Origin of the sequence: Levilactobacillus yonginensis (genome assembly GCF_964065165.1) — a bacterium.
GTDB classification, from domain to species: Bacteria; Bacillota; Bacilli; order Lactobacillales; family Lactobacillaceae; genus Levilactobacillus; species Levilactobacillus yonginensis_A.
Window position 1 is genome coordinate 2,363,719 of sequence record NZ_OZ061549.1, and the last position, 115,101, is coordinate 2,478,819.

Annotated in this window: 108 protein-coding genes, 1 tRNA gene and 2 riboswitches (1 of these 111 only partly in view); of the genes, 63 read left to right on the forward strand and 46 right to left on the reverse strand. The window is 48.3% G+C overall.

Features of this window, described 5'->3' with window-relative positions; translation table 11 throughout:
- Both AB3Y94_RS10955 and AB3Y94_RS10960 read left to right on the forward strand, forming a co-directional pair.
- Positions 1–749, forward strand: partial view of a YibE/F family protein gene (locus AB3Y94_RS10955; protein WP_367296247.1) — the 3' portion only. 367 nt of this gene lie to the left of the window's left edge; the window shows 749 of its 1,116 coding nt (coding positions 368–1,116); its start codon lies off the left edge, out of view; the stop codon is at positions 747–749.
- The gene (locus AB3Y94_RS10960; protein WP_367296248.1) at positions 746–1,528 is read left to right on the forward strand and encodes a YibE/F family protein; all 783 of its coding nucleotides are present in this window, start codon (positions 746–748) and stop codon (positions 1,526–1,528) included. The genes AB3Y94_RS10955 and AB3Y94_RS10960 overlap by 4 nt, the downstream gene beginning before the upstream one ends.
- 728 nt (positions 1,529–2,256) lie before the next feature.
- Here the strand turns inward: AB3Y94_RS10960 and AB3Y94_RS10965 are convergent.
- Both AB3Y94_RS10965 and AB3Y94_RS10970 read right to left on the reverse strand, forming a co-directional pair.
- Positions 2,257–3,348: an N-acetylmuramoyl-L-alanine amidase family protein gene (locus AB3Y94_RS10965; RefSeq protein WP_367296521.1), complete on the reverse strand. Its 1,092-nt coding sequence runs from the start codon at positions 3,346–3,348 to the stop codon at positions 2,257–2,259.
- 319 nt (positions 3,349–3,667) lie between these two features.
- The gene (locus tag AB3Y94_RS10970; protein WP_367296249.1) at positions 3,668–4,156 is read right to left on the reverse strand and encodes a Fur family transcriptional regulator; all 489 of its coding nucleotides are present in this window, start codon (positions 4,154–4,156) and stop codon (positions 3,668–3,670) included.
- A 279-nt stretch (positions 4,157–4,435) separates the two neighbouring features.
- Between AB3Y94_RS10970 and AB3Y94_RS10975 the strand changes: the two genes are divergently transcribed.
- The 3 genes from AB3Y94_RS10975 to AB3Y94_RS10985 all read left to right on the forward strand — a co-directional run bounded on the left by AB3Y94_RS10975 (position 4,436) and on the right by AB3Y94_RS10985 (position 7,523).
- On the forward strand, positions 4,436–5,122 hold the full coding sequence (locus AB3Y94_RS10975; RefSeq protein ID WP_367296522.1) for a VIT family protein: 687 nt from the start codon (positions 4,436–4,438) through the stop codon (positions 5,120–5,122).
- A gap of 12 nt (positions 5,123–5,134) precedes the next feature.
- Positions 5,135–5,851 carry a VIT family protein gene (locus AB3Y94_RS10980; protein WP_367296250.1) on the forward strand — a complete coding sequence of 239 codons (717 nt, stop codon included), beginning with the start codon at positions 5,135–5,137 and terminating at the stop codon, positions 5,849–5,851.
- Between the two features lie 82 nt (positions 5,852–5,933).
- Positions 5,934–7,523 carry an APC family permease gene (locus AB3Y94_RS10985; protein WP_367296251.1) on the forward strand — a complete coding sequence of 530 codons (1,590 nt, stop codon included), beginning with the start codon at positions 5,934–5,936 and terminating at the stop codon, positions 7,521–7,523.
- 306 nt (positions 7,524–7,829) lie between these two features.
- Here the strand turns inward: AB3Y94_RS10985 and AB3Y94_RS10990 are convergent, their stop codons facing one another.
- On the reverse strand, positions 7,830–8,276 hold the full coding sequence (locus AB3Y94_RS10990) for a GNAT family N-acetyltransferase (protein WP_367296252.1): 447 nt from the start codon (positions 8,274–8,276) through the stop codon (positions 7,830–7,832).
- Between the two features lie 142 nt (positions 8,277–8,418).
- Here AB3Y94_RS10990 and AB3Y94_RS10995 point away from each other — a divergent pair, with 142 nt between their 5' ends.
- A complete protein-coding gene (locus AB3Y94_RS10995) occupies positions 8,419–9,459 on the forward strand; it encodes a lactonase family protein (protein WP_367296253.1) in 1,041 nt (346 codons plus the stop codon).
- 291 nt (positions 9,460–9,750) lie between these two features.
- Positions 9,751–10,716, forward strand: a complete 966-nt coding sequence (locus AB3Y94_RS11000; RefSeq protein ID WP_367296254.1) for an alpha/beta hydrolase — start codon at positions 9,751–9,753, stop codon at positions 10,714–10,716.
- 199 nt (positions 10,717–10,915) lie between these two features.
- On the opposite strand, the gene AB3Y94_RS11005 is transcribed toward AB3Y94_RS11000, so the two are convergent.
- From AB3Y94_RS11005 to AB3Y94_RS11015, 3 genes are read right to left on the reverse strand one after another with little or no spacing between them, the layout of a single operon-like run.
- On the reverse strand, positions 10,916–11,830 hold the full coding sequence (locus tag AB3Y94_RS11005) for a sce7725 family protein (protein WP_367296255.1): 915 nt from the start codon (positions 11,828–11,830) through the stop codon (positions 10,916–10,918).
- Complete coding sequence (locus AB3Y94_RS11010; protein ID WP_367296256.1) at positions 11,830–12,519, reverse strand: hypothetical protein; 690 nt, start codon at positions 12,517–12,519, stop codon at positions 11,830–11,832. The genes AB3Y94_RS11005 and AB3Y94_RS11010 overlap by 1 nt, the downstream gene beginning before the upstream one ends.
- On the reverse strand, positions 12,509–14,878 hold the full coding sequence (locus AB3Y94_RS11015) for a helicase C-terminal domain-containing protein (RefSeq protein WP_367296257.1): 2,370 nt from the start codon (positions 14,876–14,878) through the stop codon (positions 12,509–12,511). Before AB3Y94_RS11015 ends, AB3Y94_RS11010 begins: the two co-directional genes overlap by 11 nt.
- 150 nt (positions 14,879–15,028) lie before the next feature.
- Here AB3Y94_RS11015 and AB3Y94_RS11020 point away from each other — a divergent pair, with 150 nt between their 5' ends.
- Both AB3Y94_RS11020 and AB3Y94_RS11025 read left to right on the forward strand, forming a co-directional pair.
- Positions 15,029–15,292 carry a PTS sugar transporter gene (locus tag AB3Y94_RS11020; RefSeq protein WP_367296258.1) on the forward strand — a complete coding sequence of 88 codons (264 nt, stop codon included), beginning with the start codon at positions 15,029–15,031 and terminating at the stop codon, positions 15,290–15,292.
- A gap of 62 nt (positions 15,293–15,354) precedes the next feature.
- Positions 15,355–15,558, forward strand: a complete 204-nt coding sequence (locus tag AB3Y94_RS11025; RefSeq protein WP_367296259.1) for a hypothetical protein — start codon at positions 15,355–15,357, stop codon at positions 15,556–15,558.
- A 250-nt stretch (positions 15,559–15,808) separates the two neighbouring features.
- Here the strand turns inward: AB3Y94_RS11025 and AB3Y94_RS11030 are convergent, their stop codons facing one another.
- Positions 15,809–16,159, reverse strand: a complete 351-nt coding sequence (locus AB3Y94_RS11030) for a hypothetical protein (RefSeq protein ID WP_367296260.1) — start codon at positions 16,157–16,159, stop codon at positions 15,809–15,811.
- A gap of 283 nt (positions 16,160–16,442) precedes the next feature.
- On the opposite strand from AB3Y94_RS11030, the gene AB3Y94_RS11035 reads away from it, so the two are divergent.
- The 4 genes from AB3Y94_RS11035 (at position 16,443) to pstB (ending at position 20,069) form a co-directional block, all read left to right on the forward strand.
- Positions 16,443–17,339, forward strand: a complete 897-nt coding sequence (locus tag AB3Y94_RS11035; RefSeq protein WP_125692705.1) for a phosphate ABC transporter substrate-binding protein PstS family protein — start codon at positions 16,443–16,445, stop codon at positions 17,337–17,339.
- Positions 17,340–17,422: 83 nt separating this feature from the next.
- Complete coding sequence (pstC, locus tag AB3Y94_RS11040) at positions 17,423–18,376, forward strand: phosphate ABC transporter permease subunit PstC (protein WP_367296261.1); 954 nt, start codon at positions 17,423–17,425, stop codon at positions 18,374–18,376.
- Positions 18,366–19,253 carry a phosphate ABC transporter permease PstA gene (gene pstA, locus AB3Y94_RS11045; protein WP_367296262.1) on the forward strand — a complete coding sequence of 296 codons (888 nt, stop codon included), beginning with the start codon at positions 18,366–18,368 and terminating at the stop codon, positions 19,251–19,253. The genes pstC and pstA overlap by 11 nt, the downstream gene beginning before the upstream one ends.
- Before the next feature lie 12 nt (positions 19,254–19,265).
- Positions 19,266–20,069 (forward strand): phosphate ABC transporter ATP-binding protein PstB, encoded by an 804-nt coding sequence (pstB, locus tag AB3Y94_RS11050; RefSeq protein WP_125682054.1) that lies wholly within the window; start codon positions 19,266–19,268, stop codon positions 20,067–20,069.
- A gap of 42 nt (positions 20,070–20,111) precedes the next feature.
- Here pstB and AB3Y94_RS11055 read toward each other — a convergent pair whose 3' ends face one another.
- From AB3Y94_RS11055 to AB3Y94_RS11100, 10 genes are all read right to left on the reverse strand, one after another.
- The gene (locus AB3Y94_RS11055; protein WP_367296263.1) at positions 20,112–21,182 is read right to left on the reverse strand and encodes a PotD/PotF family extracellular solute-binding protein; all 1,071 of its coding nucleotides are present in this window, start codon (positions 21,180–21,182) and stop codon (positions 20,112–20,114) included.
- Positions 21,179–21,982: an ABC transporter permease gene (locus AB3Y94_RS11060; RefSeq protein WP_367296264.1), complete on the reverse strand. Its 804-nt coding sequence runs from the start codon at positions 21,980–21,982 to the stop codon at positions 21,179–21,181. The genes AB3Y94_RS11055 and AB3Y94_RS11060 overlap by 4 nt, the downstream gene beginning before the upstream one ends.
- Positions 21,979–22,794, reverse strand: a complete 816-nt coding sequence (locus AB3Y94_RS11065) for an ABC transporter permease (RefSeq protein ID WP_367296265.1) — start codon at positions 22,792–22,794, stop codon at positions 21,979–21,981. Before AB3Y94_RS11065 ends, AB3Y94_RS11060 begins: the two co-directional genes overlap by 4 nt.
- Entirely contained in the window at positions 22,781–23,893 is a 1,113-nt protein-coding gene (locus tag AB3Y94_RS11070; RefSeq protein WP_367296266.1) for an ABC transporter ATP-binding protein, read from the reverse strand. Before AB3Y94_RS11070 ends, AB3Y94_RS11065 begins: the two co-directional genes overlap by 14 nt.
- A gap of 319 nt (positions 23,894–24,212) precedes the next feature.
- The gene (locus tag AB3Y94_RS11075; RefSeq protein WP_367296267.1) at positions 24,213–24,941 is read right to left on the reverse strand and encodes an MIP/aquaporin family protein; all 729 of its coding nucleotides are present in this window, start codon (positions 24,939–24,941) and stop codon (positions 24,213–24,215) included.
- 300 nt (positions 24,942–25,241) lie between these two features.
- Positions 25,242–25,314, reverse strand: a tRNA-Ala gene (locus AB3Y94_RS11080).
- A gap of 61 nt (positions 25,315–25,375) precedes the next feature.
- A complete protein-coding gene (locus AB3Y94_RS11085) occupies positions 25,376–26,596 on the reverse strand; it encodes an ABC transporter permease (RefSeq protein WP_367296268.1) in 1,221 nt (406 codons plus the stop codon).
- The gene (locus tag AB3Y94_RS11090) at positions 26,589–27,485 is read right to left on the reverse strand and encodes an ABC transporter ATP-binding protein (RefSeq protein WP_367296269.1); all 897 of its coding nucleotides are present in this window, start codon (positions 27,483–27,485) and stop codon (positions 26,589–26,591) included. The genes AB3Y94_RS11085 and AB3Y94_RS11090 overlap by 8 nt, the downstream gene beginning before the upstream one ends.
- Before the next feature lie 295 nt (positions 27,486–27,780).
- Positions 27,781–29,094, reverse strand: a complete 1,314-nt coding sequence (locus AB3Y94_RS11095; RefSeq protein ID WP_367296523.1) for a nucleobase:cation symporter-2 family protein — start codon at positions 29,092–29,094, stop codon at positions 27,781–27,783.
- A 186-nt stretch (positions 29,095–29,280) separates the two neighbouring features.
- Positions 29,281–29,379: riboswitch (purine riboswitch) on the reverse strand.
- A 51-nt stretch (positions 29,380–29,430) separates the two neighbouring features.
- Positions 29,431–29,586 carry a hypothetical protein gene (locus AB3Y94_RS11100; protein WP_164506425.1) on the reverse strand — a complete coding sequence of 52 codons (156 nt, stop codon included), beginning with the start codon at positions 29,584–29,586 and terminating at the stop codon, positions 29,431–29,433.
- 103 nt (positions 29,587–29,689) lie between these two features.
- On the opposite strand from AB3Y94_RS11100, the gene AB3Y94_RS11105 reads away from it, so the two are divergent.
- The 5 genes from AB3Y94_RS11105 (at position 29,690) to AB3Y94_RS11125 (ending at position 33,093) form a co-directional block, all read left to right on the forward strand.
- Positions 29,690–30,673, forward strand: coding sequence for an asparaginase (locus AB3Y94_RS11105; RefSeq protein WP_367296270.1), 984 nt, complete (start codon positions 29,690–29,692; stop codon positions 30,671–30,673).
- A gap of 76 nt (positions 30,674–30,749) precedes the next feature.
- Positions 30,750–31,913: a hypothetical protein gene (locus AB3Y94_RS11110; protein WP_367296271.1), complete on the forward strand. Its 1,164-nt coding sequence runs from the start codon at positions 30,750–30,752 to the stop codon at positions 31,911–31,913.
- Positions 31,914–31,968: 55 nt separating this feature from the next.
- Positions 31,969–32,310 (forward strand): hypothetical protein, encoded by a 342-nt coding sequence (locus AB3Y94_RS11115; protein ID WP_367296272.1) that lies wholly within the window; start codon positions 31,969–31,971, stop codon positions 32,308–32,310.
- Between the two features lie 10 nt (positions 32,311–32,320).
- A complete protein-coding gene (locus AB3Y94_RS11120; protein WP_367296273.1) occupies positions 32,321–32,572 on the forward strand; it encodes a zinc ribbon domain-containing protein in 252 nt (83 codons plus the stop codon).
- A gap of 5 nt (positions 32,573–32,577) precedes the next feature.
- Positions 32,578–33,093, forward strand: coding sequence for an O-acetyl-ADP-ribose deacetylase (locus tag AB3Y94_RS11125; protein ID WP_367296274.1), 516 nt, complete (start codon positions 32,578–32,580; stop codon positions 33,091–33,093).
- A 98-nt stretch (positions 33,094–33,191) separates the two neighbouring features.
- On the opposite strand, the gene AB3Y94_RS11130 is transcribed toward AB3Y94_RS11125, so the two are convergent.
- From AB3Y94_RS11130 to AB3Y94_RS11155, 6 genes are all read right to left on the reverse strand, one after another.
- A complete protein-coding gene (locus AB3Y94_RS11130) occupies positions 33,192–33,386 on the reverse strand; it encodes an LBP_cg2779 family protein (protein WP_125683059.1) in 195 nt (64 codons plus the stop codon).
- A 1,124-nt stretch (positions 33,387–34,510) separates the two neighbouring features.
- Positions 34,511–34,873 carry a hypothetical protein gene (locus AB3Y94_RS11135; protein WP_367296275.1) on the reverse strand — a complete coding sequence of 121 codons (363 nt, stop codon included), beginning with the start codon at positions 34,871–34,873 and terminating at the stop codon, positions 34,511–34,513.
- 53 nt (positions 34,874–34,926) lie between these two features.
- Complete coding sequence (gene tenA, locus AB3Y94_RS11140) at positions 34,927–35,607, reverse strand: thiaminase II (RefSeq protein ID WP_367296276.1); 681 nt, start codon at positions 35,605–35,607, stop codon at positions 34,927–34,929.
- A 24-nt stretch (positions 35,608–35,631) separates the two neighbouring features.
- Positions 35,632–36,285: an energy-coupling factor transporter transmembrane protein EcfT gene (locus AB3Y94_RS11145; protein WP_367296277.1), complete on the reverse strand. Its 654-nt coding sequence runs from the start codon at positions 36,283–36,285 to the stop codon at positions 35,632–35,634.
- Positions 36,282–37,694, reverse strand: coding sequence for an ABC transporter ATP-binding protein (locus AB3Y94_RS11150; RefSeq protein ID WP_367296278.1), 1,413 nt, complete (start codon positions 37,692–37,694; stop codon positions 36,282–36,284). Before AB3Y94_RS11150 ends, AB3Y94_RS11145 begins: the two co-directional genes overlap by 4 nt.
- A gap of 20 nt (positions 37,695–37,714) precedes the next feature.
- Positions 37,715–38,278, reverse strand: a complete 564-nt coding sequence (locus AB3Y94_RS11155; RefSeq protein WP_367296279.1) for an ECF transporter S component — start codon at positions 38,276–38,278, stop codon at positions 37,715–37,717.
- An 86-nt stretch (positions 38,279–38,364) separates the two neighbouring features.
- Positions 38,365–38,456: riboswitch (TPP riboswitch) on the reverse strand.
- 222 nt (positions 38,457–38,678) lie between these two features.
- Here AB3Y94_RS11155 and AB3Y94_RS11160 point away from each other — a divergent pair.
- Both AB3Y94_RS11160 and AB3Y94_RS11165 read left to right on the forward strand, forming a co-directional pair.
- Positions 38,679–39,848 (forward strand): D-alanyl-D-alanine carboxypeptidase family protein, encoded by a 1,170-nt coding sequence (locus tag AB3Y94_RS11160; protein ID WP_367296280.1) that lies wholly within the window; start codon positions 38,679–38,681, stop codon positions 39,846–39,848.
- Positions 39,849–40,189: 341 nt separating this feature from the next.
- A complete protein-coding gene (locus AB3Y94_RS11165; protein ID WP_367296281.1) occupies positions 40,190–41,359 on the forward strand; it encodes a serine hydrolase in 1,170 nt (389 codons plus the stop codon).
- A 143-nt stretch (positions 41,360–41,502) separates the two neighbouring features.
- On the opposite strand, the gene AB3Y94_RS11170 is transcribed toward AB3Y94_RS11165, so the two are convergent.
- Genes AB3Y94_RS11170 through AB3Y94_RS11180 form a run of 3 tightly spaced genes read right to left on the reverse strand, consistent with a single transcriptional unit; the run spans position 41,503 to position 43,259 of the window.
- Positions 41,503–42,174 carry a chloramphenicol acetyltransferase gene (locus AB3Y94_RS11170; protein WP_367296282.1) on the reverse strand — a complete coding sequence of 224 codons (672 nt, stop codon included), beginning with the start codon at positions 42,172–42,174 and terminating at the stop codon, positions 41,503–41,505.
- Between the two features lie 9 nt (positions 42,175–42,183).
- Positions 42,184–42,513, reverse strand: coding sequence for a GIY-YIG nuclease family protein (locus tag AB3Y94_RS11175; protein WP_125683077.1), 330 nt, complete (start codon positions 42,511–42,513; stop codon positions 42,184–42,186).
- A gap of 2 nt (positions 42,514–42,515) precedes the next feature.
- Positions 42,516–43,259 carry a DUF2087 domain-containing protein gene (locus AB3Y94_RS11180; RefSeq protein WP_367296283.1) on the reverse strand — a complete coding sequence of 248 codons (744 nt, stop codon included), beginning with the start codon at positions 43,257–43,259 and terminating at the stop codon, positions 42,516–42,518.
- Between the two features lie 223 nt (positions 43,260–43,482).
- On the opposite strand from AB3Y94_RS11180, the gene AB3Y94_RS11185 reads away from it, so the two are divergent.
- The 5 genes from AB3Y94_RS11185 to AB3Y94_RS11205 all read left to right on the forward strand — a co-directional run bounded on the left by AB3Y94_RS11185 (position 43,483) and on the right by AB3Y94_RS11205 (position 48,080).
- The gene (locus tag AB3Y94_RS11185; protein ID WP_367296284.1) at positions 43,483–44,292 is read left to right on the forward strand and encodes an HAD-IIB family hydrolase; all 810 of its coding nucleotides are present in this window, start codon (positions 43,483–43,485) and stop codon (positions 44,290–44,292) included.
- An 85-nt stretch (positions 44,293–44,377) separates the two neighbouring features.
- Entirely contained in the window at positions 44,378–45,664 is a 1,287-nt protein-coding gene (locus AB3Y94_RS11190; RefSeq protein ID WP_367296285.1) for a PTS transporter subunit EIIC, read from the forward strand.
- A gap of 1 nt (position 45,665) precedes the next feature.
- Positions 45,666–46,478 (forward strand): alpha/beta hydrolase, encoded by an 813-nt coding sequence (locus AB3Y94_RS11195; protein ID WP_367296286.1) that lies wholly within the window; start codon positions 45,666–45,668, stop codon positions 46,476–46,478.
- 61 nt (positions 46,479–46,539) lie between these two features.
- Entirely contained in the window at positions 46,540–47,355 is an 816-nt protein-coding gene (locus AB3Y94_RS11200; protein ID WP_367296287.1) for a Cof-type HAD-IIB family hydrolase, read from the forward strand.
- Positions 47,356–47,432: 77 nt separating this feature from the next.
- Positions 47,433–48,080 (forward strand): hypothetical protein, encoded by a 648-nt coding sequence (locus tag AB3Y94_RS11205; protein WP_367296288.1) that lies wholly within the window; start codon positions 47,433–47,435, stop codon positions 48,078–48,080.
- A 212-nt stretch (positions 48,081–48,292) separates the two neighbouring features.
- Here AB3Y94_RS11205 and AB3Y94_RS11210 read toward each other — a convergent pair whose 3' ends face one another.
- Positions 48,293–49,249 (reverse strand): nucleoside hydrolase, encoded by a 957-nt coding sequence (locus AB3Y94_RS11210; protein WP_125683091.1) that lies wholly within the window; start codon positions 49,247–49,249, stop codon positions 48,293–48,295.
- A gap of 166 nt (positions 49,250–49,415) precedes the next feature.
- Between AB3Y94_RS11210 and AB3Y94_RS11215 the strand changes: the two genes are divergently transcribed.
- A complete protein-coding gene (locus tag AB3Y94_RS11215; RefSeq protein ID WP_367296289.1) occupies positions 49,416–50,459 on the forward strand; it encodes a PrsW family intramembrane metalloprotease in 1,044 nt (347 codons plus the stop codon).
- Here AB3Y94_RS11215 and AB3Y94_RS11220 read toward each other — a convergent pair.
- The gene (locus AB3Y94_RS11220) at positions 50,444–51,202 is read right to left on the reverse strand and encodes an alpha/beta hydrolase (protein ID WP_367296290.1); all 759 of its coding nucleotides are present in this window, start codon (positions 51,200–51,202) and stop codon (positions 50,444–50,446) included. The two genes, AB3Y94_RS11215 and AB3Y94_RS11220, sit on opposite strands and share 16 nt — an antisense overlap.
- 52 nt (positions 51,203–51,254) lie before the next feature.
- On the opposite strand from AB3Y94_RS11220, the gene AB3Y94_RS11225 reads away from it, so the two are divergent.
- On the forward strand, positions 51,255–52,250 hold the full coding sequence (locus AB3Y94_RS11225; protein ID WP_367296291.1) for an NAD(P)/FAD-dependent oxidoreductase: 996 nt from the start codon (positions 51,255–51,257) through the stop codon (positions 52,248–52,250).
- A gap of 84 nt (positions 52,251–52,334) precedes the next feature.
- Here the strand turns inward: AB3Y94_RS11225 and AB3Y94_RS11230 are convergent, their stop codons facing one another.
- The gene (locus tag AB3Y94_RS11230) at positions 52,335–54,425 is read right to left on the reverse strand and encodes an LTA synthase family protein (protein WP_367296292.1); all 2,091 of its coding nucleotides are present in this window, start codon (positions 54,423–54,425) and stop codon (positions 52,335–52,337) included.
- A 274-nt stretch (positions 54,426–54,699) separates the two neighbouring features.
- On the opposite strand from AB3Y94_RS11230, the gene AB3Y94_RS11235 reads away from it, so the two are divergent.
- Positions 54,700–55,365, forward strand: coding sequence for a histidine phosphatase family protein (locus AB3Y94_RS11235; RefSeq protein WP_367296293.1), 666 nt, complete (start codon positions 54,700–54,702; stop codon positions 55,363–55,365).
- Positions 55,366–55,381: 16 nt separating this feature from the next.
- The gene (locus tag AB3Y94_RS11240) at positions 55,382–55,816 is read left to right on the forward strand and encodes a GNAT family N-acetyltransferase (RefSeq protein WP_367296294.1); all 435 of its coding nucleotides are present in this window, start codon (positions 55,382–55,384) and stop codon (positions 55,814–55,816) included.
- A gap of 685 nt (positions 55,817–56,501) precedes the next feature.
- On the opposite strand, the gene AB3Y94_RS11245 is transcribed toward AB3Y94_RS11240, so the two are convergent.
- On the reverse strand, positions 56,502–56,993 hold the full coding sequence (locus AB3Y94_RS11245; RefSeq protein WP_367296295.1) for a C40 family peptidase: 492 nt from the start codon (positions 56,991–56,993) through the stop codon (positions 56,502–56,504).
- A 201-nt stretch (positions 56,994–57,194) separates the two neighbouring features.
- Between AB3Y94_RS11245 and AB3Y94_RS11250 the strand changes: the two genes are divergently transcribed.
- The 4 genes from AB3Y94_RS11250 (at position 57,195) to AB3Y94_RS11265 (ending at position 61,453) form a co-directional block, all read left to right on the forward strand.
- Positions 57,195–57,671, forward strand: coding sequence for a MerR family transcriptional regulator (locus AB3Y94_RS11250; protein ID WP_367296296.1), 477 nt, complete (start codon positions 57,195–57,197; stop codon positions 57,669–57,671).
- 438 nt (positions 57,672–58,109) lie between these two features.
- The gene (locus AB3Y94_RS11255) at positions 58,110–59,555 is read left to right on the forward strand and encodes an MFS transporter (RefSeq protein WP_367296297.1); all 1,446 of its coding nucleotides are present in this window, start codon (positions 58,110–58,112) and stop codon (positions 59,553–59,555) included.
- A gap of 486 nt (positions 59,556–60,041) precedes the next feature.
- Positions 60,042–60,572, forward strand: coding sequence for a helix-turn-helix domain-containing protein (locus AB3Y94_RS11260; protein ID WP_260338565.1), 531 nt, complete (start codon positions 60,042–60,044; stop codon positions 60,570–60,572).
- Positions 60,572–61,453: an IS3 family transposase gene (locus AB3Y94_RS11265; protein ID WP_367295048.1), complete on the forward strand. Its 882-nt coding sequence runs from the start codon at positions 60,572–60,574 to the stop codon at positions 61,451–61,453. Before AB3Y94_RS11260 ends, AB3Y94_RS11265 begins: the two co-directional genes overlap by 1 nt.
- Before the next feature lie 69 nt (positions 61,454–61,522).
- Here AB3Y94_RS11265 and AB3Y94_RS11270 read toward each other — a convergent pair whose 3' ends face one another.
- Positions 61,523–64,276, reverse strand: coding sequence for an MMPL family transporter (locus AB3Y94_RS11270; RefSeq protein WP_367296298.1), 2,754 nt, complete (start codon positions 64,274–64,276; stop codon positions 61,523–61,525).
- 200 nt (positions 64,277–64,476) lie between these two features.
- On the opposite strand from AB3Y94_RS11270, the gene AB3Y94_RS11275 reads away from it, so the two are divergent.
- Together AB3Y94_RS11275 and AB3Y94_RS11280 are read left to right on the forward strand one after the other, a co-directional pair.
- Positions 64,477–64,719, forward strand: a complete 243-nt coding sequence (locus AB3Y94_RS11275; protein ID WP_367296299.1) for a hypothetical protein — start codon at positions 64,477–64,479, stop codon at positions 64,717–64,719.
- A gap of 142 nt (positions 64,720–64,861) precedes the next feature.
- Positions 64,862–65,839 carry a linear amide C-N hydrolase gene (locus tag AB3Y94_RS11280; RefSeq protein ID WP_367296300.1) on the forward strand — a complete coding sequence of 326 codons (978 nt, stop codon included), beginning with the start codon at positions 64,862–64,864 and terminating at the stop codon, positions 65,837–65,839.
- Here the strand turns inward: AB3Y94_RS11280 and AB3Y94_RS11285 are convergent.
- Positions 65,832–66,824 (reverse strand): YdcF family protein, encoded by a 993-nt coding sequence (locus tag AB3Y94_RS11285; protein ID WP_367296301.1) that lies wholly within the window; start codon positions 66,822–66,824, stop codon positions 65,832–65,834. The two genes, AB3Y94_RS11280 and AB3Y94_RS11285, sit on opposite strands and share 8 nt — an antisense overlap.
- A 156-nt stretch (positions 66,825–66,980) precedes the next feature.
- On the opposite strand from AB3Y94_RS11285, the gene AB3Y94_RS11290 reads away from it, so the two are divergent.
- Positions 66,981–67,613 (forward strand): glycoside hydrolase family 73 protein, encoded by a 633-nt coding sequence (locus tag AB3Y94_RS11290; RefSeq protein ID WP_367296302.1) that lies wholly within the window; start codon positions 66,981–66,983, stop codon positions 67,611–67,613.
- A gap of 221 nt (positions 67,614–67,834) precedes the next feature.
- Here AB3Y94_RS11290 and AB3Y94_RS11295 read toward each other — a convergent pair whose 3' ends face one another.
- Entirely contained in the window at positions 67,835–69,184 is a 1,350-nt protein-coding gene (locus tag AB3Y94_RS11295) for a serine hydrolase (protein ID WP_367296303.1), read from the reverse strand.
- 205 nt (positions 69,185–69,389) lie between these two features.
- Here AB3Y94_RS11295 and AB3Y94_RS11300 point away from each other — a divergent pair, with 205 nt between their 5' ends.
- Complete coding sequence (locus tag AB3Y94_RS11300; RefSeq protein WP_367296304.1) at positions 69,390–70,175, forward strand: TerC family protein; 786 nt, start codon at positions 69,390–69,392, stop codon at positions 70,173–70,175.
- A gap of 98 nt (positions 70,176–70,273) precedes the next feature.
- Positions 70,274–70,897, forward strand: coding sequence for a MucBP domain-containing protein (locus AB3Y94_RS11305; RefSeq protein WP_367296305.1), 624 nt, complete (start codon positions 70,274–70,276; stop codon positions 70,895–70,897).
- A 60-nt stretch (positions 70,898–70,957) separates the two neighbouring features.
- Here AB3Y94_RS11305 and AB3Y94_RS11310 read toward each other — a convergent pair whose 3' ends face one another.
- Positions 70,958–72,130, reverse strand: coding sequence for an IS256 family transposase (locus AB3Y94_RS11310; protein ID WP_367294952.1), 1,173 nt, complete (start codon positions 72,128–72,130; stop codon positions 70,958–70,960).
- Positions 72,131–72,302: 172 nt separating this feature from the next.
- Between AB3Y94_RS11310 and AB3Y94_RS11315 the strand changes: the two genes are divergently transcribed.
- Positions 72,303–73,355, forward strand: a complete 1,053-nt coding sequence (locus tag AB3Y94_RS11315; protein WP_367294742.1) for an IS30 family transposase — start codon at positions 72,303–72,305, stop codon at positions 73,353–73,355.
- A 291-nt stretch (positions 73,356–73,646) separates the two neighbouring features.
- Entirely contained in the window at positions 73,647–74,516 is an 870-nt protein-coding gene (locus AB3Y94_RS11320; protein WP_367296306.1) for an NAD(P)-dependent oxidoreductase, read from the forward strand.
- A gap of 110 nt (positions 74,517–74,626) precedes the next feature.
- Here the strand turns inward: AB3Y94_RS11320 and AB3Y94_RS11325 are convergent, their stop codons facing one another.
- From AB3Y94_RS11325 to trpX, 4 genes are read right to left on the reverse strand one after another with little or no spacing between them, the layout of a single operon-like run.
- Positions 74,627–75,058, reverse strand: coding sequence for a GNAT family N-acetyltransferase (locus AB3Y94_RS11325; protein ID WP_367296307.1), 432 nt, complete (start codon positions 75,056–75,058; stop codon positions 74,627–74,629).
- A 9-nt stretch (positions 75,059–75,067) separates the two neighbouring features.
- Positions 75,068–75,838 (reverse strand): ABC transporter ATP-binding protein, encoded by a 771-nt coding sequence (locus AB3Y94_RS11330; protein WP_367296308.1) that lies wholly within the window; start codon positions 75,836–75,838, stop codon positions 75,068–75,070.
- The gene (locus AB3Y94_RS11335; RefSeq protein ID WP_367296309.1) at positions 75,831–76,730 is read right to left on the reverse strand and encodes an ABC transporter permease; all 900 of its coding nucleotides are present in this window, start codon (positions 76,728–76,730) and stop codon (positions 75,831–75,833) included. Before AB3Y94_RS11335 ends, AB3Y94_RS11330 begins: the two co-directional genes overlap by 8 nt.
- The gene (trpX, locus tag AB3Y94_RS11340) at positions 76,727–77,719 is read right to left on the reverse strand and encodes a tryptophan ABC transporter substrate-binding protein (RefSeq protein WP_367296310.1); all 993 of its coding nucleotides are present in this window, start codon (positions 77,717–77,719) and stop codon (positions 76,727–76,729) included. The genes AB3Y94_RS11335 and trpX overlap by 4 nt, the downstream gene beginning before the upstream one ends.
- A gap of 1,028 nt (positions 77,720–78,747) precedes the next feature.
- On the opposite strand from trpX, the gene AB3Y94_RS11345 reads away from it, so the two are divergent.
- The 4 genes from AB3Y94_RS11345 (at position 78,748) to AB3Y94_RS11360 (ending at position 82,753) form a co-directional block, all read left to right on the forward strand.
- Positions 78,748–79,641 carry a DegV family protein gene (locus AB3Y94_RS11345; RefSeq protein WP_367296311.1) on the forward strand — a complete coding sequence of 298 codons (894 nt, stop codon included), beginning with the start codon at positions 78,748–78,750 and terminating at the stop codon, positions 79,639–79,641.
- Between the two features lie 456 nt (positions 79,642–80,097).
- Positions 80,098–81,066 (forward strand): ABC transporter substrate-binding protein, encoded by a 969-nt coding sequence (locus AB3Y94_RS11350; protein ID WP_367296312.1) that lies wholly within the window; start codon positions 80,098–80,100, stop codon positions 81,064–81,066.
- A gap of 15 nt (positions 81,067–81,081) precedes the next feature.
- Positions 81,082–82,053 (forward strand): ABC transporter permease, encoded by a 972-nt coding sequence (locus AB3Y94_RS11355; protein WP_367296313.1) that lies wholly within the window; start codon positions 81,082–81,084, stop codon positions 82,051–82,053.
- Entirely contained in the window at positions 81,980–82,753 is a 774-nt protein-coding gene (locus AB3Y94_RS11360; protein ID WP_367296314.1) for an ABC transporter ATP-binding protein, read from the forward strand. The genes AB3Y94_RS11355 and AB3Y94_RS11360 overlap by 74 nt, the downstream gene beginning before the upstream one ends.
- A 688-nt stretch (positions 82,754–83,441) precedes the next feature.
- Here AB3Y94_RS11360 and AB3Y94_RS11365 read toward each other — a convergent pair.
- Both AB3Y94_RS11365 and AB3Y94_RS11370 read right to left on the reverse strand, forming a co-directional pair.
- Positions 83,442–84,134 (reverse strand): CPBP family intramembrane glutamic endopeptidase, encoded by a 693-nt coding sequence (locus AB3Y94_RS11365; protein ID WP_367296315.1) that lies wholly within the window; start codon positions 84,132–84,134, stop codon positions 83,442–83,444.
- A 24-nt stretch (positions 84,135–84,158) separates the two neighbouring features.
- Entirely contained in the window at positions 84,159–84,542 is a 384-nt protein-coding gene (locus tag AB3Y94_RS11370; protein ID WP_367296316.1) for a VOC family protein, read from the reverse strand.
- 214 nt (positions 84,543–84,756) lie between these two features.
- Between AB3Y94_RS11370 and AB3Y94_RS11375 the strand changes: the two genes are divergently transcribed.
- Together AB3Y94_RS11375 and AB3Y94_RS11380 are read left to right on the forward strand one after the other, a co-directional pair.
- Entirely contained in the window at positions 84,757–86,283 is a 1,527-nt protein-coding gene (locus AB3Y94_RS11375; RefSeq protein ID WP_367296524.1) for an ABC-F family ATP-binding cassette domain-containing protein, read from the forward strand.
- A gap of 103 nt (positions 86,284–86,386) precedes the next feature.
- Positions 86,387–86,977: a L,D-transpeptidase gene (locus AB3Y94_RS11380; RefSeq protein WP_125683145.1), complete on the forward strand. Its 591-nt coding sequence runs from the start codon at positions 86,387–86,389 to the stop codon at positions 86,975–86,977.
- Positions 86,978–87,325: 348 nt separating this feature from the next.
- Here AB3Y94_RS11380 and AB3Y94_RS11385 read toward each other — a convergent pair whose 3' ends face one another.
- From AB3Y94_RS11385 to AB3Y94_RS11395, 3 genes are all read right to left on the reverse strand, one after another.
- Positions 87,326–88,237, reverse strand: coding sequence for a proline-specific peptidase family protein (locus AB3Y94_RS11385; protein ID WP_125692821.1), 912 nt, complete (start codon positions 88,235–88,237; stop codon positions 87,326–87,328).
- Positions 88,238–88,510: 273 nt separating this feature from the next.
- Positions 88,511–90,943, reverse strand: coding sequence for a Xaa-Pro dipeptidyl-peptidase (locus AB3Y94_RS11390; protein ID WP_367296317.1), 2,433 nt, complete (start codon positions 90,941–90,943; stop codon positions 88,511–88,513).
- Between the two features lie 37 nt (positions 90,944–90,980).
- Positions 90,981–92,378 (reverse strand): APC family permease, encoded by a 1,398-nt coding sequence (locus tag AB3Y94_RS11395; RefSeq protein ID WP_367296318.1) that lies wholly within the window; start codon positions 92,376–92,378, stop codon positions 90,981–90,983.
- A gap of 334 nt (positions 92,379–92,712) precedes the next feature.
- Between AB3Y94_RS11395 and AB3Y94_RS11400 the strand changes: the two genes are divergently transcribed.
- From AB3Y94_RS11400 to AB3Y94_RS11445, 10 genes are all read left to right on the forward strand, one after another.
- Positions 92,713–93,141, forward strand: a complete 429-nt coding sequence (locus tag AB3Y94_RS11400) for a bis(5'-nucleosyl)-tetraphosphatase (protein ID WP_367296319.1) — start codon at positions 92,713–92,715, stop codon at positions 93,139–93,141.
- On the forward strand, positions 93,131–93,706 hold the full coding sequence (locus AB3Y94_RS11405) for a guanylate kinase (RefSeq protein ID WP_367296320.1): 576 nt from the start codon (positions 93,131–93,133) through the stop codon (positions 93,704–93,706). Before AB3Y94_RS11400 ends, AB3Y94_RS11405 begins: the two co-directional genes overlap by 11 nt.
- A 509-nt stretch (positions 93,707–94,215) precedes the next feature.
- The gene (locus tag AB3Y94_RS11410) at positions 94,216–94,674 is read left to right on the forward strand and encodes a Fur family transcriptional regulator (protein ID WP_367296321.1); all 459 of its coding nucleotides are present in this window, start codon (positions 94,216–94,218) and stop codon (positions 94,672–94,674) included.
- A gap of 77 nt (positions 94,675–94,751) precedes the next feature.
- Complete coding sequence (locus AB3Y94_RS11415) at positions 94,752–95,279, forward strand: hypothetical protein (RefSeq protein ID WP_367296322.1); 528 nt, start codon at positions 94,752–94,754, stop codon at positions 95,277–95,279.
- 20 nt (positions 95,280–95,299) lie between these two features.
- On the forward strand, positions 95,300–96,232 hold the full coding sequence (locus tag AB3Y94_RS11420; RefSeq protein WP_367296323.1) for a DUF6681 family protein: 933 nt from the start codon (positions 95,300–95,302) through the stop codon (positions 96,230–96,232).
- Between the two features lie 717 nt (positions 96,233–96,949).
- Complete coding sequence (locus tag AB3Y94_RS11425) at positions 96,950–97,690, forward strand: amino acid ABC transporter ATP-binding protein (RefSeq protein ID WP_125683163.1); 741 nt, start codon at positions 96,950–96,952, stop codon at positions 97,688–97,690.
- 19 nt (positions 97,691–97,709) lie between these two features.
- On the forward strand, positions 97,710–98,546 hold the full coding sequence (locus AB3Y94_RS11430; RefSeq protein ID WP_367296324.1) for a transporter substrate-binding domain-containing protein: 837 nt from the start codon (positions 97,710–97,712) through the stop codon (positions 98,544–98,546).
- Positions 98,543–99,181 (forward strand): amino acid ABC transporter permease, encoded by a 639-nt coding sequence (locus AB3Y94_RS11435; RefSeq protein ID WP_367296325.1) that lies wholly within the window; start codon positions 98,543–98,545, stop codon positions 99,179–99,181. Before AB3Y94_RS11430 ends, AB3Y94_RS11435 begins: the two co-directional genes overlap by 4 nt.
- Before the next feature lie 19 nt (positions 99,182–99,200).
- Positions 99,201–99,854: an amino acid ABC transporter permease gene (locus AB3Y94_RS11440; protein WP_367296525.1), complete on the forward strand. Its 654-nt coding sequence runs from the start codon at positions 99,201–99,203 to the stop codon at positions 99,852–99,854.
- Between the two features lie 295 nt (positions 99,855–100,149).
- Positions 100,150–100,350 carry a hypothetical protein gene (locus AB3Y94_RS11445; RefSeq protein ID WP_367296326.1) on the forward strand — a complete coding sequence of 67 codons (201 nt, stop codon included), beginning with the start codon at positions 100,150–100,152 and terminating at the stop codon, positions 100,348–100,350.
- A 76-nt stretch (positions 100,351–100,426) separates the two neighbouring features.
- Here the strand turns inward: AB3Y94_RS11445 and hflX are convergent, their stop codons facing one another.
- A complete protein-coding gene (gene hflX / locus AB3Y94_RS11450) occupies positions 100,427–101,704 on the reverse strand; it encodes a GTPase HflX (protein ID WP_367296327.1) in 1,278 nt (425 codons plus the stop codon).
- 181 nt (positions 101,705–101,885) lie between these two features.
- On the opposite strand from hflX, the gene AB3Y94_RS11455 reads away from it, so the two are divergent.
- Positions 101,886–103,514 carry a peptide ABC transporter substrate-binding protein gene (locus AB3Y94_RS11455; protein ID WP_367296328.1) on the forward strand — a complete coding sequence of 543 codons (1,629 nt, stop codon included), beginning with the start codon at positions 101,886–101,888 and terminating at the stop codon, positions 103,512–103,514.
- Between the two features lie 203 nt (positions 103,515–103,717).
- On the opposite strand, the gene AB3Y94_RS11460 is transcribed toward AB3Y94_RS11455, so the two are convergent.
- A protein-coding gene (locus AB3Y94_RS11460; RefSeq protein WP_147657317.1) for an IS3 family transposase occupies positions 103,718–105,096 on the reverse strand; the annotation gives its coding sequence in 2 pieces (ribosomal slippage) (positions 103,718–104,607 and positions 104,607–105,096; 1,380 coding nt in all).
- A gap of 294 nt (positions 105,097–105,390) precedes the next feature.
- Here AB3Y94_RS11460 and AB3Y94_RS11465 point away from each other — a divergent pair.
- The 6 genes from AB3Y94_RS11465 to AB3Y94_RS11490 all read left to right on the forward strand — a co-directional run bounded on the left by AB3Y94_RS11465 (position 105,391) and on the right by AB3Y94_RS11490 (position 113,324).
- Entirely contained in the window at positions 105,391–107,016 is a 1,626-nt protein-coding gene (locus AB3Y94_RS11465) for a peptide ABC transporter substrate-binding protein (protein ID WP_367296329.1), read from the forward strand.
- Between the two features lie 439 nt (positions 107,017–107,455).
- A complete protein-coding gene (locus AB3Y94_RS11470; protein ID WP_367296330.1) occupies positions 107,456–109,084 on the forward strand; it encodes a peptide ABC transporter substrate-binding protein in 1,629 nt (542 codons plus the stop codon).
- Positions 109,085–109,284: 200 nt separating this feature from the next.
- Positions 109,285–110,214 carry an oligopeptide ABC transporter permease gene (gene opp3b, locus AB3Y94_RS11475; protein ID WP_367296331.1) on the forward strand — a complete coding sequence of 310 codons (930 nt, stop codon included), beginning with the start codon at positions 109,285–109,287 and terminating at the stop codon, positions 110,212–110,214.
- An 11-nt stretch (positions 110,215–110,225) separates the two neighbouring features.
- Positions 110,226–111,251 (forward strand): ABC transporter permease, encoded by a 1,026-nt coding sequence (locus AB3Y94_RS11480; RefSeq protein WP_367296332.1) that lies wholly within the window; start codon positions 110,226–110,228, stop codon positions 111,249–111,251.
- Positions 111,252–111,264: 13 nt separating this feature from the next.
- Positions 111,265–112,365, forward strand: a complete 1,101-nt coding sequence (locus AB3Y94_RS11485; RefSeq protein ID WP_367296333.1) for an ABC transporter ATP-binding protein — start codon at positions 111,265–111,267, stop codon at positions 112,363–112,365.
- A complete protein-coding gene (locus AB3Y94_RS11490) occupies positions 112,365–113,324 on the forward strand; it encodes an ABC transporter ATP-binding protein (protein WP_367296334.1) in 960 nt (319 codons plus the stop codon). The genes AB3Y94_RS11485 and AB3Y94_RS11490 overlap by 1 nt, the downstream gene beginning before the upstream one ends.
- A gap of 1,037 nt (positions 113,325–114,361) precedes the next feature.
- On the opposite strand, the gene AB3Y94_RS11495 is transcribed toward AB3Y94_RS11490, so the two are convergent.
- The gene (locus tag AB3Y94_RS11495) at positions 114,362–115,021 is read right to left on the reverse strand and encodes a histidine phosphatase family protein (protein ID WP_367296335.1); all 660 of its coding nucleotides are present in this window, start codon (positions 115,019–115,021) and stop codon (positions 114,362–114,364) included.
- Between the last annotated feature and the right edge of the window lie 80 nt (positions 115,022–115,101).

Here is a 115,101-nt window from a genome sequence, read left to right on the forward strand (position 1 = left end):
TGAAACGGGACACGCCCTTACTGACTATGATTTGGGTCGTCGTGGCGTTACTGCTCTTAATTATGCAATTCAGTGGGTTCATGGCCTTCCTTAGTGTTGCAGCTAATGGGGTGCTGTTTTTGATTGCGATTCTTTTGAATGGCTCAACTCAGGGGGCACAGGTGCTGTGGATCTTCGGGAGTTTGGCCATTGTGTTTGCCACCCTCACATTGTGGTTGGTGTTAGGCGCAAACCGGCAAATGGTGATTACGTTGGCGACTACGTTGGGTGGAACGGCTTTTTCAATTGTCGTGGCACTGTTGGTCTTTCATTTCACACATGAGCGGGGGATGTACTACGAATCCATGCAGTACGTGACGCAGTTGCCTCGACCACTGTTTCTGGCAGAGACCCTTTTGGGCTCCCTAGGAGCGGTCATGGACGAGTCCACGGATATTATCTCATCACTCTTTGCGTTGAAGCGTGAACGGCCGGAGCTGTCCGCCAATCAAGTATTTAAATCAGGTCGGCAGATTGGGAGTACAATTATGGGGCCACTGATTAACGTGCTATTCTTTATCTTCGTAGCTGATACCTTTCCAATGGCCATGCTGTACTTAAAAAATGGGAATAGTTGGGGCTACACCTTCTCAATGAATATGTCGATGGGCGTCGTTCAAAGCCTGATCAGTGGGATCGGTATCGTGCTGGCAGTTCCATTGGCCAGCTTCCTAGCTAGTCGATTCATGGCGAAGAAGGTGATTGCATGAGTACGATCAGTACCTTGGGATTAATTCTGTTAATTTTGATGATTTTAGTCGGTGGTAAAGCGGGGGCGCAGTCATTTCTAGCATTGCTTCTCAACTTTAGTCTGTTGTTCCTAGCAATCGTTCTGGTGGCATTTCACTTCTCGCCACTGATTGTCACCCTGGTGACGGGGATGCTGGTGTTGGCCTTGACCATCTTCATGAGTAGTGGGGATGACTTATCCAGCACAGTGGCCTTCATCGCGTCAGCGGTGGTGCTAGTCGTCCTGGTCGTGGTTATTGTCCCAGTGGAACAGTGGGCCCTCGTTCAAGGGTTCGGACCAGAAGATAGTGAAGACCTTGAGGGATTATCCGTCTTGGTGGGGATCAGCTTTGTACAGGTAACCACCGCTACGGCTATTCTAAGCACGCTAGGGGCGATTGCAGAGGCAGCTATGGCAATTGCTGCTGGTCTTAGTGAAATCCTTGAGCAGCATCCTCAGGTGGGTTTAAAGGCCCTGATGGGTGATGGTATCGCCGTCGGTAAGCAAATCATTGGTACGACGTTTAATACCTTGTTCTTTGGGTTCTTTGGTGGATTCCTAGCACTGTTTATCTGGTTTACCGGCGTCCATTACTCGTTCGGTGAAATCCTAAATGATAAAATCCTTGTTTCAGAAATCTTGATGATTTTGTTTGCCATGGTCAGTGTTATTTTGACCGTGCCAATTACGACTTGGGTCATGACCCGCGCCGTAGCTGGTCAGCGTAAGCGTGCTGATAAAGCTAACCAGGGTGAGTAACTAGTTGATGCTTAGACTCGGCTTGCTCCGGCGGTTCAAGACGGGGCCAGCTGTGGGGGACGCTTCAGCCAAAGAGCGGGCTTCTCGCTCGACTTGAAGCCACGGGGCCCACGTGTCTCCAAGCTCGCCCGTGCTGTAAATTGGCAAAAAAACTGCCAATTAACACCACTTTCACGGTTGGCCCCGTCCTGGGCCGCCTACGCTAACATAGTGTAAACTGATAGGTCGTTTACAATGGTTAGTATGATCACTGGCTGGTTGGCTCTAGTGGGATGTTTAAGAGTTATAAAATATGATTAAAGTAGTCGTCGATAATCTCAAATGAGAGGTGTCGACGACCTTTTTGTAGGCAATCAATTTAAAGCTTATGGCAGTGCAGTGGCCTTTGATGACAATGTCAATTAGTATTGATGCCATTGAGTGTGTCGGTCCGCACTGATAAGGTGGCAGTGTTCAGTCAAAGCGGAGGTGGTCAGGGGTGGGGCCGGCCGTGAAAATGGCGTTAGCTAGTGGTCTACTAGCTTACGGCATGGGCGACTTTGAAGACAGATGGGCTGTCCTGGCTTCAAAGCGAGCGAGAAGCCCGGTTCTCAGGCTGAAGCGTCCCCACGGCCGCCCCCACCCCTGACCGCCGGAGCGGTCATTTTCGCGTGTTTTAGCAATCACTTTTACATTTAAGAATAAAAAACGGCCATCCAAACAGTGGATGGTCGCTAGGAATGTTAAATTTAGTTGCTGCTACTTACTGAGCTAGTGCTAGAAGAACTAACAGAGGATTCAGTAGCACTTGAACTATTAGCCGCGTTGCTTTCAGAACTGGCACTAGCGTTGGCCGTCTCCGTGACAACGTCTTGAATGTTCGTCAGATTACCAGAGTAAACCCAGTAACGGGTCTTACTGGTCGTGTTCTTAGAAGGCTTGATCCGGTACCACATGGAACCGTTGCTCTTCTTAGCAGTCATGTCGACGCTGTAAGATTTACCAACCTTAGGCGAAATCTTGGACCAACTTTGACGCTTGGCGTTCTTGTTGGCACCCTTGACGTGGTTGTACAGGTAGTACTTGGTGTACTTGCTGCTCAACTTGGCTTCCTGGTCAACGGACTTGTAGGTTGCACTGGTCATCTTCGTATGCTTAGTTGAGTTCATGTCGTTGTAATACATTTTGACCATCTTGTAAAAGGCGGCCATGGTGTACTTTTGACCAAAGTACCTCTTACCAGCAGAGGCGTAGTAACCGATTGGGTCGGTATGCGTTGAACCACCAAGCTTGTGAGCTACGGCCTTATGGGACCAAACAGTTCCCTTGTAGTCGTAAGCGGCATCGTTAGGCTTTAAGTTGTACTTGTTCAGAAGATAAGCCGTGTACCAAGAGGCATTAGCAATCTCGTGGGCAAAGGCGGACTTACTGTGAACTTCAACTTGTTCAAATTGAACATAGCGGGCGTTACCAGGGTAACCAACCCCCCAAGCTAAGTAATCAGTGTTAGCAATGTTGATGATTCGAGAACCATCAACGAAACTGTGAACGAAGGCGTTGTTATAGTTACGCTTCATGTAAGCAATTTCGTTATAAATGGTTGAAGATGGGTTGGCCGTTTCGTGAACGACGACCCCTTCTGGTTTGCCTTTACCATGACGATACTTGTTCTTAGGAAAGCCACTCCAAATGCTCTTAGTTACTTTAGCAGGCTTGATTTTCTTGCTACTAATATAGTTATTGACCTTTGACGATGCAGCGTCAGCAGTTGTCATTGACGTGGCACCAAAAATACCGATAGCCCCTAGTGCGGCCACTGCAGTTAAAACGACTTTGTGCATTTTCACCCTAATCATCCTCGTACTTTCTTTTCTAAATTTAAGGGACCCTCTAGTGGGTCGTTTACTCGACTTATTTATCATTCGTTATCAACTATAAACATTATTAGACGCCTAGACAACCGCCACACGGGGCCTCAGAGCCTATATTACGATGGTAATAACGAGTACCGCGGCGTTTGTTCGCCGTGTTTTCAAATAGATTAAAACTTTACGACACCTGTAACGTCCTTGTAATATTGTTAGACCGGGCTTTATAGCAAGTCAAAAAACGACATTCCACCAAATGGGAGAAATGCCGCTCTGGGTAGGATGGTGCCGGTTACTTTTCGGCTGCCCAAGTTTGCCGGGTCGGGTCGATGTGGAGCTTTTGCTGACACTCTGGACACAGCCCGTAGACTTCGACGTGGTTACTGGTAATCAGGTAACCCGTTTGTTTTTTTGCTTCCGCGTTCAGGGTCGCTTCAATTTGATCGAAGGCGGGGGTGAAGACATCCGTAATTTTACCGCAGTTTTCACAGATAACATGGTAGTGGGGACGACCATAGAAGTCGTAGCGAATGCCACCTTTGTCATTGGGAAGTTCAATGACGATGCCCAGGTCGACTAATAAATTTAACGTGTTGTAGACCGTGGCCATACTGAGGTTAGGTAGTTGCTCAGCCAATGCTGCGAAGATGGTTTCGACAGCTGGATGGTTATGGTGAGTCACCAAGTAAGTTAAGATGATTTGACGTTGCGGGGTCACCCGGACGTGGTGTTCCTTCAGGGTCTGTAGGGCCTGATTTAAAAGTTGTTGCTGACTAGCCAAGGTTTTCCCTCCTTTTTAGAATGAATCTAGTTTGACTCTATTAAACCACATTTTGACGAGAGTGCCAGTGTTCTGCTTACTTTAGAATTATTTGTCATTAAAATGAAATTTTTTAATCATGATCATTTACTTTGGGCGGTCAAAGAGTACAATGGATTTGTTGTTAAGTAATAACGATTCTAAATTACTCAGAAATTGTTTGTTGTCCCAAACTTTTATTTACAACACGTGTTAAGATAGATGGGAACAGTTTGTGTGTAAATTCAGGGGGTAGATATGATGAAAAGAAATAAGAAGCCGGCGACACTGGCCCAACGAATCAATGTTTTACGGGCGAGCGTGATGGGTGCTAACGATGGTATCCTGTCCGTTGCTGGGATCGTTGTGGGGGTTGCTGGGGCGGCCACTAGTAGTTTTGCAATCTTTATTTCTGGCATTGCCGGTATGATTGCTGGTACGGTGTCCATGGCAATGGGGGAGTATGTCTCCGTCAACACGCAAAAGGATGCGCAGCGCAAAGCGATTGAAACGCAGACCGCGGCATTGGACGACGATTATCAAGGTGAGGTTGATTTCATCCGAGAAAAATACATCGCGAGTGGCATCAAGCCGGAATTGGCAACTCAGGCTACTAAGGAAATGATGGCCAATGATCCACTTAAGGCTAGCGTTCGGGAGCGGTTTGGATTTAACGTTGGTGAGTATACCAACCCATTTTCAGCAGCGATTGCTTCCATGATCTCTTTTCCAACTGGGTCAATCTTGCCTTTGGTGTCAATTAGCCTGTTACCAAAAGACTGGCGGATTCTCGGAACGTTTATTGCAGTGGTGATTGCGTTGTCGATTACCGGCTACGTGGCCGCTACGTTGGGGAACGCCAATCGCCGCAACGGGACTATGCGGAACGTAATCGCTGGAATTTTAACGATGCTCGTAACCTACGGCATCGGCCATCTATTTGCCTAGGGGGGTTCGAAGATGGAAGTAAACGAAGAGGTTCACGAAAAAAAACAGAAGAAACAAAAGCAACACCAAACTATGGATGAAAAATTAAACACGTTGCGGGCTGGTGTGCTCGGTTCTAATGATGGGATTCTAACCGTCGTTGGTGTATTGTTCAGTGTTGCCGCTGCCACGACTAACCAATTTACGATTTTTATTGCGGGATTGTCTGACCTACTAGCTTGTGCGTTTTCGATGGCTTCTGGTGAGTACGCTTCGGTTAGTACACAAAAGGACACTGAAAAAGCTGCAGTGGCCAAGGAACAGGCTTTGTTGCAGAGTAACTACGCTGATCAACAGGCTGCTGTTCAAAAGTTCTATGAGGAACGGGGCGTTACGCCCGAAACGTCTTTGGCGATTGCACAGGATCTGATGCACAAGGATGCATTGGCTACGGTGGTCAATGTCAAGGAAGATATTCAGTTGGGGCACTACATGAATCCTTGGGATGCAGCCTTTTCTTCACTGATTGCTGCTTCACTAGGAGGCACGTTCCCACTGGTTGCCATGACACTATTCCCGGCGGCAACGCAATGGCCAGCGACCATTGTGGCCGTGCTGTTATCCGTAACGTTGACGGGATACCTGAGCGCTAAGCTGGGACACGGGTTAGTTAAAACAGCCATTATTCGTAACGTCATTGTCGGTATCATTACGATGTTTATTCACTATTACGTCGGTCAATTCTTCTAATGGAATTCCAGGATTCTTAACATTTTGGCGGGGACGTAGTGTACAATGGGACAAACATCTCTGTGAAAGTGAGGAAACTGGCATGAAGCGCAAAATGAGTTTATTTTCTTTGATCATGTTAACGCTGAGCGCCATCATTGGGTCCGGCTGGCTATTCGGCGCGGGGATGGCTGCTCAGATTGCAGGACCTGCTTCAATTCTATCCTGGATATTGGGGGCCGTTGTGATTGGCCTGATTGCATTAAATTACATTGAATTAGGGACCATGTTCCCGACGAGCGGTGGGATGAGTCAATACGCCGCTTTTTCACATGGTCCGTTACTGGGGTTTGTCGCCGGTTGGTCGAATTGGTTGTCACTCCTGACGATTATTCCGATCGAAGCCGTGGCGGCGGTGCAGTACATGAGTTCCTGGCCCTGGAGTTGGGCTAATTGGACGCGGGGGTTTCTTAAAGCTGGTAATATTACCAACGAAGGATTAGTCATTGTCTTTCTCTTTATCTTGGCTTTCACCCTCTTAAACTTTTGGTCAGTCAAGTTGCTGACCCGGTTCACCAGTTTTATTTCGATGTTTAAATTATTGATTCCAACGTTGACCATTATCGTGTTGATCTGGACGGGTTTTGAGACCCAAAACTTTGCCCACGCGGCGGGGTTCATGCCAAGTGGTAGCGCGTCAATCTTCTCAGCAACCACAGCTGCGGGAATCATCTTTTCCTACAATGCCTTTCAAACGACCATTAACATGGGAAATGAAATTGAACATCCGGAGAAAAATATTTTTTGGAGCATTGTGATTGCTTTTGGTATCAGTGCCATTATTTATACGATGCTCCAGGTGGCCTTCATTGGGGCCGTTCCTGCTGGGAACCTCGCCCATGGTTGGCACGGTGTGAACTTCCAGTCGCCATTCGCAGACATTGCGATTCTATTAAACTTAGGTTGGCTGTCGACACTGCTGTATCTGGACGCATTCGTGTCGCCGTTTGGAACTGGCGTTTCCTTCGTGGCCACTACTAGTCGGGCGTTAGCTGCCATGACTGGGAGCAAGCACATGCCGACCAAATTGGGTGAAGTTAACCGCAAGTATCAGACGCCGCGGCGGGCCATGGTCGTCAACCTGTTGCTAGGGGTCGTACTGGTCGCTGGATTTCGGAATTGGAGTGCACTATCCAACGTGATTTCGACGTCTACGCTGATTGCTTACCTGACGGGGCCAGTCACGGTGACGGCGTTGCGGCGCCAAGCGCCCAACTTTATTCGGCCATTTCGCCTCCATGCGGTACACTGGTGGTCACCACTGGCATACATTTTGGCTAGTCTAGCCATTTATTGGGCTAAGTGGCCAACCACTATTGAAGTTTTTGGGGTCATTGCCCTGGGACTAGTTTTCTACGTTTATTATGAAGTACGACAACCGGCAGGCTGGTACGCTTTACGTGCAAGTCTAAAGGGAAGTCGCTGGTTACTAGCAGAAATGATCTGGCTGACGATTATGTCGTTGATCGGGAGTCATGAGTTTGGCGGTATTGGCTTTGCAGCCTATCCGTGGGACTTTGTCTTGGTAACGCTGGGGAGCTTGGGCTGTTACTATCTAGGGGTTCACGATGCCTACCACAGTGAATCCTTTGAGATTGCCGAGGAACTTAACTTACGAGTGAACGAGGAGTAGATTCAGGTGCGTCGTTGCGCTCTGGTGGCCAGGGACCTGAACCTTTAGTCAAAGGGCGGGCTTCTCGTTTGCTTTTAAGCCACAAAGGTCCGTTAGCTTAAAAGGTGCTCTGGTCTAGGTTTAGGTTAGCTAAGGACGCTAGTCAACGTCTTATGTCACACGTTTCGACTATAGATGTTCGGGACAAAAAAGGTTCTCAGACAAGTTGTCTGGGAACCTTTTTGGGCTTTATTCAGTTGAGAGTTTCTGTTCTACTGACGGCCTGTTGTTGCAACTAGTAAAGAATCATGATTAATGATAGCCATATTACTTGTGCCAGGTCCAAGGGCCATCAGTGGTTTGCGTGAAACCAGCAGCCACCAATACGACGTCGTCTAGGCGTTCGGGAGCAGTTAATTTCAGTGTCGTGAGCTGAAGCTCGTCGCGCCCAAAGTTAACTAGCCGGTCAACGATTTCTTGTTGCTCCGTCACAGGGAGTCGTTTGCCAATAAACCGAATCTGACCCTTGTGGGTGGTGAGGTCTAAGGCAGTGAAACCTGCCCAACCGACTAGCTTATGGGTCTGGCGCCGTTCGATACCCCACGTTAAGGCGGTACGGCTCATGGTATCGTGCATGGTGGTGTTGACCCATTCAGCTGTGGCCGCCAGGTCCTCGTTGGCAAGGTCGGCAACGTTCTTTAAATTGAAACGGGTGAGCCAGTCGAAACGAAATAAGGGGGTCAAGAGGGGATGATACCCTTCGAAACTAGACATGGATAGTGGGTCCTTTCAAAAAATGATTTATTCCCATTGTAACGGTCTTTGCGTGCAGTTACCAGTGACTTAATCGGTGTAGGCCAATCAGCTGTGCTATACTTAGGAGTGATATCTTGTTAAGTTGAAAGGGGCAGCACATATGACGGAAGAGTTTTATATTGGGACTTACACCAAGCGAATTAGCCGCGGAATCTACCGGGTCAGCGTTGACACGGCCACACCTAAGCTCATGGATTGCGAATGGCTGGCGTCAGCCGGAAGCCCAACTTACATTGCAAAGGCCAAAGCGCAACGGTTATACGTCATCAACAAAAAGGAAACTGATGGGACCACACACGGTGGCCTGATTATCTATGATGTTTCAGAAGAAAAGCCACGGGCAATTCAACAAGTCTTGGATATTGGGTCCTCACCAGCCTACGTGGCGGTCGACGAAGCTCGCCAATTAGTCTTTACGGCTAATTACCATACGGCTGCTGTAACGGTCTACGCCATCGCTGCCGATGGTACCCTGACGCTAACTGATAAGGTGATTGATCAAGATCCAGTCGGGCCAGCCCCAGAACAAGCTGACGGTCCACACCCTCATTTTGCAGACCTTACGCCAGACCAGCGGTTGGTCGTTTGTGATTTGGGCTCTGACAAGGTTTACCTGTATGATGTGTCAGCTGAGGGTAAACTTTCAGCTGTTAGCCAATTAGACTTACCAGCTGGTTATGGTCCCCGGCACATCGTGTTTGATGACAAAAAACACGTTGCCTACTTGGTCGGTGAATTGAGTAGTAACGTGGCTACGTTGAGCTATGATGCCGCTGCTGGCCAGTTTGCTGTTAAGGAAATTACATCAACGATCCCGGAAGATTGGACCGCTCACAACGGTGCCGCTGCCATTCGACTAAGTGCCGATGGTCGGTTCGTTTACGTGTCTAACCGGGGCAATAATTCTTTGGCAGTCTTTGCGACGGCTGAAGATGGTAGTCTGACGTTAGTTCAGCGGATTTCCACGGAAGGTGACTTCCCACGAGACTTCAACTGGACGGCTGATCAGAGCTTAGTCTTAGTGGTTAACCAAAATTCTGACAACGCCACGTTGTATCAACGGGACGCTCAGACTGGTAAATTAACGTTGGTTCAAAAGGACTTCATGGTGCCAGAAGGTGTCAGCGTCCTGCCAGCATAAACTAGAAAAATTAAGGCACAAGGTACTTAGTTGCTTTGTGGCGCATGTTTTAACGAGATGAACTGGTTGGTTAAAACGAAGAAGGTCTGGGACAAGCGTCTCAGGCCTTTTCTTATCGCCAATTTTGGCTTCTTAAAACGTGTGTTTCCCCGAGTACCAATTGTGCTAGAACGTGGTTAGGTGGTTTAACTATTAAACGATTATGCAGGGCCTTCGATTGGATTGACTGGCGATTCAGGGTATAAATGAGTAACGCTAGTTTTTGGGGATTTCAAAGAGGAGGACTGTGACATGGGGGAACGACTTTCTTTAGAACCAGCTGCGGTAGCGGTTTGTGAGGACAATAGTGCCCACCCGCGCTCGTATGAGTTGATTCCGGATGCTGGTCGGCAACTGTTAAGTGATTTTCAGGACCGGCCCATTGCTAAGGACGAGGTGACGATTGAAGATGAACCTTGTGACACTGGTGAATGGGGTATCATTAACGTTCGCTACATTCGGCCAATTGGGGCATTTGGCCGGTTGCCTGTGATCTTTTACATTCACGGTGGTGGGTGGGTCTTCGGAGACAGTCACACACATGATAAATTAATTCGTGAGTTGGCGGTTAGGACGCATTCAGTGGTCATTTTTCCAGATTATTCATTGGCGCCGGAGGCTCAGTATCCCACGGCAATTGAGCAAAATTATGCGGTTCTCTGCCAAACGGCGGCAGCCCACGGCCTGTGGGATGCTAGCCATCTGATTGTAGCTGGGGACGGCGTTGGCGGTAATTTGGCCACCGTGATGACCCTGATGGCCAAGCAGCGGAAGGGTCCCAGGATTACTGGTCAGTTGTTGTATTACCCAGTAACTGATACGGACTTCGAAACGGCTTCGTATCAAGAATTTGGTGAGGGCTACGGCTTAGCTAGCGCCGGGATGCAGTGGTTCTGGGACCAGTATGCACCTGACTCGGAAGACCGGGAGAAAAGTACGGTGGCTCCGCTAAAGGCAGATCAGTCAGAGCTGGTCGAATTACCGGCCGCCATGATTTTGACGGCAGAAGCGGATGTGACTAGAGATGAGGCCGAAGCCTATGCTTGTCGTCTTCGCCAGGTGGGGGTGGCGGTCACGCAGGTCCGGTTCCAGGGGATGGTCCATGATTTTGTCATGCTGAATGCGTTGGACAAGACGCGGGCTTGTCGGGCCGCCATGGACCTCTCGACCCAGTGGGTCATGCAACAACAACACTTGCTGGCTAACGTCTTTGACTGAAATAGTGGACACTGGTTCGTTTGCCAAATGAATTTTAAGTAAAAATCAGCTGAGGTTGCAGACAATTTATCCGCAACCTCAGCTACTTTGTTGGAAGATTAAAAGCTTCTAAAGGTCAGCTAAGTGGATTGTATTCACGATATTAACGTAAATTAAGCAATCTAGTGGAACCTTTCGCCTTACGCAGTGTTCCACTAGTTCAATTCAGTGGGTAGTGTGTGTTAAAGTAAGCCGCCATTGTCTGGAGGTGGTGTTCCAGACTGAGTCGTTTGACCACACCCAGACCGGGGAAGTGGTGCTGGGTGTGGTAGGCTGCGAGTTCTTGGGCCGCGGGTGTTTGAACACTAGTAGGTTGTTGCGGTAACCATTCAGCCAATTTGGCAACGGCTTGAAAGAACTTTTCCTTGGGATGCTTGAAGTCTGAGCGGTCGTCGGAAACGAAGCGGTGAATGCGAAGCTGCTCACCCGAAAAGTAGGTCAGATGGAGGGTGACCGCCCGGGCTGGGTAGCCGTGCTCACTGTAGTGGCCGCCACCAATGGTGTAGTCGCTGAATCCTTGATAGTGATTCTGAGTGGCTAGTTCCCAGTCATTGCTGAAAAAGCCGTCTTCAATGTCGGCATAGCTACGGTCGTGTTCCGGCAACCAAGCGTGATCAAAGAGGCTAATGGTTGGTCGCTGCAGGAGCTGCCGAATCCGAGCTTCTGGTGGGACTAACAAGTAGGTCACATTGGTTAAAATGCCAGCGTGCTGGGCTGCCAAAAGTTCGTCATATTGTCGACCAATCAGTAAAGTCTGCCGACCAGCGATTGGGGGACTAGCCACCGTGGTCGGGGTTAAAATATGACCAACGATGAGATTGGGATTATCGCGCCAACCCTGCCAGTCGTAAAGCTTTTGTTGCGTCAGCGCGTAATCGCTGACCGTAGGGTTCGCGATAAGGACCAGTGGCTGATCATGGTCCACGAAGGCGGCTACGGTTTGGGGGAGGGCCCGGATATCTCGAACGGGTTCGATAATGGGAATGATGTTACGTGGTAATATCCGTTGTTCAGCAATCTTTTTTAAGGCTAGAAGGTCGTACTGCCGACCACGAAAATAAGGGAAGTACAGCATTATGAACGCTCCTTTAGCTGTTCCTGTAAGGTGTGCAACTCTAGGTTTAAAGCATCTACCTCAGTCTGCAGGGCCGTCACAGCTGTCGATTGCGTATCCTCAATGAATTGCTCGTAAAAGTTAGCCTCCGGATCGTAAATGTCGTAGTGTTGGTGGCGCTTTTTGAGTTCTTGGTAGAGACGGTCGGTACCGTATTGCTTGAGACCGGTGGCCATGTGCTTGGCCTTGCCAACTTCACGAGCCTGTGAGGCAATAAACCGGGTGGTCAGCTGACTAGCTGGCACCTGCAAATCTTGGCGTCGTGGTGGGCGCGTCACGGTGAGATAGCCCGGTGCAACGGGAGTCTCAGTTGCAGTGGCTAAAAGTTCCTGAGCAAACGGTCGGTAAATGAGGACCCCGATGCCCGCGGGGATTTCGTCAGCCACTTCTTGGTAGAGGTCGAGTGGCAAGACGAAGTAGTTGTAGTGACCGACGAAGGAGAGCTTGGCTTTAGAATGAAAGTCACTCTTAGAGACCTTAAGTTCGTAACAACGCCATTCAATGTCGCCACTAGGCAATTCTTGGTAACTAAGCGTGTCAACGATGCCTTGCTCATCTGGCATGGTGACCTCTTCAACGGCAAAAGCACCTGCTTCTCTACAGTAATAGTAGAGGGTTTGTTCCATGGCAAGGGTCAATTTAGTTTTCATCGAATACCTCCTGGTGCCAAAAGTTCTGGATGGCTGTTGTTAGTTGTTCGGGTCGGTAGAGTCGTTGGAAATGTTGCCAGTGGCGCGGATATAGGTGCGTATAACGGGGGCTGGCAAAGCGTTGATCCATTAATAGAATGATACCTACGTCTTTGGATCCCCGAATTAACCGACCAGCAGCCTGAAAGACGTTGTTGAGGCCGGGCAACTGATAGGCAAAGGCGAATCCACGTTGGGACTGCGCATCGAAGTAGTCGCGAATTAAATCGGTCTCCGGATTGATACCAGGGAGACCGACACTCACGATGCCTACACCAATCAGACGGTCGGCCTTGAGGTCGATACCTTCGGCAAAAATACCGCCAAGCAGGGCGAATCCCACTAGCGTTTGTGCGGGGTCAGCCACAAAATTGGCAAGAAAGGCAGTACGGTCGGCCTCAGCCATTTGTGCCTCTTGAATCACAGTTTTGACGTGTGGATAGGCCAGTTGAAAGGCCTGACTTACATCGAGGAGGTAGCTACGGGAGGGCAGAAAGATGAGGTAGTTGCCCTGCTTTCCGTCGATCATGGTTTTAATGGCCAGCAGAATGTTAGCGAGATTGGCGTTACGTTGCTTATAAGTTGTTTGAATGTAGGTAGTGACCATAATGGCTTGGTGCTGTGGTTCAAAGGGTGAAGCCAATCGGTAGGCCAGACTGTCGGTGTCTCCACCCAGGACGGTTTGGTAATAGTCCATTGGTGACAGGGTGGCTGAGAAGAGAACCGCTCCATGGCCTAGTGCCAAACTATCCGCCAGAAAGGCACTGGGGTCCAAACAAAGTTCTTTCAGGGTGATGTTGCCATCGATAATTTCCAAGCGCATGCGGTAGGTTTCGTCAAAATACTCACCGATTCGTTGATAGCTGATGGCTGCAAAGTAATAGTCCAGGATGGCCTGTGTGAACGGAGTTTGTGGTTGGTCGACGAGCCAATCATGAATCGCTTCTACTAGGCGACTGAGGTCGTGATCGAAGTTTTCGGGTGGCGTGAGGAAGGTGCTGTCTGTCTGATTTTCCGCTAGCAGAGGTGCGGCCACATCGTCAAAGGTAGCGCGCAAGTCGAGGAGCCGGCGGTGCAACTTTTTGCTGGATTGGGGTAGGTCCCGACTTTGATTAATCAGGTGGTCGAGTGGTTGGCTGCTGATGGCCGCGGAGTACATTTCACGGGACCGGTTGACCAAGTTGTGGGCTTCATCAATTAGAAAAAAGTTGTTAGGATCTTCGGTGGCGAAGAAACGCTGCAGGTGGACCTGCGGATCGAAGAGGTAGTTATAATCACCGATAATGACGTCACAAAAAAGACTGGCATCTAGTTGGAATTCAAAGGGGTCCAGGGTGTGTTTACGTGCGTATTTTTCGATGACAGGGCGGGTCAGTTGGTCATTGTTCTGAATAAGATCTAGCAGCGCGGGTTTTAACCGATCATAGTAACCCAACATGTACGGGTTTTCTTCGGGCAGTAAGTCGGTTTCTTCGGGAAATTTGATTTTGTCCTTGGCAGTCAGCGTGATGCTTTTTAGTTTGAGTCCCTGTGTGGCCATCATAGCAATAGCTTCTTCAGCCACTCGACGCGTACTTTGCTTGGCAGTCAAATAAAAGATACGCTGAATCAAGCTTTCGCCGATGGCTTTGATGCTGGGGAAAAGAGTCGAAATTGTTTTACCCGTCCCAGTGGGAGCCTCGGCAAAGAGTCGTTTGCTGGTTAAAATTGTTTTGTAAACGGCGACGGCTAGCTCTCGTTGGCCTGGTCGGTAGTGGTCGAATGGGAAGGTCAACTGCTGAATGGTGGGGTCGCGCCGTGCTTGCAGATCCGAGCGGAATTTGAGCCAGGTAACGTACTCGGTGATGACCCCATCAAAGAATGTTTGGGCGTCTGATTTACTAATTATTTGGGTCTTCTGGGTGGTGGTTTCAGTATTCGTCTGAAAGTAAGTCAGGGTGAGCGTTACCGCATTTAAATCAGGCGCTTTTTCCATCAGTAAGTGCGCGTAGATCTTGACTTGAGCCCAGTAAAGGGTCAAGGTGTTCTTACTCAGCTGGTCAAAGACGGTTTCAGATGTTTTGATTTCTTCAATTTCAGCGGTGTCATCCGTGAGCGTTACGCCATCGGCGCGGCCATGTAGGAGATACGGATGGCCATTGAGCGTTAATTCTTGCTCAAGGTAGTACTCTTTTTGGTAGTTTTCGTCGCGTTGCTTCTGAAGACGACGGTGAATCTGGGCGCCTAACAGGGCGGTGTTTTGACTACCTGAGGTGTTACTCAGGTCGCCCGTTCGTAGAGTGAATTCGACTAATTCACGAACCCCCAATTTATTTGTCATACCGGCGTCTCCTCCATTTCTGGCAATATCATACCACACTTTTACCTTGGTTTGAACGCGTGTTCGTGAACCAGGAGGTCTTGTGAAAAAGAATAAATAGTCTTGGCAAATGTAACGTAAGCGCTTACAATATAGATAGAGGTGAGACGTATGAAGACGATAGGATTTCCTCTTTATCAAAGTATCCCGACGACTGAGCAGACTGATAGCTTACAGAGAGCTTGTCAACACTATCGTGGCACGGCTATTATTAAGATCAATGATGTCGAATTAGACCCCTTGAATCCAGAATTAGGACGTGAATTGGCTCGGTACGCGGGTCAGTTCGTCCAAGTTGTTACGGATGGTCCGGATGAAGCCAATCTTGCGTCAACGATTCACCAGCAACTAGTAGCCCAGAAGTTCTGTTACTGAATCCCTTGACGATGTTGGGGAATTTCACTAAGCTCAGAGTGAGTGCTGAGGAGGCGTTGTGCTTGACGCAAGAGCAAGTTGAACGGTTATGTCGGATTGCCCCTAAGTATGGACTTTACTTGGAACATCAAGGTTCAGTCATTACTAAGGTCGATGAACAAACCACAGACCTGGACACCGCAAAGTATATGCCAGATCAGTTTATCGATCTTCTCTCTCAGATGATTGCGACTAAGATGAAGGTGGATCTCTGGCAATGGCAATAAGTATGTAAACGAAAGAGCGTGCGCTAGGAGGCGATTAGCTGCCTTTCAGCGCACGTTTTAGAAATACAGCAAAAAAGGTTTGGGACAAAGTCTCAAGCCTTTTTTGCTTTGAACCTATTATAGTTGAAACGTGCGCCAACAGGCAGTCAACTTCGCTTAACCCCGATAGACCAACAATCCAAGACCAGGATTATTCGTCTATCGACGTTAATGCTCATTGACTAACCGCCTCTTGCCTCACTCTCTTTTGTTACGCTTCTTCCCAACGATCGAAATCTTTGGCGTGACTGTCTAAGTAAGCCAGGGCTTCCTTGGCCAGGGACTCACTTGCAGCGGTAAAGTCATGTTCAGTGTCTTCGCCATCAGCGTCGGCTTCATCACGAAGAAAGCCAGCAGCTAGGTCGAGGTATTTGGTTCGTCGACCAACCCCGCTGTCTTTAAATAGGTCATCTAATCCAGTTAAATCTGTTTTAGCAGCAGCTGACACCTGCTGTGCCAAGTCTTGCTTGGGCCCTAACTTGCTAGCAGCGTAGTCCATTAAGAAGTCGTTCATGTCAACAATAATGGCATGACGGGCTGCCCGTTCATTTTTCTTTGCCACTTTTGGTCACCTCTTAATTTCATTCTAGTCAATTCCGTTATATTACGCAATTAATTCCCTGAAATTAAATGATTAATCGGTTATGGGGGGTAAATATCGTGATATTAGAGAATTTATACAGAAACTGGCAACATTTACCGAAAATTTACACGATTGCGACGAATAATTTATATTCATCGCTTAGAATCAAGGTTGTAAGTTAAGGGGAGGCACCACGAGTATTGCTGCTTAGCTTACGCGTGTGGTGGTTCTACTATCTTAAAAAAGACATGGAGTGACTGAGATGAATAAGGGATCAAAATTAGCAATGGGGATTGCAACAATTAGTTTACTTTTGGTTGGTTGTGGCAAGGCAACGAGCTCAACTAGCAGCAAGAGTAGCAGTAGCAGCGAGGCTTTATCGGGGAAGGTTACCGCAGTTGGTTCAACCGCGTTACAACCATTGGCAGCCAAAGCTGGTGCTAATTTCCAATCCAAGAACAGCAAGGTTAACTTGACCGTTCAAGGTGGGGGTTCTGGGACTGGGTTAAGCCAAGTGCAAGCCGGTGCCGTATCAATCGGTAACTCAGATATCTTCGCTGAAGAAAAGGACGGAATTAAAGCCGACAAGTTAACTGACCACAAGGTCGCCGTTGTTGGGATGGCTCCCGTTGTGAACAAAGATACCGGTGTTAAGAACTTGAAGATGGCGCAATTAAAGCAAATCTTCACGGGTAAGATCACGAACTGGAAAGAAGTTGGTGGTAAGGATCAAAAGATCGTTATCGTTAACCGGGCACAAGGAAGTGGGACCCGAGCAACCTTTGAAAATGCTGTCTTGAAGGGTGCAACTGCCATCAAGTCACAAGAACAAGACTCTAACGGTGCCGTTCAAAAGATCGTTTCTTCAACACCAGGGGCCGTTAGTTACTTGGCCTTCTCATACTTCACAAACAAGTTACAAGCCGTTTCAATCGACAACGTAACGCCAACGGATAACAACGTTGAAAACAACAAATGGAAGATCTGGTCTTACGAACACATGTACACGAAGGGAACACCTGACAAGGTCACTGCTGCCTTCCTGAAGTACATGGATTCCAAGACGGTGCAAGATAGCTTAGTTAAAGACATGGGCTACATCAGTATTCACGACATGAAAGTGACGAAGGATGCTAAGGGAACTGTTACCCAAAACTAGGCACAACTTAGATTACTAGTGGTAAGTCACAGGGTGGAGGTGCGGTCGTAGCACCTTCACTTTTTTTAAGGGGGAGTCAATCTATGGAACAAACAAATTTTCAACTTAAGAAACAAGACGCCCAGTCCAACGAGTGGTCGGCACGGTTACACCATGCCACCCGCGCCACGCGTGAGGATTGGCTGGGGCGTGGTATCAGTTATCTCTGTATTGGGGTCATTATTCTAGTGGTGGCTTCGATGCTTTGGTTCATTACGTCCAAGGGGCTGGCCACATTTACTCAGAATCACGTGAATGTTTGGCAGTTTTTGACGGGGACTAACTGGTCACCCGATACCGGTCACATTGGAGCTGCCCCCATGATTGTTGGGTCCTTTGCGGTAACTTTTGCAGCAGCAATTGTGGCAACACCGTTTGCAGTAGGGACTGCCATCTTCATGACGGAAATTTCGCCCAACAAGGGACGGAAACTGTTACAACCAGTTATTGAATTACTGGTGGGGATTCCATCCGTGGTTTACGGGTTCATTGGATTGGCAGTGGTTGTGCCATTCATGCGCCACTTAGTTGGCGGTTCGGGATTTGGGATTATCTCAGCCACATTTGTCCTGTTCGTCATGGTGTTACCAACGATTACATCAATGACGGTGGACAGTTTACGTGCAGTTCCTCGTCATTACAAAGAGGCTTCTCTGGCGCTGGGCGCAACTCGGTGGCAGACAGTTTCACGGGTGATTTTACGTTCCGCCACGCCCGGTATTTTGACCGCAATTATTTTCGGGATGGCCCGGGCATTTGGTGAGGCTCTAGCTGTGCAAATGGTGATTGGGAACGCTGCGGTGATGCCAAAGAACTTGATCTCTGCAGCTTCAACGCTGACAAGCCAGTTGACTTCAGGGATTGGAGACACGATTGATGGTACCTTACCCAACAATGCACTGTGGTCACTGGCACTGATTCTGTTGCTCATGTCATTGTTCTTTAACGCATTAGTTCGGGTCATTGCTAAGAGGGGGCAGCTGAAACATGAACGCTAAACGTAAAGACTTCATTGCAACGGTGATGATTAATTTGATAGTTGCCGCTGTGGTTGGTATCTTAGTTTTCCTGTTGACGTATATTCTAGTTGCCGGTTTACCACACGTGAGTTGGACGTTCCTGACGGGAACTACGGACGCCTTTTCTGGAGCTGGTGGCATTGGCGTACAACTGTTTAATTCCTTTTACCTGTTAGTTTTGACGATGCTCATTTCGATTCCAATTTCGTTAGGTGCCGGGATCTATTTGGCAGAATATGCGAAGGATAATTGGCGAACTAGTTTGATTCGTTCAGCCATTGAAGTGCTGAGTTCCCTGCCTTCGGTGGTGGTTGGGTTGTTTGGTTTCCTACTATTCGTGGTGAAGTTTAAGATTGAGTTTTCGGTTATCTCAGGGGCCATTGCTTTGACCTTCTTTAACCTCCCACTCTTGACGCGGAACATTGAAGAGTCATTGAGTGCAGTGTCCAGTAGTCAAAGAGAAGCTGGACTGTCATTGGGATTATCAAAGTGGAAGACTGAAATTGGCATTATTTTACCAGTTGCCTTGCCCGGGATTGTAACCGGGGTGGTCCTGAGTGCCGGTCGAGTTTTCGGGGAGGCCGCTGCGTTAATTTATACGGCTGGCCAAAGCGCACCAGTGACAAACTTTGGTGACTGGAACCCAATGAATGCGGATAGTCCGTTGAATCCATTCCGGCCTGCTGAAACCTTGGCAGTGCATATCTGGAAGATCAATACGGAAGGGTTAGCGACTAATGCTGCGGCACTGTCTGCTGCAGCTTCAGCGGTTCTGATTATTGCTGTGTTACTGTTCAACCTGAGTGCGCGGTTACTGGGAAACTACCTGTATCGTCGTGTGACGGCCAGCAAATAGGGAGGGACTGCCATGTTAAAACAGTATTCATTTGAAAAGACGGCCGTGCAAACTTTCGATGACAGCGTCTCGCTGGCCTTGAAGACGGACAACTTACAGGTGTTCTATGGCGCCAACCATGCCATGCATGACGCCAACCTCGAATTTCCGAAGAACCAGATTACAGCCTTGATTGGTGCTTCAGGCTCAGGGAAGTCAACGTACTTGCGGTCACTGAACCGAATGAACGATGGCATTGCCACGGTGACTGGTAAGATTTGGTATCACGGAGTTGATATCAATGAACCAGACGTGAACATCTACGAGATTCGGCGGCACATTGGGATGGTGTTTCAACGACCGAACCCCTTTGCTAAGTCGATTCGGGAAAATATCGTTTATGCCCTGAAAGCCAACGGTATCAAGGGTAAGGATGAACTGGCTTCTCGGGTTGAAAAGAGCCTCAAGGGTGCCGCTCTCTGGGATGAGGTTAAAGACAACCTTGAAAAGAGTGCGCTCTCCTTGTCCGGAGGTCAGCAACAGCGGCTATGTATTGCCCGCTCAATTGCCATGGAACCCGATGTGTTGCTCTTGGATGAACCTTGTAGCGCACTTGATCCAATTTCCACGGTGAAGGTCGAAGAAACCCTGCTGGAATTGCAGAAGAAGTATTCAATTATTATCGTGACGCACAATATGCAACAGGCATCGCGGGTCAGCAGTCAGTGTGCGTTCTTCCATCTGGGTCATGTGATGGAGTACACGCCAACGGCCACGATGTTCAGTAATCCCCAGATTCCAGTCACACAAGACTATATTGCCGGTAGTTTCGGCTAAAAAAACTCGTGAGCAACCACTGCTCACGAGTTTTTTATTTGGCTAATGGTGCATTTTAAATTCTAGGTAACGGTCATTGTAGAGTTGAACTTTGGCTGGAGAGAGGTCTTGGTAGACCTGCAGGTGCTGCAAAGTTTGCGGGTTCGGATAGAATTGTTGATCGTCACGAACCGAGCGGGGAAGCAACGCCTTCGCTGCTTCGTTCGGAGTGGCATAGCCGATGTATTTCGCGTTTTGCGCGGCATTTTGCGGTTCGCTCATGAAGTTGAGAAAGGCGTAAATAGCTTTGGTATGCGTTGCAGTCTTAGGAATTACGAGGTTGTCGAACCACAAGTTACTGCCTTCACTGGGAACGATGTAGTGGAGGTGGGGATTATTGGCTAACATCTCTGCCGCCTCTCCCGACCAGTCAACAGCCAGTGGGGCCTCGTTCTGAATCATGTACATCTTGATTTCATCAGCGACGACGGCTTTCACGTTAGGAGCCAGTTCGTTCAACTTCTTTTCTGCGGCCGACAACGTGGCTGGGTCCGTTGTGTTCATAGATTGGCCTTGCGTAATCAGCGCCATCCCCATGATGTCTCGAGCAGAGTCGATGAGCATGATCTTATCGCGGAACTTCGGTGACCACAGATCCTGCCAGTGCTGTACCTCATTAGCCTGAACGTATTTGTCGTTGTAAATAATGCCCAGCGTGCCCCAGAAATAAGGCATTGAGTAACGATTTCCGCGATCAAACGATTGATTCAAAAAGCGCGGGTCGTAGTTGTGCCAACCGGTTAATTTCCGCTGATCCAGCGGTTTTAGTAGGTGAGCCCGTTTCATCTTGGCCACCATGTATTCACTAGGAATAGCCAAGTCGTACTGAGTACCACCCTGTTTGATTTTGGTGTACATGGCTTCGTTACTGTCAAAGGTTTCCACGTTGACGTGGTAGCCCGTTTCCTTTTGAAATTTCGTCAGGAGGTGGGGGTCAATGTAATCTCCCCAGTTGTAAAGATTGAGCACGTGACTGCCGGTGCTACCGCTCGAAGCCTGCAGGCGGTCGCTAGAATAGCCCAGCAGCCCACAGATAGCTAACAGGGCCACGATAATACTAATTAAACGCTTCATGAAGTCACCCCCCGTTTACGTTGCTTGTGGCGGTGGCTGGCCTGTTGAATCCAGTAGTAACCACCCACGAGTAACAGTGAAAATAGGAACATGACACCGGATAGGGCGTTGATTTCAAGGTTGATGCCTTGCCGAGCTCGTGAATAGATTTCTACGGATAGTGTTGAGAACCCGTTACCGGTCACGAAGAAGGTGACAGCAAAGTCATCGAGTGAATAGGTGAGGGCCATGAAGAACCCAGCAAAGATTCCCGGTGAGATGAAGGGGATGACGACCCGTGATAGCAGTTGACGGGTTGTTGCCCCTAAATCTTGAGCTGCATCCAGCATGGAGGAAGACATTTCTCGCAGGCGGGGTAGTACCATCAGCACAACGATGGGGATTTCAAAGGCAATGTGACTCATCAACACGGAACCGAAGCCAAGTGGGATTCCCAGCATTGTGAAGAAGATTAAGAAGCTGGCCCCAATGATGACGTCAGGAGAGACCATTAAAACGTTGTTCATGGTCAGTAGGGCTTCACGAGTGACCCGTTTAGTCGTGCGGTTGATGCCAAGTGCCCCGAGAGTTCCCACCAGCGTGGCAATCAGTGAGGATAGGAGCGCGACTAATAAGGTGTTGGCCACAATGGCCAGCATCCGTGGATCGGTAAATAGCGTGTGATAGTGACTCCACGTGAAGCCGTGGAAGTTGGTCATCGTTTCCCCTTCACTGAAGGAATAGACGATCAGGAAGATGATGGGAGCGTACAGAATAATAAAAACCAAAATCAGGTAAAGGTTAGCCAATTTTCGTTTCATCGGGGCGTCCCTCCCTTCGGTTTCTGATCACCAGTTAGAAGCATGACGACTACCATGGCGATAATCAGGACCACGCCAATCGTTGAACCCATTCCCCAGTTCATAGTCGTCAGGAAATGTTCTTCGATTGCCGTCCCCAATGTAATAACTTTGTTCCCACCAATCAGACGCGTCAGCATGAAGAATGAGAGTGAGGGGATGAAGACGGCCTGAACACCAGCTTTGACACCGGGCAAGGTCAACGGGAAGACGACCTTGCTAAATGTCTGCCAACCACTGGCACCCAGATCTTGGCTAGCATTGATGAAGGCCGGATTCAAGTCGTCGAGTGCATTAAAAATGGGTAGAATCATGAACGGAATCTGGATGTAGGTTGCGACGAAGATGAAGCTCGCGTTGGTGAACAGAATCTGTTGCGGTCCAATACCAATGAAGCTAAGAAATTGGTTAGCCAAACCAGCTTGGCTGAAGATACCAATGAAAGCGTAGGCCTTTAGCAGGATGTTGATCCAGGTAGGCAGGATGACTAACAGCAGCCACAGCTGACGATGCTTTAGTCCGTGTAAGAAGTAAGCGGTTGGATAGCTGATCAAGCCCGTGAAAAGGGTGATCAGAAAGGCGTACCAAACCGAGTTGAGGGTCATTTTTAAATAGGTGGCGGATTGGAAGTAAGCACCGTAGTTGCCCAGTGTGAAATGATGGCCGAGATCAAAGAATGACTGGTAAATAATCAACGCAACTGGTGCAATGACGAAGAGGGCTAACCACAAACCGTAGGGGATGAAGTAGAGCCACGTTCTACGTTTCGTCATTGGACTCGTCCTCCGTTTCCTCGTAGGTTTCTAGCCGTGCGTCAAATTCGGCTTCTTTTTCACCAAACCGCATGACGTGTAGGTCCTGTGGGCGGAAGGTGATTCCCACGTTCTCACCGTCTTCAGCTGGATTGACGGAATGAATCTGCCAGTCGTTGCCGAGATTGTCGGTCGCGGCTATTTCGTAGTAATTTCCTCGAAAAAGTTGGGTATCGATGGTGACGGTCAGCTTGGCCTCCTCAGGGGTGGAGAGGTTTAGATCTTCTGGACGAATCACGATTTCGACGGGCTCGCCAGCTGGAATCCCAGCGTCTGAGCATTCAAATTCGTGCCCCCCGAAGGCAACCTGGAAGTCTCCCAGCATCTTACCTTGGAGAATATTACTTTCGCCAATAAAGTCCGCGACAAAATGATTGATGGGTTCGTCGTAGATATCCTCGGGGGTGCCACTCTGTAAGACCTCACCTTGGTTCATGACGAAAATCTCGTCACTCATGGCCAGAGCCTCTTCCTGATCATGCGTCACAAAGAGAAAGGTGATGCCGAGTCGTTGCTGAAGGTCCCGCAGTTCGTACTGCATCTCTCGACGGAGCTTGGCGTCTAAGGCTGATAGGGGCTCGTCTAAGAGCAGAACCTTAGGCTGCATGACAATGGCCCGGGCAATGGCAATTCGTTGCTGTTGGCCACCGGAAAGGGCACTGATGTCGCGATCACCGTAGTCGGCTAGCTGGACCAACTTTAGGGCCTTGGCAACCCGCTCGGCAATTTCTGCCTTGGGCATCTTTTTGAGGGTGAGTCCAAAGGCCACGTTTTCCGCCACAGTCATGTGGGGAAAGAGCGCGTATTCTTGAAAGACCGTATTAATGTTTCGTTGGTTAGCAGGGACTTTGTTCAGGCGTTTCCCCGCAAAGAGCACGTCCCCTTCAGTGGCGTCACTGAAACCGGCAATAATCCGTAAAATTGTTGTTTTGCCGCAGCCTGACGGTCCGAGAAGCGTGTAAAACGTCCCGGGCTCAAGCGTTAGGTCAACGTTCTTTAGAATGGTGTTGGTTCCGTATCGCTTGGTGACGTGTTTCAGTTCAATAATTGGTTGAGTCATCAGGCTACCTCCTCTGGTAAATGAATTTGGTTGAGAAAAACCCGCAACCTCTTTGATTATATCGAGTTTACCGCGAAAAAGATATGAAAAAAGTAGGGCTGCTCCGCTGATAATTAAGGGCGGAAATAAACGGGGTGGCCGATTGGTTTGGTGAGGTTAAGTCGGAGCAAGACAGTGAAGCGATGGGGCCGGTGATTTCATGAAAACTAACGCAAAGCACACTTCGGAGAAAGCGATTGCAAGCTTCCGAAAAAACTCTGAAACAAAAAGCGTGCCAATCCCATTGTTCAACGAGATTGGCACGCTTAGTTTAAAGTTATTAGTTAATTTGGAAAACAGCTTTGTAAAGGAGGGTAGCTGCAATACCACCGGCAATCGGTGCCACGATAGGTACCCAACTGTAGGAAAACTGTGAACTACCTTTGTGTGGAAATGGCCAGATGGCATGGAGGAGACGAGGACCGATGTCTCGGGCAGGGTTTAGAGCTGGCCCAGTCGCACCACCAAGGGAGACGACCAGACACATGACCAAGAAACCCAGGCCGATAAAATCGGCGCGGGGATCAAGCTTGTCAGCGGTCATGGCGACGGCACCGAGGACTAACAGGAAGGTTCCCAAGAACTCGTTGATAAATCCGTTCAGTTGACTATTAGCTGCGTCAATTGTGGAGAAGGTCCCCAAGATGGCTTCCGTATCCGTTGTCCGATCGTAGAAGGGCTTGTAGGCTAGGACTACCGCTAGTTGGCCAATAATAGCGCCTAGTAGTTGGGCGACCACGTAAGGCAGCACCTCTTGCCAAGGGAAACTACCAGCAACGGCGCTGGCAATGGTCATGGCAGGATTGATCTGGGCGCCGGAAACCGTGGCGAACATTAAGGCGGGAATCATTACTCCGATGCCATAACCAAACCCAATCAGAACCCACCCACCGTGATAACCTTTGGTGTTTTTTAACTCGACGTTGGCAACGGAACCGTTACCGAGGGCAACCATGATGGCCGTCCCAATGAATTCGGCAATGCACCGAACCAATAAAGAATAATGCATGATTTCAACTCCACATAATATTTTCTCTGACCGTTCGTGTCAGCGCCCACCGACCACTGGTGATGGCTAAAAAAACAGCAGTATTTCTATAATACGCTACTGACAGCTTGTTTTCATCATTATTTTCAATTTTAATAATAATTGATGGAAACCATCAGAAAACAGAAAGGCTTTGACGTGCCAAGAAAAATACAACATGGAGAACTTGTCTGTCCTCACTAGTTAAGACGGGGGACGTAGACATAGAAAAAGACGCTGACTATCTCACATAGTCAGTGCCTTTATCACACGTTTCAGTTATGGACCCTACCGGATTTGAACCGACGACCTCCTGCATGCGAAGCAGGCGCTCTCCCAGCTGAGCTAAGGGCCCCTAAAAAAACTACCCATTCATTATAGCACTTTAGTGCCAAAATGAATGAGTAGTTCGTAGTTTAACGGTGGCGAATGCTATGGAACAGGTGTTGCCAGAGACTCTGGCTATCCGTCTGTAGCATTAAACGTTGGTATTGTTTTCCAATGTAGATGGAAAATAGTGCGATGGCTACAATTAGAACAGTCAACGATGAGAGTTGCTCACCCAGTCCAACGTGACCATTAATGATCCGCATCGGCATAAAGTATGACGAGAAAAATGGCACGTAGGAGAGGATCTTTACCAGAAATGCATCCATATTGTTTTGGAATGGGAAAGTGGCAAAGAAGCCAAACATCCCTAGCATGATGACAGGTTGGGCTGCCTTGGAAGCATCCTCAGCTCGGGCCACCAGGGCACCTGAGTAGGCTGCGAGAATCGTGTAGATAATGACCCCTAAGAACAAGTACAGAAGATTCAGACTCAACAAATTGTGAATTACCGTATCGATCAACGATTGATTTTGTGTAATCAAGGGACTGACGGTTGCATTTCTCGTGGCAATCGCGTAACCGGCCCAGCCGCCAAATAGGTAGATAATAATTTGAGTGGCGATCACCAACAGGATGCCTAATATTTTGCCCACAAAGTAGCTCGTTGCCGTGGTGCTGGAGAAGATGATTTCCATAATCTTCGTTCCCTTTTCTGACGCAATTTCTTGGGCCGTGATAGACGAATACGTAATTAAGATGATGTAAATTAAAGTCACCAGGACCCAGAAGGAAATAATTTTAGCTAAGTTGGCCGTCCCGTTCTTCGAGACGATGTGGGTCTTGAGTACCGGCGTGCGGGCTAGTAGTTTCTGTTGTTTAGGCGTCAGCTTAGCTTGTTGGTAGTTTTGGACTTGTTGGTAACCGGTTAAGAAATTCTGGACTTGAGCCTTGAGCCCCGCTCCCATCGCGTTATTGCCATGGTAGTCGCCTTGAACCGGTTGCCCGGACGTTTTAAACGTCAGGTAACCCGCCAATTGGTTGTCAGCCATTGCGGCTTTGGCCGCTTTGGTCGTTTGAATTTTGCGGTTAACGTTGTCGGAATTTTGCTGTAAGTAGGCCTGGCGCATTGGCTGTGAGTCACTAATAACGGCAATTTCGTGGCTCTTCGAAGTACTATTGGCACTTACGTAACTGATACCGATGGTTAGGCCAATCATCAGGAAGGGCCCGAGGATCATGAATAGAAAGCTCCAGGATTTAATCTGGCGTAGATACGTTTCAAACGTGACGATCCAAGTTTTAGACATTCGTTTCACCAACTTTCATACGGAAGATAGCATCTAACGAAGGCGGCTGTTGACTGAACTCTTCAATGTAGTGGCCCTGAGTCAACGCATCAAAGATGGCTGGACCAGCACCTGGGTCGTCGAGGTGTAATAGGTAGTGGTGACCATGCCGGGACTCGACGGTTTGTACGTGAGGGAGGTCGGTCAATTGGGCCTGCGACCAGTCTGTAGTGACGTAAAGTTCAGATTTACCAAATTGATTGCGGACTTCATCCAGCGTTCCGTGCAGCACCACGTCGCCCTTACGAAGCATGACCAACTGGTCACAGAGAGTGGAGACGTTTTCCATGTCATGGCTGGAAAAGATAATGGCTGCGCCGCGGTCCTTAGCCGCCAAGATGGCTTGTTTCAGCAGGTCTGCGTTGACGGGATCCAGTCCACTAAAGGGTTCGTCTAAAATCAGTAGAGTGGGTTCGTGAATCAGAGTACAGATCAATTGGACCTTTTGTTGATTACCCTTGGAGAGGTCTTTGATCTTGCTCTTCCTAGTTCCCTTAACGGCGAAACGGGTTAGCCAATCGTCAATCTGGGGACGAATCTCTTTGGCTGATCGCCCCTTGAGCCGAGCCAAGTAGATGATTTGCTGTTCAATCGTTAACTTGGTCATGAGGCTGCGCTCCTCTGGCAGGTAGCCAATCTGATCGAAGTCGTCGGCGGAAAGGGGGTGGCCTTGCCATTGAATCTGGCCTTCGTATTGAATGAAGTTGAGGATGCTATGAAACGTGGTTGATTTACCGGCGCCATTTTGACCTATTAAGCCCAAAATTTGGCCGTTAGGAACCTCAAAGCTCACGTCGTTTAGGGCTTTAACGGTCTCAAACTGTTTGCTGATGTGTTGAATACTTAACATGGGCAATACTCCTATCCAAATTAATATCCTCATTATACGCGTAGATACTGGTGGAACTAAAAAGATGGTCGCGCTTGGTAAGGTTGCTGTCACGTGGCGACTTACTAAGACATGGGTAGCATGCCCGCTGATGAATATAACTAGTTTACCATGGAAAAACTGGTAAACAAAGTTGTTTCTATGATGAATAAGATATAATGTTAATCATAAAATTCTATCGTGAAACTACTTGGTTATTCGGTCTATTTGCAATTAAAAAACTGGTCAAGACTTGACTTGACCAGCTCATTAAAAACTATTTATTCTGTAGTTGGGCGTCACTGTTGACCTGTGCTTGAGCCGGCGCAGTTGCTCGGTGGGGTCGCATATTGAAGATGATGTTTAAGAGCACGGCCGAGAAGCTCCCAATGATGACGCCGTTATTGAGGACAATCTGTAAGGATTGTGGCATCGCTTGAAAGATTTGTGGATAAACGGTCACGCCTAGGCCCAGGCCAATTGAAATAGCAGAGACTAACAGATTGTTGTTGTTCTTGAAATCTACTTGCTGAAGCATTCGGATTCCCTGGACGCCGACCATGCCAAACATCACGATCATGGCACCGCCCAGCACGGCGTCGGGAATGACCGTGGCTAATGCGCCAATCTTAGGGAGCAGACCGAGTAACATGAGGAATGCCGCTGAGAAATACAGGGGTTTTCGTGTTTTCACGCCAGATAGCTGAACCACAGCCACGTTTTCGGAGAAGGTTGAGTAAGGGAAGGTGTTGAAAAGGCCACCTAGGATTACGGCGAGGCCTTCAGCTCGGTACCCCCGCTTTAGATCCTGCGATTCAACTTTGTGGCCGGTTAAATCGCCCAATGCAAAGAAGACACCGGTTGATTCCACCATAGTAGTTAAGGAAACCAGAATCATGGTTAGAATTGAGGACCACTCAAACTTGGGTGTTCCAAAGTAGAAAAGTTGGGGCAGGTGGAACCAGCTAGCCTGGCCAACTGCCTTCAAAGAGACCATCCCCATTGCCCCAGCAATGAAGGTCCCAATCAAGATGCCGGCAAGGATGGCGAGGGATTTCAAGAACCCCTTAGCAAATGCGTTCAATCCGAGGATAATTCCCATTGTAAGAAAACCAACCAGGAGCAGCTTGGGGTCACCGAAGTTTTTGGCTGTCGCGTCACCGCCACCAAGGTCTTGAAAGCCGACCGGAATCAACGTGAATCCAATGATGGTGATCAGAGAACCCGTGACAACTGGTGGAAAGAAGTTTTTGATTTTAGAAAACCAGCCAGAAATCAAGAGGATGAAGATGCCGGCACTGATAATGGCCCCGTACATGACGCCGACGCCGTATTGATTACCAATGGCACTCAGCGGTGTGACAGCCTGAACAGCACATCCCAGGACCACGGGCAAACCGATTCCTGTTAAGGGAGTCCGTTTTAGTTGGAGAAGGGTTGCCACGCCACACATAAAGATATCCGCGCTGATTAAGTAGGCCATTTGCATGGCGTTAAAGTGGAGTGCGCCCCCAATCAGTAAGGGAACGATGACGTCACCAGAATACATCGCTAATAAGTGCTGGAAACCTAAAATGGCGGCCCGCCACATGGAAAGTGGCTGGAGATTAGCTGATGACGGAGTGGTTGAAGCGGATTTTGTGGACTGCAAGAATGTTTCCTCCCTCTCGTGATGTCCATACGCCGCCAAGGTAATTTTGGAAACAAAAAAAGCTCCCTTGCAAAAAGGGGGCTAAATGAAAACTCTGCCGACGAACTCTTTCATCGGCAAAAAGAGTTTCGTCCTCAATTTGCTTATAGTCCAGAGTTTACGGCTCTGGGTAGAAACTCGCCAACCTTATTTTGGCATTATATAGGCAATCACTTATTTTTTTAATAGAATGTCATTTACCTTACCATGCGCAACTTAAAATAACAACCTGCAACATTACTTTTTTAATTTTTGCCAGAGCTTTTTGAAAACGTCACCAAACCAAGTTAATAGGGGCCCCCAGTCGGCTAAACCGCCGGAAGAACTATATTTTTTGGGATGAACGTGGGGACCTGGTTTGTAATATTTGTCGGAATCATTATCTTTTAGCATTTTTCACCAGCATCCTTTCTAAATTCTAACTAAATTGTATCGCAGATGCGGTACAATGTGGGTAACGAATTAGTTATAGTAACAAACTAAATTTGGAAAGAAGTTGACTGTTGTGAAGAAAATCTTAGCTATCCATACAGGTGGTACCATCTCTATGTCGCAGAATGAGAAGGGCGAGGTCGTCCCCAACGCGCAGAATCCTATTGCGCAGCAGGAAACGATTATGGAAGGCCGTGTGCAATTACACACGGACGAACTATTTAACCTACCTTCTCCGCACATGACTCCGGTGGAAATGTTAAAGATCAAGGAGCGCATCATGGCGGCCGAAGCGGATGGTATTGACGGGGTAGTGGTTACCCACGGGACCGATACGCTTGAGGAAACAGCTTATTTCTTGGATTTGACGTTGCCTAGCACGATTCCAGTCGTGGTCACCGGGGCAATGCGTTCCTCCAATCAAGTGGGGTCCGATGGCTTACATAACTTCCAAACGGCCATTGAAGTGGCTGCTGACGATGCCTCCCGGGATAACGGGGTCATGGTCGTCATGAACGATGAAATTCATACGGCTCGGTATGTGACGAAGACCCACACCACCAACGTGGCTACCTTCAGAACGCCAACCTTTGGTCCCATCGGTCTCGTTGCCAATGGCCATCCGATTTACTTCCAACAGTTAATTCAAAAGACGACGTGTGATATTGACCACGTCATTGACCACGTTTACCTAATCAAGGCGTACGCGGGGATGGATACAGCCTTGTTTGATTGCCTGGATAATGATCAAACGGCGGGCTTAGTGATTGAAGGGCTAGGTGCCGGGAATGTACCCCCAGTAACCTTACCAGCAATTCAACGTTTGCTTGACCGGCATATTCCTTTAGTTTTAGTTTCCCGGTGCTATAATGGCGTCGCTGAAGACATCTACGGTTATGAGGGTGGCGGTATCGGCCTGCGTAAGATGGGTGTGATGCTCTGCCAAGGTTTGAACGGTCAAAAGGCACGAATCAAACTCCTGGTTGGTCTCAGTGCTGGCATGAAGGGCGAACAGCTGGAGAAGTTCTTAAGCACAGCTGTTTCATAAAACAAATCTTTTAGGCGGGCTATTTGGTGCCAAATATGGTAAGATTTTCAGAATAATATTTAGAGGGGGTCGTCATGTGAATTCAATCGTAAATGACTTAAACCGTGCGTTAGCTCAGCGACTACTGGTTAACGTCTATCAAACGACCCAAGACGTCGTGTACACGGGTTATGTGACTGCCGTAGGGGAAACTGGAATTGCTTTAGCAACCTACGATGATTATGGATTAGCGGATGGTGCTGTCTTCTTAGATTTGAAAATCGTTGATGAGGTTGAATTTGCTAGCGACGACCTGGATAACATGGCTTTCCGTATCCAGACGGCGCAAATTGAGCATTTTAATCAAGTGGGTGACTTAACGCTAAAGTTGGACGCTCGCCGGGATATTCGGGGACAGATTCTCAGCCAAGCTTGGGTTGATCAGCTGGTTATCATGCTGGTGTTGCACAATGATAATCGGTTCTATGAAGGTCAAGTTACTAGCGTTGTCACGGATCAGGTTACGATTCAGTTGTTAAACAAATTTGACTATAGTGACCAGCCCATCTTACACGTACATCCTGAGGACATCGAAGTTATCGAGTTCCAAGGACAGGAGTTATCCCTGCAAGGATCCGCACTACCTCAGCTTAAAAAGTTGAAGCACGTTGAGCAAGTGGCACTGACTGATGAGGACGTTTTTCGGGCACAGCTTCAAGAACTGTCGGAAAAGCCCAAACTTGTAGCGCTGATTCCCCAACATAATCATGATATGTTCTTTGTTGGTCGAATTAACGTGGTAGCTGGTGATTCCGTGATTATGAACTTAGTTGATATGACCGGCCAGTTTGGCGGCTACACGTTAACCAGAATTGATGCGCTACACGCCATCGTACTGGAATCAGACTATCTACAAACAGTTAGTCTGTTCACCGATATTAATCAGAACAGCAAGCAACACATTCAACCAGTCCTAAACGACGAGCGGTTGTTTGACCCGACGGAAGAACAGTTCAGTTCTCGGCTGACTCAAGCTGCAATGTTTCAAACGGTTATTCGCGTGAAGGCGCATAAGGGTGACAGTATGTTGGGTTATCCCAGTGACGTGGGTGCTGAGCGGTTCATTTTCCATGAGTTAGAGGATAATCAATTGGACCAGGTGGGCAAGATCTTACGAATTGCCGACATTGAAGAAATTGACTTTGGCTACCTCGATGCTTACTTGGTTGAGCATCAGTTGCGGGTCGAAGGCGAGATTTAAGGTTGTTACCGCGTGTCGTCAGTTTTGGCGACACCGTACATAAGGAGCTTACAAGATGAAATGGCGACAGATACCCCGCTGGCTGCGCGACACGTGTTCCGTTGTTGGGGCCATGTCAGTGTTACTAGTCATTTATGACCTGTGGTTTGCCAAGCACGTTAATTGGTTGTTGGTTCCCTTACAAATTATCGTAGCCTTTTTAGCGGTCGGTGTGTGGAGCTATTTCAGCGCGCGCAGTCAGGCCAGACGGCAGGTTGCCGAGCAAAAGAAAGCGGCTGCGGCCAAGCAACGACAAGCGGCGGCGGAGCAGCGAAAGCGTGAAGCTGAAAAGAGTGCAGCTGCGACACGGGAACGTAACATAGCACGTAATCGTGCGCACCAACAACGGCGAAAGTAGGAGGCAATGCATGGCTGAAGAATTAAAGTTTTGTCCACACTGTGGCGCGGCCATTACGGCAACCGATGACGTCTGTCCGCAATGTCAGACGGACCTGCGACCGTATCGTCAGTCCAGCGAGTCACAACCGGCATCGACAAAGTTCAATTTGAATTCACTCTACGCCAATCCGTACCGTGAGGGTATGAAACGATTAGAGAAACGGGACGGGACCAGTGCTAACAAGAAGAAACGGTGGCGTTGGCCCTGGGCAAAGGAGTGAGCACTGTGGCAGATTTTACGGTGATTCAAGGAGACATTACATTAAGTCAGGTAGATGCGATTGTGAACGCTGCAAATACGACCTTGTTAGGCGGTGGCGGTGTGGACGGTGCGATTCATCGGGCAGCCGGTCCGGAACTGTTTGCGGCCTGTGCGCCGCTTAACGGTTGTCCAACTGGCGATGCAAAAATCACCCCGGGGTTCAAACTACCCGCTAAGTGGGTGATTCACACGCCGGGTCCTGTTTGGCGGGGAGGCGAGCATCAGGAGGCTAAGCTGCTAGCCAACTGTTATCGCAATAGTCTGAAGCTGGCGGCTGACCATGATTGCCAGACGGTGGATTTTCCATCCATCAGTACCGGTGTGTATGGTTATCCAGTAGAAGAAGCTGCGGTGGTAGCTGGTGAAGTCATTGCTGACTTCTTAGCCCACCCGTCGACGGTTCAACGCGTGCGGCTGGTTGCTTTTGATGAAAACACAGCTGCCACGTACCGAACGGTTTGGTCCCAGCTTAATTCATGATTGGCGAATGATGTTGTCCGCTTGAATACTTAATTTTTTAGATACTGGTAAGTGCACAAAAAGGCGCCGGGACTTAGTCTCGACGCCTTTGGTAATTGTTAACGTGGTTTAGCTGTAATGAAACTCTTTAGTGATTTTTGTTCATCACTAGTGGGTTGCAGTTCGCCGGATTTGATTGCATGGAACTTCTCAACAGAAATTCGTGACCCAAAGGCCATCTCACCGTCCGTTTTATCGTATTTCTTTTGGTAGGCAATGATTGCTTCGGCCAGATCGTTCAATTCTTGACTCATAGAATCCCTCCAAATGATAATCGTAATGACTGCACATGTTCATTATACTAAAGTTTTCAAAAAGCGGCGAAATAAGTCCTAGTTTCTGGAAGTTTTTTTGTAATTCACTTGATGAACTGTCCAAAGTTGCGTAAACTAATACACAATATGACAATTGGCGGAGTAGCGCTTAAAGGAACCTTCATCGAATTGTTAAAAGAACTTCGTCAACCTGTCATTGGTTTGTGACATTGAGTCGTTAAGCTAGTTGTTAGATTTAGACAGATAGCAACTGACAAAGTGACAGAGTGGATCTTAAACGTGCCACTGAACTACCAGCACAGCCACCCGTCTTCAAAGTGGCTAGTGATTAATGCGGTATGGTACCGCCCCGGAGCCGGAATTATTCCGGCTGTTTCATCTTAATCTACGGTAATCATAATGATTACATGACTACAGTCACTTGTAGTTTATCAAGCAGGGAACCAGGTCAACCTTCGGGTTGGCCTGGTTCTTTTTTTAACAAAAGAATTGGTATTCCTAAATTGGGCAACCTAGTGTGGCTTTCCGCCTTACCGGTCGCCAGATATGGGCTGGAACGGTGCAGACACAACTTGAAGCCTCGAAAATACCGAGTCTACAAGCTTGGTCTTCTGCTAAGCCAGTAGGGGAAATCGCCTACTAACTAAGCAGAACGATGCGCCTGAGCCCATATCTGGCGACCTCTCGGCTAACATAGTGTAGAGTTGTCTGTTATCAGAACGGACTGAATCGCGAAACAACCTTCCTGCCAGCAGTAATTATGTTACAGTACAGTCAAAGCCGGAGGAGGTCAGGGATGTAGCCAGCCGTGAAGGTGGTGTTAGCTGGTGATCTTCCAGATTACGGCACGGGTGACTTTGGAGACACGAGGGCTTCGTGGCTTCAAATCGAGCGAGAAGACTGGTGTTTTTCCAGTCTGAAGCGTCCCCACAGCAGGCGGAATCCCTGACCTCCGCTAGTTTGGCAGTACCGATGCTTGCTAATATTAGACTGAGGAAAACAAGGTAACTTTCGAACTTTAGTTGAAAATAAAAAGGACCGAGACGTCTGTCTCAATCCTAGTGAAGATTTGTGGCAAGGGGATTATGCGGTCAGTTGCCAATCTAAAAGTGAAACCACTCGCTTTGCTGCCGGCGGACGTCGTTGCGGATGCCAAAAAAGTAAATTAAGAATGCTCCTACAGCGATGGCCAGGATAATTGTCCAGAGCCAACTGTGGGTGTGGATAAACGTGAAGTCGGCAAAACCGAGGGTACTGAGGGTAATTAAAATTAGGTTGAAGGGTAGGTGGGGGCTGTGGATGAAGGCCACTGCGATTCCTAAAACCACGGCCCCCCCAAACATATCATCGCCACTAACGCGGCTACCGGGATTATCGACTAAGGCGTATAGCTCAATCAGTAGGCCTAATATCAGTGCTAGGTAACCAAAAAATTGTAGGAATGTTAATTCACGTACGCGTTTCATAGACGACACCTCTTTCTCTGTTGCGGTGTCTACATTATAGCCTATGAAGTCGCTTATGAAAATGGGGCGGCTTGTGATGGCGTCGTTAGTGACCAATCTTCATGATCTAACGCCATTTGCCAGAATTGAAGTTCATACCAACTACTCTTGGCAAAAATATCGAGTAATTGGTCCGTGTTGGCTGGGGTAGCGACCGCATTGGCCAGGGTCAATTGGTCAGTCATTGAATTGGTATAGTCGGCGGCATTGTAGGTATCGATCCAAGCCTGAAAAATTGGAACGGGTGACCCAGTTCCGGCAAGGCTGGCACCAATCTCTGCGTAGAGCCAGTAGCAGGGGAGTAAGCCTGCCACGGCACCAGCAGTCCCTGCGGTCACTAACGCGCGATAGAGATGGCTGGTGTACGCGTAGCTTGTAGGCGCAACCGGAGTGGCAGCAATGTCAGCCGGAGTAATGTTTAACCGGTCAAAGAAGGTTTGGCGAATGGAAATCTCTCCCTGGCGGAGGTGTTCTGCGCCGGCCCGCAGTTGTTGCGCAACCTGTGCATCTGAACTTTGGTCGGCGGCGAGGTCATGGACCTTACCGAATTCATGCAGGTAGTAGTGGTCTTGTATGAGATAGTAACGGAAAGTGTCCATCGGTAAAGTTCCTGCCTGGAGCTGTTGGATGAAGGGGTGGCGTTTGGATGCAGCCCAACTGGCCAGTGCTTGTTCATGTGCTTGATCAGTAAACATCAAAAAACTCCTTTGTTAAGTTAATTAGGGTAGTCCCCAGAAGAGGCCAAGTTGGACGGCTAACAGGCTCGCGCCGCAGGCCCACCAGTTCCACGCGGGTAAGGGGACTTTAACGGCATGCGTTCGCGGAGCGCCTTCAACAAAGCCGTGAGAAGCCATGGCTGATGCAAGTTGGTCGGACCAGTTCATGGCTACCAGGATAACCTTAAAGTATAGCTGAGGCGACCACACGTGTAGGACTTGCCCCCGCATCAACGCTGCTGCACGGATAGTGGCCACTTCTGCCCGGATTTTAGGCATCAGATTAAAGGCTGCTAAAAAACCGTAGGCAAATTTACTGGGAAGTTTGGCGTTTTGTTCTAGTGAACGGGTCAGCATTAAGGGTTCAGTGGTTTGGGTGAAGATCCCCCCCATGTAAACGTAGACGAACATTCGAGTGAAAATGACGATGAGGAAATGGGTACTAGCTGAGCCCTGGAGATTTAACGACCAGACCAGGGCCGTTGCGAAGAACAGCGGGACTAGGGTTAGCCACAGCAGGCGTTTTAGCTTAACTCGGTAGGCAATCATCAGGCTGAAGCAGATCACCAGTAAGGCGACGTTAACCGTCCAAACTTGGGTGAAGGAAACTTCTAGTGCAATAATCAAGACGAGCGCTAATTTTAATGTTGGGTTCATTCAGCTGCCCCCTCATAAAGTAAGTGGTGATTCGTCAATCGTAGATGGTGAGTTACGAGGTCGTCCAGACCACTTAGCTGGTGGCTGATTAGAATCAGGGTGAGACCTAAGTCTCGCTGGACTGATGTCAAGATTTGCATCGTGGTGCGAATGGAAGCCAAATCTAGGCCCTTGAGAGGTTCGTCTAGTAATAGGACTTGGGGTGCCATGATTAGCATACAGAGTAGCTGGGCTTTCTTTTGTTGGCCGCTGCTCAGTGAGTAGATGACCTGGTCGCGGTGTTGCGTCAAACCTAACTGGTCTAAGAGCTGCGTTACCCGTTCTGGTGTAAAGTATGCGTGGTTGCCATTCTTTTGTGAAAGAGCCAGTTCTTCATCCAGGGTCACGTTGAGAAATTGGGCCATAGCGGATTGAAACATGAGGCCCACCTGGCGGGCGTACGATTTACGCGCAATTTTTTGAATGTTTTGTCCCTGATAGGTCAAACTTCCGTGGTAGTGGCCCAGGCGAACTAGCGCCCGGAAGAGAGTTGACTTGCCACTCCCGTTTGGCCCAGTGATCAGCGTGGTTTGACCCGCAAAGAAGGCAAGGTCTTGGGGATGAATGAGTTCTCGTTCACCACTGAATAGCCCCAGTTGCGTTCCTTGAAGGCACACGGTTTCAGTATCTTGCGGTGGGGTCACCCGTTTCAGTTGCAAGCGGTCTGGTGTGAACGCCGCAAACCGTTCTTGTGTTTCTTCCGCTGAAAGCAAAGCTAGGTGACCAGCCTCTAAGACGGCCAAGTGGTCGACCCAGTGAGCATAACCACTCAGGTCGTGGTCGGCCAAAATGACGGTCTTATGTTGCTGGGTGCAGAGCGTCATCAATTTTTGCAGGAGCGTTAGCCGCGTGGGTGGGTCGATACTGGCAAAAGGTTCGTCCAGTAGAATCACGTCGCTGTTCATGGCGACGATGATTGCCAAAGCAACCTTTTGCTGTTCGCCCCCCGAAAGTTGCATCAGGATGCGGTGCTTCAACTGAGAGATGCCGACAAAATTGAGGGCGTCATTAATGGCGGCAGGGATAGCAGTAGCCATCACCCGTTGGTTTTCCAAGGCAAAGCGGAGCTCGTTTTCCACAGTATCCATCGTGAACTGCGTGCTGGGTTCCTGGAACATCATCGCCACGGTACTAGCGTGCTTAGCTGCAGGAATATCGGTTAGTGGTCGGCCGTCAAACCGGATGGTCCCGGAAGTTGGTAATGGCATGAGACCCGCAATTAAATTTAAAAGGGTTGACTTGCCACCACCCGAAACCCCAGTCAGCAGTGAGAATTTTCCTGCTGGAAAGGTGACGGTCAGATCATCCAGCACCGGATGCGTCCGTTTGGGATAGGTAAAAGTCAGTGAATCAATCGTGACAGTAGCCAAACAAATTCCTCCAATAACAATTAGTGCGCAGTACTAGGTAAAACGTGGGCGCGAACTAACAGGTTTGCAATCAACTTGGTGAGAATACCACCAAAGAAGAAAATTGAGAGTAGCCGGACAACGAAGAGGAGTGCCATGAAGCCTAAATGATAGGATGCGTAGCCGTTCTTGATCATGTCCCAGCCAAAGGTGACGATGGCGGTGGTCAGTGAACTAAGAGCTAGTGTGAACCAGCCGTAATGTTTGTAACCAGTGAAGGCAAAGCCTAGTTCGGAACCAATTCCTTGAAGTGCGCCGGAAATCAAGGTGCTAGCTCCCCAGATACCACCGAAAAACATTTCGACGACGGCCCCCAGAAATTCACCTAATGTGGCAGAGCCTGGGATCCGGATGATAAACCCAGCCAGTGGACCGGCCATGACCCAAATACCGAGGAGCAGTTCATTGGCTAGGGGCTGTAATCCAGCGGGAGCGAGTGCCGCTGCCAGAACGGTGTAGAGTGGTCCGGTGACGAAGAAGATAGTCCCCATAAAGATTGCTAAGATAGTGACAAAAATAATATCGCGAACGTGCCAGCCTTTCATGATATGTAACCTCCTAAAAAGTGTACGCTGGGGCACCTTTTAGCTAAAAAAATCCCCACTAAGTTTCATTAGTGGGGGTCATTGAATAGCTTTATGGTACGCGTTCCCTTCGCTGGTACTAACCAGATCAGGTTCAATGGGTTTGTTCTCAGCCGCGATGGCACCCCAGTCGTATTTGAATGACTTAAGCGTAACCAATTTATCCGTGAATTGCAACCATTCGTCGCAACAACCCGGTCTAGGCCATTAGTGGTTCAAAGCTAAAAAAGTTCTTTACAAAAACATTACGGGATAAACAAGGCGGTTACAAAGCGTTAGAGTCTCTGTTCCTTCAACTAGAATAGTGCTAATGTAATAGTTAGTTGCATTAATTATTTTAAGAACGGAAAGGACCAATGACATGACAAGTTTACATATTCGACGGGGCATGGTCGTGCTACTAGCCGCCATCACAGTTGGTGGGGTCGTCAGTCAGGAAGTACCTGCTGACGCCGCTGGTTATCAGACGGTTTCAACCAAGAAAATTAAGAAGATGGCTTACCACAAGAAGAGCAGTAAAGGGGCCATCTTTAACAAGAAACACACCAAGAAGGTCAGCAACTTGAAGGCCCATCCCAACACGACTTGGTACGCCACCAAGCAAGCGACGTTGAAGCATGGGAAGACCAAGGGAATTTACCTTTACGTGAACAACAACAAGAAGACCGTCAAAGGTTGGGTTTGGCACAGCTATTTAAAAAAGGGGAAGGCCCCATTTGTTTTAAATAAGGCGAAGGCTGCGGTAGCCATGGACGCCAAGACGGGTAAAGTCGTTTGGTCTAAGCACGCTAACACGGCCCGGCCGATTGCGTCCGTCTCCAAGATTATGACGCTGTACCTGACTTTGAAAAAAGTCGATGGCAAGAACAGCAATTGGAACAAGAAGATTAAGATTAAGAGTAAGGGCCTCGTTCGGATGAGTAGGACTTCTGCGTATGGTGGCTTTCACTTTAAGCTGAATCACAGCTACACGGTCAAGCAACTCTACGACGCAGCCTTCCTGGATTCTTCGAACAATTCTGCGATTGCTTTAGGCCAATGGGTGGCTGGTAGTAATGGTAAGTTCATCAAGAAGATGAACGCTCAGGCTAAAGCTTGGAAGCTGGGTCACGCCCACTTTGTTTCCGCTTCAGGCTTGGAAAATAGTGACCTTCGTCAATTTGGGTATAAATATGGTTCCGCCAATGCCAACAAGGTTTCTGCTAAGGACGTTGCCTTGATGGCCCGCCACTTGATGACGGACTTCCCTCGCGTTCTGAAGGACGGCAAAGTTGGTTCCAAGCGGGTCAATGGTCAACTCTGCTACAACTACAACAATATGTTGAAGGGTCGGAAGTACTACCAAGCTTCACTGAAGGTTGATGGGCTGAAGACCGGGTACACCCCATTGGCTGGTTACTGCTTTGTCGGGACTGGTCAGAAATCTGGCAAGCACCGGGTCATTACGGTGGTTCTGCATGATGAAAACGAGTTTTCCGAAACGCGTTCACTGATGAATCACGTGTATGGTTTCAGAAGCATGGCTAACTAAACGGCGAATAAGCCAATTAGTGAGTGTTTTAGCACCCGGTTCAGTAGGCTAAGCTTGCCAACGAAATAGAATTCTAAAAATTTACCTATAATTCAAAAAAATTCGCATCAACCACAGTGACGGTTGATGCGAATTTTTGATTAAAATGACTGACAATCAGTTGGGAAGTTTGAGTTGCTAAGCGAAGTAATTAGTTCAGTCTCTGACCGGTGGATTACGAAAAAGTTACGACCCCAACAAGCAGATTACAAAATGGCTCAAGTGCTTGTTTGACAGGTCTTGCTTGTGCTAAGCTGGCCCTTGGATAATTGACACGATTATAATCGGAAAGAGGAATAGTTATGGGAATGTCTAAGTTTAAAGGGGCCGTTTTGGCCGTGTTGTTCACGGTGGCCCTGGGTGGGGCCGTAGCCACGGGGACAACGGCACATGCCGCTACATATACCACGGTTTCCACGACCAACGTGACGAAAGCTGCTTATCACAAGAAGAGTACCGCGGGGGCCATTTATAATAAGGCACACAATCGTCGGATCGCCACGATGAAGGGCTATCCGAACACGACTTGGTACGTGACGCAACACGCGACGTTGAAGCACGCAAATTCCAAGGGAATTTACTACTACGTTCAGAACAAGGCTGGGTCCGTTAAGGGCTGGATCTGGCACGGATACCTGACTAAGGGGAAAGCACCATTTGGCTTGAAGTACGCTAAGAATGCCATCGCCATGGACTATACGACGGGGAAGGCTGTTTGGTCAAAGAGTGCTAATACTGCGCGGCCAATTGCTTCCGTCTCAAAGCTAATGACGTTATACCTAGTTCTCCAAAAAGTCGATGGTAGTTCCAGTAAGTGGAATGAAGTCGTTGATACCAGTAGCAAGGGCTTGATTTCCATGAGTCAAAGTTCGTCGTGTGGCGGGTTCCTGTTCAAGACCGGTCATAAATACACGGTTAAGGACCTTTACGACGCAGCACTATTGGATTCGTCAAACAATGCCGCTATCGCACTGGGGCAATGGGTGGCCGGTTCTAACGCGAAGTTCATTCAACAAATGAACGCGCAAGCTAAGACTTGGAATTTGGATAAGGCCAGCTTTGTATCAGCCTCAGGTTTGGAAAACAGTGACTTAAAGGTCTTTGGCTACGCGTACGGGAGTGCGAACGCCAACATGGTTTCGGCCAAGGATGTGGCCTTGATTGCGCGCCACTTGATTCAGGACTATCCACGAATCTTGACTGACGGTTCCGTTGGGTCTAAAACGGTGGATGGCCAATTGACCTACAACTACAACAACCTGTTAAAGGGGCGGAAGTACTATCAAGCTGCCCTCAAGGTTGATGGGTTGAAGACAGGATACACGCCATTGGCTGGTTACTGTTTCGTTGGGACTGGTCAAAAGACCGGTAAGCACCGGGTCATCACGGTCGTTCTGCACGATGAGAACGAGTTCACGGAGACCCGTTCATTGATGAATCAGGCGTACAGTTACAGCAGCATGTCAGACTAATTTTAAGTCGATAATGCTTTACTATTCTTGGTTTGATAACAGTTTTCGAACTTTCAACCTTTAGCTATATATGTTTAGAACGCAAAAAGGAGTTGAGACAAAAGTCTCAACTCTTTTTTATGTTCTAGTTTAGTTTGAAGTAATTAGTCAGTCGTTAACCAAGCCTCAGGTTGGGCCATGGCAGCCCGTAAATCTTGATAGAACTGGCTGACATGATAGCCATCGGCAACGGCATGGTGAATGGTAAATGAGAGCGGCATAGTGGTCTTACCGCCTTTCGTCGTATATTGCCCAGCCTGGATGACCGGGAAGTACGTATTGAGTGGCGTGAATGGTAGCGGCGTGTAACTGGTGAAGTCCAGCCAGGGAATACTACCGATCATGTAGAGGTTAGCGCTTTGGGGTGCTTTGGGCATGGGCGTGTGTTGGGACCCCAAGCGCTTAAGGTCCTGTAAGTAGTCTTGATAAAATTGGGAAAAGTTTGGGCTGTATGCCGTCCAGAGGCTAGAAATACTGTGGTCATCTTCATGCAGGACACTGTATGAGGGATGGACGACGTCGAATTCAACCAGTTGATCGTCGACCATGCCGACGCGAAATTCTGGATGGCGCGTCAGCACCTGGCTAACTAGAAAAAGGTAGGCGGCGTTGAACTTGACTTCGTGACGATGAGCCCAGTCTAAAGTTGCTGTGATATCAATCGTGGCGTTGACGGTGAAACCGGTGGGCATCATTTTAGTAAAGTAATAGAAATACTCGCGGCGCGGCCAAGTTGTTTGGTCGATTGGGTGGTAGTTGGTATTAATGGTTGTCATGAAAACTCCTTATTTTTGGTTATAGGCAGGCTGACATTTAGCGAGCCAAGTTTGTTTGAGGTCCTTGAGTGTTTGTCTGAGATTCGTCACCTCGGTGGTTTCCTCTTCCCACAGGACTTCGTAGGTGAAGGCAGACTCGCCAAAGGTGTTCCAGTCGGCTTGCAGCGGACTGGTCCGGTAGAAATTTTTATTGAGGTTGAGGCGATAATATCCCCAACGATTATGCGTGTTGGCAACGGTGTCGATGAAGGTTTTACCATTCTTGGTGTTTTTGATTTGAATGACGCCGTACTTGGTCGGGGTCGCTTTGTATTGTCGAATGCGTTCTTTTTTGTCCATGATTACTCCTTAAAAGTGAGGCGCCAATAGTCCTGACCATCCGCGGTCCGTGCCAGAAATCCGTAGTCGATAAGGTAGCGGCGTAACCGGACATAGTCGTCAAAGATTGGGACTAACAGGTCGTTCATGGTGCGCTCAGTAAAATGCTGGGTCGTTGGAATTTCTAAGCTCACCCGCTTTAATACCGCTAAGATGGCCTTGTGTTGCTTAGGCCAGCGTTTGAGCCGCAACTTATCGCCAGGATCGAAATACTTTTGAAGGATCTGATGATAGTCACGCTGTGTAATAGCAATGAGGCCGTTAGCTTGGGTTGCTGGTGGCAGTGCGATGGGGGTATCTCGTTCAGGGTTATTGAAGACTTGATTATAAATAGCGAGGTAGAGCTTGGCCTGCTTGGCCTTTTCGCGGAACGTAAATTTTTGGTGACGAATGGTGGCGGCTGCCACATGGTTGTCCTGAGCAATTGTGGCATCCTTGACACCTTGACTAAATGCAACGAGTAAATCACGTTGCTTGGTGGTCAACGTGTTGTATTTGGATGACGATTGAATGAGTTGGTTGATGGCGTCCGGATGGGCTGATTGAATATGGTGATTGATCATTTCAGCGGCCGGGTAAAAGGCATCGTGTAGGTGGAAGACCTGATCTTGTTGAAAGTCTTGACCACAATAATTGCAAATATAAGCGGTAGCAGTGGTGTGCCACCCCTGTTCAATTTCAGATAGTGTTAATGTTGCGAGATCCATAGGTATCCCTCCAATAGCCATAATCATACAAATGTTTATTGAATCTGTCAATACAATCTACAAAAGTGGCCAAAATAATTACAATTCCGATGGAAATCATGCTGCCGTTGGTTGGCCCAAGGGGTTAGGTTAGTATGATTTTATTTGTAAGCGGCCTGCCTTGCTTGGTTTCGATGGGCCAGGTATGATTGGGTCATGTTATTTTGACGGAGGGGTTGAGTAGATGCTACCAAGACTGATTGCCACGGACTTAGACGGGACCTTTTTAGATGCAAATGGGGTGTATGATCGTCAGCAATTTGATGCCATGTTGGGTGAAATGACCGCGCGTGGTAGCCGATTTGTTGTGACGACTGGTGACCCCCTGGACCATGTTCAAGAGCTCTTTGCCCCGTTGCGGAACCGGGCACAGCTAACCTACGTGGTTGAGGATGGCGCCTTGATCACCACCGCCAGTGGTAGTCAGCTTCAGATGACGACCTTACCCCAGTTACATTGGCAGTCGGCCGTCTCTTGGCTGGAAACGACGCCCATTATGGCGGGCTGCTTCATCATTGCTTGCGGTGCGGAGCGGGCATATACGACGTTGCCGGCCGACAGCCAGCGGTTTGCAGAGTCCCGCGAATTTTATCCCAGTCTGACTTCGGTGGCAGATTTAACGACAGTGAGCGCGGCTATTTTGAAGCTTGATATTACGTGGCTGAGGACGGACGTCGTGGCGCAAGTTGCAGCGTTTAATGCACGTTTTGCCGGCGAATTAGTCGGTGTTAGTAGTGGCTTGGGGGGGATGAACGTCTCACTCCCCCAGGTTAGTAAGGCCGCAGGATTGGCCTTTCTTGGCCAACAATGGGGCATCACGCCAGCAGAAATGGCTGCTTTTGGCGATTCTGGAAATGACTTGACCATGTTACAGCTGGTGGGTCAGGGATTCGCAGTGGCTAACGCTGCACCGGAACTGGCAACACAGCCGCATTTGAAGGGAACAAATGAGCAGGGCGCGGTCATGGCGCAGATTGCTGAATGGCTAGTTTGAGTGGCTAGTTTCCGTATCAAATAAAAGTTGGCGCCCTGAGCCACGGGTAGGGGGTACACTCGCTGGGAGTAGGGGGCGAGTAGCGATGACGGATAGGATAGCACAACTGGGGATGAGGCTGGTCAATGGTGAGGTGCGTTTTTACCGTAACCGCCAGATCAGTGCCATTCGCCAAGCGTTACGGTTGATATTCCCCATTATTTTATTGGGGAGTCTGGCGGATTTCTTGGAGCAGTCCTGGTTACGAACGGATGGCTATTACTATCAAACACTGCACGTGGCGCGGTGGCTGTTTCAAGTGAAAATTCTACGGCAGTATTTGCGATTGATCAGCGCGGGTACCCTGGGATTGGCCGGAATCTTAATGGCATTTGCGGTGAGCTTTTACCTGGTGGTACCAGTGACCCAGCACATGACGGATCGCCTGATGGCCGGAACGATTGCCGTGATTAGTCTGAAATTTTTTAACGTGACTCGGACCTCAGTTCTGGGTGGTCACACGATCAAATGGGTGGCGACTGACCTGGGGATTCAGGGAATTCTAGTCGGTATTTTGGTGGGAGTACTCGTGGGCAATGGCTACCGTTGGGCACTCGGTCATCGTTCACCAGACTTGGAACAGATTCCAAGTACGCTGGTCATCACCTGCACTTGGTTAGTTGTGATGGCAGCTTTAGGTTTGCTTTGGGTCAGCACACAGACGGTTAGTCTCAATTCTGCTTTTGCCAGCATCATTCGGTGGCCGTTTCGCTTGCCCCATTTCATTCTGGGCTTGCTGGGATATTGCGTTTTAAATGGGGCCTTTGAGTGGTTGGGAGTTCTAGGGCCGTTGTCAGCAAGCAGCGGGCAATCAATTGAATCTGCCCAGAATTTAGCAGCCGTGTTGGCACATCATGGCTGGCAGTTGCCGCATCCGCTAACGCTGCATACGGTCGTCAGCGTTTATGCCAACGTTGGTGGAACGGGAATGATGCTCGCACTATTGTTGGCACTATTTTTGAGCCGACCCACGGCGTGGCAGCGGCGAATCGGTTGGTTGAGCCTGGTACCAACCTTGGGAAACGTCAATGCGCCAATGATGGTCGGCTTACCTGTCATTTTAAGCCCCCTGATGGGGATTCCGTTCATTCTAGCTCCGAGTGCTTGTATTACACTTAGCTGGCTCTGTATCCGCCTTAAATGGGTTCCTGCGGTGGCATATCCATTATTGACTGGGACGCCGGGACCGTTGCAGGCTTATCTGGGAACTGGCGGCAATTGGACCGCACTGGCGTTATCGTTGGCCGACTTAATCTTAAGTACGGCAATCTATTATCCCTTTGTTAAATTGGTGCAGGCGGCTCACCGGCAACTAGACGGGGAGGTGGCTTAAGATGCATCGCACAAATTTGCATCGACTATGGGCAGTCTTATTATTGCTGGCAGTGTTGTGTTTGCCAGGATTTTGGTGGCAGCCGCATCAGGAAAAAATTGTGCGGGCTAACTATCAAAGTCTAATGGCACCAGTGTTCTTCGTCCCTGGTTCAAGTGCGACACAGAATCGATTCAATGCGTTGGTTAAAGAGTTGAATCGAGAGTCGCCAACGACTCATAGTCTGTTACGGGTCGAGGTCATGACTAACGGTCACCTAGAATACAGTGGAAATCTGAAGCAGGGAGACCAGCGGCCGTTCATCGTGGTGGGGTTTCAAAACCATCGGGATGGTCCAGCTAACGTTCGCAAACAGGCGGTCTGGTTTGCGACGGCCTTTCAGGCTTTAGAAAGGACGTATCATTTCACACACTTCTCGGCTATGGGTCACTCTAATGGTGGTCTGGTTCTGACATTGTTTATGGAACATGACCTGGCCAAGACTAAGACCAAAATTGATCGATTGATGACCATTGCCACACCATTTAATTTAGAAGAACAGGATGCTGCGGTCGACACTGACTTGTTCAAGGAATTGAGTGGTGACCGCGCCAACTTACCCCGCAATGCAACGGTTTACTCGATTGCTGGGAGCAAAACATTTGCTAGCGACGGGATTGTCCCGTTCGACAGTGTGAACCGCGGGAAGTATATCTTTCAAAATCAGGTGAAACACTTTACGCAAATTACGGTGACTGGAGCAAACGCTAATCATGCGGATCTGCCGGAAAATCAGCAGATTGTTGCACTTATTCGTCAGGACCTTTTATCCTAATTGCGGTTTATTTCACAACCTATTACGTGTAAACTGGGAGGTAAATGGAGGCTAAAGACGAATGATTAAAATGATTGCGCTCGACCTAGATGAGACGTTACTGAATACAGATAAAACAATCAGCGAAGAAAATGTGACAATGTTGCGTAAGCTGCATACGGCAGGTATCAAGGTGGTTCTCTGCACTGGCCGACCAATCAATGCAATCTGGGGTTACCTGGAACAATTGGGGCTGACCACGGAAGAGGACTTTACGATTACATTTAACGGGGCGCTGGTTATTCAAAATATGACTAAAGATGAGCTGGCACAGAGTGGACTAAGTCGGACTGATTTTGAACCCCTCCACGCGTTTGCCCAAGAGAATGGGTATCCACTGGACATCTTAGACTTTGAACAGGTCTATCCGGTCGCTGACTTGAAACCTTCTATCTATCAGAAGATGCTGAAGGCTCCAATGACTTTTACGCCCACAAAATTTGATGATCTACCTGATCATTTATTTAGTAAGGCGGTTATGGCCACTGATTCTGAGACCTTGGATCACGTCGTTGCCACCATTAGTGAGGACTTGCGTCAGGAATATCACGTTGTCCGGTCACAGCCTAAGATTTTGGAATTCTTGGCGGCTGGGATGGATAAGGCCGTTGGTTTGGGACAATTGTTAACTCACTTTGGTTGGGACTTCGATGACTTGATGGCGTTCGGTGATGCTGAAAATGATTTGGGCATGATCAAGGCGGCAGGCGATGGTGTCGCTATGTTAAACGGTCAACCTGAGGTGAAATCTGCTGCAAATCACATTACACCAAAATCAAATAATGAGGCAGGAATTGCGGCTTACCTACAGGAAAAGTTCCCGGAATTATTAGGATAAGGGAAACGCTTGCAATTTAGCGAATGAAGTGGCAGTATGAAAGGTGTATAGGATGAATATTAAGGAGGACAAGGGTTATGAAACGTTTTATGGTTAAACTAGGATTAGTGGCGGTGGCGCTGGGTACCCTCGGTGGGGTAGTCGCACCAAGTGTCGCTAGTGCTAAAACCAAGCCAACTTTCACGAATACCGACTTGAAACGTTACTATAAAAATGCCAAGTCCAAGACGGCATTTTACTTCAAGACCTACAAGTCTGGTAAGAAGACCGGTGAAATGTTGATCTTTGGTGACTTTAACGGTAAGAACGCGAACGTGAAGTATGGTGTGCCAACTTCCGTGAAGTTCAGTAAGAACCGGCAGACGATGACCACTAAGTACAAATTGATTGAATTCAAGACGACTAAGGGTAAAACTACGACGTCACTAGCCAAAAAGGCATACACTTTTAAGTTGACTAAGAAGAGTTCAACGAAGTTTTCTGCTAAGTTGACTGGGACTAAGTTTAACCGGCGTTTAGGAACGTCTGGTAAAACTTACAGCTACACGAAGACTAAGACCAGTCCAGCTAAGAGCTATGCGAATAAGTATGTGAAGCCAGAAATGAAAAAGGCCTATACGGAAGCATTCGATTCCTTACCAGCTGCTGATAAGCAGGCCGCGGTAAAGAAGTATACGAATAACGCCGTGAACACCATGATCAAGAACTTTAACTACAAGAGCTAATTAGACGAATTTGTCGGGTGACTGAAATTATTTCAGTCACCTTTTTTAATGCTTAAGCCATTTCGGCCTGGCTAAGTTAACGTTGCTGAGATATTGAAAGGGTCGGTTAGTGGGATTATCTGGAGCATAGAGGCGGCGTTAGAACCGGACAACAAAAAAGTCCCAGACAAAATGTCCAGGACTCTCAGTGAAATAAGTATTTGGGATAAAGCTTAGTTTTGCTTGAACAGGTTCGTCAGGTATTCCATGAAGGTCTTCAGATAACGATCTTTGTCAACCATGACAGAAACCTTAACATTAGTAGGTTCGTTTAACCGGTTGTCATCACCGATAGTCCGACCGTAAGTTTCCTTGTTGTAGTTAACCACCATGTTTAAGTCAATCGTGGTAACGAAGCTAGGATCTAACGCAACCCCAACAGCCAGTGGGTCATGCAAAGCACAGCCACCTAGGTTGTCGTTAACATCAACGTAGGCTTGGATGTAGTAATCAACGATGTCAGCGAACTTTTCACCGGCAACGGTACCCAAGTCACGCCATTGTTGGGTTTCCTTCTTAGTCAACAGGGTCCGCAGGGTAACATCCAAACCAACCATAGTTGAATGTAATGGGCTCGTCAAAACGGCGTTAGCAGCTTCAGCATCTTGGTTGATGTTGGCTTCGGCATAAGCAGTGACGTTACCAGGAACGGTCAAAGCACCGCCCATGAAGGTGACGTTGCCGATTTCAGTAGCAATTTCTGGGGCCTTTTTGATGGCAGCAGCCAAGTTGGTCATTGGGCCAGTTGGAACTAACGTCAAATCTTTGCCGTACTTGTGAACGGCATCAATCAAGAAGTCCACACCGGATTCCTTTTCAATTGACCGTTGTGGATCTGGTAAGTCGACTTGGCCAATTCCGTTTTCACCGTGAATGTCTGCACTAACTTGCATCCGATCAAAGTGATCACTGGTTGAGGAATGACTTTCACCCAGATATACAGGGATGTCAGTGTGTCCAAGTAGTTCCAAAATCTTCAAAGAGTTTTGGCCACCGGCTTCGACGAGCACGTTCCCGTAAGAACCGATAATCCCAATCAAGTCCACATCGGGAGCACCCAATGCGTAAGCAATTGCGAGTGAATCATCGATACCAGTATCTAAGTCTAAAATCATTTTACGTTTTGCCATGATATAATTGTCTCCCCTTTGATCCTATATTAGCTAAAAAGCCTACTCTAAGTGTAATGTAACTGGTTACATTTATCAAGCTCACCTAGTCACCAAGTTGAAGCAATTGGACGTTCACGTTAAGATAGAAACCAGGTTAGATTTACCATTGAGGGGGGATTCGGTCATGGCCGATAAACAGTCTGTAAAACCGGTAAAACGGCATTTTGAGTACCACAATCATTTGCTGGATGATGCAACGAAGGAAATGAATGAGTGGACCGGAGAGAATAAGGTTGTTGAAATCCACCTATTTCAAATGTTTTCAGAAGTTTTTAAGCATCACGACTTAGACGACTCAGAAGCCTTATTTATCGTAGGAACTAAGGAAACGACACCATCCTTAGAAGCCGTGTCGGCGGCACCAGTCAAGCCGTGGTTATTCTCACGAGTTTTCGCATTACTTGGAGCTAGTTTCGTGTTACTGGCGCTGTTATTTCTGGTTTTCCGCAGTAATAATGCCGTCCCTGGGATGATTTTTATTGGCTCGTTGGCGGTGCCATTTTCCTTGTTGATCATGTTTTTTGAAATCAACGTTTTTCGGAACATCTCAGTTTATCAATTGATGACCGTCTTTTTGGTTGGAGGTATTCTGTCGTTGATTGCGACCATGATTTTGTATTCATTGATTCCATCGGGGAACGGGACATCCTGGGAGTCCGCATTAATTGTTGGTTTCATTGAAGAAACGGCCAAGATGCTGGTTATTGCTTATTTTATTAACCAATTTAGGCTAAATTATATCTTCAATGGTTTACTGATTGGTGCCGCTATTGGCGCTGGGTTTGCGGTCTTTGAGACGGCAGGGTATACCGGACAATATGGTTTGGTCACACTGTTGATGCGCAGTTGGCAAGCAATCGGGACGCATACGATTTGGTCCGCCATCATGGGAGCGGCGATTATTTTGGCAAAGGAGCGTCATCAGCCCGTCACTGGGAGTAACATGGTGGCACCGAAGTTTTTGCGCTTCTACCTGTTGGCGATTGCCCTTCACGCGTTGTGGGACTGGAACGCCCCTTTTGCCTTGTTAGACATTTTGTACCTGCAACAGTGGGTATTGATCACGGTTGGCTGGGTTGCCATCTTTGTCTTGATCAACGCAGGTTTACGTGAGGCGCGAACCTTACAGGGTCAACGAATCCTCAAGAACACTCAGCTCGGCGGATAGAGAAAGGTAATCATTTTGCGGTCCAACGCGGGGTTTTCATGTAATAGGGAATGTTGCATTTGCCAAATAGGACCGCGAAGCTGCTGATAACGGTAGCTTCCAACGTGGCCTTGAACCAGTCTGGCTAGTGGTGTAACGGTGTTGTCGGGTACTTCACTGTCGTTATCTGTGCGCCCAATGTTGCCTGCTAAATTTAGGATGTGTAACTGGGGTTCAGGTGTTCTGAGCCCCGTTCTTTCTGGAAAGTCGGCACCAATGCAGATCCAACGATTAACCGTGACGGGGGCTTGGGATTGGCGATTCAGATAGTCGTAGGCAATCGTTCCGCCGGAAGAATGGCCCACAAAGTTAACGTGGGTCACGCCATACCGTTGATGCAACTGCCGCAAGACCGTTCGTAACTGGCGAGCTTGTTTTTTGGGGTGCGTGTTGTCCTTGAAAATAACGGGGACGAGCGGGTTGTTGGCGGCGACCGGTGCGTGCTGTTGCCAGGAGACGTGACCGGTGTAATTGACCCGGGCGGTTAGGCTAAATGTGGCGAGCCCGGGGCGATTCAGACTGACGACCATACTGCGTAAAGACAGCCAAGCACCACTATTGCCTGGCAAGAAGAGGGTGGCCGTACGAGTCTGAGGGACCCGTGTGGTGGCCAGTGCGGACCACCGGCTGTTCCACCAGCCAATTAGACCAGTTAAAACAAGCAGGGTTGTGACGATAACGGTTAACCCACGTCGATGCTTCATGAAAATCACCTCCTTGATACGATGAAAGATTAAGAAAACGGAGACTAGTTAAATGACAGAATCTTATGATATTACCATTATTGGTGGGGGCCCCGCAGGCATGTTTGCCGCGTTTTATGCCGGGATGCACAACGCTAAAGCACAGGTGATTGAGAGCCTGGCCGAATTGGGTGGTCAGGTGAATGCATTGTACCCTGAAAAAAGAATTCTAGATGTCGCAGGGTTACCTGCTATAAAAGGACGAGAGCTGATTGCTGGGCAACGGCGACAGTTAAAACAATTTCCGTTAACCATTAAGACGGGACAGGCGGTGGCCAACGTTACTGCGAATGGGCAAGGATTTACAGTGACCACGGAGCGGGAGACGACTCAGACAAGGGCCATCATTGTGGCCGTTGGCAACGGGGCCTTTACCCCGCGTAAGCTAAATGTTGAAAATGCCGAGCAATTTACTAATCGTCAGTTATTCTACAGTGCCCGAAATCTTGAAACGTTTCGCAATCAGGATGTCATGGTAGCAGGTGGTGGTGATGCAGCCATTGACCAAGCCCTGATGTTGGCGCCTGTGGCAAAGTCCGTGACCCTGTTGCACCGTCGTAACCAATTCCGGGGGTTGGCCCACATGGTCGACTTGCTCGAACAATCTACGGTAAAAGTGGTGACGCCCTTTCTGATCAGTGGCTTGCAGGAAACGGCTACTGGTGCCTTGGACGTGACGATGAAGACCGTTGGTGGCTCGGGGGAATTAGCGCATCAGACGGTGGATAAATTAGTGGTCAGCTATGGGTTTACGGCAGATCATCAGGCATTAGATGCTTGGGACGTCGATTTGGCGGAGGACCATCGTTTGATTGCGGTGGACTCAACCATGGCCACTAATGTTGCGGGAATCTATGCCATTGGGGATGGCGTCATGTATCGGGGAAAACAGCCGCTGATTGCGACCGGTTACGGTGAAGCACCGGTGGCGGTTCAAGCCATCATGAGCACCTTTTTCCCCGACCGCCGTGGTCCCGTTCACAGTACTTCGCTAACCCCTAAACAATAAGCGTGTTTATTCTAAACGACAAAGAAGCTGTCCGCACGATCAAGAGATCGAACGGACAGCTTCTTTTCGTTGGTCGACTGGCGGTTATTTGCCGCTGGTGTCGTCTTGGTTAGTAATTTTGATACGGTTGGAGTCGGTGGACTTGTGATTGATTTCTGGTGCATCCGTCTTGTAGAACGGTTGTGTGGATTTGTCACCATTTCTGGAGAAGAGGCTAGTGGACTTTAAGCCCAGCTTCTTTTCCAACTTTTCCGCTTTCTGAAGACCATCAGAATAGTTATAGTCCTGCGGATCAACCGCTTTAAATCCCTTAGGATGGTAGAACCGTAGGAGGTTTTTCTGGTTAAGGGAATCGGAATAGTTTAGCCCATTAGTTACGTGTTCTTGCATGGCGTCAATCTTTTCTTTTTGCTTACCAGTTGGCTGAATCTCCTGCTGGGTTTTGTTGCTATAAATATTCCCATCGATCGACGTATAATCAGCGCTGACCCAATCGCGATTACGGAAGGCTACGACTGGGTAATGGCCTGGAGAAAGTAGGTCGGTCCCAAATTGCAGGTACTTCTTACTATTGATTCCCATCAGGTGTAACAGGGTTGGTAAGACGTCAACTTCGCCGCCATAGGTGTGTTCAATCTTACCTTTCTTGTAGCCAGGCATGTTGAACATCATTGGTACCCGTTGAAGTTGGGCGTTGTCGTAATCGTTCCAGTCATCTGGATTGACGCCCAGGAGCTTGGATAAACTCTTGTTGGACGAGTTAGAGATTCCATAGTGGTCTCCATAGATCATAACCAATGAGTTCTTGTCCAGGCCTGACTTGTGTAGGTAATGGTAGAATTCCTTGATGGATTGGTCGAGGTAGTGAGCCGTTTTGAAGTAATTATCAACGGTTTTGTCGCCGGTGTTGGGTGTCTTGAAGGTTGAATCTTCCTTGTCCAAAGTGAACGGGAAGTGGTTCGTAACAGTCAGATACTTCACGTAAAACGGCTGTTGTAGGTGTTGCAGGTATTTGACGGAATCATTGAATAACAATTTGTCCTTCAACCCGTAACCCAACGATTTGTCACCGGAAGTGTCATAGTAGCTGGCATCGAAGAAATACTGGTAACCCAGGTTTTTGTAAGTATTATTCCGGTTCCAGAAGCTGCCCACGTTTCCGTGGAAGACGGCAGTGGTGTATCCTGACTGGTCAAGGATGGCTGGCGCCGCTTGGAAAGTGTTGTCGCTTCCTAACTGCGTGAATAGCGATCCCTGAGGTAGACCGTAAGTTCCGGTCTCCAACATGGTTTCTGCGTCAGAGGTCTTACCTTGACCGACTTCATGGAAGAAGTTATCAAAGCTATAGGTTGCTTTACTCTTATAGAGCTTATTGAGGAACGGCGTCACTTCTTGACCGTTGACCTTCTTGTTAATTAAAAATTGTTGGAAACTCTCCAAGTGAATCACGATGACGTTCTTCTTCTTTGCCACACCATATAGACTCTTATCGGGCGCTGCGTAGTTTTTGTGGACGTACTTAAGAATCCCAGTCAACTCGGACTTCTTCGCGTGGGAGCGTAGTTCACTGGTATGACCGGACTTGATACCGTCGTAAACGGTGAAGGCGTCCAGGCCTAAGTATTTGACGACGTAGGTTCTATCGAACGTCCGGGTCAGTAGTTGTGGCCGATCCATCTCACCCAGAGTCAGGTTGACGCCAAAGAGGAGCACGGCCACGGAAGTCACGGCAAAGCCGACCCGTTTGTTCAGTGGTCGGGGGTCAATGTAGATGCGACGGGTAGCCAATAACAAGAGGACCACCACGAGGTCTAACCAGTATAGAATATCGTGTGGTGAGGTCAGAGCTAATGAACTTCCTGACAGCCCCTGGTCGACCTTGGAGTACCCCAGCATGGTGCTAACCGTCATAAAGTCGGTAAATTCTCGGAAGTAGATGACGTTGATGTAGAGCAGCAGGGTATTCAGAATATCAATTAAAAATAAAAAGGGATAGAAGAATCGTGCTCGTTTAAAGTACAGTGCCAACCCAAAGACGAGTAGGGTGGCAGCAATGGGATTGATCAGCACAATTAGAAATTGAAACGGATCACTCAGATTTAAGTTGAAGTCGACGAAGTAGGCGACTAGGGTCTTTGCCCAAAACAGGACGACCATCAGGGTAACAAATCCCATGCGGGTCCCTGTTCTGGCCCATATTTTTTTGAAACGTTCCACGTAATTTCGCTCCTTCGTTTACGGATAAGTAGTCCTATTTTACCATAGTTGCAGGTGTCATAGGTTGCGCCCGTTTTTGACACATTTTCACCATCGTAGCAAATTGCGGTGGGCCTTGACGGTTTCAGGAGGAAGTTTAGGAAAATTTTAAGTGGGTTGCGAAATTGTAACCGCTATCGCAGAATAATTTGGTACACTAGAGGTAATTCAGACGGAAAGGTGTGGAAACGTTATGAACAAGCAAATCACGCTTTATTTGGTTCGGCACGGCCAAACCTATTTCAACATCTATAACAAATTGCAGGGTTGGAGCAATTCTCCGCTGACGGACGCAGGGATTGCGGATGCCAAAGGGGCCGCTGAACGGCTTAAGGACGTGCAGTTTGCCGCAGCTTACTGTAGTGATACCACGCGGGCTGAGCAAACGGCGCGGACCATCTTAGCAGCTAACTTGTCGCAACCATCGGCTAATTTAACGTCTTCCCATTTCTTCAGAGAAGAGTTTTACGGGTATTACGAGGGGACCGACATGGCCCAGGCGTGGTACGTTGCTGGGGCACCACATGGAGTGCCGTCGTTTAAGGCAATTGAAGAAAAATATTCAATTGGTAAGGCGAAAGATTTCTTGAAGGAAGCCGATCCCTTCCGTCAGGCCGAAAACAATGAAGAGTACTGGGCTCGGGTCGACCAAGGATTTGACATGATTCGCCAGGACCCAATTCTGAAAGATGGTGATAACGTCCTGGTAATCAGTCACGGTAACACGTTGCTCAGTCTGATGGAACGTTATGGTCAGGGTCAGTATGATTTGAGTGTTCGGCCAGCTAACGGAAGTGTTACCAAGCTTTCCTTAACACCCGATGACATTAAAGTTTTGAGTTATAATCAGAAAGATTAGGAGCGAGGACGATTTGATGGAATGTAGAATGGCTTGGGGTAAAAAGAACCCCGTCTATGATGATGCCTTAGGTATCCGTAAGGACGTTTTTATTGAAGAACAGGGGATTGACCCTCGCGACGAGTTAGATGGCGCTGACGAGGACAAGATGCACTACGTGGGCTACGTGGACGACAAACCAGTCACGACGGCCAGAATTGATATGCTGGCTGGAAATCGTGTCAAAATTCAGCGGGTAGCAACGGTGGCTGATGAACGCCAACACGGGTATGCTGGGGAACTCATTAAGCAGATCATTAGCGACGCGAAGAAGTCTGATGTCAGCCGAATCGAGCTGGATGCCCAATTGACTGCGCTAGATTTCTATCAGCAACTGGGATTTGAACCTGTGAGCGAGCCATTCAAAGAGGCTGGTATTCAACACCGGACGGTTCAGTATCAAGTTAAATAGGTTTTTGTAAATTGAAGGATGTGTGATTGGATTAGCCGGTCACGCATCCTTTTTACCGTACATGCCATGTGCCGCTTCCGGCAGCCAGGACTGGGGCTCAGCTGTGGGGACCTTTGATATCGATGGCGGTAACTGTGACTGTTTTACAGGCGATAGTCAGTTTAATGTTACTGTACTGAGGTTGAGCGGATGTTCTAGGTGTTGTTGATGGTTCGACTAGTTAGTCTGTTATGGTAGCTAAGCGAGTATTGAACGGTTGTTCATCTTTATGTAAGAGGCAGTAATGTGTCTAGGAGATGTGGAAGGGCATAGTGACATGTTTATGGGAACATACGTCAAGCGCTAGTTTTCATAGGTTTGGTCACAATTAGACAGTCTAAGCCGGAGGCGGACAGGGTGGGCCAGCCGTGAAAATAGCGTTAGCTAGCGTTTCTTGCTAGGTTGGGCTATAGGCGACTTTGAAGACACAACTTTATCGTGGCTTTCAAGTCGAGCGAGAAGTCCGGTCTTTGGCTGAAGCGTCCCCACAGCAGGGCCACCCTGGCCACCGGAGAGCGCCAATAGCAAACTGATTTTGAATAAAAAAAATCGCGTTGCCATAAGCCAAATGCTTATGCGCAACGCGATAATATTTTAGCGTTCAGTTGATTTCATGAGGTATTTGTTTACTGAACTGTGAAACGGATTAGTCAGCGTCAGTAGCAGCTGGCGTGTTAACACGTGCGTAACCAACCGCGTGCCACCAAGGGGCATGAACAGCTTCGCGAACAACACCACGGTTCTGGGCATCGATCATCTTACCCTTACCGATGTACATCCCAACGTGGGAGATAGAGTACTTGCTACCACCGAAGAAGACCAAGTCACCCTTTTGGATGTTCTTGTAAGTGACGTGCTTCAAGGAGTTGTATTGCGCTTGAGCAGTCCGTGGTAACGTAACCTTGGCACCCTTTTTGTAGATGTAGCCAGTAAAACCTGAGCAGTCAAATGATGAAGGACCAGTAGCACCGTAGACGTAACGAGCGCCTAAGTGAGACTTAGCAACCTTGTACACTGAGCTAAAGCTTGTAGAAGCCTTGGTAGCGGCGGAAGCGGAAGTTGTGGTACCGGCGTTAAATGCAAAGAAACCTGTGAAAACTAATGCTGCTGTTGCAATTGTTTTAATGACTTTCTTCATTGTTATAAACACCCCTCATGAAATTTACAACTATAAGAGTACCAATGTAATGTGACAATCATGTAACAGCGCAATTGCAAAGGCGTTAAATGTCTTAAACAAAACGTTACTTTTCGCAATAAACTTGCAATTTAAGCGATTTACTTGGTAAAATCTAACATGACTGGCAAGTAAGTTTACAGGTATGAGGAGGAGAACGGCTTGGCCAAATTTACGGAGGAAGTACGGGAATTTTTTGATATTCGTCGATTAGTTTTTCGAATTGGGGAGCTAGCCGCGATGACCGATGTATCGGCTAGACAGTTGCGTTACTGGGAAAAGAAAGGGCTTATAGAGTCTGAAGAACGAGAAGATGGGCAACAGGCTCGGGTTTATACCTTTAAGACTTTTGTTCGGGTTTCGATGATTAAGTACTATTTGGACACCGGTTATACGCTCGCTACAGCTGGGAAATTGGCCGCCGAACGGCAAGATCGAATTCAATATATTCACCGGTTTGTTTCACGGGGGATGCGGGGCTTGGCTCAGGTCGATGGTCAGATGGCGATTAACCTTGGCCCATTCGATGAGGCCCAAACGTTGATGGCACTGATTCCAGAAGAGGATACAGGCGCCGTTCATTACAAATTATTACCTAACGAAGAAGCACAACGCGTCACGCAAAATACACCGGCATAAATTGAAATATTACCGAGTGAGTTGTTTATGTTACAAATGAAATATTTTTTGATCAGGGTTGGGGACAAAAAGTCTCTGCCCTTTTTGTGCTCCGAATGTAGCTAGTTGAAATGGGTGACAAAGAGCAGCCAGTTTAGCTTAAGCGCAAACGTTAACTAGTCCAGAAACGAGCTTTTTTCGCCGTTCAGGCTTGCTGGTTATACGCCTTAAAATCCACGCGATTAGGTAACTGAGCTTTCACAAAATTTTCTTGGCTGATGGCTGGTCGGTAGACTATACTTTGGGTCGAGGAGTTGATTAGTGGGTATGACTTATTCAGTTTGGGCCAGTTGATGTGGTCGATGGACTGCGGGCTAATCAGCTACAAAAATTAAGGGCATAGACGAAAGCGGATTGGGTGACTACCCGGCTAGCGTCTCTGACTGAGGGAGAGTAAGCATGGCAAGAAAGAATTTTACAGCTGATCCACAAATCCAGCAACATCGCTGGTGGATTTTGGTGGCAGTGTGTTTGTTTATTTTTATGTCAACGTTGGATGCCAGTATCGTCAATATTGCTTTACCCGTGATGAGTAAGGATATGACCATTCCGATGAACCAAGTGGAGTGGGTAGTTTCCATCTACTTAATTATTATTTGTGCGTTACTGCTATTATTTGGGAAACTGGGGGATACTCGCGGGAAGATTCGTATCTTTAAGCTGGGGTCCGTACTTTTTACCATAGGGTCATTACTTTGCGGATTCAGTGTTGGCTTACCATTCCTATTAGGTGGCCGGGCAGTTCAAGCTGTGGGTGCGGCCATGACCATGGCAACCAGCAACGGAATTATTACGGAAGTTTTTCCTTTTAGCGAACGGGGACGCGCTTTAGGGATGATTGGGTCTTTTGTTGCTTTAGGGAGTATTGCAGGTCCTGGAATCGGGGGCATTATCCTAGCCCACCTCAGTTGGGGGTATATTTTTTGGATCAACGTGCCGGTCGGAATCGTGGCTCTTTTGATTGGACAACGAATCTTACCCCGGGACTTGATCGTGACCAAGGAGTTAATCGATATTCCTGGTGCGAGTTTATTTGCCATATTGATGGTGAGTTTGTTTGCCGGCATCTTTGTTGGCCAGGAGATTGGGTTTGGGCGACCAATGATTCTTGGTTTGTTTGTCATTGCGGCGTTTGCTTTGATTTTCTTCGTGCGCGTTGAATTGCGAGCGACTAATCCAATTCTGGCGTTGCATTTGTTTCAGAACAAAGAATTTTCTATCAGTATCTTGTGTGCTTTCCTGATCTTTGTCGCAAACTTTTTCTTTAACGTTATTGCACCATTTTACTTGGAAAATGCTCGGGGGATGGCCGCTAATTACGCTGGGTATGCGCTGATGACCTTTCCCATTGTTCAAGTGGTCGTGGCACCAATTGCCGGCGCCGTTTCAGATAAGATTGGGCCTGAATTATTAACGTTTATCGGATTGATTCTCATATCTATCAGTCAAGTCGGGTACATGTTGGCCAATCTCGTAACGCCATTGTGGATCTTCATGTTCTTCATTGGGTTGGTTGGTTTGGGTAACGGAATTTTTATGTCACCAAATAATACGATTGTCATGAGTTCGGTGCCGGTTCAAAACTTAGGGGTTGCTGGGAGTATCAATGCACTAGCCCGGGAATTAGGTATGGTTATTGGTATTTCTATCGCCACGACGGTGCTTTTCTCGGCGATGGGCCACTATGCAGGCCAACATGTGACTGCTTACTTACCCAGCCATCCTGAAATCTTTATCGCCGGTATGCGGGTAGCATTCATGGTATCCCTGGCCATTTGCCTGGTTGCCACGGCTATTACGGGTTGGCGGATGTTTACGCATCGGTCGGGGAAACTGACTGACTAAGTAAAATGAGAATTTGAGAGTGTAAACTGGGCATAGGGCACTAGTCTTGGCGCTAAATGGACAATTCTGAGTATGTGGTCATTGCCCAATAAGTTGGAATTTCACAGTAGTGGTATTGTTGCGATTAAAGCATAGTTTAGACGGCGGTAGCCAGGGTGCACTTGAGAACATGAAGACACAAGGTGTCGTGGTTTCAAGTCGAGTGAGAAGCCTGATTTTTAGGCTGAAGCGTTCCCGCAGCAGCTTTTCGTTCTGGTTGCAGGAGCGTGATTAGAAAAAAGGAGAGTGAGACAAAAGGCGTTTAGTCAATGAGCATTAACGTCGATAGACGAACAACCCCGGTCCTGGACTGTTTGTTTATCGGGGTTAAGCGAAGTTGACTGCCTTTTGGCGCACGCTTCGACCCTGTATGTTCGGAACACAAAAAGGGGTTTGTGAAGTGAACCCCCAAGGTTGGACAGAAAGTCCAACCTTGGGGGTTTTACTATGGTTAAGTTTGATTTAGATTTTAGAATTAAGGTCGTCACTGAATATTTGAGTGGAGTTGGATCAACCTCATTGGCCAGAAAACATGGTATCAGCAAGGAAGAAACTATCCTTCTTTGGGTTAGTCGCTTCCGGAAATACGGTATAGCTGGATTGAAGCTGAAGGATCAGAAGCCAGAATATTCTAGTCAGTTCAAGGTTGATGTATTAAACTGGAGAAAACAACATCAGGCCTCGCTTCCGGTAACGGCTCTGCACTTCAATCTATCTTCGCCAAGCACCATCTGGCAATGGGAGAAGCGCTTTGAGGAGCAAGGAATCGCTGGCCTTGAACGGAAGCGAGGAAAGCCTAAAATCATGGCTAAACATAAGCAAACGAAGCCTTCAAAGAGTCGCAATAACTCCAGTACCGCCGATGAATTGAAGCAATTAAAACAAGAAAACTTGATGTTAAAGATTGAGAATGAATACCTAAAAAAACTCGATGCCTTAGCTCAGAAGAAGTCAGCAGACAAGAAATCTCGCAAATAGTGACCGAGTTAAGGCAGGTCTTTCAAGTGCCCATCAAGCTCCTACTCAAGGTCGTCAAAGTACCAAGAAGTACGTATTATTACGCACGCTCACATCGTCAGCGTGAAAAACTAGATGATTCTCCAATCATTCAGGCAATCGATGAGATTCGGCAGGAGGATTCTAAGTACACCAAGAAGTATGGTTATCGACGACTAACTAAAGCCTTACAAGAACATGGATTCACAGTGAATCATAAGCGAGTCTTACGCTTAATGCATGAGCATGATTGGCTTTGTTTAGCATACAATCGCCAAAAACGTAAATATAATTCATACAAAGGAACCGTTGGTAAAATTGCGTCAAATCGGTTAAACCGACGATTCAAGACGGACCGTCCTTATCAGAAACTGGTCACAGATGTTAGTGAATTTCGATATGGTGGTATGAGTCAAAGTGAACGGGTCTACTTAGAACCAGTCATTGACCTCTTCTCAGGCGAAGTATTGGCTTTCAACATCAGTGACCATCCGACAGTAGAGTTCGCTTTAAAACCGCTTAAAGAAGCCTTAGAGAGATTGCCAAAATTAGGCTATCGAACAACAGTCCACACGGATCAAGGCTTCCAGTACCAACACAAATTCTGGCGAGAAACACTCAAAGAACATCGCGTATTTCAAAGTATGTCACGCAAAGCAACTTGCCTAGACAATGCGTCAGTTGAATCATTCTTCCACATCATGAAGGTCGAAGTTATGGATGAACATTTTGAGAACAAGGAAGACTTGACTCAAGCTATGACTGAATGGATCAACTTTTACAATAAACGTCGGATCAAAACAAAACTGGATGGCAAGTCCCCGGAAAAATACCGGGAACTCGCCATCCAGAAGGCAGCGTAAATTCTGTGTCCAACTTTAAGGGTTCACTTCATTGAGACTTTTGTCTCAAACCCCTTTTGTTACTGAAGATTATTTAGATTCTTTGTCTTTCTTAGTAGGCCGGTCAGCACGTCGTTGTCGACGGAACTGATGCGGCTTTTGTGCTGGAATGATAACTGACAGCTTTCCGAACGAGGATGCCATTAGTGGCAGTGCCAAGTTGAAGATGATTGCCGTGAAGATAGTGATCAGGGTAACCGCCGTTAACGTTTGCGATTCTGCGGCTAAGAGCCCGAGCACTCCGGCAATGATGATGAACAGGGAGTGCCGCATTGTTTGGCCGACTTCATGAATACCAGGAAGTAACCAATCAAGCAACGGTGCATCATTTAGTCGGTAACTCAACGCTAACTGGGTCAGTTCAACAACTGCGAGGACCGTCAGTGGGACGAATGCCAGCAGGGGAACCTGCCAGTTGAAGTCGCCATCACCGGTCAACCACTTCATAATGAGGTGGGTTAGTTGGTAACTGGCCAACGTTGATGCCAAGAACGTTAAGAACCAGTAGCTGGCTTGCAAGAGGGACCGACTGAAGATGATCAGCAGGAGTAACGTAATGCCAAAGACTAACAGGAGAACTCGTGGTAGGTCATGCTGGTACTGATTCTGGATGGTGGCCATCGTAACTGGCTGACCGCTGAAGGTCAACGTTGAACCTGCCAAGACGGTCCCACGTAATTGGCTGGTAGCTACCTGACGCAGTTGGTCCAAGGTTTCGGCCGTGTTCTTAGCGTTAGGTTCTTGCTTCAGTGTAATCGTCAGGTACGTGGACTTCACGTTTTGGTTCGTGAAGTTAGCCATGGATTGTTGGAAATCACCACTGGCTAATTGGGTCGGTGTGAGGTAGAGGGCCTTAGCAGCTTCAGACGTTTGCAAGCCACCCAGGTAGGTGTACATCTTGTTCAACGTCTTTTGCATGCTAACAACTTGCTTCCGTGAACTCTTCAGGCTATCGTTAACGGCCTTTAGGGTGTCAGCGTAGTTACTCAAATTGGAATGAGCGGTCGTTGCATCGGTGTTTGACGTGTTGACACCCGTAGACAGGGTAGTCAACGTACTTAATGCCGAGTTTAACTCAGTGTTGACGGCGTTCAGTTGGGCAATGTAGCTGGTAACCTTCTTGGAGGCGCTGCTACTGCCAGAAGCATTTGAACGGGATAAAGCACTTTGTAAGGAGGTTTGTAACGTGCTACTATCGCTGACCAGGCCATTTGTCTTGGAGGTCAGTGATTGCAGCCGTTTAACTTCCTTATTCAAGTCCTTTTGACGTAGGTTGGAGCTGTCAGACTTCAGGTCGTTACGAACGGTTCCAAGTTGGCCAACTACGCCAGTTAAGTCTTCATTCAACGTGCTTAACTGATTAGAAACGTAGTACTGGGTGATTGGTTGCCCACCAGGCTGCGTGACTGAAGTAACCGAAGCAACGCCAGGTTGGGCCTGCAATTTCTTGGTTAAATTATCTAATTGGAACAGTTGATTTTGATTATCCAAGCGCTTGTTGGTTTGCAGGTAGAGGGTCACAGGCGTGGCCTTTCCTTGACCAAAGTGTGCGCTTAATACCCGAGCACCCTGCACGGCTTGATTATTCGGAATATCTTGCGAGTTGTTGTAGCTTAATTGATTACGGTAACCATAGGCAAATGGACCGGCAAGGTAGAGAACTGCCAGAATGGCGATCCAAGGTTGCCAAAGACCAAAGCGGGCAAGACTATGCCAGAGCTTGTGGTCCTTGAGTGCTGGCCGCGTTTTCTTTGGCCAGAACAGACTGTTACCGAGCATCCCAGTAAAGACGGGGATCAGGGTGACACTGGCAATCCCAGTAATGGCAAAACCAATTCCGAGTAGGCCAAAGGCGCGAATAGTTGAGAAGTCGAAGAGCATTAGGCTCCCAAATGCCAAGGTTAACGTTAGCGTGCTGATCAGAATCCGATACCCCAGATTTTGAACAACATCTGTTGTGGCGACCTGACTTTCTTCACCGTCATCAACGTGGTTCCGTAGGTCACGGAAGAACCAGAAGCTCGTTAGAAGGGTGAAGAGGCTGATACCCATCAACAGGAAGATCGGCGTAAATTCAGAGTACGCAAAGTTCCAGTGGTAGGCCAGGTTAGTTGCCAAGCTCAGTGTGGAAATATAACTGATTAAAATGGCTAGGAACGTGATGATAGGGGCAATGATTGAGGCGAATAAAATCCCCATGGCAACTAAGGCAATCAGTAACGTCATCAGGATAACAATTAACGTGTATGATGCAATGTGTTCATTGGCTGCGTCACTAACAATTTCGGGACTTGTCACGTAGGTGTTCAAGCCAATGGTCGAAATCTGACTGGAAAGTTGATCGGTGATTTGCCGAACAGTTCCTTGATTATGACTGACCTCTAGCTGAACAACTTCGGTTGACTGGTCCTTAGAGAAAAGTTGCGGTCTAGCGGTTGGCGTATTCGTCATCGTGGTAACTTTCTTGACGCCGTAATACGTCGAACGCTTTTGCAATTCCGTTACAGACTTGTCAATTGCACTGAGTTGCTTAGTGGTTAACTTGCCGTCCGGGTTATTGTAGACCGCATTCACGGTGTAGGTCCCGTTTAAATTACGCCCCCAAGTGTTCTTAATCTGGGTCGCTTTTACGGGTTGACTCGTATTTGCCAATTGGGGCTGGCCATCATACTGGATGATGGTGCTGACATTTGGTAGGGTAATAATGGCCGCAAAGACCACGATTAACCAGAATACGAGTGCAAAAATTCGGTTATGATGAAGCTTTCTTATCCGTTCTTGCATATGTAGTCTGAGTCCTCTCTATGTAATCAATTTCCCGCCGTGCAAGCAGGGTGTAGTCCATGTTTAATTTTACCATAATAGGAAAAATTGGGGCTGTTTTCGGGTGGATTTAAGAAAAGTTAAGAAACTCTTTAGTTGACTTAAAGTTCTTAACCGGTAAAGTAGGGAATCGCGAATTCAAGTAGAAAGAGGCAAATACCATGTCAAAACATCATCGATCCTACCAAAGTCCCTTCGCAGCAATGCTGACGGAGCAACGTTTTCCGTTTGCCAGTCAATTGGCAGCTAAGGCGCACCTAGACCCCAGTCAAGTTATGTTCGCTTACTTACAAATCACAGCGAACGTGCCCACGACGTTAACGACCGTTTCCCGCCAAAAAGAGATTGACCGGCGTTTCCAACAATTCCTGACGGACGCCGCTAAACCGGTAACTGACGACTAACTAGAGGCAAAATGGTTGAAGCGGCGAGGGGTTTCGCGTAAACTGGATTAACTATTAAAAAGTTACTTAACAAACTAGAACAGTTGATAAAATAATTGTAACCTTATCGAGGTTTGGGTAGCCATGAAGGAGGAAGATACCTGTGTGTACCAGCATTTTACAGATTGCGAAGGATGGCAGTCATATTTTAGCGCGAACCATGGACTGGCACGCGCTATACGTGCAGCCGCTGTTTGTTCCACGAGACTATCAGTGGGAGAGTGTGTACGATAATCACGTGCATACCAACAAATATGCCATGATCGGTGGCGGCGGTGCACACCATCACGAAATTGATGTTTCTGATGGCGTCAATGAGATGGGGCTGAGCGTACAAAAGCTAACGTTTGCGAATGGTTCCAACTTGGTTGATGAGCCTACGTATGGTCAAGTCCATCTGGCTCCCTATGAACTTTCCTTCTATTTGCTGGGACATTATGCTTCCGTGGCTGACATTGAAGAACACATCGATGAAATTCAGTTGATGAGCGGCAAGTATGCCGTCAATGAGATTGGCGATTCCGAACTTCACTTTGCCGTCGTAGACCGAACGGGTCGGACCGTGGTTATTGAACCGACCCATTTTCCTATGCGTGTTCGGGAGAATCCTTTAGGCGTAGTAACCAACAGTAAAGACTTTGAGCTACAACTCGAACGCTTGGGCCAGTACGTCAATTATACGGATGACTTTGAAGCGGGGACGTTACCGCTGAATGCGACGCGAGTCTCTACTGGCCGTTTCTCTGGTAAGCCCGTTCCTAGTGGATCCTTTACCCCAGGTGGTCGCTTTGTCCGGGCAGCTTACTACAAAGAACGCGCCGACCTACCAACTGACGAACCAGAAGCAATCGTTAGCGCGTGGCACCTCTTGAATAGCGTCACGGTGCCGAAGAGTCATCAGTACCGGCCAACCTATTCGGTCTATCGGGCGGCAACTTGTTGTGAGTCGTTGACGTATTATTTTCAACCATACAACCGGCTCGGTTTAGTCCAGTTGAAATTAACACCAGAGATGTTAGCTTGGACGGAACCCAAGTTCTATAAAGTTGCTAACCAATTGACGGTTATGCCGCTTAACTGATCAGCAAGAGCCACAGCACGTTGGCAGTCAAAAAACCAATCAACACCCCCCGGTGTAAGCGGGGATGTAGCATGATAATGGCTAAAAATTCTCGGGCCCAGGCGCCTGGTAAATAAGACCAGCGAACGTGGGCTGGGTAGCCACCAATTCGAAGACCGAGTTCACTAGCTAAATGTTCTGCGCGAAATAGGTGATAGTTGCTGGTGACGATGATGACTTTTCCACCGCCATCGGGTAATTGGGACCATAGCCGCTGACTGTACAAGACATTGGATAAGGTGTTCGTGGCTTGTTTTTCTTCAATAATGTACTTGGCGTCCCAATCATGGGCAATCAGATAGGCTGCCATTGCTGTTGATTCAGGACAGGTTTCATCAGGACCCTGTCCACCAGAAACAATAATGGTGGGCTTTTTTTGTTGGCGTTTGGCAAACGCTAGTGCCGTATCCAAGCGACTCCCAAGAACGCGGCCAATCTGATCACCTTGTTGGAGACCTGCCCCTAAGATGAGCAGTGTATCTGCTCGTTTAGCCCGCCACCAATCAGCACGTAAGGCGCCAAAGAGGCTGGCGGCAAAGAGAATTCCCAGGTAGGTGCTGAAGGCGGGGATAAAGGTTAGCCACGGCCAGAATGAGGTGCCGAAGTGGCCGCTGTTTAGGCCGTATATCCAGCCAACTTCAAGAATGACCCATAACCAGATGCCAGCAATCAGGCCGTACGTGAGGCGTTCCTGTTTACGAACGACCAAGTGAGGGGCGTTGAGAATCAAAAGTAGCGTGAAGAGTCCAAGTCCACCGACCAGTGCGATTAGGATCCAGCCGACGTGTGCCAATACCTGTGCCCAAAGATGTTTCGAAAAGCTAGCAACGATGACGATCAGTGCGCAGCTGACCGTGGTAACGACCGCACTAGTTAAGCCGCGGGGCTGCCAAAAGGTAAAGAGCGCAGTGAGACAAATTAGAAAGCCGATGGTACTAAGAACCATTTTGACACCCCCTTAAAGGTTAAGATTTATTGACACTTTCAGATTTTTCTATTTTTGGTGAGAATCTTGTTATAATGAGAAATACTGGCCTGCGTTCTCGTTGAATGCAGTGCAGACACAATTAAGTCTATTATAACGGAAATCGGAGGGACCAGGGTGGCCAAACGGCGAAGAAAACCTAGGAATGCAAGAAAACAACGACCAAGCTCTGCTAGAGCAACCTGGATTTTTGTCCTGGTCCTGCTGGTCTTGGGTGGTGGCATGTTGATGAAGGACCACATTCAAGCGGCGGTGCAGCCACGGCCTACCCATCAAGTGACGGTTAAGTCGGTTTCTGGTGAGACGCCAGCGCAACTAGCGTTTATTCAAAAGGTTGCCACGCCGGCTGTAGAGGTTTACCGCAAAAATGGCCAGGTCCTGCCCAGTATCGTGATTGCGCAGAGCATTCTGGAGTCGAGTTGGGGGACGTCCAAAATCTTCCAGCAGGCGAATAATCCCTTTGGTATCAAGGGCAGCTATCACGGTAAGACTGGATCGTTCGTGACACACGAGTACGTGAACGGGGAACGGATCAAGATTCACGCTAACTTCCGAATTTATCCGAGTTTAACGGTCGCCATTCAGGATCACGACAATGTCTTAAAGAGTCGCTACCTCCCGCAGCCAGCGAAGAATTACCAAGAAGCCTCGCAGAAGTTGCAAGCCGGTGGGTACGCTACTGATCCCGATTACGCACAAAAGCTCAACAGCTTGATTGTCAGCTATAAATTAAATCAATTTGATAAATGATGCGGCATCGTTTGATGCTTCAGCTTAACCAAGAAGGACCTGGGATACGTACATATCCCAGGTCCTTTTGAACTTTAGTATGGTTTATCGCTGTGCGATTTGTCGCTCTCTGGATGCCAGAGATTCTAATTGTGGTGTAACCTGATAATCGCTGAAGGTATAACGCGCACCGTTCCAGCCCAGATCTGGCGACCGGTAAGGCAAGGGGGACACACAGTTTCTTAGTTCTCGTTGTAGTACCGGGCCAAATCGTAGAGAGTGGTGGCTAACGTGTTGATGGATTTAGTTGGTCCCTGGTTTGCAAAGAGAATCACACCAGATTTGTTGCCTTCTGAACCGTAAAGGATCGTGTTGTAGCCGGAGCCGCTGAGGGCACCACGGACACGTTTGATACCACCACTGTAATGGTACAAACCACCCGCGTAACGTAATTTGTAGTTGTTAGAGAGGGTGTAATATTGTTTCTTGGTTAAGATCTTGCCGTTACGGAGTCCCTTTTGAATCTTGTAATAATCTTCTGTTGTTGAGTAATAGTTACCCGCACCCAACAAGGAAGACATGAGTTTTTGTGAGACACCGTTGGCCACGTTGTTTTGACCGTTACTGTAGCTATATCCGCTGGCCACAACGCTCGCACTAGGCAAGTTATCCCAGGCAAAAGTGTGCTTGAGCTTCAAGGGTTGAATAATCCGCTTTTGAACTAACGTGTCGTAGCTCTGACTGGTGACCTTGGAAGCCACCCCAGCTAACAGGGTGTAGTTGGCGTTGGTGTAGTTGAATCCCTGAGTTCCGGTTACTTTGAGTTGCCCCAACGTATAGTTGATCTCTGAAGCCTGCGTGCTGAGCAGCGAATTAGGTGTGGTTTCGTCCATATCAATGCCGGATCGATGGTTCAATAATTGGCGTAGGGTGATACTGCCGCTACTTTGAACACTTGGGTAGTATTTACTTAGCTTGTCACTGAGGGACAGCTTACCACTGGCCGCCAATTGTTCGATGATGGCCCCCGTCATGACTTTCTGGAGGGAGGCAATTGGGAACAATGTGTTGGCGTCATTGGTAAGTTTGCTAGTAGCGTCGGCGTAACCCACACTGACGTGACTGGCACCACTCGCATAGTTGTTAAAGAGCATCGCTCGCCCTTGAAAGTGCGCGTTTTTTAGTAAAGCTGCCGCGTTTTGCGAACGACTGTACTTTTGGAGGGCCTTTTGGTTGACCCAGCCAATCGTTTTGCCATACCAGGCAAACTTAACGTAGGTACTCCCGTCGGATAGCTTGGCAGTTTGAGTCACCTTGACGAATCGATGCTGCCAGTTCTTGCCACTAGCGTCGCGAGTCTTCGCGGACCGTTGCGTGTAGTAAGGTGCGTAGTAGTAGATGCCGTCATTCCGGCTACCTTGATTGACGAATCGAGCGTTATAGCTGGTCTTCGACGTCGCTGTAATCTGTAAATAGCTCTTCGCAAATGCCGATTGGGCGGGTAAAAAGCCGCCGACCAGCAAGATTGTCCCAATAAGTAATACAAGCTTTTTCAAAGTAATCATCCATTTCCCCTTAGTAATAACTCTCATCTTACCGCGAATTGGTTGCGGTTGGGTAACAGATACGTAGCGGTTCGGTAACATTTTGAACGTTTTAAGTTATGTATGGGTAAATTCAACTTACTAATAGGGTAAGCTAGTTTGCTAATGATTGACTTAATGTGTCGCATGTTAACGTAGAGTGTGGTAAACTAATGCAAAATAATTTAAGCAGTTTAAGGAGCTGACGCAAGCGTTGCTACATTTTCTTGGCCAGTTGTACGGGCCATTCTTTGATATTCATAATTGGGAAACAGTCATTACTTCGGGAAACGACTGGCTCATCATCTTTTCCTTGGTGTTGATCGAGTGTTTGTTGTCCGTAGATAATGCTGTGGTTCTTGCCGCGCAGACACAGTCGTTACCTACCAAAAAGGAGCAGGAAGAATCCTTGTTCTACGGGATTTGGGGGGCTTATATCTTCCGGTTCATCATCATTGGACTGGGAACTTACCTGATTAATTTCTGGGAAATCAAGGTCATTGGGGCCTTGTACCTGGTCTTCCTAGTCTTCCAGTACTTCACTAAGACGCGGGTAAAACATACGCGTAAATTGGTGAAGGATAAAAAACGGCGATTACTACCACTGTTTTGGTCGGTAGTCTTACAGATTGAAATGATGGATATTATTTTCTCCGTCGATTCCGTCTTGGCTTCGCTGGCCATCTCAAATAACCCGGTTATTGTCTTAATTGGGGGCCTGATTGGGATCCTAGCGATGCGGGGTGTGGCTGAGGTCATTATGAAGTTGATGCGCCGGATTCCTGAGCTGGAACCTATGGCCTACATCTTAATTGGAATCATTGCTGTGAAGTTGTTTGTGTCCATTCCAGCAATTGACGTTGAGATTCCCGCCACGTTATTTGGCATTGTTGTCTTGGGTGCCATCGTGTTGACGCTATTGATCCACGTGATTCGCAAGCGGCGGCAACCGCAGACCGATAAGTCAACCAAGAAGACGTCTAATTCAACTGAATCGTAGGAAATTTTTTAGGGGCCTTGTAGGGCTCCTTTTTTTTCGCGAATAAAAAGATTAAAGGGTATACTTTAGAAAAATTAATAGAATGGGGGTTGGTGGATGTGAGTAAGCAATGGCGTAGTTGGTGGCTACTGTTGGGCGTGTTTGTTCTCGGAATTGCCGGGTTCACAGTGACTGGACAAGCGGCCGCCACGGGGAAAGTTGTTGTGACCTATCAAGATGTCAATGGCACCGTGTTGGCACGGAAGACGTTGAAAGGTAAGGTCGGTCACCAGTGTAAAACCTCTAGAAAAAACCGGCGGGTGAATCCCCAAATGTACGCGTGGAATAAAGAGCAACCGCGGCATTATCGGGGAAAGTTTACCAAGCAGACGATTCGGGTAACGTATAAATTTTTGACGCCAACCGCTTTCTTCCGGCTCTGGGGTGGGGATGGCTCACAGATGACCAACATTCAGATGGATGGTAATCATTTGATTTATGATGTCTCAACCAGTCTGAAGGGGCCCCATTTCTTGCGAGCAACGAACTTCACTAAGGGGAAAGTCACGGTGAACAACCAGTACCGACTGACTCGGGGGAAAGTGTTCAAAGGAAAGATCAGTGGTACGACGTTTAAATCGTTAGTGATTACCAGAAAACGGATCCAGGCGAAATTTTGGGCATATCATAAGCTGTATACGTATAAGTTTACTGTAAAGCCGCTTAAATTAGTTCACCCGTAGGCGAAGAAGGGAGTGTCAAATTTTTTGTGTAAATGGAAGTCCTCTCCCATTAGCTAGTTTCTAATACATGGATTCTAACGTGTCCTGAATTTGCTTAAAACCTCGATGCGTTCGCTCAAAATTTTGGCCGTTGTAGTCACGAATAACTGTGACCAGAACTCGTTCTAGCGCTGGTTCATTTGGAAATTGTTCTTTCTTCTTTGTCTGTCGTTTTAGCTTCTTGTTGAACGATTCAATGAGATTTGTGCTGTAGATGCTACTGCGTATCGCAGCTGGAAACGTGAAACAGGTCAAGAGATGAAGATTATCTTCTAGCTTGTTCGTTACTTTTGGATACGTCTTTTGCCACTTGTCTATGAAGTCAGCTAAGGCTTGTTTTGCGTCGTCCATGGTAGCTGCTTGATGGATCAGTTTGAAGTCGTTAAGAACCTCTTGTCGGTCCTTAGTTCGAACGTGAGCTTCAATGTTCCGACTGACGTGGATCAGGCACTGCTGGAGCTTAGCCTTAGGGAAGTGGTCACCAATTGTGTTGGTAAGGCCGACTAAGCCATCGGCCACGAATAAGAGGACTTCCTTTACACCACGCTGCTGGATGTCCACGAGAAGCTCTTCCCAAACGGTACTGGATTCAGTTGGAGCGACTTGGTATGCTAGGACCTCTTTCATTCCATTTGGTCGAATGCCAATGGCGATATGCACGGCTTCTTTAGCCACTGAGTCCCGGCGAAGTGGTAAGTATGTTGCGTCCACATAAATGACTGCGTATCGGCTCGCTAGAGGACGCGTTTTGAAGGCGTTGACCTGTTGGTCAACGACCTTCGTGAGGTTCGAAACCGTTTGTGATGTGTAATGAGCCCCATACATTTTCTCAATCAAATCCGCAATCTCACTAGTGGTAATCCCTTTTTCGTAGAGCTGGACAACAGTAGCCTCTAAGCCATCCGTTTGTCGTTGATAGCTCGGGATAGTTTTCGTATTAAAAATACCATTTCGATCGCGTGGAATCTCCAAATTTAATTCTCCATACTTAGTCTTAAAGGTCCGCAGATAATGCCCATTGCGTGAATTGCCGCTGTTAAAACCTTGGCGATCATAAGGCTCATAACCGAGGAACGACGAAAGTTCCTCGTGCATTAAATCATTGATGGCCGTTTCCAAATGTTGCCGAAAAACTTCATCTAAATCTTGCTTTTGTGCTAGTGCTGCCATAATTTCTTTGTTAAACTGAGTCATGGGGAAAGCCTCCTATGTCCTATGAAGTGAGTGTGGTTGCTAACTATCATAAGGGAGAGGCTTTCCCTTTTCAATGGCGAATTTTATAATCAAGTTAGCCACTTGAAATTTAGGACAAAATAAATACACCAAGACGTAAATCTCAGGTATCATTGGAGTTCTCACACAAACAATGAAAGAGGTCTTCGTCTTGATGCAAGAACAGCTTACCATGAATCGTCCCAAGGGTCACCATCTAACTTTGAAAGAGCGTGGAAACATTGAGGTCTACTTTAACCACGACAAGCTTTCTCGGCGGAAGATTGCTGAGTTACTTGGCGTTAGCCCGCAAACCATAAACAACGAAATCAAGCGAGGCTTGGTAACCAATAAGAAAATCGTTAACGGTAACGTAGTCTTCTATGAGGTCTACGTGGCGGAACTAGCCGACCAGCGGTACCACGAGAACCGCAAGGCCTGCCACAGGCCTTGTAAGTTCTTCCAGGCGGCTGACTTTATAGCCTTCTTTGTAGAACACTTTAAGACTGATGGCTGGGCTCCAGATGCTGCTGTAGGCCGCGCCAAGGTGTTAAACCTTTTTCGGCCTGACGAGATGGTCTGTACCCAAACGTTGTACAAGTACATCGACGAACAACTTTTAGAGGTCTGTAACTTAGATCTTACCGAGAAAATGCGGCGGCGACTACCCAAGCACGTTAATCACAAAAATAAGCGTGTAATGGGACGGAGTATTGAAGAACGTCCGGCTGAAGTTGACTCTCGCAAGACGTTTGGTCATTTCGAGATTGATACTATCGTTGGTAAACGTGATGGCCATGAGAGTGTGATTATGACCCTGATTGAGCGTCAAACTCGCTTCCAATTTATCCGTCTGATTGACGGGCGTGACGCCGATTCGGTTGAGTACGCCCTGCGAGAAATCCTCGCAGAGTATGGACCAGTTATCAAGTCGATCACCGCTGATAACGGACCTGAGTTTGCCTTGCTGAGCGAGGCATTGCGTTCAGTGGCACCAGTCTTTCATACGCACCCGTTCACCTCTAGTGAACGGGGAACCAATGAGGTCCATAACCGGATGGTCCGCTATGACTTTCCCAAAGGCATGTCCTTAGACGCCGTAAGTCCTCGGGCTGTTGCTAGAACAGCGGACAAGTTGAATAACACACCTCGTCGTCTGCTAGGCTTCCAGACTCCCGCCGAACTCTTCGCCGCCGCCTGCGGCTAGGCTCCTCGCGCCACCAACTTCAACCCCTGAGAATCCCTTGGTATCAGTATTTGGTCCTAGTGACTAACTTGTTCTTGCAATTTGCGTTCCCTTTTCAATTGCTTATTTTTCTATTTACACATAATTATTTAAACACCCGCGAAGAAATATAACAACTTAGCCGCTAGATAGATGGGTAGATTCTAATGAAATAAAAGCGACGAGCACTAATCCTGGTCTTAGGAGCGTAACCACTGATTTTTAGGACCAGCATGTTATGATGAGGCTAATTAACAACGGGAGGTAACGTTTATGCAAATTGGATTTATTGGGACGGGCGTCATGGGAACTGGGATTGTGAAGAATCTCTTACAGGCTGGTCGGTCAGTGGTCGTCTTCAACAGAACCAAGGCGCACGCACATGCCGTTTTGGATGCCGGGGCGACCTGGGCCGATACGCCACAAGCGGTCGCTACCCAATCGGATATCGTGATGACGATGGTGGGCTATCCCAGTGATGTGGAGGCCGTTTATTCTGGTGATCACGGTGTTTTTGCGGGGATTCAAGCTGGTAGTGTGGTGGTCGATATGACGACGAGTACGCCAGCTCTCGCAGTCAAATTAACCGAAATTGCCCATGACCATGGGGTTCAAGCACTGGATGCGCCCGTTTCTGGTGGTGACGTTGGCGCTAAGAACGCGACATTAACGGTTATGGTAGGGGGCGACCAGGGTGCGTACGACCGGGTCTTGCCAGTCTTTGAACAGTTGGGTCAGCGCGTGAGTTATTTTGGCGGTGCAGGTAAGGGGCAGCATACCAAGATGGCCAATCAAATCATGATTGCTGGGACGATGACGGGGCTGACGGAAATGTTGGTCTACGCCAAGGCAGCCGGATTGAATCTGCCACAGGTACTTGCAACGTTGAGTAGTGGTGGTGCTGACAACTGGAGCATGGACAACTACGTTCCCCGAATTCTGAAGGGGGATTACGCGCCCGGTTTCTTCGCTAAGCATTTTCTCAAAGACTTGCGAATTGCCTTGCAGGAGGCGGATCGGATGTCTCTCGATTTGCCCGCTACCAAGCAGGCTAAACTGCTCTATGAGGCCATGGTGGAAGACTTTGACTTAGGCGACGATGGGACACAGGGCCTGATCAAAACTTACGAACAGAAACAATGATGCCAGCGTAATGGTCATTATATGTCAGAGAAAAGGGACCGGAAAATTAACTTTCCGGTCCCTTTTCTATTTGATTGTTCTTTTAAATCAGCCTGCCCACTTTACCTGAATTAAAAGGTCTTTTTAAGAGTTACCACCGGTGCGCCATCTTCAGCGAATGGCTCCCCAATTACCTGATAGCCACAGCGTTCGTAAAAGCTCTTGGCCGTCAGTTCACCGTCAATTAAGCCGGAGAGAAAACCGTGTTCCTGAGCCCAGGCTTCACCAGCTTGGAGGACTTGGCGCCCAATTCCTTGACTGCGAAGTTGCCGGCTGGTGCAGACCCGGCCAAAACGCATTTCCGTAGCCGACTGGGGTTCTAAGCGCAACGTACCAACGGGCAATTCTGGCCGTTGGTATGCCACGACGTACAAACGTTCAGGGGTATCGCGGTCATCGAACTCAACGTCACGGGGGATGCCCCGTTCAGTGACAAAGGTGGCCTGGCGTAGGGCCAAGGCCGCTGCTCGATTAAAGGGAGCGTTTGAAATCACGATTTCCATAGCGACCCCCTATTCGATCTCAGCGAAGAAGCTGTAGAGCTGTTCGCTAGTCAGTGCTTGCTTCTTGTCGCCCGCCACGTCGTAAGTGACTTTGCCGTGGTGCAAGACAATTAGCCGGTTGCCGTAGGTCAGGGCGTCTTCCATGTGATGAGTGATCATCAAACAGGTTAGCTTGTCTTGGGAGACCCGTTCGTTGGTTAGGTGCATCAAGTCTTGCCCAGTCCGGGGGTCGAGAGCCGCCGTATGTTCGTCCAGTAACAGAATTTCAGGACGCTTGAGAGTTGCCATCAGGAAACTTAATGCTTGGCGTTGGCCACCAGAGAGGTTGCCGGTCGCTGTTGTTAACCGTTCGTCGAGGCCGTTGTGCATGGTAGCTGTCAGTTCTTTGTAGTGGGCCATGTGTCGGTTTAAATTACGGGGCATGAGGCCGCGTCGCTGACCCCGGCGTTCAGCGAGTAATAAATTTTCGGCAACGGTCATCCGCGGAGCCGTCCCCAGTTTGGGGTCTTGAAAGACTCGGCCGAGAAAGCTGGTGCGTTTTTCCACGGAGTCATGGGAGATATCTTTACCGTTAAGAAGAATTTGACCACTATCGATACTGAGGTCACCCCCAATGGCGTTAAAGAGGGTCGATTTCCCCGCCCCGTTGGAACCCAGCACGGTGATGAAATCCCCAGCGTTAATGGTGAGGTTGAGGTGGTCCAGAATGGTAATCTCTTCTGGTGTGTTGCGATTAACTTTTAAGACCACGTTTTTAAGTTCGAGTAATGGTTTAGTCATTGGTATCCAACCCCCGTTTCAAAATATGCTTGAAGTTGAAAATGTTTTTGAAGACCGGCAACATCATGCAGATAGCCAGAATGATGGAGGAAATCAGGTTAAGGTCGTTGGCGCTGAACCCTAGCTTGAGGACCAATAGGAGGACGAACCGGTAGAGAATGCTCCCCAGGGTGACGGCGACTAGCCGTTGGTTCAGGGTCAAGTCACCAAAGGCCACCTCACCAATGATGATGGAAGCCAAGGCGATAACGATGATTCCGATACCCATGTTGACGTCAGAGTAACCGTTGTTTTGGGCAACCAGGGCGCCCCCGAAGGCGATTAAACCGTTGGAGACCATCAGTCCCATGATTTTCATGTTGTCGGTGTTGATTCCGAGTGATCGAGCCATCGTCTGGTTATCACCAGTGGCGATGAAGCCTTGGCCAAGTTCCGTTTGGAGGAAGTAGATGACCAGGGTCGTGATGACAATCATAACGACTGCGCCTAACACAACACTATCGAAGTATTGGGGTAGGGAAGCCAGAAAGTGGTTCTTAAACAATGTGGATTTTCCTAATAAAGAAACGTTGGCCCGACCCATGATCCGTAAGTTAACGGAGTAGCAGGCCGTCATGACTAAGATGCCGGCTAACAAAATGGGAATGTGGCCCTTGGTGTAGAGCAGACCAGTGATGAGTCCAGCGATGGCACCAATGGCGAACGCTAATAGTGTAGCAAGTAGCGGGTTCATTCCGTTACTGATGGCGGCGACGGCCGTGGCCGCTCCCAAGGGGAACGTCCCTTCAACGGTCATGTCGGCAAAATCTAGAATTCTAAAGGTCAGGAATAACCCAACCCCGAGGACGGCCCAGAGTAGGCCTTGCCCGATTGTGGATACTGCTAAACTCATTTGAAGACCTCCCCGTGTTCTTTGGCTTCCTTAACAACTGACGCTGGCAACGTGATGCCCAATTTTTTGGCTTGTGATAAGTTAATGGTCATTTCACCTTTGCGTTCAAACTTAATCGGTGTGTCGGCGGGTTTCTTACCCTTTAAAATAGCGGCAGTCATCTTACCCGTTTGAACACCAAGCTTGTATTGGTTGATACTTAACGTTGCTAATCCACCGGCCTTGACCATCGTATCGACGGCTGGGAAAACGGGGACCTTCTTGGCATTGGCTGTGGAGACCAACGTCTGCATGGCACTGGCCACGGTATTGTCGGTTGGTACGTAAACGGCGTCGACTTGGCTGACCATTTGTTGAGCAACTTGGTTTAAATCATTGGTGTTCGCAATGGAGTAGGCCTTCAGCGTCACATGTTGTTGTTTGCAGAGGGCTGCGAATTGGTGGTACTGTGCGGTGGCTGAGTCATCTGAGGATGTGTAGATGATGCCTAATGTCTTCATGTTTGGCATGATTTTTTGAATCAATTTTAATTGTGACTTGAGTGGTGCTTGGTCGGAAACGCCAGTGACGTTGTTACCAGGGTGTTCGTTACTCTTGACCAGGTGGGCTCCCTCGGGGTCGGTGATGGCTCCAAGAACGACGGGGATGTTGGAACTGGCATTGGCCAGCGCTTGCGCGGATGGCGTGGCAATGCCAATCATGGCATCGGCGTTCTCGTTGACGAAGCGGGCACTCATCGTTTTCAGATTACTCTGATCATTTTGTGCGTTTTGAAAGTCGATCTTCACGTTTTTACCAACGTGGTAGCCCTCTTCGGCTAACCCGTGAATGATTCCTTTATGGATGGCATCCAGGGCCGGGTGAGAAAGGAGTTGTAAGATGCCGACCGTTGGTACCTTGGCTTTCTGAGCAGTTTGGTGTTTCTCTTGAACAAAGGCGAAACCGAGAAAAACAAGTAAAATGGTAATGAGTCCGTATAATCGTTTCATTTTCTAATCAACCTCACTTATTCTGGAATTGGCAGTCGATACAAAAAGGGCACCCAGTCCGGCCGGGTGCCCAAAGAAAAAGGCCCGCAAAACCGGATAGTAAACATCCGTGCGGGCCATTGCATCAGAAAGTTAGCCGGCGCAGATGCGAGAATCGCTCTGGGAGCTCAAGTCGCATCAACACTGATGAGACTTGATTACCGGCTTTGCCAACGTCCATTAAGTTCAATCGCAGACATTTGCATATAACTTTCCTTCCTTCCGTTTTGATTAAATTTAGTGTACGGCATTGCTGAAAGACCGTCAACCTTAATTTTCAATTTTTTGAAAGTGTTGGTTGGCTGAGTTGCTGGGTTGCCCGCCTCCGGTGGCCGGGACTGGGGACCGCTGTGGGGACCGGCGCAAGCCTGAGAAGCGGTCTTGCCCCTCGGTTAGAAGCCTCGGATAATGCCCCGAGTCTCCTAACCGTCCCACAGTGTAACCTGGCCTAAAACGCCAGGCAACACTGTTGTCACTGCGGTCCCCAGTCCCAGCCACCTGCGGCTACTTTGAGCTGATGACATCTAATCAGATGGTGAAAATTATGGGCAATCGTCATGATTGTTTCTATAACAATACGCTGCATTGGTGGATGACCGAGTGGTAAAGCATGACAATCTTTCAGAGATGTGTGTGCAGGCTAATGTGCTGTTACCCGGTCGCACTAAACGGCTCTGAAAATATTGTTGGTCATCACCCAATTTTTGGTATACTGAACGATAACGGTTGATGGTTAAACACAAGTTAAGCCGGAGGCGGGCAGGTTGGGGCCAGCTGTGAAAATGGCGTTAGCTAGTGGGTTGCTAGCTTACGCCATGGGCGACTTTGAAGACGGGGGGATTGTCCTGGCTTCAAATCGAGCGAGAAGCCCGGTTCTCAGGCTGGAGCGTCCCCATATCAGGTCCCAATCTGACCGCCGGAGCGCGACCATTACAACAAGTATACATAATTTAAACCAATTTTGAATCAGTACAGCAAGGAGGCTGCTCATGAAGATTGCAATCCTGACGGACACGTCGGCTGGTATTGCCTTTGATGAGGCTAAACAACGGCACATCCACCTGTTATCAGCACCAATCATGTTTGGTAACCGGCAGTATCACGAGTACGAAGACTTGAGTACCGCGGATTATTATCGGTTGATGCGGCTATCTAAGTCTAAAAAAATGGTGCCAACCGCACCGCAATTGTCTATGCAGACGATTCAGGCGGCTTGTGCTGAGTTAGCTCAAGATGGGGTGACTGACGTCGTCATCATTGGGCCATCACTTGGTATTTCGGGCTTTGTGAATACGCTGGCCGCATTCGTGGAAAACATCACTAGCGTCCACGTGCATCCCTGGGATTCACGCGGTATCTTAACCACCATGGGTGAACAGGTTCGCTTAGCTGCGGCTTTGGCCGACCGGGGGGCGACCATCGATGAAATCTTTGAGCAGTTGACGAAGCTGCGGGCCACCACCCACAGTGCCTTTGTGATTGACTCCATTAAGCCACTGTTACGGACCGGTGCGGTAAATCCCAGTCATAGTCCTGGTCCAGCACCAATTTTGCCAGGTAAACCGATCTTAGTCTTCGAATCAAACGGGAAAATGCGAGTTGCCGGGAGTGCTTTGCGGTTGAAAGGGGCTCTCAGCGATTTCTTAGATGATCTGGCAACCGACATTGCTGGGGTCGCCCCGGTCAAGGCAACGATTCTGAACGCCGACCAACCGGAGACCACTGACCAGTGGGTGGCGACCGCCCAGGAACGCTTTCCTACCGTGACTTTTGAGACGGCTTTGATTGGTCCGAGCTTCGGCGTTCACGTCGGTGATGGAGCTATGGGACTCGCTTGGTGCCAAGATTATCGCAGCCTGTTAGCTCCCGAAAATGAGAACTAAATTAAAATTAGGGTTGACAGGGCTATTTCAAAATGGTTAACTGGTAATTGTAAATTGATAAATGAAAGGGATTATGACTTATGAAATTAATCAGCCTAACTCATTTAAATAACCAGTTTGCCTTTAGCTTTTTCTTTAGATAGCGTTTGTATTCATTTCGTTGGATACGAACGCACCGCACAATTGCGTTTGTATCTATCGGTTAGCTAAAGTTTTTCAGCATGACTTAGCGCCAGATAGATACGGGTTAATCTATCTGGAGAAATAATATCGGGCCCGATATACACCAGGTAGATTCTATTCAGAATCTATCTGGTGTTTTTTGTTTTTCTGGCAGCCCTGGACGCAGGGTCACCGCACTGGAAACTGGTTATAAATTTACCAATTAGTCTTAACTAAATAACGTTCCATGACCGGAACGATAACGAAAATTACACATTCTTGGAGGAATTGATTATGAAAAAACTACTTATGAGTGGCATTGCCTTATTAGGTTTAGGGTTAGTTTTAGCAGGGTGTTCCAGCAAGTCGACCGCCAGCAACGGCAACTTAAAGGTTGGGATGTTGCAGGTCGTGCAGCACGGGTCACTCGACGAGGCTCGGCAAGGATTCAAAGCCGGTTTGAAGCAGGAATTGAAGGCCCATCACAAATCGACTAAGGTGACCTACCACTACTTAAACGCACAGGGTGATCAAGCTAACTTGAATACCATGAGTCAACAATTGGTTCAACAAAAGAATGATTTATTAGTTGGTATCGCCACCCCAGCCGCTCAGGCCTTAGCCAAGAAGACGAAGACCACCCCAACGTTGGTCACCGCCGTGACTGATTTAAAGTCAGCTGGTTTGGTCAAATCCAGCAGTAAGCCGCAGACCAACGTCAGTGGAACGAGTGATATGACGCCGGTGGGCCTGCAACTCAAGTTATTGGCTAGCATGGTCAAAGGCAACAAGCCACTGGGAGTGATGTACAACTCTTCGGAAGAAAATTCTGTTCTACAAGTTAAGCTTGCTAAGGCGTACGCCAAGAAGCACCATTTGAATTTGAAGATTGTCAGTGCCACTAGCACCAACGATGTGACCAGTGTGTTAGCTGGTTTGACCGGCAAGGTATCTGGCCTGTACTTACCAACCGACAACTTGATGGCGAGTGCCATGAAGACCATCGGCCAGAAGGCTAAGGCTGCCAAGTTACCAGTCGTCACTGGATCGATTGAAATGGCGCAAGATGGTGGGACCGCTACTTACGGCATCAACTACTACGACTTGGGCAAGCAGACCGGGAAGATGGCCTACGACGTCTTAGTTAACAAAAAGAAGCCACAAAACATGGCTGTTCAAGAATCTAAGAAATTGCATTTATACATTAACCAGACCAACACCAAAGCAATTGGCATGAAGCCTAGTCAAATTACGAAACCTTAGAAAGGGGTAACTTCTATGTTAATCACCAGTATCGGGCAGGGCCTCCTGTGGGCACCCCTAGTCATCGGCGTTTTCATCACGTTCCGCATCTTAGATATTCCCGATTTAACCACCGAGGGGAGCTTCCCTTTGGGGGCGGCTGTGACGGTCAGCGCCATGTTGAGTGGTCAGTCCGCAGTCACTGCCAGCTTACTGGGCTTCCTCGCTGGCTGTGTGGCCGGTTGGGTCACCGGTATCCTCGACACCAAGCTACACATGCCATCCTTACTTGCCGGTATTTTGACGATGACCGGGCTGTACTCCGTCAACATGCACATCATGGGTAAGTCTAACGTGCCGCTGTTATCACAGAAAGTTTTGACCAATTACTTACCAGCGACGTGGTCAGTCGATTTGCAAACGATTGTCGTTGGGGCACTGGTTACTGGGGTTGTGGTGGCCGTCTTGATCTGGTTGTTCAAGACACGGTTAGGATTGTCTTTAATGGCCACTGGGAACAACGCGGCCATGAGCTCGGCCAACGGAATTTACACGGACCGGATGGTCATTATCGGTTACATGGTCTCCAACGGGTGCATCGCTTTATCCGGAGCCCTGATTGCGCAAAGCAACGGGTACGCTGATATTGGGATGGGAATTGGGACCATCGTGATTGGATTGGCCTCAGTCTTGGTTGGGGAAATCTTCTTACGGGGCCGGCAGATTTGGTTACGCCTGTCTGCCATGGTTCTGGGGGCCATCATCTACCGTTACTTATTGACGGTGGCGATGGGGTTAGGTTTCCCGGTCGACGACCTCAAAATTCTTTCGGCGGGAATCTTAGTCATTGTCATTTGCCTGCCAATCATTCGCAACAAGTACCGGACACGTCAACAACTTAAACGTTACCTCAAACAGTTAGGAGCCGATGAACATGAAGCAAAACCAGTCAGCAGTCTTAAGCGTCAAGCATCTCCAGAAGGTCTTCTTTCCCGGGACACCAAATGAACGGCACGTCTTAAAGAACGTGAGTCTGACGATTGAGCCGGGGGATTTTGTTTCAGTCATCGGAAATAATGGGGCTGGGAAGTCAACCCTCCTGAACACAATTGCGGGCACCTTAACAGCAGACGCTGGGGACCTCACGTTGGCTGGACACAGTGTGACCAAAAAGTCGGTGGCGTACCGGGCTAAATGGTTATCCCGTGTCTTCCAGGACCCTAAGATGGGGACGGCAGGTGAGCTGAGTGTGGCGCAGAATTTGACGCTAGCTCAGCGGCATACGCATAGTATGAGTCTGCATTTGTACCGTAACGCGAAGCAAGAGGCCGCGTACCAGGACTTATTACGGCCCTTACAAATGGGGTTGGAAGACCGACTGACGACGCAGGTGAAGTACTTATCTGGTGGGCAACGTCAGGCGTTATCCCTGTTGATGGCGACATTGAGTCATCCGGAATTACTACTGCTAGACGAACACACGGCGGCGTTAGATCCACAAACCAGTGCCAAGGTGATGGAGCTGACACAAAAGATTGTCGAAACAAATCATTTAACGACCATGATGATTACCCATAAAATGAGTGACGCATTGACCTATGGCAACCGACTCGTCATGGTGCAAGACGGGCAGGTCAAGCTAGATGTCTGTGGTGCCGAGAAGCAAAATCTCCGGCAAGAGGAGCTGATGGCACTGTTTGCTGAATAGGCTAGTGTTGGTGTGAATGATGTTGGCACAGTGATTTGAAGCCGCCTGCGGCAGCCAGGTGCCACGCTGTGGGACCCGGTCGAAGCCAAAGGGCGGTCTTCAACCTCGCCTCGCAGCCTCGATAGCCCCGAGTCTGTGAGGTCGGCCCAGCTAGTAAGCCAGCTCAGAACGCTGACTAACTAGCTCGACACAGCGTGACACCTGGCTGCCTCCGGTTTCAGTGTGATGATGGATTCGTCAGTGAAGTCGGGATTGTGCCATAATACTTGCTTTGGGATGTGTGAGTGTGATGAAGATTGGTCGGGTTATCGGTGGGCGTTGCCTGGACTGAACTATTTAGTATTGCTTTCAGCATATTAGCTAATGTTTAATTATTAAGATGTTGCTGCCACTGATACCACTAATGCACTGTCTTTGATTTACAGTAAATCTTAGCCGGAGGTTGGCAGGGATGGCGGCAGCTGTGACGGTGATGTTGAAGCGGGTGGGATTCCCGGTTCTACATCACGGGACGAACTTAAAGACCGCGCGTTCTTGGCGGGGGCTTTAAGTCGAGGAGCAAGACCGCTTTTCAGGCTTGCTCCGGTCCCCACAGCAGGCGCTATCCCTGCCAACCGGAGGCGGCAATTTAAGGTAACAAAAAGGTGAGGTTCGCCAAGCGGCGACCTCACCTTTCGTGTGTTTAGGGTTATATCAGCGACATTAAATTGTTGAGAAAATGCAGCGCGGTACTATACCGAACATCTTTGAAATGCAGGTACGCAATCCCTAGGACCCACCCGAGGGCGGAGTACATTAGCAACGTAAACGAGATGTTGTTCGCGTGCATGAATCCAAAAATGAGGCCCGAGACCAGGACGCCCAAGAAGTTCATGAGCTTGGTGTTTTTACTGAAAAAGTAGTTCAGGAAGATTCCGCGGAAAATAATTTCTTCGACGAACGGGGCGAAGAGAATAGCGTAGGCCAGGTTCCAAAATGGAAATTGCATGACCTGTTGATTGATAGTGGTTTGGTTGGCGGGACTACTCAGAATGTGGAGACTGGTCAGTACGATCCAAAGCCGTTGAATGGCCATCATCAGGACGAAGAAACCCATGAGTTGCCAGAACCGCTGGCTCGTCAATTTGGTTCGACCGAAACCGCGGGGGTTATTGGCGCGCAACTGTTTATTGTATCGCCAGGCCAGAAAGGCTAGTAGCAGTGCCGAATAAATCAGCATGGCTCCAACTAATCGGTTGGCCAGGTTGGGCTGACTAGCGTGCGTGGTGGCCAGGTCTAAGATCAAGCTGTCGACCAGGTAAATAAAGATGAAGCCGATCCAACGCAGACTGCGTAAGAGCCAGTCACCCAGATCCCGCCCCATTTTCGTTAACGTATTCATCTAACTGAGGGGCCTCCTTATCACTTATTTATCGTATTTGCCGATTTCAATTAAGTTTTCATCCGGGTCGCGAACGTAGATGGATGTCATGTTGCCGAGGGCCCCTTGCTTAGGAAGTGGACCGTCGATGATTTCCACCGCATAGTTGGTCAAGTGAGACAAAATGTTGGCCAGGGGATCTGTGGCGATGATGGCAAAGTCTGCACCACCAACCGTGGGATGCTTAGCGACTGGCAAGTGGGGTTCGTCGCTCTGTTGGAAATTGATTTTTTGTTTGCCGATTTTGACCCCACGCCGACCGTCATCAAATTCAATGATGGGGAGGTCGAATACTTCGTGGTACCAACGCACGGAGCGTTCGATATCACTAACGGTGAGGGTGAGGTGATCAATGTTACGAATATTCATAGATAGTCAGTCCTTAGGCAATAAATTTCACCCATTATAGCATAGATTCCCACCGGCCCCTAAACCATCAAGTTGACGTAACCGGGCTTTTCGTGGTAAATTACTACCAATATATGTTATGAATAAAGGCCTTGACCGTGTCAGGGCTTTTTTCTGCGTGAGAGAAGAAGGGAAGGGACTAAACGTGCCATTATTAGAAGTCGACGACTTAAGCATGAGTTTCGCCGACAAGAAGCTCTACGAAAACGCCAGTTTCACCTTAAACAAGGGTGAACACATGGGTGTTGTGGGGCAAAACGGTGTGGGAAAATCCACATTGATCAAGATTATTACGGGACAGGAGCTCCCATTGACTGGTTCAGTGAAATGGCAAAAGAAGACTCACATTGGGTACTTGGACCAATACGCTGACATTCCTGATGGCATGCAGCTGATTGATTTCCTCCATACAGCCTACGCTGACCTGTACGAAATGAATGACCGGATGACGGCCATGTACACGGAATATGCGGAAACTATGGAAGACAAGTTACTGGAGCGGGCCGGCCGGATTCAAGAACAGCTGGACGCCCGGAACTTCTACGATATTGAAACGGAAATTGAACGGGTCATTTCTGGACTAGGACTCGATGACATTGGCCGGGACCACGAAGTTGCTAAGATGTCTGGTGGGCAACGGTCCAAGATTATTTTGGCCAAGTTGTTGTTGGAAAATCCAGACGTGATTCTTTTGGACGAACCGACCAACTACCTTGACGTTGCCCACATTGCCTGGTTGGAAGACTATCTCAATAACTTTGATGGAGCAGCGTTGATCATCTCCCATGATTATGATTTCCTGCAAAACGTGACGAACTGTATTATCAACGTGGCGTTTGGGGCGATTACAAAATACCGGGGGAACTTCAAGCAGGCCATGCGACAACGGGGCGAACGCGAAAAGGCGCAACAGCGTGAGTTTGACAAGCAACAGGTCGTGATTGAAAAGGCCGAACGCTTTATTCGAAAGAACAAGGCCGGTTCGAAGTCGACCATGGCTAAGTCACGAGAAAAGATGCTGAACCGGATCGACCGAGTCGATCCACCTTCGACGAACGTTCAGGCCCATTTCGATTTCCCTTACCAGGAAACGGGTTCGCAAAACGCGTTGGTGGTTGACCAGCTTTCCGTTGGGTACGAGCGGCCACTGTTGAAACCCGTAACGTTTTCCGTGACGACTAACCAAAAGGTCGGTTTGACCGGGTTCAACGGGGTTGGTAAATCAACGTTGATCAAGTCAATTCTGGGGCTCATCAAGGCCAAGGGTGGAGAAGCACATTTCTCACCTTCTGCCAAGATCAGTTACTTCAGCCAGGACTTAGTTTGGGATAACAATCAACAGACCCCCTTACAAATTATCCAAGCCAAGTACGAAAAGTTGCCTCAAAAGGCAATTCGGACTAAGCTATCTAAGTGTGGGTTGGATTCGGCCAATGCCATGAAACCAATCGGGGAACTTTCCGGTGGGGAACAGACTAAGGTCAAGTTGGCCATGATGGAATTCGAACCCGCCAACTTCCTGATCATGGACGAACCGACGAACCATTTGGACGATGAAACCAAGCAGGCGCTGAAACAGGCTATCCTGAACTTTAACGGTAATGCTATCATCGTCAGCCATGAGGCTAGCTTCTACACTGGCCTAGTGGATAAGATTTTAAATGTAGAAAAGCTCAGTTTAAAAAATTCCGCTGAAAATTAGGTTGCAGGCTTATTACGTTTTCGTAAAAGGCGTTCCCTTTTTCAGAAAAATCCGTTACAGTTAACTGTGGTTAAGAAAATCGAAGGATAAAGGACGGAAAATCATGAGACGATTTAGGCAGCTCCTCGTCATTGTCGTGTTAGTGATTGCGGCGGGTGTCGGCATCAGTCGCATCTTCCACAAGGCTACGAACACTGCCACGGTTCGCACCACGCAGACCGCGGCCAAACAGCCTAGCGCAGAAGCAAAAACAATTAACTGGCGTGAACCGTCAGAAGATAAGGCTTATCCCAATCTGAAACAGCATCCGAATGCCTGGCTGGATGTCGATACTGGCCGGCAGCGGGTGTACGTTAAGGATGGCAGTCAGGTGCTCTACACCATGTACTGTTCGACGGGAACCGGTAAGAAGAATGGCACGCCGCACGGAACTTTTGCAATTCAGGAGGAACGGGGCAAGTTCTTTTACAACCAGTCTTCTGGAGAAGGCGCCAAGTATTGGGTCTCCTGGAAGGATCATGGTATCTACCTGTTCCACACGGTACCAACGGACGCAAACGGAAATTATATTAAGAGTGAAGCTGAAGAATTAGGTAAGTCGGCTGCCTCACACGGTTGTGTGCGGTTGTCGGTTGCCGATGCAAAGTGGGTCTACAACAACGTTCCTACTGGAATGAAAGTTGTGGTGCACTAGTCAGCAACGACTGAAAGTCTGGACAGTTTGTCCAGGCTTTTTTGTTTATTTTTGCAAGTCTTAGAAATTTTAAGCGAGCATGCCAGATTAGTAGAACCAGGTAGCCGGAAGAAGTCAGGGGTGACGTCCGTGGTGGTGGTGAAATAAGCTGACTGGTCAGCTTATTTCACGGGACGATCTTTGAGACGCTGGGTTAGGGCGGCTCAAAGTCGAGCCGGAGGACCGCTTCACAGGCCGCAGGCGGTCCCACGGCGGGCGTCGCCCCTGACTTCTGGAGGCGGGCATCAGAGCAGAGAAACTAAAAAAGGTTCGAGACCAAAACAGTCTCGAACCTTCAATACAAAGAGATTAAGCGTTAAAATTATCAGATTCAACGTCGCGGATGAACGTCGCCAAATGGTCGTAGTAAACCGGTGCATTGTCGATCATGTGATGGTGACCACCCTCAGGCGTCGTCACGAAACGTGAGTGCGGAATGAGTTCAGCCATCTTCTTACCAGTAGCGATTGGCATGGTTTCGTGTTCACCAAAGGTCAACAGGGTAGGAACCTTGATTTCCTTCAGGTGTTCACGGAAGTTCCATTCCTTCAGCTTACCCTTGATGACGAATTCGTTGTCCCCTTGGAAGGCACCGTAAACGTCGGTAGCCATCGTGCTGATCAAATGGGAAATGGCAGCGGGCTTCTTCCGGTCCACGTAGCCATCGTTTAAGATGTCCACGTAACTTTGATACTTAGGATCGTCGTAGTTGCCATCAGCTTCAACTTGCTTCATGTAAGCAACTTGGTCGGCAGACAGTGCGGTTTCTCGAATGTGGTTGATGCTTTCAACGTATTCATCGATGTTATCAACCATGGACGAAATGATGGCACCCTTTAAATGTTGACCATACTTGGCAGCGTACATTTGAACTAAAGCGCCACCCCATGATTGGCCAATCAGGTAAAATTTGTCGATACCTAATTTTTGACGAACTTCTTCAACTTCGTCCAAGAAGTAGTCGTAAGTCAGGTACTTCTTAGCGGTTTCAGGGTCACTGAAGTCAGGTTGGTCTGAGTACCATGAGCCAAGTTGGTCGTACATGTGGACCTGAACGTTAAGGCCCTGTTTAGCTAATTGTTTCGCGGTATCTTCCCAGTATTCGTGGTTACCACCAGGGCCACCGTGTAGTGCCAGCAGGTGAATATCACCAGTGCCTTGGGTGTTGGTCCAGAGATGGTAGCCGTTGTCTAACGTAATAATCGTGGTGCCTTGTTTCATGGAAGATCCCCCGTTTCTAATTAAGTTATTATTATTCTATCACTGTTGTCTCAAAATCGAAACCGACTTCTCTGTAATGAATGAGAGTGGGACAGAAGGCGGTCAGTCAATGGGCATTAACGTCGACAGATGAATAATCCCGATTTTTGATTGTTTGTCTATCGGGGTTAAGCGGAGTTGACTGCCTGTTGGCGCACGTTTCGACCATATACGTTCGGAGTGCAAAATGGGCCTGGGACTTTTGTTCCAGACCCATTCATGATCGAAAACTGATTATTCAGCCAAATGGGGTAATTCCAGCGTTGCGTGTTCCAAGTTGATGGAGTACTGCAGGTCCTGGTTTCCCCGCACAGTCATACCAAAGTCCGTAGCGTAGATGACCAATCCTAACTGGTGACCCGCTAACAACCGGTAGTGAGTTGGTTGCAGGGTCACCCGTAAGCGATAGAACTGGTTCGGTTTCAGCTCATCAATCTGGTAGGCGTTGGTCCGATTTTGTAGGTTGCGGTGGCCCTTGGTAATCATCTTCCAGGGAGTAGGGGCGGTCGTCTGAAATTCACGCAGGCTATCTTCACGCCAGTGGAATCCTTCGTCTAATGATACGCGAAGTGGGGTGGGTGAAACGCCTAGCCGCTTAGCCTCGCCATAGTCGACCAGCTGAAAACTCAGGAGACCAACGGGTTGGTTAACGGCGACCTCTAAGGTGATGGTTGGCTTTCCATCGAGGACTTGATCCTTGGTCAGGACGGCCGACTTGAACCGTAACCGGTGGCCCTTCAGTGGGGAGTCGTCGTTTAACAGGTCTCGTTGCCAACTGGTAACGTCGTGGGTGTACGTTTGATACTGTGCATCTGGCAATTGGTCGTTAAAGCTGACCGCTGCCTTGAGGGGGGCGTTGGTCGTGGCGACCAATTCCTCTGGATGCAGGTTCAACGTGGTGACGGGGTTAGTTGGCGCGTCCCAGTCTTCATAACTGTGCCAAGTTTCGGGTTGCACGTTGTCTTGAATAATGACGTTTGGCAACAATGTTTCAGCCTGATTGTCGACGTCCAGCAGCTCGTGGGTCAGCCACAGGTTGACGATGTCGGTGTAGTCGATCGAGCGAAAGGCGTTGATATAAATGTGTTGGCCCTGGTGAAGAATCAGTTTCTTGGTAACGGGCAAGTCGCGAACAGCGTTCCACAAGTTGTTCACATTGCGGGGTTTCACGTTCCAGTCGTTCAGGCCATGGACCAGTAACAAATCAGCCTTGATATTCTTCGCGTTCTTCAGGTAGTTGCGGGCGTCCCAGAAGCGATTGTAGCTGCCAGTCGTCCGGTCTTGGCCACTGGTAATGGCAGCCAGGTCAGCCTGCCACTTGGCTTGAATGCGATGGTAGTCGCCGGCTTGCAACTGACGGCTGAATGTTTCCTCGGCAAGGACGTCTGCATCCTCACCAGGGAAACCGCCGGGGGCAACGACCAAACCACCATCGCGGTAATAGTCGTACCAATTGGAAATGGCAGCTTCACTGATGACCGTTTTCAGACCGGCTACTCCGGTAGTTGCGGCGGCCGTGGCCAGTGTTCCCAGGTAGGAACGGCCGGTCATGGCGATGGCGTGATTGCTCCACCATGCGGGGATCGCCTGGGTGGCTTCTCTGCTGGTAAAGGCGGTTCGATTGCCCGCTAACCATTCGATGATAGCAATGGTGGAGGTGGTTTCTTCAGGGTCTCCGGTGGTACGGACCCCGTCAGAATCGAGTGTACCAATTCCAGCAGCGTAGACCACAGCGAACCCGCGAGCTAAGAAGTAGTCGTTTAACGTGTAGGAACTCTCCCGGGCAAAGCTCTCCGTGGCCGTGGCGGTTGAGGCTGTTACGGGACGGGGAGCGGGAATTGGGGTCGCAGCTGGTTCATCTAGCACGTCCTCACGCGTTAGATGGTTGGGTTCTTGCGGTGTCAGGGGTACGTTGACATCGTGCATCATCTGGTCACCAGCCTCGTCGTTTGTCCCTTGATTGTAAGGACTAGCCGTGTAGAGGACAGGGACTTTTAGACCAGTGGCAGTTTCCGCCGGCCGCAAGATTTCGGCCTTTAGCAGGTCTCGTTGACCGTCATGATCCGTGTCCTGAGGGCTTTCAACGTATACGACTTCGCGAATGAGCTGCGTCGTGTCGAAGACAGCTTGCGCTTTACCGTTAAAAATCAGTGGCTTAGTGACCGAAGCATCGTGTAGAAATGGTGCAAAGTAGCCGTGAGTCGTCAGGTGGTCCAAGAAAGACTGACCATTTTTAGTGTGGGTCGTTAGAAGCAGGTACCAAGCTTGCTTCAGTTCGGCCACTGTAAAATTAGCGGCCTGGTGATCACTGACGGGCAGCTGGATTTTCGCCATAGCTGTCAGTGGGTCAGCAAGGTCAAAGTCATCATCCACGGTAAATCCCAGTCGTTGCAGAGCTAAGTTGTAGAATACGGTGATGGGAACGTTGTCGTGCTGGCTTAAAAAGTCAGCACCGTCCGTGTCGGGAGTGGCCATTAGGTTGTGGAGCTGTTGGGTGACCCGCTGGTCGGTGGTAAATTCTGGCCAGCTACGATCATAGAAGTCCCTGAGAAGTTGACTAGGGGTCGAGAGGGCCTGATTGGTGTCATCTAAAAAATGAATCGTGTGAAGTTCGTCGAGGGCCTGAGCGGGTGCTGTGGGCCGAATGGCAAATTGTTGGTTACGCATAAATTTCGCCTACCTTATCAATTTTGCAAAGTAATTATTAATCTTCTTGGTCATTGAGCCGACTGTGGCGTAAACCATAGCTGAAGTAAATGACGAGTCCTAAAGCAAACCAAATCGTGGAGGCAATCCAGGTCTCAGCGGGTAATTGGAGCATCATGCCGAAACACAGTAAGCCAGAAATGATTGGTAGAACGGGGTACCAAGGAACTTTGAATCCGGAGTTTTGGGGTAGGTTGGGCAGGTGCCGCAACCGAATGATCCCAAAGGAAACGAAGAGAAAGGCCACCAGAGTACCAATGTTGACCAGATTGGTCAGTTGGGCCAGGGGTACGAAGCCACCCAGCAGGGCAATAACGATGGTGATGACCGCCAGACTGTTCTTAGGCGTCCCCGTTTGGTCGTCGATCTTACCGAGAAATTTGGGCAGCAAGCCGTCTCGGCCAATCGAGTAGATCAGACGCGAAGAACTGTAGATCATCGTGACCATCATGGTGAACATCCCAGCGAGCGCCCCCAATGAGATGATGCCGGAAGTCCAATTTTGATGAACCAGGGTCAGGGCAAATGCGACTGGATCGGCCACGTTCAGTTTGGTGTAGTGGACCATCCCGGTGAGGACCACGGCGACTAGCATGTAGAGCACAGACGCCACGATGAGGGTCCCAATGATCCCAATTGGCATGTTTTTCTTAGGGTTCTTCACTTCGGCAGCTGAGGCGGAAACCACGTCAAAGCCGAGGTAAGCAAAGAAGACAGTCGAGGCGCCCCGTAGAATGCCTTTGGTACCGAAGGGGGCAAAGGGTTGCCAGTTGCTGGGCTTTACATAGAAGATTCCGACAATAACGAAGAGAATGATGATGGCAATCTTAACGAAAACAATCAGGTTATTGATCCGCATGGATTCACGCATCCCGCGGTTTAACAGCCAGCTGATGAAGAGTACCACTAAGATGGCAACCACGTTTCCGTATGTCCCGTGTGCAGGGTCGTAGGGGCCGGTGACGGCCGTGGGGAGGCTGAGATGGAAACCGGCTAGAAACGAATTAAAATAGGCACCAAAGGAATTGGCGACCGCCGCGACGGCAAGGACGTATTCTAGGATCAGCGCCCAGCCGAGAATCCAGCCGATGATTTCGCCGAAGACTAGGTTCCCGTAGGAATAGGCGGAACCGGCAACGGGTAGAACGGAGGCAAACTCGGCGTAGCACATGGCTGCCGTGGAACAGACGATAGCGGCCAGCAAAAATGACAGAACAATGCCGGGACCACTGTACTGGGCGGCAATCGTGCCGGGGAGAATAAAAATCCCGGTCCCGATGACGGCCCCAATTCCGAGTGACATGAGATCCTTTGCTGACATGGTTTTGGCAAAGTGTTGGTCACTCTTTAAATAATTATCTAAGCGTTCGCGCCGAAAAATTCGCGAAATAGCCATTAAAAAGCCTCCTTATGTAGGTAACACGATGGGGTCATCTATCTAATGAGAGAATTGGTCCGGGTAAGATGATAGCAAATAATGGCCAGAATTGGTTTGGTAATGGTCAAATGGCCAGTGAATTTAATTAAAAAGAAAACGTTTTCTTCCATATTATTAGGTGACTCCCGCTCGTGTCAAAACGGTGATATCTCGGATAGTGTACCCTAGACTTAAATTAAAAGTCAATGAGAGTTGGGCAGACTTTTGCCGAAAGTCAGATAAAATTACCCCACGCGCTTCGTTTTCGTTCTAAAATAGAGCCAGTATGAGTGAAATGAGGAGGCAATTAGCCATGATTACCGAAAGAGCCAGCGGTGCAGTGGTCTACCGTTTGGAAAACGACCAACCGCAATATTTATTATTAAAGAGTGCCACTAGTAACTTTTGGGGATTTCCCAAGGGCCATGTCGAAGGCACTGAGAGTGACATTGAAACGGCCGTTCGAGAGATTCGGGAAGAGACTAGTTTAGAGGTCGCCATCAATCCGGAGTTCCACGCGGACCTTGACTATGAAATGAAGAACGGCCATCACAAGCACGTGGTTCTCTACACGGCCCTGGTTCCAGCTGATGTTCAGATCAAGCGGCAGGTAGAAGAAATTAGTGAATACGGCTGGTTTGACTTTGCCACGGCCCATGATAAGTTGACTTTTGATAACTTGAAGAGCCTGTTATCAATGGCGAATGACTATCTGACGGGGGACGCGCAGGATGGAGAATAAGGTCATCGTGATTACCGGTGCAACTGGGACCGGTAAGACGACTGTCCAAGATTACTTGGTCAGTCACTATCCAGTTACCAAGATTATTACCCATACCACCCGGCCACCGCGTCAGGGCGAAGTCAATGGAACGGACTACTATTTTGAAACGGAAGAGAGTTTTCCCAAGAATCACTACCTGGAATCGGTGGTGTATTCGGGTTACCATTACGGATCCTCGCGGGAAGGTATCACGGCAGGGTTTAAACGGGCGCCGTTCGCGGCCATCGTTTTAGATGGCAAGGGCGCCATCACCTACGCGCAACAGCTGGGTGAACAAGCGGTGATCCTGTTCCTGACGGTCAGTGATTCGGCCAAGTTGGCGCACCGGCTCTCCAAGCGGGGAGATGATGAGACTATGATGGCGCAACGACTAGCTAGTCCGGAATACCATCGGGATCTGACCATGCCACTGGCACTGCGAGGCCACGCTATTCAGCTGAACAATGACAACTGGGCGCGGACCCAGATAAAGCTCGATGAACTGATGGCGGGGCTTCAGCGGTCTGAGGCAGCTGATAGTTGAGTTTCATCCCAAGTATGCTAAACTAACAGGGAATTCGGCAAAATATTGTTACCTTGGGTGTGTTAGGTTTACGCCTTACCGGGCAAGGAAAATAGGCTGGAACGCTGTGAACACGATTTTGAGCCAAAGAGCGGTCTCAAAACTCGGTTCTACCTAACCACGGAAAGACACCGTGCTAAGGTAGTGCCACGGCTGAGCCTATTTTCCTTGCCCTCACGGCTAACGGTGGCGGTATATTTTGCCGTTTGCCGGTGAGTAAAGTAATTGTGGGAACTAGTTGATTATGTAAGAGTGGCTAGTTTCAGCCGAGAGGGCGTCAAATATGGGCTCAGGCGCCTCGTTGTTCTTAGCCGTTTACGGCTTAGAACAAGGCCAAGCTTTGAGACTCACGTTGTTTGTGAGGCTCAAAGTTGTGCCGGCACCGTTCCAGCCCATATTTGACGCCCGGCAAGGCGGACACACCCACAGTAAAAGAACAAGTAATCAATAAATGAAGGAGGCCGCCCATCATGGCAGAATCTTTAACCGACGCTGTGACCATTTTGCGGAACAATAAATTGAAGCTGACCAAGCAACGGCACGCACTCTTAGAGTTTTTGCTGACCAACCAGGGCCACTACACGGATGTGGTGGCTGTGGATGCTTACATGCGGACGGAATTTCCGGGGATGAGTCATAACACGGTGTACCGCAATCTCAAGGAATTTGAGGAAGTCGGCATCGTTGAACAGAACACGGAACAGGAACGCGCGCGGGTCAAGTATCAGTGTGATTTCCATCACCAACATCATCACCACTTCATTTGTCAGCACTGTGGGAAGGTTATCGAGTTACAGATGTGCCCGATGGACTTTTTTACGGATCAATTACCTGGCGCTGAAATTACGGGGCACAGCTTTGAGTTGTATGGACTGTGTGCCGAATGCAAAGCGGCCGGTGTGAGTGACCAAGACTTAGTCAAAAATTAAGAGAATTTTGAGAGATTTTTGGCTTAATTGTGGGACAATGAAGTCTAATTAGGTAAAGACGTAAGGAGGAATGACACATGGCGTACCGGACACCACCATTTATCACGCCATTTGCAATTGTTTCGATGGCCCTGGCCCTTGGAGCAACGAACGTGGTGACGAACACGGTCACCAAGTCTAATGAAGGAGCCTCACGGGTTTCTAACACCAGTTCGTCATTAGTTAGTGGCTTATCATCCAGTGATTCCAAGAAGAAAGATAGCGATGATAGTAGTAAGAAGGATTCTGATTCTTCTAAGAAGGACAGCAGTAGCGATGAATCATCAGACAGTTCATCCACGGACACGCAAAGTTCTTCTGCGGACACGACTTCTGATACGGAATCATCCCACGCGACAACAACGGGGAATACTGGGACGACGTCTAAGAAGAAAAACTCTAGTTCAACGGCGACTAACAACAATAACAACACCAATGATACGACGGATGACACCACCGACAGTGGCAGCACGACTGGTGATACGACTGACGACACGCAGAGTGCACAGACGTACAGTCATTCGGCGGTTAATACGACCGACGGTACAACCAGTGCAGGTCAATAAGAGAGGAGGGCGAATCATTCATGTTAAGTTTTCTTGATATGGTCAACCATTACTTGGGCTACATCAACGTCAGCGTAAAGATCAAGAACCGCATCTACGTTATTTTGGGGATGTTGGGGGATATCTACCTGTTCTATATCGGGATTCGTTACCTTCAAAATGGTCACCCGTTCTGGGGACTGTTGATTCTGTTGATTGCGTTGGCCCTGTTATACTTTGAGTACTTGAACACCATCTACTATTTCACAGATAAAAAAGCGCCGTTTGATATTTCGCCTAAGATTGAAAAGCTTTTGCATATCAAACCCAAAGAGGCCGAGTTGGAAGATAGCAAGCATCACGCTATGCGTGGTGGGCGGAATATTCCGGCCAACGGCTACTTCGACGAAAAGAAGATTTTACCTGGTAAGTTAAAGTCTTCTGCTGTGGAAACACAAAATATCCAGACGTTGGCAACGCGCTTGCAACAGAATCAGTTATTAGCCATGGATTACTCTGGTTTAGGTGAACGTGAAATTATGGAACAGACGCAAAAGAACGGCAAACCCGTTTATGCGTCCGGTCCCGGTGCCATGATTCCTTACTTTGAGATGCAATCTGAAGGTAATCAACTGGTGGTCTATGCTGGGATGAACCAGGCTGAAAAGCAACGGGTTGGTTCAGTTAGCACGGTGGGACTACAAAATGTCCAAGATGTACGTGACCAGTTTGAACTGTACCTAGCCAACGCGACCTTGGTTGGTGGGCCGTTCAAGGTCTTGGGACGAACCTCTCTGATCGAGCAACCCAACGATTTTCAAGTGGCGGTACAATTGGCCTATAAGCACAGCGAGGATACCACATCGACTGGTGACACCACGGTGTCAAGTCGGCGGCAACGTTATGATGAACCGTCAGCGGCTACGTCGAATGACGATGAGCCTATGACACGGACATCGCGGTACCATCATTAAGTTTAGCTGATTAATTAAAATATGACTGATTAGAGCACGTAACCGTGAAAGCGGGGACGGGTTCTTTTTTTGTTCGTATCCGAAGGTTAGGTTTACTGTAACAATACTAGTGGGCCTTTTCGCTTTACCGGCTGCCAGATATGAGCTGGATGGCGACCCCCAGCTTTTTGCTAGCTGTTTGTTAACTGCGGCATTGACATGAACGGCACAACCAAGTTCTTGGCAGAGACAATCACGTTTCACCACAGTCAGAGCCGGAGGAGGGCAGGGATGTAACCGGTTGTGAAAGTGGTGTTTGCTGGTGATTTTCCAGCTTACAGCACGGGCGACTTTGAAGACACGTGGTTTTCGTGGCTTCAAATCGAGCGAGAAGACTGGTGTTCTGCCAGTCTGAAGCGTCCCCACAGCGGGTGGAATCCCTGTCCTCCTCCGGCGTGTGGCCAGTCTATCTGCTTTAAGAGAATTATCGTCGAAAACGTTTCGTTCAGACAGTCACCGCACAATTTTTTTCGGATGAACCAAACCCGTGGTGGGGCTAAATTTTGGTAGGTTTAATCGTTAGCGGGGGTGGCCATCTTAAAGCTGTTTACTTTGACCGAGTAATTTTTTTGGTTTAAACTAAATTTTAGACACTATTATATCTGGTGGTCAAAACCAGTACGGGGCGCTAGTATACGGGCCTGACGGCGATACTTTAACTAGTGGAGGGAAATACTTATGTCAATGATTGAATTTCACAACGTGGAAAAGTACTACGGCAGCTTTCACGCCTTGCATAACATTAATTTGACGATTGAAGCCGGTGAAACCGTTGTTCTGATTGGACCTTCAGGGTCTGGGAAGTCAACGCTGATTCGGACCGTAAATGGTCTGGAACAGATTCGTCACGGGCAACTGATCGTTAACGGACAAGACCTGGCCAACCCCAAGACGGATATTAATCGAATCCGAAAAAATGTGGGTATGGTGTTCCAACACTTTAATTTGTACGCGAACAAAACGATTCTCGAAAATATTATGCTTTCGCCACGCATTGTTTTACACCGTGGTGAAGCGGAAAACAAAAAGGTCGCAATGGAAATGCTCGACCGAGTTGGTTTAGCAGACCAGGCACCGAAAATGCCATCTCAGCTTTCAGGGGGGCAGCAGCAACGGATTGCCATTGCACGGTCACTAGCGATGAAGCCTAAGTGTCTTTTGTTCGATGAACCAACCAGTGCGTTGGACCCAGAAATGATTGATGATGTATTGAACGTTATGAAGACCATTGCCCGAGATTCCAGTATGACGTCCCTCGTGGTGACCCACGAAATGGGCTTTGCTCGTGAAGTAGCCAACCGGGTTATCTTTATGGCTGACGGACGGATTTTGGAAGACGATAGCAAGGAGACTTTCTTTGACGGTGAGCCAACCAACGAACGAGCTCGTCAATTCTTAAGCAAGATCATTACACACTAATCAGGGGAGGAATTTAGCTATGAAAAGATTGATTCGAAATCTTGGCCTCTTGCTGACCCTGGTGGCGGTCTCCGTAATGGTTACGGCATGTGGCAGTCAGTCACTGGCGTCCAAAAACGTGCTGAAGACCGATCAACAATCTAAGACCGTTACCTGGGGGGTCAAAGCAGATACCCGGTTGTTTGGATTGCTAGACACGAAGGATGGCAAAATCAAAGGGTTTGAAATTGATTTGGCCAAGGCGTTGACCAAGCAAATGTTAGGGAAGAATGCCAAGGCAAAGTTTATTCAAGTAACGAGTTCGACACGGATTCCGATGCTGAAGAACGGTAACATTGATGCCATTATGGCTACCATGACGCCTTCACCAGAACGGCGGAAGCAAGTGTCTTTCTCAGATCAATATTTCCTAGCGGGCCAATCATTACTGGTCAAGAAGGGCAGTAGCATCAAGAACGTTAAAGATTTAAATGAGCAAAAGGCCACCGTATTAGGGGTCGTAGGATCTGACTCCGTGCAAAATGTGGCCAAAGTCGCGCCGAACGCCAAAGTCTTACAATTGACTGACTACGCTCAAGCAATGACGGCGTTGAAGTCTGGTCAAGGTCAAGCGCTGACGACTGATAATGGGATCCTGTATGGGATGTCCATTCAGAACCCGGGCTATGAAGTTACCCGAGGCTCATTCGTCTCCGAACCTTATGGTATTGCCATTAACAAGAACCAAACGCAGTTCAGACTGGCCGTCAACCAAGCGTTGAAGCAGGTTCGGGCTAGCGGTGAATACAACAAGATTCTTCACAAATGGTTCCACAACGTGAAGGGCTTCGACTATGAGGAGGCGGCTAAAGAATGATTCATATCTTTCAAGCATACGGAGGAACACTCCTCTATGGCCTAGGGCAAACGCTGTTGTGTAGTGTGATTGCGCTAGTCTTCAGTCTGATTCTCGGGACGTTCTTTGCTTTACTGGAAGAATCTCCAAGCAAGTTTGGTCGCGCCATTGCGCGAATCTACATCGAAGTTTTCCGGAACATACCTTTACTGGTTATCACGATGTTCTTCTACGTGGTGTTCCCGCTCTACGTCATCAAAATGAACGGGTTCACTGCCGGCACGATTGGGTTAACGCTCTATACGTCTGCGTTCATTGCCGAAACGGTTCGGGCCGGGATTGGGTCTGTCGACCCTGGTCAGATGGAAGGGGCTCGAGCCAACGGGTTATCCTTCTGGCAATCCATGCGGTTCATCATTTTGCCGCAAGCCTTTCGCTATGTGATTCCACCACTGGGTAATCAATTTGTGAACCTGGTCAAGAACTCCTCAACGTTGGCCTTTGTCGGAGGCTTTGATTTGATGTATCAGGGGAACGTGATTGCATCTAATTCCTTGCAGACTATTGCGGCGTATGCCTCAGTAGGGGTGCTTTACCTGATCATCACGTTGCCTATCAGTTACTACATGCGCTACCTAGAAAAGCGTTTGGCTTAAGGGGAGGAGAATAAATATGCTGCAAAACTTTATTGGCGCTTACTCCCCAGATAACCTGCGTTACCTGTTCGGAGGCTTGGGAATCACGTTGTTGGTGTCCATCGTCTCCATCGTTGGTAGCTTTATCATTGGCTCCATTCTGGGAGTTATTCGCTACGTTAAGATTAAATATGTGTCCGCCATCATTGGGGTCATCATCGATGTGATTCGGAACTTACCATTGATTTTAATTTTGTTCTTCACGTACTTTGGTTTACCCAATTTAGGGGTCAAACCGGAAATTATTCCAGCGGCCATCCTGGCGATGACTATCTTTGAATCCACCATGTTAGCAGAAATTGTACGTTCGGGGATTCAAGCTGTTGATCCCGGTCAGATGGAAGGAGCTCGGGCCAACGGACTGACTTACTGGCAGGGACTCTGGTACATTGTGTTACCACAGGCGCTGAACAAGATGATTCCCGCTATCGTGAGCCAGTTTATCTCATTGGTGAAGGATACGTCGCTGGCAACGATTATTCTGTTGCCAGAAATGTTGTATCGTTCACAGATCATTTATGGGCAAAATACCAACTACATCATTCCGATGTTCTTGGCTATTGCGGTAATGTACTTTATCGTTTGTTACCTGCTGTCCGTTCTCGCCCGTTACTTAGAGAAACGTCAGGCTTAATTTTTAGTCTTTGATTACGCCTCCAGGTTCCAGGGCAGGCGTTAGCCGTGGGGATCGCCTGCGGCCTGAGAAGCGGTCCTCCGGCTCGACTTGAAGCTTTGCCTAACCCGCAAATCTCCAAGCTCGTCCCGTGGTGTAAGCTCGGAGAACCACCGAGCTAACGCCACTTTCACCGCTGACACCTGCCCTGGAACCCTGCGGCTTATGCAGCGGTGACCTTCAGCCAACTAATTGTCCGACTATGTGCGATTAATTTGAGTTGAACTGTACACTTTTTTATCGTAGGAGACCAGGGATGGAGCTAGCAGTGAAGGTGGTGTTAACTGGTGGTTTTCCAGTTTACAGCACGGGCGACTTTGGAGACGCTGTTCTTGGCGGCTCCAAATCGAGTCGGAAGACCGTTTCTCAGTCTGGAGCGTCCCCACAGCTAGCGGAATCCCTGGTCTCCGGAGCACAAACTGTGTGGCGAGGCACCGTTCCAGCCTATCCGCTGTGACCGGTAAGGCGATAATAGAACAAGAAAATGGCTTCCCAATCTTCTGTGATTGGGAAGCCATTTTTAATGTGCTAGATTATTCAGTAACCACGTAGCGCTTAAACCGGTCGAAGTCAGCCGATTGTAGTTCGACGCGTAAAGCTGTTCCTTCAGCCTCGTAGTCCGTACTAAGAACGTTAGCGTGGTCGTTCAAGTACGCCACCACGTCGCCATCTGCGAACGGTACTAAGAAGTTGGCCGTAACGTAGTTGTGGAAGACCTTCTCCTTCATGGCCTGAACTAACAGGTCGACTGAGGCGGGGTCCTGAGCGGAGAGGACGAGTTGGTCGCCCACGCGGCTAGGGTACTCGGCATCCGTTAAGTCAGCCTTGTTGAAGACCGTGATCATGGGTACATCGGTCACACCGATGTCCATCAGGGTCTTTTCCGTCGTGGCCATCATGGCTTCACGATTTGGATCAGCGTAGTCTACCACTTGGACCAGCAGATCAGCATTCGCTGCTTCGGCCAGCGTTGAACGGAACGCCTTTACCAGTTGCGTTGGTAACTGACTAACGAAACCAACCGTGTCACTCAACAATAGTTTCTTTTGGTCGGGGAAGGTCAGCTGCCGAACGCTGGTATCCAAGGTAGCAAACAGCATGTTCTTAACGAAGACTTGTTTCTCTTCGCTTTTCCCAAATTCACGAACCAGGGCATTCATCAACGTGGACTTGCCGGCGTTGGTATACCCAACCAAAGCCACGGAAGGCAGTTGATTACGTTCCCGTTGTTGGCGTTGGGTTGCAGCCGCTTGATTGATTTCTTTGAGCTCGTGGTTGACGTGGTTGATGGACCGTTGAATGGTCCGCCGACTCATTTCAGTTTGAGATTCACCGGCACCACGGTTGGTGAAGCCACCGCCGCCACCGCTCCCAGTCTGTTGGTCCAGTCGTTGCGAAGCGCTGGTATGCAGGCGGGGCAGTTGGTATTGAAGCATGGCCAACTGAACTTGGAGTTTGGCTTCGCGGGACTGAGCCCGGTTCGCAAAGATTTCGAGAATCAGGCCGGTACGGTCCATGATACGGGCCTTAGTACCAGCCTCTAGGTTCCGAATCTGACTGGGCGTCAGTTCGTCATTGACGACAATCGTGTCAACACCATCATCAGCGACGATGGTTGCCAGCTCCTCGACCTTCCCGGTACCGAAGTAGGTCCCTGGGTTGGGTTTTGGTAGGGACTGCTGAACTTCCTCAGCAACCGTCATGTTGTTGGCTTCAACCAAATTTTTAAGTTCAGTCATTGAGTAGCCGAACGTTGCCTGACCGGCATTTAAACCAATCGTAATGACTGGTGTTCGTGGGGTTTCTTCCAAGAGATCACCCTCCTTTAAAGGTTATGTGTCGAGTATAACATGGCAATCATCATTTGAATAAATATTAGCTAGTAAAACCATTTAATTAAAATCTTCTATTGATTCTCATTGTTTTATCATTTAGAATAATCCTCGTTGTCTTTTTAAGGCAGATTATAAACTTAGAGGGGTCGGAATTTTTATGAAGGTTACCAGGATTGTCAAGCTAGGGGCAGTGGCCACATTTGCTACGGTATTATTAGCCGCGTGTGGAACTAGCTCCAGCAGTAGCAGTCAGGCTAAGAATCAAACCTTAACCTGGATGGAGAACTCAGCATTACCAACGATGGATATTTCTAAAGCCGTCGACAACGTGTCTGCTGAGACACTGAACAACACGGGTGAGGGCCTATTACGGGTCGGCAAAAAGAGCAGTTTGCACCCCGGGGTTGCCAAAAGCTACAGCAAGTCTAAAGATGGCAAGACGTACACGTTTAACCTTCGAAAATCTAAGTGGAGTAATGGTGATCCAGTGACGGCTCGGGATTTTGTCTATTCCTGGCAACGGACCGTTAATCCTAAGACGGCTTCTGAATACGCCTATCTCTTTGCGGACGTGCAGAATGCAAACGCCATTATGAAGAGTAAAAAAGCAGTGTCCACACTGGGGGTCAAGGCAGTGGGGAAGTACCAATTCGTCGTTCACTTGACGCATCCAGTCAGCTACTTTCCTAACCTGGTTGCGGGGACGACATTCTTTCCCCAGGACCAGAAAGTGGTTGAAAAGTATGGCAAGCAGTACGCCGGCAATGCTCAACAAAATGTGTATAACGGGCCGTTTAAGCTGACCTACTGGACGGGGACTTCTGACAACTGGACGTTAACTAAGAACGCGTCTTACTGGAACGCCAAGCAGGTGAAGTTGCACCACGTAAAATTTGAGGCGGTTAAGGATCCGCAGACAGCGTTGAGTCAGTACCAGAGTGGCAAGTTGGACGCTATTTATCTGAGTGGCCAACAACCTAAGAATTATAAGAACAGTAAGGAATACGTCTCACGGACTAGCGCCCGGGCGACGTACATCGAAGTTAACCAACGCAAAGATACCATGATGAAAAACAAGAAGGCCCGTCAAGCACTCTCACTGGCCATCAATCGGCAGCAATTTACCAATAAGGTGATGGACGATGGGTCAGTCGCCCCAACTGGTCTGGTTACCGATGGTCTGGCTTCATACAAGGGCAAGGACTTTGCAGCGTCAGCCAAGGTGCCAGCTGGGACCAGTCAGAACTTGAAGCAGGCTAAGCAATTGTGGCAAGCGGCCTTGAAGGAAACTGGCCGCAAGAGTTACAGCATGACCTTGACCGCAGATGATACGGCAGCGGGGAAGAACTCGACTGAGTTTGTCCAAAGTCAGTGGGCCAAGTTACCTGGACTGAAGATTACCAACGCTAACGTCCCATATAAGACAGTACTAGCGCGGTGTGCCAGTGGGGACTTCGATTCTATTGTCACCGCTTGGGGTGCCGACTTCGCCGACCCAATTACGTTCCTCCAGCTCTTCACGACGGGGAACTCCTACAACGAAGGCAAGTGGTCTAACAAGTCTTATGACCGTCTGATTAAGGCAGCAACTGGTTCAGATGCCAACCGGGCTGGTCAACGTTGGCAAGATTTGATCAAGGCACAGAAGGTCCTGCTAAACGATCAGGGCATCATTCCGTTCTATCAGAATGGGAAGCCACAGCTGGTAAAGTCTAGTGTGAAGGGTGTCGTTTACTTCCCAGTTGGCGCTAACTGGGACTTCAGCCGGGCTTACATTGCTAAGTAGTCATTGATTGCCGCTCTCTCGGTTAACATCGATGAAGGCTTAGCAGATGAGTTGTTGAATAGGGGTGCTGGTTCTATGTGGGGGTCACTTTACGCATGTTGGTTTTGCTGAGACGAAAGTGTCAGCTTAAGCATGATTGGCCTAAAAGTTAATCCGATAAAAAAGTCACGGGATGAAGTGAACCCCAAATATTGGACGAAACTTTAAGCAACTTTCTGGGTGGTAAGAGTTCGGTATTTAACCGGACTCTTACCACCCAGTTTTGTTTTAATTCTAGAAAAATTATAATATTGAATCCAGCTCGATATTGCTGAGGTTAACTCTTCCAGCGTATTGAGCTCTTTTTGATAGTACACTTCTGCTTTCATTATATGAAAGAAGCTTTCCATTGCGGCGTTATCTAAACAGGTTGCTTTTCGAGACATACTTTGAATAATTCGACGTCGTTTCAAAATCTGAACCCAACGAATATTCTGATATTGGAATCCTTGGTCTGAATGGATTGTTGTGCGATAACCTAATTGTTTGGGAATGCGATTGATTGCTGACTCTAAAACCTTTGTCGTGAATGTCACAGTTGGATTTAAAGAAATATTATAGCTAAGTACTTCGCCAGAAAACAAATCATAGATACACGTAAAATAAGCACGCTCTTCAATCGTTTTCTTGCCCCAACGAATTTCAGTAATGTCTGTCGTTAATTTTTGATAAGGACGATCTGACATGAACCGGCGGTTAAGTCTGTTTTTCGCAATAGTGCCAACCGTTCCTTTATAAGAATTATACTTTCGAGATTGTTTACTAAAGGCAGTCGACAGTAGGTTTAATTCTCGCATCAAGCGTAATACTTTCTTGTGGTTAACGACTATACCCATTTCGCGTAATTGCCCAGTAACCTGACGATAACCCGCCGCAGGAGCCTTAGTCTTGAAATCAGTAATTGTTTGTTTAAGTCCCGCGTCTTTGTCGCTATCAACGGCAACGTGACTTACAGCGTAGCTGTATGTACTTTTGGCCATTCCAACTACTTTGAGGATCTTGACAAGCTTATAGCTCGACCTTAATTCTTGGATGATTTGTGCTCGTCGTCTTGTTGTGATCGAACCAAGGCCTTCAATTTTTTTAGATATTCATTCTCAATCTTTAGTAATTCGTTCTCTTCGCGTAAATGTTCTAGTTCACTTTGCTTCTTAACTTTCTTGTTTTGTTTATTCGTTGGCATTAGCTTTGGTTGCCCCTTACCACGATACAAGGCATCAACACCATTTCTTTCGAAAGAACGTTGCCATTGCCAGATCGTGGACGGCGCAGAAATATCGAAGTTAAGGGCAGTTTCAGTTAAGGACGCCTGGTTCGTTTTCATCCATTTTAAAACATTTACCTTAAAGGAGCCATCATAAACTTTTCCTGGTCTTCTAACTTCAAGTCCTTCAGTACCGAAATGTTGATATTGTCTGATCCATTTATTAACGGTTGTATAACTTTTGATCTGGTATTTACGAGCGATTAACTTAAGTCCGAGCGAAGTGGTCAAATAGTCTTGAACAACCTTAAATTTAAATAGTTTAGTGTATTTTGTCATAGTAAAACCCCCGGTATTGGATTTGGTCCAATACCGGGGGTTCACTTCAGGAAACTATTTCCCGTGACTTTTTTATCGGATTCTTGTTATCAAAGTGACTAAACCTTAGAAAATCCTTAGAGTTTCTAATTAAAATTAAATATTTTATACGGCTTCCAAGGGTTGATATAAAGGGGTTTATATCAATCTCAGTCAACTGGTATTAAAATATGCTATTGATTCTAATCATTTTATCATTTAATATATCCTCAACGCTTAGTTTTCTAAGTATCTACATAGAGGGGTCGGAATTGTATGAAGGTTAAGTCAATTGTTAAGTTAGGAACGGTGGCGTCGCTCGCGACTGTGTTACTCGCAGCGTGCGGTACTTCCTCAAGCAGTAGTAAGGCTAAGGATCAAACCTTACACCTCATGGAGACGTCATCACTGTCCTCCATGGATAACGCCAAGGCGACGGATATTATTTCTGGTGAAACGCTGAACAACACAGGTGAGGGTCTGTTACGGTTTGGCAAGAACAGCAAGACATTGCCTGGGCTAGCGAAGAGCTATTCCAAATCCAAGGACGGGTTAACTTACACGTTTAACCTGCGGAAGTCGCAATGGAGTAACGGCGAAAAGGTCACTGCGCAAGACTTCGTTTACTCATGGCAGCGGACGATTGCCCCGAAGACGGGTTCACAGTACGCTTACCTGTACGCAGATATCAAGAACGCCAACGCCATCATGAAGAACAAGAAGCCAGCTTCAGCCTTAGGAGTCAAGAAGGATGGCGACTACAAGTTGGTTGTCACACTGGAACACCCAGTTAGTTACTTCCCAACGCTGGTTGCGCAACAATGTTTCTACCCGGTTAACAAGAAAGCCGTCGACAAGTATGGCAAGAAGTTTGCGACGGATGCGAAGCACAACGTCTACAACGGACCGTTCAAGTTGACCAAGTGGTCCGGGACCTCTGACGACTGGACTTTAACCAAGAATCCGAAGTACTGGGATGCTAAGGTCGTCAAATTACAACACGTTAAGTACAGCGCTGTGAAGGACCCACAAACCGCTTTGAGTCAGTACCAAAGTGGTAAGCTAGACGCAATCTTCCTGAGTGGCCAACAACCTAAGAACTACAAGAATGATAAGGACTTCCATTCACGGGTCAGCTCACGGATCACTTACGTTGAACTGAACCAACGGAAGGATACCATGCTCAAGAACAAGAAGGCCCGCCAAGCCTTATCCATGGTCATCAACCGGCAACAATACGTCAACAAAGTTATGCAAGATGGCTCGAAGGCAGCCACGGGGATCGTTTCCTCTGGGTTAGCTATCCGCAACGGCAAGGACTTCTCTAAGACGGCCTCCGTTCCGTCAGCCACCTCGTACAACTTAGACAAGGCGAAGACCCTTTGGAAGCAAGCCTTAAAGGAAACTGGTCGGAAGAACTACTCGATTACCTTGTTAGCTGACGATACGCCAGCCGGTAAGAGTGCGACTGAGTACATTCAAAGTCAGTGGGCTAAATTGGATAACTTCAAGGTTACCAACTCTAACATTCCTTACAAGACACGGTTATCTCGCTCACAAAATGGTCAATTTGAAGCCGTTGTCAGTGGGTGGAGTGCCGACTTCCCAGACCCAATCACCGACCTGTCCCTATTCACAACCGGGAACACGTACAACAACGGGAGATGGTCTTCCAAAGCTTACGATAAGCTGATTGATGAAGCAACGACGACCAATGCTAACAAGCCTAGTGCCCGGTGGCAGAACCTGGTCGACGCACAGAAGGTTATGCTGAAGGATCAAGGAATCATTCCAGTTTACCAAACGGGGATGCCACAATTGATGAAGTCTAAGGTCAAGGGTGTCGTCTACTTCCCGGTTGGCGCTAACTGGGATTACAGCCGTGCTTACATCGCTAAGTAACTGATTAGTGTAAGTATGACGGGACCATTAGTCATTACCTTACAGGGTCATTCAGCGGTCATCTGATTGATTAACTTTGATCAGTGGCTGAGCTGCCCTGATTTGGGTCCCAATTGCAACTAAATTATGAGAGCGGTGAATCGGGGTGACCCGGTTCACCGCTTTTTTAGGTGAGAAATGGATATTAACCGTGTAGTGTTTGTAAATTCCGGCTAATTATTGTATATGTTATACAAGAAACGGGTAATTTTGCTGTATAAAATGTGAAATCAAATTTTAATTTTTATTTTAAAATGCCTATGTATCAAGTTTTGTGAAAACTATTTTAAATTAAATTAGTAATTAGCATTGATTTTAATGGTTTTCTAATATACAATTGGAAACATCAAATTTGAGGTGTCAATTTATTTCTCAAACAACTAAGAGGGGTTGGATTTAAATGAAGATCAATTCGGCAGTCAAATTAGGGACAGTCGCAACGTTTGCAGCGGTATTGCTGGCAGCGTGTGGCTCATCCTCAAGCAGTTCCAGCGAGGCTAGTAAACAAACCTTAAACTGGATGGAAAACTCAGCATTACCATCAATGGACTTATCTACGTCCACCGACGTTGTTTCAGGGGAAACAGAAAACAACACCAACGAAGGTTTACTGCGTTTCGGTAAGAACAGTAAGACGCTTCCTGGTGTCGCTAAGAGCTATACCAAGTCTAAAGACGGTAAGACTTACACCTTCAACTTACGTAAGTCTAACTGGAGTAACGGTGACAAAGTAACCGCTAAAGACTTCGTTTATGCCTGGCAACGCACCGTCAATCCTAAGACCGCTTCACAATATTCTTACATGTATGCGCAAGTTAAGAACGCTAACGCCATCATTGCCAAGAAGAAGCCTGTCTCTAGTTTAGGGGTTAAGGCAGTTGGCGATTACAAGCTGGTCGTTACCTTGACGCAAGCAACTAGTTACTTCCCAGCACTGGTTGCTAGCCCAATGTTCTTCCCACAGAACCAATCAGTCGTTCAAAAGTACGGTAAGAAGTACGCTACGAACGCTGCCAGCAACGTCTACAACGGCCCATTCAAATTGACTTACTGGACCGGGACGTCTGATAACTGGACCTTGAGCAAAAACACTAAGTACTGGAACGCAAAGAATGTTAAACTAAAGAAGATCAACTTCAAGACGATGAAGGATCCACAAACTTCATTGAGCCAGTACCAGAGTGGCAAGCTTGACGCAACTTACTTGAGTGGTCAACAACCAAAGAATTACAAGAACAGTAAGCAATACGTTGAACGGAAGAGTGCTTCGACCTTCTACATTGAATTGAACGAAAAGAAAGATTCAATGATGAAGAACAAGAAGGCTCGTCAAGCCTTATCATTAGCAATCAACCGGAACCAATTCGTCAACAAGGTCTTAGCTGATGGTTCAACTGCTGCGAAGGGCTTAGTATCAACTGGGTTAGCTTCTAAGGACGGGAAAGACTTCAACACTGCAGCCGCCGTTCCTTCTGCTACCACCCAAGACTTGGCCAAGGCTAAGAAGCTTTGGAAGCAAGCTTTGAAGGAAACTGGTCGGAAGAGCTACTCACTGACCTTGATGGCTGACGATACGCCAGCTGGTAAGAACTCTGCTGAATTCATCCAAAGTCAATGGGCTAAGTTGGATGGTTTGAAGGTTACCAACAGTAACTTACCATTCAAGACTCGGCTTGCTCGTTCACAAAATGGCCAATTCGATGCCGTTATCTCCGCATGGGGTGCCGACTTCCCAGATCCAATCTCATTCTTGTCCCTGTTTACTTCTGGTAATTCATACAACAACGGGAAATGGGCTTCAAAGAGCTACGACAAGTACGTCAAGGCTGCTTCTGGCAAGGATGCCAACGATGCTAGTGCTCGTTGGAATGACATGGTCAACGCACAAAAGACCATCTTGGGCGACCAAGGAATCATCCCCGTTTACCAACAAGGTAAAGCACAATTGGTTAAATCCAATGTTAAGGGCTTGATCTACTTCCCAACCGGCGCTAACTGGGACTTCAGTTCAGCTTACATTTCTAAGTAAGTCACGTATTAATCAGTTATTACTCGTTGGGTGAGAACCCAACATAATAAGCTTTATCGGAGAGTAAGGATTGACGCGAAGTTGGTCCTTACTTTTCGGTATTATTGCAATCATTTATCATCTTGTTGTTTTCGTGGAGTTTTTGTTAAGTTCAACAACTTAACGGTAACGAATAAGTCTACTGATTGAGAGGTAAACAAATGGCAAAGTACCTAGCAAAGCGGATCTTTTATCTGGTCCTGACCTTATTCATCGTTATTACCGTGACGTTCTTCCTAATGAAGTTGTTACCCGGGACGCCACTGACCAACCAAGCTAAATTGTCCAAGAGTCAGATTGCGCTGATTTATGAACAATATGGTTTGGACAAGCCAGTTTGGCAACAATACCTGCTGTATCTAGCAGGTGCTGTCCGTGGCAACTTCGGAACGTCCTTCCAATTCAGTGACCAACCCGTTTCCTACCTGTTATCAAGTCGGATCGGACCATCCTTGCAGATTGGGCTGCAAGCCATGATTTTCGGGGTTGTCATTGGGATCATCGTTGGGTCATTCGGAGCGATGAAACAAAATACGTGGGTTGATACTTCAGCCACGTTCGTATCGATCTTAGGTATCTCTATTCCTTCCTTCGTCTTGGCCGTCTTACTCCAGTACTACCTGGGGTTAAAGCTCGGTTGGTTCCCAATTGCTGAGTGGGGTGGCTTTATCTACACGGTGCTGCCAACCTTAGCGTTGGGCGCGACGCCGTTAGCTGAGTCGGCCCGGTTCGTCCGAACCGAAATGGTCGACGTGCTCAGTTCGGATTACATCGAACTGGCCAAGGCCAAGGGATTGAGTCGCACGGGGGTTATTTACCACCATGCGTTGCGGAACAGTTTAATTCCTTTGATTACGATTGTTGGACCGTTAGCCGTAAACATCATGACTGGGTCGATGGTTGTTGAAAACATCTTCTCCATTCCTGGTATCGGGGAACAATTCGTCAAGTCCGTCTTGACCAACGATTACCCAACCATTATGGGACTGACCATCATCTATTCATTTATGCTCTGTGTCGTTCTGTTGTTCACCGATATCCTTTACGGAATCGTTGACCCACGGATTCGGATCACAGGAAAGGCTAACTAGGAGGTAAATAAATGGCAGATACAGTAAAACTCCCTGAAGATAGCTTTAAGCCGATTTCGGCCGATGACCGGACGGCGTTAGACAGTGAAAAAATTGCGGCACCTTCTTTAACCTTCGCCCAAGACGCATGGCGGCGGTTACGGAATAACAAAGGGGCTTGGATCTCACTGATTGTGCTGGCCGTTGTGTTCATCATGGCCTTCGGTTCAATCTTTGTCTCACCACACGATCCCAACGCCGTTAATCCTTCCTATGCCAACTTGCCATCCAAGATCCCCGGTGTCGGTATCAATGGCTTCAACGGGACCTTAGTTCAGGCTGGTCAACGGGTCGACGCCTACAAACAAGCGGGCGCTTCAAACTTACATTACATCATGGGGACCGACTACTTAGGCCGGGACTTGTTCTCACGGGTCCTCTACGGGACACGGATTTCTCTGATCATCGCGTTAGTTGCGACCCTCTTTGATTTGACGATTGGGGTCACGTACGGGATGTTCTCAGGATGGAAGGGTGGTCGCATTGATACCATCATGCAACGGATCATTGAAATCATCCTGTCCATCCCTAACTTAGTTGTGATTGTGTTACTGATCTTGATCCTGAAACCAGGGATGACCTCGATCATCATCGCCATCGCGCTGACGTCCTGGACCAACATGGCCCGGCTAGTCCGAGCGCAGACGATGGAGTTAAAGGAGCAGGAATTCATCCTAGCGGCGAGAACGCTGGGAGAACGGCCGATGCAGATTGCCTTTAAGCACCTGCTCCCGAACTTGTCGAGTGTGATCATCATCAATACGATGTTCACGATTCCCAACGCCATCTTCTTTGAAGCCACCTTGTCCTACATTGGGATTGGGATTTCCTCACCACAGGCTTCACTAGGGACGTTGTTGAACGATGGGCAGAAGAACTTCCAGTTCTTACCATATCAAATGTGGTGGCCAGCTCTGGTCCTTTCCATCATCATGTTAGCCTTTAACCTCTTAGGTGATGGCTTGCGGGATGCCTTTGACCCACGGACGAAAGAGTAGGTGAAGTAACGTCATGGAGAACGAAAAAAACATTTTGGAAGTACGCAACCTTCAGGTAAATTTCAAAACCTATGCCGGTGACGTTAAGGCTATTCGGGACGTGAGTTTTGATTTACGTAAGGGTGAAACCCTCGCAATCGTTGGTGAATCTGGTTCTGGTAAGTCCGTTACAACGCGGACTATCATGGGCTTGAATGCTTCCAACGCTGACATTGCTAGTGGGAGTATCAAGTACAAGGGCGAAGACCTTTTAAAGAAGTCGGAAAAGGAAATGGAAGCCATTCGGGGACAAGATATCGCCGAAATCTTCCAAGACCCAATGACGTCTTTGGACCCAACCATGAAGATTGGTCGGCAAATTGCCGAACCCCTGATGGTGCATAAGGGTATGAAGAAAGAAAAAGCCTTGGCTCAAGCCTTGGAAATGATGAAATTAGTTGGGATCACTGACGCCGAAAACCGGATCAATGATTATCCGCACCAATTCTCTGGTGGGATGCGGCAACGGATTGTGATTGCGATTGCGTTGGTCAACTACCCAGAAATTCTGATTGCCGACGAACCCACGACCGCTTTGGACGTGACGATTCAGGCGCAGATTTTGAACTTGATGAAAGAGTTGCAAGATAAAATCTCAACCTCTATCATTTTCATCACCCATGATCTGGGTGTTGTGGCTGGGATGGCCGACCGGGTTGCCGTTATGTACGCGGGTAAAATCGTGGAATACGGAACGGTTGATGAAATCTTCTACAACCCCAAGCACCCCTACACGTGGGGCCTGTTAAGCTCGATGCCAACTATGGATACTGGTGGGGATGAATTACCATCAATTCCTGGGACGCCACCTGACTTATTGGACCCACCAAAGGGAGACGCTTTTGCCGCCCGGAATGCGTATGCTTTAAAGATTGACACTGAGAAGGAACCACCTTTCTTCAAGGTTTCCGACACGCACTACGCTGCCACTTGGTTGATGCACCCAGATGCTCCTGAAGTCACACCACCCGCACAAATCGTGGCGCGGCAGAAGAAGTACGCTGAGATGCAAGCTAAATTGGTACAAACACAACGGACAACTGGTCCGGTTGAAGAAGAGGAGGAACAGCAATAATGGATTATGAAAATGCCGAGAAAATCCTCGAGGTCAAGCACCTCAAACAATACTTCAACGTGGGCAAGAAGGATGAAGTCCGAGCCGTTGATGATATCTCTTTTGATATCTACAAGGGTGAAACCTTTGGACTAGTTGGTGAATCCGGTTCTGGGAAGACCACGACCGGACGGGCCATTATTCACTTGTACGAACCAACGTCTGGTGAAATCCTGTTCAACGGGAAAAACGTCGATAACTTTAAGAGTAAGTCTGACCAACGTGAATTCCGTCAGGACATGCAGATGATCTTCCAAGATCCCTACGCCTCACTGAACCCTCGGATGAAGGTCAAGGACATTGTGGCTGAAGGAATTGATATCAACCACTTGGCCAAAGACGATGCCGACCGTTCCAAGCGGGTGGAAGACCTGTTGGAAACTGTTGGGTTGAACAAAGATCACTCCAGTCGTTACCCCCATGAGTTCTCAGGTGGGCAACGGCAACGGATTGGGATTGCACGGGCTTTGGCCGTGGATCCTAAGTTCGTGATTGCCGATGAACCAATCTCCGCTTTGGACGTTTCCATTCAAGCCCAAGTGGTTAACTTGATGAAGAAGCTTCAGCGAGAACAGGGTTTAACGTACCTGTTCATCGCCCATGACCTCTCAATGGTGAAGTATATTTCCGATCGAATCGGGGTTATGCACTACGGCCGGATGTTAGAGATCGCCGACTCTGACGAAATCTACGCCCACCCACTGCACGACTACACCAAGAGTTTACTGTCTGCCGTCCCAATTCCTGATCCAGAGTTCGAACGGACTCGTGAGGAAATTTCGTACGACGGTTCCGGTGAAAATGATGGGAAGGAACGTCACTTAGTTGAAATTTCTCCTCGTCACTGGGTTCGGGCTGCTGATGATGAAATCGATATGTACACCAAGCGGGCCCATGCCGCGTCCTTAATTCATGATTAGTCTTTAAAAGACAACCAGCATTCTTTGTTGGCTGTCTTTTTTGCGTGAGTGTCCGCCTTCGATGGCCAAGATTGGGGCCTGCTGTGGGGACCGGAGCGAGCCAGAGTGCGGTCTCGCTCCTCGACTGGAAGCCACGGATAGCCCACCGCGTCTCCCAGCTCGTCCCACGCTGTAATCGCGCTTAGAACGCGTGAAAACACCGTCGACACAGCCGCCCCCAATCTTGGCCACCTGCGGCTGATACTTGCCGCTGAATTTGAACGTGGTGGCTGGTTGGCTGTTTAAAGGCAACGTTGGCCGATAGGCGTAGGAGAGGGACAGTAACTGATGAGGGCGGAAGGGATCTGCCTCCGGTCGCTGAGACCGGCGTCTGCTGTGGGGACCGGAGCGAGCCAGAGTGCGGTCTCGTTTCTCGAGTGGAAGCCACGGATAACCCACCGCGTCTCTCAGTTCGTCCCACGCTGTGACTATGCTTAGAGCGCGCGATAACATCGTCGACGCAGCTGCCCCCCAATCTCTGCCATCGGAGGCTTACACTTAAACGTAGTGGTCAATTAGCAAATCAGTCCTAACGGTTTAAATGGGGTCACGTAACGGTTCGTTAAGCGTGGTAAAATGATTGGCTGCGCCGCTGATGTGTGTAGACAATGACAATGGAGTTATTAATAGACGCAAAAAAACAGCTACCCATTCACAAGTATTTCGTGAGTGGGTAGCTGTTCGTATGTGTTTTCTAAAAGTAACTGACTCGTGCACAAGCTGATAGTTGATTATTGGCTTAACGATTTGATGGTCGTAACCAATGTTGCTTATAGGAACTAACGTAGCCGTAGGCCGTCAGGGCGGGTGGCCGCAGTGACGGTGGCGTTAGCTCGGTGGTTCTCCGAGGTTACGCCACGGGACGAGCTTGGAAACTCGGTGGTCTTCCGAGGTTTCAAGTCGAGCCGGAGGACCGCACCTCAGTCCGGAGGCGGTCCCCACAGCGGACACCCGCCCTGGTGGCCGGAGGCGGCCATTTCCGGTTCACTTGATCTAAACTACTTAAGTTTCCCCTCAGTATTGTTGTAGAAATCAACGTGATACTGGCCGTCGGTAACCGTCAGCTTGGTGATACTACCATTGTCAACGGGAACGGAGATGTCGATCTTATCGGAAAACTTCGACACGATACTCCGGATAGTCGTACTGTGCGTTGCAATCAGAATCTTGTCGCCGTCCGCAGCGGTAGCCACGGCGCGGTCTAATCCAGGTTGAAGACGGGCCCAGTAGGTGGCGTTATCTTCAGCATCACCGTAGGGGTCTTGCGCCCGAAACATGTCTTTGGTTTTTTCAATAGTTAACTTGGCAATCATGGCGTTGAAGGAGTCTAGCCCAACTGGAGATCCCAGCGTGTGCCAGGTGAAGCTGGTATCGAGGCCTTCAAAGAAGCCGAAGTTTTCTTCCCGAAAGGCGGGTTCCGTGGTCAGGGTCACTGGCGTACTGTTAGCGGCCAGAATACTCTTAGCCGTGTTTTGCGCTCGGGTCGTGTCACTAGCGAAAGCCGCTGCGAATGGAATGTGTGCCAACCGCTCGCCGGCGCGTTTGGCGTCGGCGATTCCCTTATCGGTCAGCGGGGAGTCGGACCACCCTTGAATTCGGTGGTATTTATTTAAAAAGGTTTGGCCGTGCCGCACCAAATATAGGTCAACTGTTGCCATCTCAATCTCTCCTTTGCGTGTCCTGAAGCTGAAGCAGGTGGCCAGTTACTGGTCACCTTGGGGCCTGGCAACTAGAACTG

Coding starts and splice junctions, on each gene's coding strand:
- AB3Y94_RS11215 (WP_367296289.1), top strand. CDS start 49,416: ATGGCCGATAAACAGTCTGTAAAACCGGTAAAACGGCATTTTGAGTAC.
- AB3Y94_RS11020 (WP_367296258.1), top strand. CDS start 15,029: ATGAAGACGATAGGATTTCCTCTTTATCAAAGTATCCCGACGACTGAG.
- opp3b (WP_367296331.1), top strand. CDS start 109,285: ATGGCAAAGTACCTAGCAAAGCGGATCTTTTATCTGGTCCTGACCTTA.
- AB3Y94_RS10985 (WP_367296251.1), top strand. CDS start 5,934: ATGAAGCGCAAAATGAGTTTATTTTCTTTGATCATGTTAACGCTGAGC.
- AB3Y94_RS11325 (WP_367296307.1), bottom strand. CDS start 75,058: ATGGAAATCGTGATTTCAAACGCTCCCTTTAATCGAGCAGCGGCCTTG.
- AB3Y94_RS11285 (WP_367296301.1), bottom strand. CDS start 66,824: ATGGTTCTTAGTACCATCGGCTTTCTAATTTGTCTCACTGCGCTCTTT.
- AB3Y94_RS11120 (WP_367296273.1), top strand. CDS start 32,321: ATGGCTGAAGAATTAAAGTTTTGTCCACACTGTGGCGCGGCCATTACG.
- AB3Y94_RS10975 (WP_367296522.1), top strand. CDS start 4,436: ATGAAAAGAAATAAGAAGCCGGCGACACTGGCCCAACGAATCAATGTT.
- AB3Y94_RS11410 (WP_367296321.1), top strand. CDS start 94,216: ATGGCAGAATCTTTAACCGACGCTGTGACCATTTTGCGGAACAATAAA.
- AB3Y94_RS11295 (WP_367296303.1), bottom strand. CDS start 69,184: ATGAGAGTTATTACTAAGGGGAAATGGATGATTACTTTGAAAAAGCTT.
- AB3Y94_RS11095 (WP_367296523.1), bottom strand. CDS start 29,094: ATGTGGCGGGCCGCCATTTTAGGTTTCCAGCACTTATTAGCGATGTAT.
- AB3Y94_RS11270 (WP_367296298.1), bottom strand. CDS start 64,276: ATGCAAGAACGGATAAGAAAGCTTCATCATAACCGAATTTTTGCACTC.
- AB3Y94_RS10960 (WP_367296248.1), top strand. CDS start 746: ATGAGTACGATCAGTACCTTGGGATTAATTCTGTTAATTTTGATGATT.
- AB3Y94_RS11430 (WP_367296324.1), top strand. CDS start 97,710: ATGAAAAGATTGATTCGAAATCTTGGCCTCTTGCTGACCCTGGTGGCG.
- AB3Y94_RS11170 (WP_367296282.1), bottom strand. CDS start 42,174: ATGACAACCATTAATACCAACTACCACCCAATCGACCAAACAACTTGG.
- AB3Y94_RS10990 (WP_367296252.1), bottom strand. CDS start 8,276: ATGTCTAGTTTCGAAGGGTATCATCCCCTCTTGACCCCCTTATTTCGT.
- pstC (WP_367296261.1), top strand. CDS start 17,423: ATGGAACAAACAAATTTTCAACTTAAGAAACAAGACGCCCAGTCCAAC.
- AB3Y94_RS11210 (WP_125683091.1), bottom strand. CDS start 49,249: ATGGCAAAACGTAAAATGATTTTAGACTTAGATACTGGTATCGATGAT.
- AB3Y94_RS11100 (WP_164506425.1), bottom strand. CDS start 29,586: ATGCTAAAAGATAATGATTCCGACAAATATTACAAACCAGGTCCCCAC.
- AB3Y94_RS11230 (WP_367296292.1), bottom strand. CDS start 54,425: ATGGGATTTGTTACCCTGATGGTCGTCCTGTTTTGGGCAAAGACCCTA.
- AB3Y94_RS11455 (WP_367296328.1), top strand. CDS start 101,886: ATGAAGGTTACCAGGATTGTCAAGCTAGGGGCAGTGGCCACATTTGCT.
- AB3Y94_RS11205 (WP_367296288.1), top strand. CDS start 47,433: ATGAAACGTTTTATGGTTAAACTAGGATTAGTGGCGGTGGCGCTGGGT.
- AB3Y94_RS11400 (WP_367296319.1), top strand. CDS start 92,713: ATGATTACCGAAAGAGCCAGCGGTGCAGTGGTCTACCGTTTGGAAAAC.
- AB3Y94_RS11075 (WP_367296267.1), bottom strand. CDS start 24,941: ATGCATTATTCTTTATTGGTTCGGTGCATTGCCGAATTCATTGGGACG.
- AB3Y94_RS11220 (WP_367296290.1), bottom strand. CDS start 51,202: ATGAAGCATCGACGTGGGTTAACCGTTATCGTCACAACCCTGCTTGTT.
- AB3Y94_RS11405 (WP_367296320.1), top strand. CDS start 93,131: ATGGAGAATAAGGTCATCGTGATTACCGGTGCAACTGGGACCGGTAAG.
- AB3Y94_RS11365 (WP_367296315.1), bottom strand. CDS start 84,134: ATGAATACGTTAACGAAAATGGGGCGGGATCTGGGTGACTGGCTCTTA.
- AB3Y94_RS11155 (WP_367296279.1), bottom strand. CDS start 38,278: ATGAAAGGCTGGCACGTTCGCGATATTATTTTTGTCACTATCTTAGCA.
- AB3Y94_RS11380 (WP_125683145.1), top strand. CDS start 86,387: ATGAGACGATTTAGGCAGCTCCTCGTCATTGTCGTGTTAGTGATTGCG.
- AB3Y94_RS10965 (WP_367296521.1), bottom strand. CDS start 3,348: ATGCACAAAGTCGTTTTAACTGCAGTGGCCGCACTAGGGGCTATCGGT.
- AB3Y94_RS11275 (WP_367296299.1), top strand. CDS start 64,477: ATGTCAAAACATCATCGATCCTACCAAAGTCCCTTCGCAGCAATGCTG.
- AB3Y94_RS11195 (WP_367296286.1), top strand. CDS start 45,666: ATGCATCGCACAAATTTGCATCGACTATGGGCAGTCTTATTATTGCTG.
- AB3Y94_RS11000 (WP_367296254.1), top strand. CDS start 9,751: ATGGGGGAACGACTTTCTTTAGAACCAGCTGCGGTAGCGGTTTGTGAG.
- AB3Y94_RS11260 (WP_260338565.1), top strand. CDS start 60,042: ATGGTTAAGTTTGATTTAGATTTTAGAATTAAGGTCGTCACTGAATAT.
- AB3Y94_RS11015 (WP_367296257.1), bottom strand. CDS start 14,878: ATGACAAATAAATTGGGGGTTCGTGAATTAGTCGAATTCACTCTACGA.
- AB3Y94_RS11420 (WP_367296323.1), top strand. CDS start 95,300: ATGTTAAGTTTTCTTGATATGGTCAACCATTACTTGGGCTACATCAAC.
- AB3Y94_RS11425 (WP_125683163.1), top strand. CDS start 96,950: ATGTCAATGATTGAATTTCACAACGTGGAAAAGTACTACGGCAGCTTT.
- AB3Y94_RS11005 (WP_367296255.1), bottom strand. CDS start 11,830: ATGCTGTACTTCCCTTATTTTCGTGGTCGGCAGTACGACCTTCTAGCC.
- AB3Y94_RS11175 (WP_125683077.1), bottom strand. CDS start 42,513: ATGGACAAAAAAGAACGCATTCGACAATACAAAGCGACCCCGACCAAG.
- AB3Y94_RS11190 (WP_367296285.1), top strand. CDS start 44,378: ATGACGGATAGGATAGCACAACTGGGGATGAGGCTGGTCAATGGTGAG.
- AB3Y94_RS10995 (WP_367296253.1), top strand. CDS start 8,419: ATGACGGAAGAGTTTTATATTGGGACTTACACCAAGCGAATTAGCCGC.
- AB3Y94_RS11315 (WP_367294742.1), top strand. CDS start 72,303: ATGAAAGAGGTCTTCGTCTTGATGCAAGAACAGCTTACCATGAATCGT.
- AB3Y94_RS11415 (WP_367296322.1), top strand. CDS start 94,752: ATGGCGTACCGGACACCACCATTTATCACGCCATTTGCAATTGTTTCG.
- AB3Y94_RS11335 (WP_367296309.1), bottom strand. CDS start 76,730: ATGAGTTTAGCAGTATCCACAATCGGGCAAGGCCTACTCTGGGCCGTC.
- AB3Y94_RS11255 (WP_367296297.1), top strand. CDS start 58,110: ATGGCAAGAAAGAATTTTACAGCTGATCCACAAATCCAGCAACATCGC.
- AB3Y94_RS11060 (WP_367296264.1), bottom strand. CDS start 21,982: ATGAAACGAAAATTGGCTAACCTTTACCTGATTTTGGTTTTTATTATT.
- AB3Y94_RS11200 (WP_367296287.1), top strand. CDS start 46,540: ATGATTAAAATGATTGCGCTCGACCTAGATGAGACGTTACTGAATACA.
- AB3Y94_RS11180 (WP_367296283.1), bottom strand. CDS start 43,259: ATGGATCTCGCAACATTAACACTATCTGAAATTGAACAGGGGTGGCAC.
- AB3Y94_RS11185 (WP_367296284.1), top strand. CDS start 43,483: ATGCTACCAAGACTGATTGCCACGGACTTAGACGGGACCTTTTTAGAT.
- AB3Y94_RS11130 (WP_125683059.1), bottom strand. CDS start 33,386: ATGAGTCAAGAATTGAACGATCTGGCCGAAGCAATCATTGCCTACCAA.
- AB3Y94_RS11385 (WP_125692821.1), bottom strand. CDS start 88,237: ATGAAACAAGGCACCACGATTATTACGTTAGACAACGGCTACCATCTC.
- AB3Y94_RS11115 (WP_367296272.1), top strand. CDS start 31,969: ATGAAATGGCGACAGATACCCCGCTGGCTGCGCGACACGTGTTCCGTT.
- AB3Y94_RS11310 (WP_367294952.1), bottom strand. CDS start 72,130: ATGACTCAGTTTAACAAAGAAATTATGGCAGCACTAGCACAAAAGCAA.
- AB3Y94_RS11375 (WP_367296524.1), top strand. CDS start 84,757: ATGAGTTTCGCCGACAAGAAGCTCTACGAAAACGCCAGTTTCACCTTA.
- AB3Y94_RS11465 (WP_367296329.1), top strand. CDS start 105,391: ATGAAGGTTAAGTCAATTGTTAAGTTAGGAACGGTGGCGTCGCTCGCG.
- AB3Y94_RS11350 (WP_367296312.1), top strand. CDS start 80,098: ATGAAAAAACTACTTATGAGTGGCATTGCCTTATTAGGTTTAGGGTTA.
- AB3Y94_RS11355 (WP_367296313.1), top strand. CDS start 81,082: ATGTTAATCACCAGTATCGGGCAGGGCCTCCTGTGGGCACCCCTAGTC.
- AB3Y94_RS10980 (WP_367296250.1), top strand. CDS start 5,135: ATGGAAGTAAACGAAGAGGTTCACGAAAAAAAACAGAAGAAACAAAAG.
- AB3Y94_RS11320 (WP_367296306.1), top strand. CDS start 73,647: ATGCAAATTGGATTTATTGGGACGGGCGTCATGGGAACTGGGATTGTG.
- AB3Y94_RS11345 (WP_367296311.1), top strand. CDS start 78,748: ATGAAGATTGCAATCCTGACGGACACGTCGGCTGGTATTGCCTTTGAT.
- AB3Y94_RS11370 (WP_367296316.1), bottom strand. CDS start 84,542: ATGAATATTCGTAACATTGATCACCTCACCCTCACCGTTAGTGATATC.
- AB3Y94_RS11235 (WP_367296293.1), top strand. CDS start 54,700: ATGAACAAGCAAATCACGCTTTATTTGGTTCGGCACGGCCAAACCTAT.
- AB3Y94_RS11135 (WP_367296275.1), bottom strand. CDS start 34,873: ATGAAACGCGTACGTGAATTAACATTCCTACAATTTTTTGGTTACCTA.
- AB3Y94_RS11145 (WP_367296277.1), bottom strand. CDS start 36,285: ATGAACCCAACATTAAAATTAGCGCTCGTCTTGATTATTGCACTAGAA.
- AB3Y94_RS11490 (WP_367296334.1), top strand. CDS start 112,365: ATGGATTATGAAAATGCCGAGAAAATCCTCGAGGTCAAGCACCTCAAA.
- pstA (WP_367296262.1), top strand. CDS start 18,366: ATGAACGCTAAACGTAAAGACTTCATTGCAACGGTGATGATTAATTTG.
- AB3Y94_RS11330 (WP_367296308.1), bottom strand. CDS start 75,838: ATGACTAAACCATTACTCGAACTTAAAAACGTGGTCTTAAAAGTTAAT.
- AB3Y94_RS11470 (WP_367296330.1), top strand. CDS start 107,456: ATGAAGATCAATTCGGCAGTCAAATTAGGGACAGTCGCAACGTTTGCA.
- AB3Y94_RS11435 (WP_367296325.1), top strand. CDS start 98,543: ATGATTCATATCTTTCAAGCATACGGAGGAACACTCCTCTATGGCCTA.
- AB3Y94_RS11445 (WP_367296326.1), top strand. CDS start 100,150: ATGGAGCTAGCAGTGAAGGTGGTGTTAACTGGTGGTTTTCCAGTTTAC.
- AB3Y94_RS11485 (WP_367296333.1), top strand. CDS start 111,265: ATGGAGAACGAAAAAAACATTTTGGAAGTACGCAACCTTCAGGTAAAT.
- AB3Y94_RS11035 (WP_125692705.1), top strand. CDS start 16,443: ATGAATAAGGGATCAAAATTAGCAATGGGGATTGCAACAATTAGTTTA.
- AB3Y94_RS11480 (WP_367296332.1), top strand. CDS start 110,226: ATGGCAGATACAGTAAAACTCCCTGAAGATAGCTTTAAGCCGATTTCG.
- AB3Y94_RS11070 (WP_367296266.1), bottom strand. CDS start 23,893: ATGACTCAACCAATTATTGAACTGAAACACGTCACCAAGCGATACGGA.
- trpX (WP_367296310.1), bottom strand. CDS start 77,719: ATGAAACGATTATACGGACTCATTACCATTTTACTTGTTTTTCTCGGT.
- pstB (WP_125682054.1), top strand. CDS start 19,266: ATGTTAAAACAGTATTCATTTGAAAAGACGGCCGTGCAAACTTTCGAT.
- AB3Y94_RS11495 (WP_367296335.1), bottom strand. CDS start 115,021: ATGGCAACAGTTGACCTATATTTGGTGCGGCACGGCCAAACCTTTTTA.
- AB3Y94_RS11165 (WP_367296281.1), top strand. CDS start 40,190: ATGGGAATGTCTAAGTTTAAAGGGGCCGTTTTGGCCGTGTTGTTCACG.
- AB3Y94_RS11360 (WP_367296314.1), top strand. CDS start 81,980: ATGAAGCAAAACCAGTCAGCAGTCTTAAGCGTCAAGCATCTCCAGAAG.
- AB3Y94_RS11225 (WP_367296291.1), top strand. CDS start 51,255: ATGACAGAATCTTATGATATTACCATTATTGGTGGGGGCCCCGCAGGC.
- AB3Y94_RS11085 (WP_367296268.1), bottom strand. CDS start 26,596: ATGTCTAAAACTTGGATCGTCACGTTTGAAACGTATCTACGCCAGATT.
- AB3Y94_RS11090 (WP_367296269.1), bottom strand. CDS start 27,485: ATGTTAAGTATTCAACACATCAGCAAACAGTTTGAGACCGTTAAAGCC.
- tenA (WP_367296276.1), bottom strand. CDS start 35,607: ATGTTTACTGATCAAGCACATGAACAAGCACTGGCCAGTTGGGCTGCA.
- AB3Y94_RS11395 (WP_367296318.1), bottom strand. CDS start 92,378: ATGGCTATTTCGCGAATTTTTCGGCGCGAACGCTTAGATAATTATTTA.
- AB3Y94_RS11160 (WP_367296280.1), top strand. CDS start 38,679: ATGACAAGTTTACATATTCGACGGGGCATGGTCGTGCTACTAGCCGCC.
- AB3Y94_RS11245 (WP_367296295.1), bottom strand. CDS start 56,993: ATGAAGAAAGTCATTAAAACAATTGCAACAGCAGCATTAGTTTTCACA.
- AB3Y94_RS11240 (WP_367296294.1), top strand. CDS start 55,382: ATGGAATGTAGAATGGCTTGGGGTAAAAAGAACCCCGTCTATGATGAT.
- AB3Y94_RS11010 (WP_367296256.1), bottom strand. CDS start 12,519: ATGAAAACTAAATTGACCCTTGCCATGGAACAAACCCTCTACTATTAC.
- AB3Y94_RS11055 (WP_367296263.1), bottom strand. CDS start 21,182: ATGAAGCGTTTAATTAGTATTATCGTGGCCCTGTTAGCTATCTGTGGG.
- AB3Y94_RS11065 (WP_367296265.1), bottom strand. CDS start 22,794: ATGACGAAACGTAGAACGTGGCTCTACTTCATCCCCTACGGTTTGTGG.
- AB3Y94_RS11390 (WP_367296317.1), bottom strand. CDS start 90,943: ATGCGTAACCAACAATTTGCCATTCGGCCCACAGCACCCGCTCAGGCC.